Source organism: Pseudarthrobacter sp. efr-133-R2A-89, from assembly GCF_030209315.1.
Lineage (GTDB): Bacteria > Actinomycetota > Actinomycetes > Actinomycetales > Micrococcaceae > Arthrobacter.
Genome location: NZ_JARVSE010000003.1, coordinates 170334 through 284781 on the forward strand (window position 1 = coordinate 170334; position 114448 = coordinate 284781).

The 114448-nt window shown below is 65.3% G+C and carries 106 protein-coding genes and 2 pseudogenes (1 of these 108 running past the window's edge); 49 read left to right on the forward strand and 59 right to left on the reverse strand.

The window, feature by feature from the left end; translation table 11 throughout:
* Positions 1 to 439 precede the first annotated feature (439 nt).
* The 6 genes from QRM95_RS06990 to QRM95_RS07015 form a co-directional block, all read right to left on the reverse strand.
* Positions 440 to 2134: an alkaline phosphatase D family protein gene (locus QRM95_RS06990; protein ID WP_285247077.1), complete on the reverse strand. Its 1695-nt coding sequence runs from the start codon at positions 2132 to 2134 to the stop codon at positions 440 to 442.
* Positions 2135 to 2243: 109 nt separating this feature from the next.
* Positions 2244 to 3362 (reverse strand): LCP family protein, encoded by a 1119-nt coding sequence (locus QRM95_RS06995; protein ID WP_285247078.1) that lies wholly within the window; start codon positions 3360 to 3362, stop codon positions 2244 to 2246.
* A 126-nt stretch (positions 3363 to 3488) separates the two neighbouring features.
* Positions 3489 to 4139 carry an arsenate reductase/protein-tyrosine-phosphatase family protein gene (locus tag QRM95_RS07000; protein WP_285247079.1) on the reverse strand — a complete coding sequence of 217 codons (651 nt, stop codon included), beginning with the start codon at positions 4137 to 4139 and terminating at the stop codon, positions 3489 to 3491.
* 131 nt (positions 4140 to 4270) lie between these two features.
* A complete protein-coding gene (locus QRM95_RS07005) occupies positions 4271 to 4894 on the reverse strand; it encodes a DUF305 domain-containing protein (RefSeq protein WP_285247080.1) in 624 nt (207 codons plus the stop codon).
* 54 nt (positions 4895 to 4948) lie between these two features.
* Complete coding sequence (locus tag QRM95_RS07010; RefSeq protein ID WP_285247081.1) at positions 4949 to 5413, reverse strand: hypothetical protein; 465 nt, start codon at positions 5411 to 5413, stop codon at positions 4949 to 4951.
* Positions 5410 to 7545 (reverse strand): copper-translocating P-type ATPase, encoded by a 2136-nt coding sequence (locus QRM95_RS07015; protein ID WP_285247082.1) that lies wholly within the window; start codon positions 7543 to 7545, stop codon positions 5410 to 5412. The genes QRM95_RS07010 and QRM95_RS07015 overlap by 4 nt, the downstream gene beginning before the upstream one ends.
* 221 nt (positions 7546 to 7766) lie before the next feature.
* On the opposite strand from QRM95_RS07015, the gene QRM95_RS07020 reads away from it, so the two are divergent.
* The gene (locus QRM95_RS07020; protein WP_285247083.1) at positions 7767 to 8486 is read left to right on the forward strand and encodes a PAS and ANTAR domain-containing protein; all 720 of its coding nucleotides are present in this window, start codon (positions 7767 to 7769) and stop codon (positions 8484 to 8486) included.
* Positions 8487 to 8570: 84 nt separating this feature from the next.
* On the forward strand, positions 8571 to 9932 hold the full coding sequence (gene nhaA / locus QRM95_RS07025) for a Na+/H+ antiporter NhaA (protein ID WP_285247084.1): 1362 nt from the start codon (positions 8571 to 8573) through the stop codon (positions 9930 to 9932).
* A 38-nt stretch (positions 9933 to 9970) separates the two neighbouring features.
* On the opposite strand, the gene QRM95_RS07030 is transcribed toward nhaA, so the two are convergent.
* From QRM95_RS07030 to QRM95_RS07080, 11 genes are all read right to left on the reverse strand, one after another.
* Positions 9971 to 10216 carry a hypothetical protein gene (locus QRM95_RS07030; protein ID WP_285247085.1) on the reverse strand — a complete coding sequence of 82 codons (246 nt, stop codon included), beginning with the start codon at positions 10214 to 10216 and terminating at the stop codon, positions 9971 to 9973.
* Positions 10217 to 10412: 196 nt separating this feature from the next.
* Positions 10413 to 11570: an ABC transporter ATP-binding protein gene (locus QRM95_RS07035; protein WP_285247086.1), complete on the reverse strand. Its 1158-nt coding sequence runs from the start codon at positions 11568 to 11570 to the stop codon at positions 10413 to 10415.
* The gene (locus QRM95_RS07040) at positions 11567 to 13156 is read right to left on the reverse strand and encodes an ABC transporter permease (protein ID WP_285247087.1); all 1590 of its coding nucleotides are present in this window, start codon (positions 13154 to 13156) and stop codon (positions 11567 to 11569) included. The genes QRM95_RS07035 and QRM95_RS07040 overlap by 4 nt, the downstream gene beginning before the upstream one ends.
* Positions 13157 to 13160: 4 nt before the next feature.
* Positions 13161 to 14210: an iron ABC transporter substrate-binding protein gene (locus QRM95_RS07045; protein WP_285247088.1), complete on the reverse strand. Its 1050-nt coding sequence runs from the start codon at positions 14208 to 14210 to the stop codon at positions 13161 to 13163.
* 222 nt (positions 14211 to 14432) lie between these two features.
* Entirely contained in the window at positions 14433 to 15155 is a 723-nt protein-coding gene (locus QRM95_RS07050; RefSeq protein ID WP_285247089.1) for a VIT1/CCC1 transporter family protein, read from the reverse strand.
* Positions 15156 to 15231: 76 nt separating this feature from the next.
* The gene (locus QRM95_RS07055) at positions 15232 to 16935 is read right to left on the reverse strand and encodes an alkaline phosphatase family protein (RefSeq protein ID WP_285247090.1); all 1704 of its coding nucleotides are present in this window, start codon (positions 16933 to 16935) and stop codon (positions 15232 to 15234) included.
* A gap of 1 nt (position 16936) precedes the next feature.
* Positions 16937 to 18115 (reverse strand): alkaline phosphatase family protein, encoded by a 1179-nt coding sequence (locus QRM95_RS07060; protein ID WP_285247091.1) that lies wholly within the window; start codon positions 18113 to 18115, stop codon positions 16937 to 16939.
* 166 nt (positions 18116 to 18281) lie between these two features.
* A complete protein-coding gene (locus tag QRM95_RS07065) occupies positions 18282 to 19046 on the reverse strand; it encodes an ABC transporter permease (protein ID WP_285247092.1) in 765 nt (254 codons plus the stop codon).
* Positions 19043 to 19858 (reverse strand): ABC transporter ATP-binding protein, encoded by an 816-nt coding sequence (locus QRM95_RS07070; protein WP_285247093.1) that lies wholly within the window; start codon positions 19856 to 19858, stop codon positions 19043 to 19045. The genes QRM95_RS07065 and QRM95_RS07070 overlap by 4 nt, the downstream gene beginning before the upstream one ends.
* 26 nt (positions 19859 to 19884) lie before the next feature.
* Entirely contained in the window at positions 19885 to 20250 is a 366-nt protein-coding gene (locus QRM95_RS07075; protein ID WP_285247094.1) for a DUF1048 domain-containing protein, read from the reverse strand.
* Between the two features lie 2 nt (positions 20251 to 20252).
* Positions 20253 to 20600: a PadR family transcriptional regulator gene (locus tag QRM95_RS07080; RefSeq protein ID WP_285247095.1), complete on the reverse strand. Its 348-nt coding sequence runs from the start codon at positions 20598 to 20600 to the stop codon at positions 20253 to 20255.
* A 193-nt stretch (positions 20601 to 20793) separates the two neighbouring features.
* Between QRM95_RS07080 and QRM95_RS07085 the strand changes: the two genes are divergently transcribed.
* From QRM95_RS07085 to QRM95_RS07115, 7 genes are all read left to right on the forward strand, one after another.
* The gene (locus QRM95_RS07085; RefSeq protein WP_018761692.1) at positions 20794 to 21150 is read left to right on the forward strand and encodes an SPW repeat domain-containing protein; all 357 of its coding nucleotides are present in this window, start codon (positions 20794 to 20796) and stop codon (positions 21148 to 21150) included.
* A gap of 109 nt (positions 21151 to 21259) precedes the next feature.
* Entirely contained in the window at positions 21260 to 22600 is a 1341-nt protein-coding gene (locus QRM95_RS07090; RefSeq protein ID WP_285247201.1) for a phosphoribosyltransferase, read from the forward strand.
* The gene (gene acsA / locus QRM95_RS07095) at positions 22597 to 24414 is read left to right on the forward strand and encodes an acetate--CoA ligase (protein WP_285247096.1); all 1818 of its coding nucleotides are present in this window, start codon (positions 22597 to 22599) and stop codon (positions 24412 to 24414) included. The genes QRM95_RS07090 and acsA overlap by 4 nt, the downstream gene beginning before the upstream one ends.
* Positions 24411 to 25460 (forward strand): pyruvate dehydrogenase (acetyl-transferring) E1 component subunit alpha, encoded by a 1050-nt coding sequence (gene pdhA, locus QRM95_RS07100; protein ID WP_285247097.1) that lies wholly within the window; start codon positions 24411 to 24413, stop codon positions 25458 to 25460. The genes acsA and pdhA overlap by 4 nt, the downstream gene beginning before the upstream one ends.
* Entirely contained in the window at positions 25457 to 26437 is a 981-nt protein-coding gene (locus QRM95_RS07105; protein WP_285247098.1) for an alpha-ketoacid dehydrogenase subunit beta, read from the forward strand. The genes pdhA and QRM95_RS07105 overlap by 4 nt, the downstream gene beginning before the upstream one ends.
* Positions 26430 to 27923, forward strand: coding sequence for a dihydrolipoamide acetyltransferase family protein (locus QRM95_RS07110; protein ID WP_285247099.1), 1494 nt, complete (start codon positions 26430 to 26432; stop codon positions 27921 to 27923). Before QRM95_RS07105 ends, QRM95_RS07110 begins: the two co-directional genes overlap by 8 nt.
* 28 nt (positions 27924 to 27951) lie before the next feature.
* Entirely contained in the window at positions 27952 to 28194 is a 243-nt protein-coding gene (locus tag QRM95_RS07115) for an acyl carrier protein (RefSeq protein ID WP_285247100.1), read from the forward strand.
* A 6-nt stretch (positions 28195 to 28200) separates the two neighbouring features.
* On the opposite strand, the gene QRM95_RS07120 is transcribed toward QRM95_RS07115, so the two are convergent.
* The 6 genes from QRM95_RS07120 to QRM95_RS07145 all read right to left on the reverse strand — a co-directional run bounded on the left by QRM95_RS07120 (position 28201) and on the right by QRM95_RS07145 (position 33165).
* Entirely contained in the window at positions 28201 to 29475 is a 1275-nt protein-coding gene (locus tag QRM95_RS07120) for an MFS transporter (RefSeq protein WP_285247101.1), read from the reverse strand.
* Between the two features lie 113 nt (positions 29476 to 29588).
* The gene (locus QRM95_RS07125) at positions 29589 to 30989 is read right to left on the reverse strand and encodes an MBL fold metallo-hydrolase (protein WP_285247102.1); all 1401 of its coding nucleotides are present in this window, start codon (positions 30987 to 30989) and stop codon (positions 29589 to 29591) included.
* Positions 30990 to 31083: 94 nt separating this feature from the next.
* Entirely contained in the window at positions 31084 to 31380 is a 297-nt protein-coding gene (locus QRM95_RS07130) for a rhodanese-like domain-containing protein (RefSeq protein WP_285247103.1), read from the reverse strand.
* 47 nt (positions 31381 to 31427) lie between these two features.
* Entirely contained in the window at positions 31428 to 31769 is a 342-nt protein-coding gene (locus QRM95_RS07135) for a rhodanese-like domain-containing protein (protein WP_285247104.1), read from the reverse strand.
* A gap of 23 nt (positions 31770 to 31792) precedes the next feature.
* Positions 31793 to 32551, reverse strand: coding sequence for a sulfite exporter TauE/SafE family protein (locus QRM95_RS07140; RefSeq protein WP_285247105.1), 759 nt, complete (start codon positions 32549 to 32551; stop codon positions 31793 to 31795).
* The gene (locus QRM95_RS07145) at positions 32548 to 33165 is read right to left on the reverse strand and encodes a rhodanese-like domain-containing protein (RefSeq protein ID WP_285247106.1); all 618 of its coding nucleotides are present in this window, start codon (positions 33163 to 33165) and stop codon (positions 32548 to 32550) included. Before QRM95_RS07145 ends, QRM95_RS07140 begins: the two co-directional genes overlap by 4 nt.
* A 123-nt stretch (positions 33166 to 33288) precedes the next feature.
* Here QRM95_RS07145 and QRM95_RS07150 point away from each other — a divergent pair, with 123 nt between their 5' ends.
* The gene (locus tag QRM95_RS07150; RefSeq protein ID WP_109045264.1) at positions 33289 to 33546 is read left to right on the forward strand and encodes a metal-sensitive transcriptional regulator; all 258 of its coding nucleotides are present in this window, start codon (positions 33289 to 33291) and stop codon (positions 33544 to 33546) included.
* Between the two features lie 46 nt (positions 33547 to 33592).
* Positions 33593 to 33997, forward strand: coding sequence for a DUF302 domain-containing protein (locus QRM95_RS07155; protein WP_285247107.1), 405 nt, complete (start codon positions 33593 to 33595; stop codon positions 33995 to 33997).
* A gap of 22 nt (positions 33998 to 34019) precedes the next feature.
* Here the strand turns inward: QRM95_RS07155 and QRM95_RS07160 are convergent, their stop codons facing one another.
* Both QRM95_RS07160 and QRM95_RS07165 read right to left on the reverse strand, forming a co-directional pair.
* Positions 34020 to 34859 carry a CDP-alcohol phosphatidyltransferase family protein gene (locus QRM95_RS07160; protein WP_285247108.1) on the reverse strand — a complete coding sequence of 280 codons (840 nt, stop codon included), beginning with the start codon at positions 34857 to 34859 and terminating at the stop codon, positions 34020 to 34022.
* Entirely contained in the window at positions 34856 to 35281 is a 426-nt protein-coding gene (locus QRM95_RS07165) for a hypothetical protein (RefSeq protein ID WP_285247109.1), read from the reverse strand. The genes QRM95_RS07160 and QRM95_RS07165 overlap by 4 nt, the downstream gene beginning before the upstream one ends.
* Positions 35282 to 35427: 146 nt before the next feature.
* Here QRM95_RS07165 and QRM95_RS07170 point away from each other — a divergent pair, with 146 nt between their 5' ends.
* The gene (locus QRM95_RS07170; protein WP_285247202.1) at positions 35428 to 35973 is read left to right on the forward strand and encodes a YceI family protein; all 546 of its coding nucleotides are present in this window, start codon (positions 35428 to 35430) and stop codon (positions 35971 to 35973) included.
* A gap of 81 nt (positions 35974 to 36054) precedes the next feature.
* Here the strand turns inward: QRM95_RS07170 and QRM95_RS07175 are convergent, their stop codons facing one another.
* The 4 genes from QRM95_RS07175 to QRM95_RS07190 form a co-directional block, all read right to left on the reverse strand.
* Positions 36055 to 36603 (reverse strand): copper resistance CopC family protein, encoded by a 549-nt coding sequence (locus tag QRM95_RS07175; protein WP_285247110.1) that lies wholly within the window; start codon positions 36601 to 36603, stop codon positions 36055 to 36057.
* Between the two features lie 11 nt (positions 36604 to 36614).
* Positions 36615 to 37358, reverse strand: coding sequence for a YcnI family copper-binding membrane protein (locus QRM95_RS07180; protein ID WP_285247111.1), 744 nt, complete (start codon positions 37356 to 37358; stop codon positions 36615 to 36617).
* Positions 37359 to 37504: 146 nt separating this feature from the next.
* Positions 37505 to 38092: a hypothetical protein gene (locus QRM95_RS07185; RefSeq protein WP_285247112.1), complete on the reverse strand. Its 588-nt coding sequence runs from the start codon at positions 38090 to 38092 to the stop codon at positions 37505 to 37507.
* Between the two features lie 109 nt (positions 38093 to 38201).
* Positions 38202 to 38948, reverse strand: coding sequence for an ABC transporter permease (locus QRM95_RS07190; RefSeq protein WP_285247113.1), 747 nt, complete (start codon positions 38946 to 38948; stop codon positions 38202 to 38204).
* Positions 38949 to 39094: 146 nt separating this feature from the next.
* Here QRM95_RS07190 and QRM95_RS07195 point away from each other — a divergent pair, with 146 nt between their 5' ends.
* The 6 genes from QRM95_RS07195 to QRM95_RS07220 all read left to right on the forward strand — a co-directional run bounded on the left by QRM95_RS07195 (position 39095) and on the right by QRM95_RS07220 (position 48111).
* A complete protein-coding gene (locus tag QRM95_RS07195; protein ID WP_285247114.1) occupies positions 39095 to 41005 on the forward strand; it encodes a hypothetical protein in 1911 nt (636 codons plus the stop codon).
* Complete coding sequence (locus QRM95_RS07200) at positions 41002 to 42159, forward strand: ROK family transcriptional regulator (protein WP_285247115.1); 1158 nt, start codon at positions 41002 to 41004, stop codon at positions 42157 to 42159. The genes QRM95_RS07195 and QRM95_RS07200 overlap by 4 nt, the downstream gene beginning before the upstream one ends.
* Before the next feature lie 24 nt (positions 42160 to 42183).
* On the forward strand, positions 42184 to 42672 hold the full coding sequence (locus QRM95_RS07205) for a hypothetical protein (protein ID WP_285247116.1): 489 nt from the start codon (positions 42184 to 42186) through the stop codon (positions 42670 to 42672).
* A 69-nt stretch (positions 42673 to 42741) separates the two neighbouring features.
* Positions 42742 to 45312 carry a DUF4118 domain-containing protein gene (locus tag QRM95_RS07210; RefSeq protein WP_285247117.1) on the forward strand — a complete coding sequence of 857 codons (2571 nt, stop codon included), beginning with the start codon at positions 42742 to 42744 and terminating at the stop codon, positions 45310 to 45312.
* Complete coding sequence (locus tag QRM95_RS07215) at positions 45309 to 45992, forward strand: response regulator (protein ID WP_285247118.1); 684 nt, start codon at positions 45309 to 45311, stop codon at positions 45990 to 45992. Before QRM95_RS07210 ends, QRM95_RS07215 begins: the two co-directional genes overlap by 4 nt.
* A 142-nt stretch (positions 45993 to 46134) precedes the next feature.
* On the forward strand, positions 46135 to 48111 hold the full coding sequence (locus QRM95_RS07220) for an APC family permease (RefSeq protein ID WP_285247119.1): 1977 nt from the start codon (positions 46135 to 46137) through the stop codon (positions 48109 to 48111).
* Here the strand turns inward: QRM95_RS07220 and QRM95_RS07225 are convergent.
* Positions 48080 to 48556 carry a hypothetical protein gene (locus QRM95_RS07225; protein WP_285247120.1) on the reverse strand — a complete coding sequence of 159 codons (477 nt, stop codon included), beginning with the start codon at positions 48554 to 48556 and terminating at the stop codon, positions 48080 to 48082. The two genes, QRM95_RS07220 and QRM95_RS07225, sit on opposite strands and share 32 nt — an antisense overlap.
* Positions 48557 to 48711: 155 nt before the next feature.
* Here QRM95_RS07225 and QRM95_RS07230 point away from each other — a divergent pair.
* Positions 48712 to 49231: pseudogene (locus tag QRM95_RS07230) on the forward strand (GNAT family N-acetyltransferase).
* Positions 49232 to 49327: 96 nt separating this feature from the next.
* Positions 49328 to 50227 (forward strand): GDSL-type esterase/lipase family protein, encoded by a 900-nt coding sequence (locus QRM95_RS07235; RefSeq protein ID WP_285247121.1) that lies wholly within the window; start codon positions 49328 to 49330, stop codon positions 50225 to 50227.
* Between the two features lie 58 nt (positions 50228 to 50285).
* Here the strand turns inward: QRM95_RS07235 and map are convergent, their stop codons facing one another.
* Positions 50286 to 51059: a type I methionyl aminopeptidase gene (map, locus tag QRM95_RS07240; RefSeq protein ID WP_285247122.1), complete on the reverse strand. Its 774-nt coding sequence runs from the start codon at positions 51057 to 51059 to the stop codon at positions 50286 to 50288.
* Between the two features lie 146 nt (positions 51060 to 51205).
* Between map and QRM95_RS07245 the strand changes: the two genes are divergently transcribed.
* The 4 genes from QRM95_RS07245 to QRM95_RS07260 are packed head-to-tail and all read left to right on the forward strand — an operon-like array spanning position 51206 to position 54032.
* The gene (locus tag QRM95_RS07245) at positions 51206 to 51556 is read left to right on the forward strand and encodes an ArsR/SmtB family transcription factor (protein ID WP_285247203.1); all 351 of its coding nucleotides are present in this window, start codon (positions 51206 to 51208) and stop codon (positions 51554 to 51556) included.
* A complete protein-coding gene (locus QRM95_RS07250; RefSeq protein ID WP_285247123.1) occupies positions 51553 to 52257 on the forward strand; it encodes an aquaporin in 705 nt (234 codons plus the stop codon). The genes QRM95_RS07245 and QRM95_RS07250 overlap by 4 nt, the downstream gene beginning before the upstream one ends.
* Positions 52254 to 52664 carry an arsenate reductase ArsC gene (locus QRM95_RS07255; RefSeq protein ID WP_285247124.1) on the forward strand — a complete coding sequence of 137 codons (411 nt, stop codon included), beginning with the start codon at positions 52254 to 52256 and terminating at the stop codon, positions 52662 to 52664. Before QRM95_RS07250 ends, QRM95_RS07255 begins: the two co-directional genes overlap by 4 nt.
* Before the next feature lie 3 nt (positions 52665 to 52667).
* Positions 52668 to 54032, forward strand: a complete 1365-nt coding sequence (locus tag QRM95_RS07260; RefSeq protein ID WP_285247125.1) for an FAD-dependent oxidoreductase — start codon at positions 52668 to 52670, stop codon at positions 54030 to 54032.
* A gap of 125 nt (positions 54033 to 54157) precedes the next feature.
* On the opposite strand, the gene QRM95_RS07265 is transcribed toward QRM95_RS07260, so the two are convergent.
* The 3 genes from QRM95_RS07265 to QRM95_RS07275 form a co-directional block, all read right to left on the reverse strand.
* Complete coding sequence (locus QRM95_RS07265) at positions 54158 to 54988, reverse strand: oxidoreductase (RefSeq protein ID WP_285247126.1); 831 nt, start codon at positions 54986 to 54988, stop codon at positions 54158 to 54160.
* 33 nt (positions 54989 to 55021) lie between these two features.
* Positions 55022 to 56050 (reverse strand): aldo/keto reductase, encoded by a 1029-nt coding sequence (locus QRM95_RS07270; RefSeq protein WP_285247127.1) that lies wholly within the window; start codon positions 56048 to 56050, stop codon positions 55022 to 55024.
* 73 nt (positions 56051 to 56123) lie between these two features.
* A complete protein-coding gene (locus QRM95_RS07275) occupies positions 56124 to 57005 on the reverse strand; it encodes an aldo/keto reductase (RefSeq protein WP_285247128.1) in 882 nt (293 codons plus the stop codon).
* A gap of 92 nt (positions 57006 to 57097) precedes the next feature.
* On the opposite strand from QRM95_RS07275, the gene QRM95_RS07280 reads away from it, so the two are divergent.
* The gene (locus QRM95_RS07280) at positions 57098 to 57979 is read left to right on the forward strand and encodes a helix-turn-helix transcriptional regulator (RefSeq protein ID WP_285247129.1); all 882 of its coding nucleotides are present in this window, start codon (positions 57098 to 57100) and stop codon (positions 57977 to 57979) included.
* A gap of 207 nt (positions 57980 to 58186) precedes the next feature.
* Here the strand turns inward: QRM95_RS07280 and QRM95_RS07285 are convergent, their stop codons facing one another.
* Positions 58187 to 58762 carry a TetR-like C-terminal domain-containing protein gene (locus QRM95_RS07285; RefSeq protein ID WP_285247130.1) on the reverse strand — a complete coding sequence of 192 codons (576 nt, stop codon included), beginning with the start codon at positions 58760 to 58762 and terminating at the stop codon, positions 58187 to 58189.
* A gap of 66 nt (positions 58763 to 58828) precedes the next feature.
* On the opposite strand from QRM95_RS07285, the gene QRM95_RS07290 reads away from it, so the two are divergent.
* The 5 genes from QRM95_RS07290 to QRM95_RS07310 all read left to right on the forward strand — a co-directional run bounded on the left by QRM95_RS07290 (position 58829) and on the right by QRM95_RS07310 (position 61505).
* Complete coding sequence (locus QRM95_RS07290) at positions 58829 to 59329, forward strand: DUF4188 domain-containing protein (RefSeq protein ID WP_285247131.1); 501 nt, start codon at positions 58829 to 58831, stop codon at positions 59327 to 59329.
* A 123-nt stretch (positions 59330 to 59452) separates the two neighbouring features.
* Positions 59453 to 59989: a universal stress protein gene (locus tag QRM95_RS07295; RefSeq protein WP_285247132.1), complete on the forward strand. Its 537-nt coding sequence runs from the start codon at positions 59453 to 59455 to the stop codon at positions 59987 to 59989.
* Positions 59986 to 60573: a fluoride efflux transporter FluC gene (locus QRM95_RS07300; protein ID WP_350223880.1), complete on the forward strand. Its 588-nt coding sequence runs from the start codon at positions 59986 to 59988 to the stop codon at positions 60571 to 60573. Before QRM95_RS07295 ends, QRM95_RS07300 begins: the two co-directional genes overlap by 4 nt.
* A complete protein-coding gene (gene crcB, locus QRM95_RS07305; RefSeq protein WP_285247133.1) occupies positions 60570 to 60947 on the forward strand; it encodes a fluoride efflux transporter CrcB in 378 nt (125 codons plus the stop codon). The genes QRM95_RS07300 and crcB overlap by 4 nt, the downstream gene beginning before the upstream one ends.
* A 141-nt stretch (positions 60948 to 61088) precedes the next feature.
* On the forward strand, positions 61089 to 61505 hold the full coding sequence (locus tag QRM95_RS07310; RefSeq protein WP_285247134.1) for an MmcQ/YjbR family DNA-binding protein: 417 nt from the start codon (positions 61089 to 61091) through the stop codon (positions 61503 to 61505).
* 77 nt (positions 61506 to 61582) lie between these two features.
* On the opposite strand, the gene QRM95_RS07315 is transcribed toward QRM95_RS07310, so the two are convergent.
* The 7 genes from QRM95_RS07315 to QRM95_RS07345 form a co-directional block, all read right to left on the reverse strand.
* The gene (locus tag QRM95_RS07315; protein WP_285247135.1) at positions 61583 to 62224 is read right to left on the reverse strand and encodes a winged helix-turn-helix transcriptional regulator; all 642 of its coding nucleotides are present in this window, start codon (positions 62222 to 62224) and stop codon (positions 61583 to 61585) included.
* A gap of 5 nt (positions 62225 to 62229) precedes the next feature.
* Entirely contained in the window at positions 62230 to 62664 is a 435-nt protein-coding gene (locus QRM95_RS07320; protein ID WP_285247136.1) for a VOC family protein, read from the reverse strand.
* 107 nt (positions 62665 to 62771) lie between these two features.
* Positions 62772 to 63848 carry a sensor histidine kinase gene (locus tag QRM95_RS07325; protein WP_285247137.1) on the reverse strand — a complete coding sequence of 359 codons (1077 nt, stop codon included), beginning with the start codon at positions 63846 to 63848 and terminating at the stop codon, positions 62772 to 62774.
* Positions 63845 to 64516: a response regulator transcription factor gene (locus tag QRM95_RS07330; protein ID WP_285247138.1), complete on the reverse strand. Its 672-nt coding sequence runs from the start codon at positions 64514 to 64516 to the stop codon at positions 63845 to 63847. The genes QRM95_RS07325 and QRM95_RS07330 overlap by 4 nt, the downstream gene beginning before the upstream one ends.
* A gap of 5 nt (positions 64517 to 64521) precedes the next feature.
* A complete protein-coding gene (locus QRM95_RS07335; protein ID WP_285247139.1) occupies positions 64522 to 65286 on the reverse strand; it encodes a DedA family protein in 765 nt (254 codons plus the stop codon).
* A gap of 9 nt (positions 65287 to 65295) precedes the next feature.
* Entirely contained in the window at positions 65296 to 66051 is a 756-nt protein-coding gene (locus tag QRM95_RS07340) for a phosphatase PAP2 family protein (RefSeq protein WP_285247140.1), read from the reverse strand.
* Between the two features lie 130 nt (positions 66052 to 66181).
* Positions 66182 to 67771, reverse strand: coding sequence for a S53 family peptidase (locus QRM95_RS07345; protein ID WP_285247141.1), 1590 nt, complete (start codon positions 67769 to 67771; stop codon positions 66182 to 66184).
* A gap of 399 nt (positions 67772 to 68170) precedes the next feature.
* Here QRM95_RS07345 and QRM95_RS21145 point away from each other — a divergent pair, with 399 nt between their 5' ends.
* Positions 68171 to 68431, forward strand: a complete 261-nt coding sequence (locus QRM95_RS21145; RefSeq protein WP_502934942.1) for a hypothetical protein — start codon at positions 68171 to 68173, stop codon at positions 68429 to 68431.
* A 176-nt stretch (positions 68432 to 68607) separates the two neighbouring features.
* Here the strand turns inward: QRM95_RS21145 and QRM95_RS07355 are convergent, their stop codons facing one another.
* Positions 68608 to 71268 (reverse strand): PKD domain-containing protein, encoded by a 2661-nt coding sequence (locus QRM95_RS07355; protein WP_285247142.1) that lies wholly within the window; start codon positions 71266 to 71268, stop codon positions 68608 to 68610.
* A gap of 599 nt (positions 71269 to 71867) precedes the next feature.
* On the opposite strand from QRM95_RS07355, the gene QRM95_RS07360 reads away from it, so the two are divergent.
* Positions 71868 to 72671 (forward strand): glycoside hydrolase family 25 domain-containing protein, encoded by an 804-nt coding sequence (locus QRM95_RS07360; protein WP_502934940.1) that lies wholly within the window; start codon positions 71868 to 71870, stop codon positions 72669 to 72671.
* Between the two features lie 160 nt (positions 72672 to 72831).
* On the opposite strand, the gene QRM95_RS07365 is transcribed toward QRM95_RS07360, so the two are convergent.
* Entirely contained in the window at positions 72832 to 73227 is a 396-nt protein-coding gene (locus QRM95_RS07365; RefSeq protein ID WP_502934943.1) for a DUF6855 family protein, read from the reverse strand.
* A 463-nt stretch (positions 73228 to 73690) separates the two neighbouring features.
* On the opposite strand from QRM95_RS07365, the gene paaA reads away from it, so the two are divergent.
* From paaA to QRM95_RS07395, 6 genes are read left to right on the forward strand one after another with little or no spacing between them, the layout of a single operon-like run.
* On the forward strand, positions 73691 to 74695 hold the full coding sequence (paaA, locus tag QRM95_RS07370; protein ID WP_285247144.1) for a 1,2-phenylacetyl-CoA epoxidase subunit PaaA: 1005 nt from the start codon (positions 73691 to 73693) through the stop codon (positions 74693 to 74695).
* The gene (gene paaB, locus QRM95_RS07375) at positions 74692 to 75072 is read left to right on the forward strand and encodes a 1,2-phenylacetyl-CoA epoxidase subunit PaaB (RefSeq protein WP_285247145.1); all 381 of its coding nucleotides are present in this window, start codon (positions 74692 to 74694) and stop codon (positions 75070 to 75072) included. Before paaA ends, paaB begins: the two co-directional genes overlap by 4 nt.
* Complete coding sequence (gene paaC, locus QRM95_RS07380) at positions 75069 to 75995, forward strand: 1,2-phenylacetyl-CoA epoxidase subunit PaaC (protein ID WP_285247146.1); 927 nt, start codon at positions 75069 to 75071, stop codon at positions 75993 to 75995. Before paaB ends, paaC begins: the two co-directional genes overlap by 4 nt.
* A gap of 5 nt (positions 75996 to 76000) precedes the next feature.
* Positions 76001 to 76525 carry a 1,2-phenylacetyl-CoA epoxidase subunit PaaD gene (paaD, locus tag QRM95_RS07385; protein WP_285247206.1) on the forward strand — a complete coding sequence of 175 codons (525 nt, stop codon included), beginning with the start codon at positions 76001 to 76003 and terminating at the stop codon, positions 76523 to 76525.
* Between the two features lie 9 nt (positions 76526 to 76534).
* The gene (paaE, locus tag QRM95_RS07390) at positions 76535 to 77761 is read left to right on the forward strand and encodes a 1,2-phenylacetyl-CoA epoxidase subunit PaaE (protein WP_285247147.1); all 1227 of its coding nucleotides are present in this window, start codon (positions 76535 to 76537) and stop codon (positions 77759 to 77761) included.
* 23 nt (positions 77762 to 77784) lie between these two features.
* Positions 77785 to 78564, forward strand: a complete 780-nt coding sequence (locus QRM95_RS07395) for an enoyl-CoA hydratase/isomerase family protein (protein WP_285247148.1) — start codon at positions 77785 to 77787, stop codon at positions 78562 to 78564.
* A gap of 37 nt (positions 78565 to 78601) precedes the next feature.
* On the opposite strand, the gene QRM95_RS07400 is transcribed toward QRM95_RS07395, so the two are convergent.
* The 5 genes from QRM95_RS07400 to QRM95_RS07420 all read right to left on the reverse strand — a co-directional run bounded on the left by QRM95_RS07400 (position 78602) and on the right by QRM95_RS07420 (position 87220).
* Positions 78602 to 80215: a DUF4407 domain-containing protein gene (locus QRM95_RS07400; protein ID WP_285247149.1), complete on the reverse strand. Its 1614-nt coding sequence runs from the start codon at positions 80213 to 80215 to the stop codon at positions 78602 to 78604.
* 47 nt (positions 80216 to 80262) lie between these two features.
* The gene (locus QRM95_RS07405; RefSeq protein WP_285247150.1) at positions 80263 to 84771 is read right to left on the reverse strand and encodes an FtsK/SpoIIIE domain-containing protein; all 4509 of its coding nucleotides are present in this window, start codon (positions 84769 to 84771) and stop codon (positions 80263 to 80265) included.
* Positions 84772 to 84822: 51 nt separating this feature from the next.
* Positions 84823 to 85185, reverse strand: a complete 363-nt coding sequence (locus QRM95_RS07410) for a hypothetical protein (RefSeq protein ID WP_285247151.1) — start codon at positions 85183 to 85185, stop codon at positions 84823 to 84825.
* A 67-nt stretch (positions 85186 to 85252) separates the two neighbouring features.
* Positions 85253 to 86617: a DNA/RNA non-specific endonuclease gene (locus tag QRM95_RS07415; protein ID WP_285247152.1), complete on the reverse strand. Its 1365-nt coding sequence runs from the start codon at positions 86615 to 86617 to the stop codon at positions 85253 to 85255.
* A gap of 315 nt (positions 86618 to 86932) precedes the next feature.
* Entirely contained in the window at positions 86933 to 87220 is a 288-nt protein-coding gene (locus QRM95_RS07420) for a WXG100 family type VII secretion target (protein WP_285247153.1), read from the reverse strand.
* Positions 87221 to 87586: 366 nt separating this feature from the next.
* Between QRM95_RS07420 and galU the strand changes: the two genes are divergently transcribed.
* Positions 87587 to 88477, forward strand: a complete 891-nt coding sequence (gene galU / locus QRM95_RS07425) for a UTP--glucose-1-phosphate uridylyltransferase GalU (protein WP_285247154.1) — start codon at positions 87587 to 87589, stop codon at positions 88475 to 88477.
* A gap of 10 nt (positions 88478 to 88487) precedes the next feature.
* On the opposite strand, the gene QRM95_RS07430 is transcribed toward galU, so the two are convergent.
* The 10 genes from QRM95_RS07430 to QRM95_RS07475 form a co-directional block, all read right to left on the reverse strand.
* The gene (locus tag QRM95_RS07430; protein ID WP_285247155.1) at positions 88488 to 88895 is read right to left on the reverse strand and encodes a VanZ family protein; all 408 of its coding nucleotides are present in this window, start codon (positions 88893 to 88895) and stop codon (positions 88488 to 88490) included.
* A gap of 351 nt (positions 88896 to 89246) precedes the next feature.
* Positions 89247 to 89849 carry an LPXTG cell wall anchor domain-containing protein gene (locus QRM95_RS07435; protein WP_285247156.1) on the reverse strand — a complete coding sequence of 201 codons (603 nt, stop codon included), beginning with the start codon at positions 89847 to 89849 and terminating at the stop codon, positions 89247 to 89249.
* Positions 89850 to 90020: 171 nt separating this feature from the next.
* Positions 90021 to 91700: a DUF4012 domain-containing protein gene (locus tag QRM95_RS07440; protein ID WP_285247157.1), complete on the reverse strand. Its 1680-nt coding sequence runs from the start codon at positions 91698 to 91700 to the stop codon at positions 90021 to 90023.
* A gap of 200 nt (positions 91701 to 91900) precedes the next feature.
* A complete protein-coding gene (locus QRM95_RS07445) occupies positions 91901 to 93214 on the reverse strand; it encodes a UDP-glucose dehydrogenase family protein (protein WP_285247158.1) in 1314 nt (437 codons plus the stop codon).
* A 61-nt stretch (positions 93215 to 93275) separates the two neighbouring features.
* Positions 93276 to 94760 carry a sugar transferase gene (locus QRM95_RS07450; protein ID WP_285247159.1) on the reverse strand — a complete coding sequence of 495 codons (1485 nt, stop codon included), beginning with the start codon at positions 94758 to 94760 and terminating at the stop codon, positions 93276 to 93278.
* Positions 94761 to 94875: 115 nt separating this feature from the next.
* Positions 94876 to 95994: a glycosyltransferase family 4 protein gene (locus tag QRM95_RS21090; RefSeq protein WP_350223881.1), complete on the reverse strand. Its 1119-nt coding sequence runs from the start codon at positions 95992 to 95994 to the stop codon at positions 94876 to 94878.
* The gene (locus tag QRM95_RS07460) at positions 95991 to 96860 is read right to left on the reverse strand and encodes a glycosyltransferase family 2 protein (RefSeq protein WP_285247161.1); all 870 of its coding nucleotides are present in this window, start codon (positions 96858 to 96860) and stop codon (positions 95991 to 95993) included. Before QRM95_RS07460 ends, QRM95_RS21090 begins: the two co-directional genes overlap by 4 nt.
* A complete protein-coding gene (locus QRM95_RS07465; protein ID WP_285247162.1) occupies positions 96847 to 97809 on the reverse strand; it encodes a glycosyltransferase family 2 protein in 963 nt (320 codons plus the stop codon). The genes QRM95_RS07460 and QRM95_RS07465 overlap by 14 nt, the downstream gene beginning before the upstream one ends.
* Positions 97810 to 97877: 68 nt before the next feature.
* A complete protein-coding gene (locus QRM95_RS07470; RefSeq protein ID WP_285247163.1) occupies positions 97878 to 98627 on the reverse strand; it encodes a glycosyltransferase in 750 nt (249 codons plus the stop codon).
* A gap of 397 nt (positions 98628 to 99024) precedes the next feature.
* Positions 99025 to 100194 carry a lipopolysaccharide biosynthesis protein gene (locus tag QRM95_RS07475; protein WP_285247164.1) on the reverse strand — a complete coding sequence of 390 codons (1170 nt, stop codon included), beginning with the start codon at positions 100192 to 100194 and terminating at the stop codon, positions 99025 to 99027.
* A gap of 497 nt (positions 100195 to 100691) precedes the next feature.
* On the opposite strand from QRM95_RS07475, the gene QRM95_RS07480 reads away from it, so the two are divergent.
* The 10 genes and pseudogenes from QRM95_RS07480 to QRM95_RS07520 form a co-directional block, all read left to right on the forward strand.
* Positions 100692 to 102188: a tyrosine-protein kinase domain-containing protein gene (locus QRM95_RS07480; protein ID WP_285247165.1), complete on the forward strand. Its 1497-nt coding sequence runs from the start codon at positions 100692 to 100694 to the stop codon at positions 102186 to 102188.
* Positions 102189 to 102406: 218 nt separating this feature from the next.
* A complete protein-coding gene (locus tag QRM95_RS07485; RefSeq protein ID WP_285247166.1) occupies positions 102407 to 103228 on the forward strand; it encodes an MBL fold metallo-hydrolase in 822 nt (273 codons plus the stop codon).
* Positions 103229 to 103364: 136 nt separating this feature from the next.
* Entirely contained in the window at positions 103365 to 104423 is a 1059-nt protein-coding gene (locus QRM95_RS07490) for an acyltransferase family protein (protein WP_285247167.1), read from the forward strand.
* 158 nt (positions 104424 to 104581) lie between these two features.
* Entirely contained in the window at positions 104582 to 106759 is a 2178-nt protein-coding gene (locus QRM95_RS07495) for an acyltransferase family protein (RefSeq protein ID WP_285247168.1), read from the forward strand.
* 1145 nt (positions 106760 to 107904) lie between these two features.
* On the forward strand, positions 107905 to 109257 hold the full coding sequence (locus QRM95_RS07500) for an O-antigen ligase family protein (protein ID WP_285247169.1): 1353 nt from the start codon (positions 107905 to 107907) through the stop codon (positions 109255 to 109257).
* A 218-nt stretch (positions 109258 to 109475) separates the two neighbouring features.
* Positions 109476 to 109580 (forward strand): annotated as a pseudogene (locus QRM95_RS21150) (MBL fold metallo-hydrolase); the annotation flags it as partial.
* Between the two features lie 50 nt (positions 109581 to 109630).
* Complete coding sequence (locus QRM95_RS07505) at positions 109631 to 109774, forward strand: hypothetical protein (RefSeq protein ID WP_285247170.1); 144 nt, start codon at positions 109631 to 109633, stop codon at positions 109772 to 109774.
* A 119-nt stretch (positions 109775 to 109893) separates the two neighbouring features.
* Positions 109894 to 111918, forward strand: a complete 2025-nt coding sequence (locus tag QRM95_RS07510; RefSeq protein ID WP_285247171.1) for a hypothetical protein — start codon at positions 109894 to 109896, stop codon at positions 111916 to 111918.
* A complete protein-coding gene (locus QRM95_RS07515; protein WP_285247172.1) occupies positions 111908 to 113614 on the forward strand; it encodes a glycosyltransferase family 39 protein in 1707 nt (568 codons plus the stop codon). The genes QRM95_RS07510 and QRM95_RS07515 overlap by 11 nt, the downstream gene beginning before the upstream one ends.
* Positions 113614 to 114448, forward strand: the 5' end (the start) of a protein-coding gene (locus tag QRM95_RS07520) for a glycosyltransferase (RefSeq protein WP_285247173.1). 1187 nt of this gene lie beyond the right edge of the window; only the first 835 of its 2022 coding nucleotides appear in the window; the start codon lies at positions 113614 to 113616; its stop codon lies off the right edge, out of view. Before QRM95_RS07515 ends, QRM95_RS07520 begins: the two co-directional genes overlap by 1 nt.

Below are 114448 nucleotides of genomic sequence, written 5' to 3' on the forward strand. Positions count from 1 at the left end.
GGGAAGTTCCATGACCATCCCGCCAGTGCACGAACCTGAGCCGTTTCCGCCCGAACCCGGACCGGAGCCCAGCTCCCCGGATCCCACCCAGCCCCGCCCGCCGGGGCCGCCGTCGCCAAATCCGTTCCCCCCACCGCCGGCGCCGGGACCGTTGCCCGTCCCTGATCCCGGGCCGGCGCCGCTCCGGCCGGACCCCACCAGGGACTGACCGCACGGGCTCTTGAAGGCCCGCGCCAGGAGTGCTAGAAAATCAGTATCAGACAACAAAAGCTCGGGAGGCGGGCAAACCTTTTGACTGCCTTATGGGGCGGATCGCCAAACTGTGCACGCCACAGCGCCAGACAGCGCATCGGCAGCTGAGGCCTGTACTTCCCGACACGGTGGCCCCCGGCTTCGGCCGGGGGCCATCCGCGTGTCCGGGCTGTCGCGGGCGGAGCACCTACCTCTGGGGCGTGAGCGTCTTGGCGAACACGGTGGCGCCGTTGGCGTTCCGGAGGCTCACGGTGAAGCTGTTGTCCTCCCCGAGCTGCACGTGCCCGAAGAACTGGTTTTCGCCGTCCCGCGGGGACTCCCCGGCAAAGCGGCCGGACTTCGAAAACACCACTTCCGGCCCGAACGTGCCGTCCATGGCGTTGGGACCGAACGAGCCTGCCGCGATAGGGCCGGCCACGAATTCCCAGAAGGGGTCGAAGTCGGTGAACGCGGCCCGCTCGGGGGAGTAGTGGTGGGCGGCGCAGTAGTGCACGTCGGCGGTCAGCCACACAGTGTTCTTCACGCCGTTGCGCTTGAAGGCGCTGAGCACACCGGCCAGTTCGAGCTCGCGGCCCAAAGGCGCGCCGGGGTCGCGGTTGGAGACGCTTTCCTCATTCACGGGTCCGTCCGGGACCACCACGCCCAGGGGCAGGTCGTTGGCGATCACCTTCCACGTTGCCTTGGATTTGGACACCTCGCTGATGAGCCAGTCCACCTGCTCCTGGCCCAGGATGGCGGTGGCGTAGGGCTCCTTGCCATCCGTATTGGGGGACTTGTAGGTGCGCATGTCCAGGCAGAAGATGTCCAGCTGCGGCCCGCGGGAGATCTTCCGGTAGATGCGGGCCGGCTGGTACGTGCCGGCGTCGTCGAACGTGCCGGGCCGCCACAGGGCCGAGCTGTCCGCGATGGGCATGTTTTCCTGCCAGGCCTGGCGGCCGCGGGCGGCGAGGGTGTTGACGTCCCGCACCGTGTAGCGGGAGTCATCCAGGACCTGGCCCGGGTACCAGTTGTTGTGGGTCTCGTGGTCGTCCCACTGGGCGATGACCGGGACGTCGGCGAACAACGCGCGCATGTTGGCGTCCAGGGAGTTGTAGCGGTGCCTGCCGCGGAACTCGGTCAGCGTCTCGGCCACCTTGGAGACCTCCTCGGTCACCAGGTTCTTCCAGACTTGGCCGTCCTTTTCGGTGACGGTCTCCGCAATGGGACCGTCGGCATAGATGGTGTCGCCGGAGTGGATGAAGAAGTCCGGCCGGGTCTGGTGCATGGCCCGGTAGCCGCGCATGCCGCCGATCTCCTCGTTGATGCCCCACCCCTGGCCGGCTGTGTCGCCGGTCCAGACGAAGCTCTGCGCGGACGACGCCGGGACGTCGCCGCCGTTTCCCGTCCCGCCGGTGCGGCCCTTGCCGTTGACCGTCCCGGTGTCGGGGGCCGTGCGGAAACTGCCGGTCACCGTCTCACTGGCCGCGCCGCCGTCGTCTTCGAAGCTGATTTCCAGGGCGAACCGGGTGTTGGACGGCAGGTTGCCGGCATGGATCTTGGCCGTGAAGTCTGAGGCCTGGGTGGCACGGGGGCCGCGGAGCACCCGCTCAAAGGCGCCGCGCCCGCGCAGGACCTGGCCGCCGTCGTCCACCGCCCGCAGGACCGCAGTCATCCGGCCGGCACCCGAGGCCCGGGACCACAGGACGGCAGAATCGGACGTGACGTCCCCGGTGGCGATGCCGCTTGGGAGGGTGAGGCGGTTGCGGACCAACGCGACGCCGGCGGGAGACTGGCCGGTTTCGGCTGCCTGGGCGGCGGCGGGGACGGAGGCGAGCGCGGCGGCGAGGACCGAGCCTTTGACGACGGTGCGGCGGGAAACTGTGGTGCGGGAGTTCTCAGTCATACCCTGAGGTTGCCGCGGGCGGACGCACGGACATGGTCCTGCGGGTAAACCCGGGGTGAGGCGGTCCTGAACAGGCGGTGGCCAGGATGGGGGCCGCCTTGGGCGGAGGCTACGGGACCGCGAAGTCGGCGATCCGGCCCTCCCGCAGCGCTGCACCGACGGCGGCGATGCCGCCATAGTCGGGGTACACCACCGACTGCCCGGCCGCCATGCCGGTCCCGGCCGTGGGCAGGGTCATGGTGCCGATGGCGTTCACGTCCAGGTTCCGCAGGCTGTAGGCGAGGATGGCGGCCTGGACGGGGTCGAAGCCTTTGTCCACCGTGAGACAGCAGCCAGCGAAGTCCACGAGCGACCGGACCGCGTTCACGTCGTTCAGGGCGCCGCCGCCGGTAAGCCGGGCCAGGACGGCGCGCAGCATGGTCCGCTGGTTTTGTACCCGTTGGTAGTCTCCGTCGGTAAATGCGTAGCGTTCGCGGCTGAACTCCAGGGCCGCCTGCCCGTCAAGATGGTTGATGCCCTGGCTGAACACATGCTGGGTTTCGATGGTGGACTGGAAAGCGAAGGGGACGTTGACGTCAATGCCGCCCAGCCCGTCCGTGAGCGCCCGGAAGCCGTTGAAATCGAGCATCAGGGTGTGGTCGATGGTGACGCCCAGCAATTGCTGCACGGTCTGGGTGGTCAGGTCGATGCCGCCGTACTCCAGGGCCGCATTGATCTTGGAGCCGCCCACGCCCGGGACGTCCACCCACAGATCCCGCATGATCGAAATGACATAGAGCGTGTGGCGGTCCGCGGGCACATGGACCAGCATCAACGAGTCCGAGCGCTGGTCCGAGGGCTCGCCGGTTTCTGCGGTGTGGGCTGCCTCGTTCCGGGCGATCCCGCGGCTGTCGCTGCCAATGACCAGCACATTCATCTCGGCCGCCGGGAGGTCCGGAATAGGCTGCGGCGGAGGAGGCGGAGCGGGCGCCGGCGGAGGTGTGTCAGACGGCGTGGGCGTGGGTGTTGGTGTTTCACTTGGTGACTGGGTTTGCGTGGCCGCCGGGGCGGACTCGCTGCCCGCGCGGTTGAGGCTGAACACCGCGATGCCCGCGGCCGCCACCAGCACCAGTGCCAGCAGGGCGGCGATCCAGCGGCGGCGCCCCAGGGCTGCAAGCCAGGCGGGCCGGTGGGGCGCGGACGGGCTGGTGGGGGGATCGGCTGGTCCGGTTGGATCAGGCGTGCTCATGCGGGGCCTCCACCTCATCGTGTTGCGGGTGGGATCAGTGTCCGCCAGTGATGCCCCTGTTGGCTACAGGCTTGTCCAAACTGTCACCTGCGGCGTGTCGCCAGGACGCCGGGCACGCACGGTTCGTTATGGCGTGCCGGTTGCGTCCCCGCGGACCGGGGAGTTGAGCCGGGCGTGGCGCAGGATGGAGACGATGGCGGGGGCCAGCTGGTCTTCCATCTGCCGGTACACCTCCGGCGGCCGGCGGTACGGGTCCACGATGTCGTTGTCGGCGGGATCTGCAGGGAGTGAGAGGTGCCGCACCCCGGCGGCCCGCGCCGGCAACCCCCGCCAACTGGCTGTGTGGGCAGCCAGCCAGCCGTCGTCGTCGGCCGCTTTGTCCCTGGACGCGGACGTGTCCCGCTGGTCCAGGACGTCGAGCATGCGGGCGAATTCGCGGATGGTGAAGGTGCGCTTGAGGAGGGAGGCATCGAGCTGCAGGACCTCGCCGCGGTGTCCGGAGGTCATGGTGAGCACCAGGTCCACGCCGCGCAGGATGGCGGGGGTGAGCTGCCGCGCCGCAAACCCTTCCGGATCCCCGCCGAAGGTCCGCACGATCTCCGCGGAGATGGGCTGCATGGGTTCGCCCACCATGGCCCGGGTCCCGGCGCTCGCCACCTGGAACCCTCCCGGCACGGCTTGGTCCAGCCCAGCCTGCAGCAGCCGTTCGGCCACGGGCGAGCGGCAGATGTTCCCGGTGCAGACGGTCAGGATTTTGACTGGCGCGGAATTGTCCAAGGAGATGTTCTCTTTCCCAGCTGGTGGCAGGACCGGTGGGCCCGTGCCTTTCAACTTAACACGCAACGGCGCGACGACGGCCCCTGGCCGGGTGCCGCCGCCGCGCCGCGCGTGTTTTGGTGCCAGGCAGCCTACAGCGCGGCCAGCAGCTGCTTCATCTGTGTAATCTCCGCCTGCTGCGCGTCCACGATGTCGTGGCCCAGCTTCACGGCGTCCGGGAATGTGCCGGAGCTGATTTCCTGCCGGGCCATGTCGATGGCGCCCTCATGGTGGCCGATCATCTGCTCAAGGAACAGCTTCGCGGCCTCGGTTCCGGTGGCGGACTTCAGCTTCTCGATGCCGGCATCGTCCACCATGCCCGACATCCCGTGCCCGGGGTCATCGCCCATCATGGTGGGCGCGTTCCAGCCCGTCAGCCATCCGGTCATCTGCTCGATCTCTGGTGCCTGGGCCGCCTTGATCTTCGTGGCGAGCGCTGTCACCTCTGCCGGCACGTCCTTTTTGGCGAGGATGCTGCCGCTCATCTCCACCGCCTGGGTGTGGTGCGGAATCATCATTTGGGCGAACATGACATCAGCCTGGTTGTGGTCGGCGCCTGCGCCGGGCATGGTGCCGGCGCTTGGCATGGTAGTCGACATGGGGTTGGAGCTGCCGTGGTCCATGGGCATGCTGCCGGAGCCTGTGGCGCAGCCGGCGACGCTGAGAGACGCCGCCAGGGCAGCAGCAATGGACAGGGTCTTGATAGTGGTATTCATGGTGTCTTTCAGGGATGTGGTGGAACTGGGCCGGGGTGATGGGCGCAGTCCGGTTTACGTCCGGCTGATGGACAGGTCGCAGGGTGTGGGGCTGGGCGGCAGGTACCCATAGGAGGAGCTGGGGTGGCCCGCCGGCGGCAGCAGCGGAACGACCGCAAGGGTTGCCTGCGGCGGGAAAACCGCCACGGGGCTGCCGGGGACCGACGGCACGCAGGGCGCCCCCGACTCCTGCGCCCCCGGGCAGGAGGTGCCGCACGTGGCCGGCGCCTGGGCCGGCGCGTGCATGGAAGCCGCTGCGGCGGCTTGGCCGGTATGGCCGTGATGGTCCCCAACCGTGGACTGCACGACGGCGGTGTGCCCGGCGGGTGCCGCGCGGGAGGCTGCGCTGTGCGACACAACGCCCTGCGCAACGAGCCCGTGCGAGGCGTGGCCCGCTGTCAGGATGTGCATGCCCAGGAGCCCGATGATGACCGCCAGCATGCCGGCCAGCAGCCAGGCCTGGCGCAGCGCCCGGTTCACTGCACCTCCGACGGGTTCAGTTTCAGGCGTCGGAGGAGTTGGGCGTTCAGGGCCACCACCACGGTGGAGGCGGACATCAGCACCGCCCCTGCCGCCGGCGAGAGCACCACTCCGGCAAAGGCCAGGACGCCTGCGGCCAGCGGCACGGACAGGATGTTGTAGCCCGCAGCCCACACCAGGTTCTGCCACATCTTCCGGTAGCTGGCCCGGGAGAGGTCCACCATGGACAACACGGCCCGCGGATCGTTTCCTGCCAGCACCACGCCGGCGGATTCCATGGCCACGTCGGTCCCGGCGCCAATGGCGATGCCCACCTCGGCGCGGGCAAGGGCCGGGGAGTCGTTGACGCCGTCGCCCACCATGGCCACCTTCAAGCCGCGGGCCTGCAGTTCGGCAACTTTCTTGTCCTTGTCCGCAGGCAGGACCTCGGCGAATACCTCGTCAATGCCCAGGTCCGCGGCCACGGCCTGCGCCACCTGGCGCGCGTCACCGGTGACCATGGCCACCTTGATGCCGCGGCGCTGGAGGGCTGACACTGCCTGCCGCGATTCGGCCCGCACGGCGTCTTCCGTGCTCACGGCACCCAGGACGGCGCCGTCGTCGTCCACCACGTGCAGCACGGCGGCGCCGCGGTCCTTCCAGGCGCGCGTCCGGACGGCCAATGCCTCGGGTTCGACGACGCCGAGCTCGCGCAGGAGAGCGGGCCCGCCCACGTGCACCGTGCGGCCGTCCACGGCGGCCCGGACGCCCCGGCCCGCCAAGGCGGCGAAGCCCGTTGCCGCCGGGAGTTCCAGGTTCCGGGCCGCAGCGGCCCGGACAATGGCACGCGCCACGGGATGCTCGCTGTCGGATTCGACGGCGGCGGCCAGGGCGAGCACGGAATCGGCCTCGGCTCCTTCGGTGGCGGCGATCTCCTTCAGTTCAGGTTCGCCGGTGGTCAGCGTGCCGGTCTTGTCGAACAGGACGACGTCAACGGTGCGCATGCGCTCCAGGGCCATCCGGTTCTTGATGAGCACCCCTGCACGGGCGGCTTGTTCCGTGGAAATGGCGATGACCAGCGGGATGGCCAGCCCCAGCGCGTGCGGGCAGGCGATCACCAGGACGGTGACGGTCCGGGTGACGGCGTCGGGGACGCTCCCCAGCAGCGTCCAGCCGATGAAGGTCAGCACACCGGCGCCGGCGGCGAAGTAGAACAGGAAGGCCGCCGCGCGGTCCGCGAGGGCTTGCGCGCGCGAGGAGGACGCTTGGGCTTCTTCCACCAACCGCTGGATTCCGGCCAGGGCGGTCTGGTCGCCCACCGCGGTGACGCGGACCCGGACGCTGCTGTCAGTGGCCACGGTTCCGGCCACCACCGGATCGCCTGCTCCGCGTGGGACGGTTTTGGATTCGCCGGTGATCATGGACTCGTCGAACTCCGCCTGGCCGTCCACTACGGTTCCGTCGGCCGGCATCCGGGCTCCGGGGCGGACCAGGACCAGATCGTTGGGGGCCAGTTCGGAAACAGGGACTGTCTCGAGGCCGTTCCCGGTGATGCGCTCGGCCTCGTCCGGGAGCAGCGCGGCGAGGGCGTCCAGGGCGCCCTGGGCGGATCCGAGGGCGCGCATTTCGATCCAGTGTCCCAGCAGCATAATGGCCACCAGGAGCGCCAGCTCCCACCAGAAATCCAGGTCGAAGCCGCCGATCCCCAGGCTGGTGACCCACGAGGCCGCGAAGGCCACGGCGATGGCCATGGCGATCAGCAGCATCATCCCGGGCGTGCGGTCCTTGAGTTCCTGGAGGCCGCCCTTGAGGAACGGCTGGCCGCCGTACAGGAAGATCACGGTGCCCAGCACGGGCGGAATCCAGGCGGCGCCGGGGAATTCCGGTGCCATGTAGCCCAGCAGGTGGCCCATCATGGGGCTGAAGAAGACCACCGGCACGGACAGGGCGAGCGTCAGCCAGAACCTGTTCTTGAACATGGCGGTGCTGTGGCCGGCGTGCTGCCCGTGGGTGTGCACGGCGTGGTCGTCGTCATGCGCGTGGCCGCCGTGGTGGGGGTTCCCGGCGGGGTTCGCGTGACCGTCGGCGCCTGCCGGCGGGTGGGTGAGGGGGCCGGCCGGTGCCGGGTGGTGGGAGTGGTTCCCGTGGCTCATGTCAGTTCCATTCCATTGACGATCATGGGGCGCTGGGGTTGACCGGCTGTGAGGCCGGTGCAGGCACCGGCCGGGACACACCACGTCACTGACAACACATCGAACATACCCCCTAGGGGTATGTATGTTCAAGTCCCTAGACCAAGACTCCCGGGAGTTCCATAGGACCTCCCGCACTACTTTCCGCTGTTCCGTTCGCCCATACTGGGAGGAGCGAGACGGTGCCGGCCCGCTGGGGGCCGGCCAATACCTGGGAAGTGGGCCTCGTGACCGAGCTGAGCGACTTGTACACGTACTCCAGTGCCCTCGGCGACGACCAGTGCGACGCGGGGGTGTTCCGCGTGGACCTGGCCGGGCCGGCGTTCCACTGGTCCAATGGCATGTACCGGCTGCACGGCTACCAGCGCGGCGAGGTGGTGCCCACCCACGAACTCGTCTTTGCGCACAAGCATCCCGATGACCGCGGACAATGCGAAGAAATCACCGCCAGGGTGGCCGAAACCGGCGGCTTCTTCTGCATGTACCACCGCATCATTGACGCCAAAGGCCACACCCGCCGGGTGATGACCTCCGGTGAAGCGATCCTCGGCGACGACGGATCAGTGGTGGCACTCGAAGGCGTGATGGTGGACCTCACCAGGACCCTGCAGCGCGAAACCGAACAGACGGCGCGGGACGCCGTTGCCGGCGCCACCTCCACCCGCACTGTGATCGACCAGGCACGCGGCATCCTCATGGGCCTGCTCAAGCTTGGCTCGGACGAGGCCTTCCAGTTGCTCGTGGCCACCAGCAGCCACCGGAACGTCAAGCTCGTGGTGGTGGCCGCCGAACTGGTGCAGCTTGCCAATTCCGTTGACGGGCGGACCTACCTGGACCGGGCCGTGCGGGCCATCCAGGTGCACGGGCGGAGCAGGGACGCCGGGCGGAGCCGCGCGGGCTGATCCCTTGCCCGGTAGAATGGACCCAGGTGCGCCGGGAAGTCTGGTCGGCATGGATTTGTCGAACCCGGAAATAAGGATGCCTCCATGACCTCCACCCCGCCTGCACCAACACCGCCCAGCCGGAGCAAGTTTTTCGGCTCCACCGTCTTCTCCCGCGGCAGCTACGCCGAGGCCCTCCGGATCGGTGAAATCCTTCGCAAGGAAACGGTCGGCGGAGCCCTCCTCGTCATCGCGGCGGTCATCGCCCTCATCTGGGCCAACTCCCCGGCGTCGGAGAGCTACTTTGCCCTTCGCGACTTCAAGGTGGGCTATGCGCCGTGGCACCTGGAGCTGAGCCTTGGTGCCTGGGCGGCTGACGGCCTGCTGGCCATTTTCTTCTTCCTGGTGGGCCTGGAACTCAAACGGGAATTCGTGGCCGGTGACCTGCGGCAGATCAGCAAATCTATCGTCCCCGTGGCCGCCGCCGTGGGCGGCGTGGCCGTCCCGGCGGTGATCTACGCCGTCGTCAACCTCTCCAGCCCGGAAACCCTGCGCGGCTGGGCCATCCCCACGGCAACCGACATTGCCTTTGCCGTGGCCGTCCTGGCCATCATCGGCTCCCACCTGCCAAGCGCGCTGCGGATCTTCCTGCTGACGCTGGCAGTGGTGGATGACCTGATTGCCATCACCATCATTGCGTTCTTCTACTCCAGCGACATCCAGCCCGCCCCGCTGCTCCTGGCGCTCATTCCGCTGGCGGCCTACGCGTTCCTGGCGCAAAAGTACCGCCGGTTCTTCGGCCGCCATGCCGCCGCGGCGTGGTTGATCCTGCTGCCGCTGGGGGTGCTCACATGGGCGCTGGTGCATGCCTCCGGCATCCATGCCACCGTGGCCGGTGTGCTGTTGGGCTTCGCCGTGCCGGTGATCAGGTCACAGGCCTCCGGCGGTCCGGAAGCGGGCCCGGGGCTCGCCGAGATCTTCGAACACCGCTTCCGGCCCATTTCCGCGGGCGTTGCGGTCCCCATCTTTGCGTTCTTCTCCGCAGGCGTGCTGGTCGGCGGATGGGACGGCCTGGTTTCGGCGTTGTCGGACCCGGTGGCGCTGGGCATCATCCTGGGCCTGGTCCTGGGCAAGCCGGTGGGAATCCTTGCCACCACCTGGGTGCTGACCAAAGCCACAAGGGCCAGCCTGGACAGCTCATTCACCTGGATCGACGTGTTCGGCGTCGCGCTGCTGGCGGGCATCGGTTTCACCGTGTCCCTGCTCGTGGCGGAGCTAAGCTTCGGCAACGGCAGCCTGCATGATGACCATGCCAAGGTAGGCATCCTGGCCGCATCACTGATCGCCGCGCTGCTGGCGACTGTGGTGCTGCGAACCCGGAACCGCCAGTACCGGCTCGCCGAAGAGCTCGAGAAGGTGGATTCGGACCACGACGGCGTCCCGGACGTCTACCAAGAACGCACCTAAGGGGCTGGTCCTGCCGGCTGCCCGGCCGGAAACCCTGCTCAGGCGGTCGCGAGCGGCTTCGCCTGGGCGGCGGGTGGAACGGCCGGGGCCTCCACGTGCCGGATCTCCAGGGCCTCCGGGTCCAGCAGCTTCCGCGCACCGGTCCGGGAATCCAGGATCCAGAAGAGCTCAAGGGCCGGGACGACGTCGGTCACCCGGCCGCTGTGGAAAAGCTTGCCCCGGTGCCAGGCTTCGATCTGGTCCCCGATGCGGAGCTGCGCGGTACGTATTCCTTGTGCCTCCATGAGGGCTGCCTCCTGCTGTTGTGTCCCCGTAAGCACAGCTTGCCGTGAAGAGGTTGCCGGAGTGTTTCGGCCCGGTGTTTTTTCTGTGTCAGGAGTGGCGGGCGCACGGGACAGAAGCTTGTTCGACCATCTGTGCCCTGTAGCTTCGGATGCGCGGACAAGCTTCTGATCCGCCGCCGAGTGCGGCCGGGGGAGCTTAGTCCTCCATCGGGAACGCGACGGCTTCGCCCACCACCCGAAGGCACAGTTCCATTCCTGGCCGGGCGATCGAGGCGTTCCAGTGCCGGATGGTGATCACTTCGCCGCCGCCGGGGTACCGGTGGTCCGCGTGCTCCGCCACCTCTTGCGGCACGTTGAGCTTGAGCCGCACCGTGGTTTCGGGGCCGAAATAGTCAGTGTCCACCACCACGCCGCGGATGGGGCCGTCCTCGGCGATGCGGATCTGCTCGGGCCGCAGCATCAGCTGGACCTTCCCCTGCGCCGGCGGGCGGCGCACCGGGATCCCGCCCAGCGAACAGGTAGCCAACGACCCTTCGAGCCAGGCGTCCAGGATGACGGCATCGCCCAGGAACTCGGCGGTGGCCCGGTCCGCGGGACGGGTGTAGACGACGAAGGGGTTGCCGATCTGGGCCAGCTTGCCGCCGCGCATGACCGCCACCTGGTCGGCGAAGGACAATGCCTCGGCCTGGTCGTGGGTGACCAGGATGGTGGTGACCCCGGCCTCGGCCAGGACCTTGGCCACGGCGCGGCGGGTGGCCACGCGGAGGCCCGCGTCCAAGGCTGAGAAGGGCTCGTCCAGGAGCATCAGTTCCGGTTCCCGGGCCAAGGCGCGGGCCAGGGCCACGCGCTGCTGCTGGCCGCCGGAGAGCTGGTGCGGGCGGCGCTTGGCCATGGCCGGGTCCAGGGACACCATTTCCAGGAGTTCCGCCACCCGGGCCGCGACAGCCCGCCGGCCGCCCTCCAGCTTGGCCGGGTCCAGGCCGAAGGCAACGTTCTGGCCCACCGTCAGGTGCGGGAACAGTGCGCCGTCCTGGGCAACGTAGCCGATCTGGCGTTTGTGGGCGGGGAGCCATGCGCCGTCGCCTGCCACCGTGGTGCCGTTGAGCGAGATGGTGCCCGTGTCCGGGTGTTCAAAACCGGCGATGAGGCGCAGCAGCGTGGTCTTGCCGGAGCCGGACGGACCCACGATGGCGGTGGTCCCGCCCTTGGCCACGGACAGGTTGACGCCCCTCAGGACCGCCTGGGACCCAAAGTTCTTGGTGACGTCCGTGATCTGGAGGTGGCTGTTGGTGGTTGCCGCCACGGAGGGGGAGACCCGTGGTTCGGGCAGCCGACGGGTGGATGGTGCTGTCACTGTCCGGCTACTTTCTTGGACTGTTGGAAGAGGAGATAGGTCATCGGGGCGGAAAGCAGGATCATCAGCAGGGCATAGGGCGCGGCTCCGGCGTAGTCGATTTCGCTGCTCTTGCTCCAGAACTCGGTGGCCAGGGTCTTGGTGCCGTTGGGGGACAGCAGCAACGTGGCGGTGAGCTCATTGGCGATGGCCAAGAAAACCAGGGCCGCACCACCGGCGGCGGCGGGGGCAGTTAGCCGCAGTGTGACGCGGATGAAGGCCAGCAGCGGCGGCTTGCCCAGCGCCTGCGCGGCCTCGTCAAGCTCCTTGGGAGCCTGCGCCAGCCCGGCCCGGAGGTTCACCAGGGCCCGGGGCAGGAACAGCAGGACGTACGCCGCCACCAGCACTCCGGCCGTTTGGTAGATGCCCGGCATCACGCGGATGCTGACGGTGACGAACGCCAGGGCCACCACGATGCCGGGCATGGAGCTGGTGACGTAGTTGGACAGTTCCAGGGACTTGCTGAACCAGCCGGGTTTCCGGACCGCGAGGTAGGCCATGGGGAACGCGACCACGATGGTGGCGGCAGCGCCGGCCAGGCCATACCCGAACGTGGCCAGCAGGGCCGGGAGGAATTCGGCGGCGGTCCAGACGTCCGCGCCGCCGGCCACGATCCATTTCAGTACGTAGTACAGGGGGAGGCCGAACGCCAGTGCCGTCAGCGCCAGCAGGAAGGCCTGGCCCGGGATCTGGTAGGCGTGCAGCGGGAGCCGGAGTGCCCGTGCCTGGGCACCTGAGCCGATCCTCGCGTACCGGGCGGTGCCGCGGCTGCGGACCTCGGCCATCAGCAACAGCAGGCAGAAGAACACCAGCACGCTGGCCAGCATGTTGCCCGCGGCCCCGTTGAACGTTGAACGGTACTGGGTCATGATCGCGGTGGTGAAGGTATCGAACCTGATCATGGCGAAGGCGCCGTATTCGGCGAGCAGGTGCAGCCCCACCAGGAGGCCGCCGCCCGTCAGTGCGATCCGCAGCTGGGGAAGCACCACCCGGAAGAAGGCCCGCCAGGCGCCCAGTCCCAGTGCGGCGGCGGACTGCTCGATGGCAGGGTCCAACCGGCTGAGCGTGGCGGCCGCCGGAATGTACACCAGCGGGAAGTAGGACAGGGTGGAGATCAGGATTCCCGAGCCCAGGCCGCCGAGCGAGGGGATGGCCGAAACCCAGGCGTAGCTGTTCACGAATGCCGGGATGGCCAGGGGAGCGGCCAGCAGGACAGCCCAGATCCGCCGGCCGCGGAGGTTGGTCCGTTCCACCAGCCATGCCCCCGCCACGCCAAGCAGCAGGCACAGCGGGACGGTGGCGGCCATCAGGAGCAGGGTGTTGGCCAGCAGTTCGCCCACCCGGGGGCGCAGGATGAGGGCGACGGCGGTGTCCCACCCGGTTGCCACCGTCATGTACACCACGTACCCCAGCGGGACGAGGGAGAAGAGGGCGATCAGCACCGCAAGGATGGACACCGCGGAAACGCCGAAAGGCGGGCGGGGGCTGTTGCCCCGGCCCGCCGTCGTCGTGCCCCGCCTGGCGGGAGCCGATAGATCGGTGGTCACGGAATTAGAGGAGTCCGGCCTGGGTCATCAGATCGCTGACCTTCTGGGAGTTGAGCTTTGCGGCGTCAACCTTGGGCGCCTGCAGGTCCTTGATGGGCACCAGCTTGTCGTTGGCAGGCACATCTGAGCCAATGGCGTACTCGAACGACGTTCCGTTCTTCAGCACTTCCTGCCCCTTCTTGCCGGTGATGAACTTCAGGAACGCCTGCGCAGCCGCAGCATTCTTGGAGGACTTGAGCACGCCGCCGCCGGAGACGGACAGGAACGCGCCCGGGTCCTGGTTCTTGAAGTAGTACGGCGTGACGTTGTTGGAGTTCTCGCCGGTCTTGGCCTGGTCGCCATAGTAGTAGTAGTGGTAAATCAGCGCGGCGTCCACTTCGCCGGCGTTGACCGCCTTCATGGCCGTGCTGTTGCCCTTGTAGGCCTTGGAGTTGTCCTTCATGGCCTTGAGCCAGTCCTCGGTGGCGCTTTCACCCTTGAGTTCCAGCAGTGCCGAGACGATGGCCTGGAAGTCGGCTCCGGTGGGCGAGGCGGCCCAGCGGCCCTTCCACTCCGGCTTGGCCAGGTCCAGCATGGACTTGGGCAGCTGGTCCTCGGTGAGCTTGGTCTTGTTGTACACCAGGACGGTGGAGCGGGCGGCGATGCCCGTCCACTTGCCGGTGGACGGCGCGAACTCGGCGGGAACCTGGGCCAGGGTGTCCTTGTTGACGTCGGCGAACAGGCCGGCGTTCTCCACCTGCGTCATGGCGGGGGAGTTCTCGGTGAGGAACACGTCCGCGGGGGACGCCTGGCCTTCCTGGATGATCTGGTTGGACATTTCGGTATCGTCGCCCTGGCGGAGGGTCACCTTGATGCCGGTTTCCGCCGTGAAGGCGTCCACCCATTCCTTGGTGAGGCTCTCGTGCTGGGCGTTGTAGACAGTGATCTCGCCGGAGGGGGCACCGTTGGAAGCGGAGCTGTCACCGGCGGGCGTGCCACCGCCGCAGGCGGTCAGGCCGAGAGCTGCGGTGGCGGCGAGTGCGATGCCTGCCAGCGCGCTGTTGCGGATCTTCATTGAGGCTGCTTTCGTGGGGAAAAGTCTGCGTGAACCTAAGTCTTTGCGGGCACCGGAAGGCGGTGCCTATGTTCAAAAACTGTAGGGTAGGCAAACCTAAGCTCCAAGCCGGAAAGCGCTTTAAGTGACGAGGTTCACATCAATTACGCAAACATGGCGTGACGTAATTCCCTCAAAAGTCCCGCCGGTGCCCGAAAGTCCCGCCGGTGCCCGGGCGGGCCGCTAGGCGATGCCCGTGGTGCCCAGGAGGCTGCCCACCGCAAACGTGAAGGCCATGGCCAGTGCCCCGCCCACCACCAGGCGCAGGGTTGCCTTGCGCTTGGAGCTTCCGCCGATCCTGGCGCTGACGGTGCCGGTGATGGCAAGAGCCAGGATCACGGCGACGAACGTGACCGGGATGCGCGCCTGCTCCGGCGGGAAGATGATGGCAAGCATCGGCAGGATGGCGCCGACCGTGAACGCGATCGCGGAGGCGAAGGCGGCGTGCCAGGGGCTCACCACCTCCTCCTCGTCGATGTTCAGTTCGGCGGACAGGTGCGCCTTCAACGCGTCCTTCGCCGTAAGCTCCTCGGCGACGGTCCGGGCCGTGGCTTCGCTGAGCCCCTTGGCCTGGTAGATCTCCGCGAGCTCGGCCAGTTCGCCGTCGGGATCGTCCCGGAGCTCCTGGCGTTCCTTTTCGATCAATGCCCGCTGGCTGTCGCTCTGGCTGCTGACGGACACGTATTCGCCCAGGGCCATGGAGACGGCGCCGCCCACCACGGCGGCGGTGCCGGCCACCAGGATCGGGGCGAGGTCGTTGGTGACGCCCGCGACGCCCACCACGGTTGCCGCGACGGAGACGATGCCGTCGTTGGCACCAAGGACGCCCGCCCGCAGCCAGTTCAGGCGGGCGGCCACGCTGCTGTCGTGGGGTTCGTTGTGGCTGAGCTTCACGGTTTCAGACATGCTGGCAGTTAACCACCGCCCGGTTCCGTTTACCACAAAGGTTTGCATCCCCTAACCGGCCCGGAAACGCCGGGCGTCAGTAGGTGGTGGCGTTCGGCAGGATCAGCGGCGGCAGCGGGGCCTGGTTGAAGTCGAAGGACTTGGCCAGGTCGCCCAGCTGCGGGTTGTTTTCGCGGACGTCGGGCCGGGCGTCGGGCCGTCCGTCCGTGGCGGGATCGATCCGTTCGCCGCCCAGGAAGTCGTCCTCGATGAACTTGAAGTAGGCGTCGTGGCTGAGCACCTGGTGGTCGATGTAGCCCTTCTTCGCGTACGGGCTGATCACCAGGCCGGGCACGCGCAGGCCATAACCGTTGTTGTCCACCACCGGCGGGTTCTCATGGTCGTAGAAGCCGCCCCAATCGTCCCACGTCAGGAAGATGGCGGTGCTGTCCCAGTCCGGCCCGCTCATGACCGCGTTGATGAGCCCGGCCACGTACGCCTGCCCGGTGCTGATCTTGGCCGGTGCGTGTTCGCTGACCTTGTCGGTGGGCGCCACCCAGGTGACGGCCGGCAGCGTCCCCTGCCGTGCGGCGTCGTAGAACCCGGTCAGGGGCTTGATGTTGCCCTGCTCGCCGTCTTCCTTGACGGTGTCGAAGTACAGCAGCGGGTTCCACAGCCCGGGGGTTTTGGCGTCCTGCTTGACCGGATCGCAGGTGGCGGCATCGTTCCGGCAGTCCGGTTCGGTGCCGTTGAACACGTAGTAAGCCCAGGGCACGTTGTGCTTGTGGAGCAGGAAGGTCAGGTCCGTCCAGGCGTAGTCGGGCAGCTCCAGTTTCTTGGCGGCGTCAGTCAGCTTCTTCTTCAGGTCATCGGACACCGGGGCTGCATCCACGGCTGCCTGGCAGACGGCGTAGGAATCGGTGGGCTGGCAGCTGGTGCCGATCAGCTGGTCGATCTGGGCAGCGAGGCCGGGGTCGATCCCGGCGGCTTCCAGGGCCTCACGGCAGGGGTCCAGATCCATGCCGGCCTGGCATTTGCCGATCAGTGTGTCCTTGATGATCTGGGGTTCAGGTTCGGGATCGGGGTCCTGCAGGGCGTTTACGCACGACGACGGGTCCCCGGCTTTGGTGCATTTGGCCGACCATTCCGAGACGAGGTACAGGTGGGCGGGCAGGCTCCAGGACGCCGCCGAGGCGAACAGGTGGTCCTGGAGGGTGAAATTCTGCGCGTAGGCCCAGTAGTTGGGCAGGTCCCGCCCGTCGTGGTAACCCATCACGTCGGTGGGCATGGTGGTGCTGTAGGTGCACTTGGTGCTGGCGGCACTGCACCCGGAGAGCCCCTTCTCCGCCTGGGCCACGAACCCGTCCATGGCGCCGCCGTTGATGTCCCCGGTTGCGTCGGCGTGGCTGTGCGGACCGCCGGCGTTGCTGTCCGCGGAGTTGTAGAAGGGTGCGATGCAGCCGCCGTTTGCCGGATCCGGGAGGCACACGGCGGGCTTTCCGTCCTTCATGGGGATGCCGTCTGCGCCGGGGTAGGTCCCAAAGTAACTGTCGAAGGACCTGTTTTCCTGGGTGATGATCACCACGTGCTTGATTTTGGAGATCCCGGCGTCCGCGGAGGCTCCCTGGCCGGCGGCAACGCCCGCGCCCGCATCTTGGGCCGGGGCGGAGGAGGGCGTGCTGGGTGCCGGCGGGCCGGCGCGCAACGCGTTGGGAAGGACGACGGCGAGAATCACCAGGACCGCCAGCGCAACGGCGCCTGCCAGGACTGTCCGGCGTCGGCCGTTCCATGGAAGCTTCACCCTAGGACTCCTTCCGGAACACGTCGTCGCCGAAGGTGGCGACCCCGGGATCGCCGGCCAGCCCCAGACGGGGGAGGAAGAAGAAGTCCTCAATGCTGGCCAGCAGGCTGTAGTGGTTGTAGGCCCGGTCCGAGGAAGTGCCCGCGTTGCTGAACGGCGAGAGCACCAGCGCCCCCACCTTGCCCCCCGCGGCCCCGCCGGCCGGGCTTGCCGCGTCCGATTCGGGGGGGCCTGACGAATCGCCCTCGGCCTCGTCGAAGGTGATCACCAGCATGCCGTCCTGTTTGTAGGCCGGTGAGGACAGGATGGCCGGCACCTGCTCCTTCAACCACCCGTCCACCGCTTCCAGCCCGCCGGGGGTGCCGTCGGCACAGGTGGCGTCATGGCCGTCGTGGCACAGGTTGGGCGTGATGTAGGACAGAGTGGGCGTGGTGTCCACAGACTTCAGGTCGCCCGCGAGCGCTGCGAAGTTGACCACATTCCTGGCGCAGTCCGGGGAGGCGGTGATGGAACGGAAGTACATGAAGGGGTTGTGGTGCGTGGAGTACTGGCTCTCCAGGGTGGCCCTGATGTGGTTGTCCGGCTCACCCAGCGGCGGGTGTTCGCATGGCTCCTGCATGTCCTCCATGTAGCCCTTCCATGTCTTGCCCTGGGCGGCCAGTTGTCCGGCCAGGGTTTGGGTGTCCTGCGGGTAGACGCAGCCGTCGCCTTGGAGGGTGCCTTCCGAGTCGGTGCCCGTGGCGTTGAACTCGGTATAGGTGTGGCAGTCCGCCATGGTGCTGTCGTTGGGCCGCTGGCCGGATATCTGGGCCAGGTAGTTGGGCAGTGAATTGTGGGCGATGCCGTAGTAGTTGGTCAGCAGGACGCCCTTTTTGCGGAGTGTTCCGGACAGGTAGGGCGCGCGGGAATTGTCACCCCATACGGAGTCGTAGCCCTTGTTCTCCAGGTTGATGACGAACACGTGGCCGGGTGTTTGGATGTGGCTTGCAGGGTCCTTGGTGGCGCTCGGCCTGGGTGCCTGGGTGCCTGCCGTGCTGTGGGAAACCGACGGGGTGGGCGTGGGAGCGGGGTCATTCGGAGTGCAGGCCGCCAAGCTGGGCAGCAGGAGGGCGGGAAGCAGGAGCAGGCCGGGGACCCGGCGTCGGGCCGCCCCGGTGTGGCGCTCAGTGCTGTTTTTCACGCCCGGCCTCACTTGTCACGTAGCTGTGGGCCTGCCGGCCAGGCAGTGTGGCGGCCCGGCCGGCAGGTATCGGCTCCCCAGCGTTGCGGACACTCTTGCATACCGCGGTCCGGATTGGCACGGACAATTCCTGTGAATTCGCAGTGAATCTGTTCAGATTGCGGCCTCAGCCAACTTTCCGGCGGTAAATGGACACTGCCACGGCGTATGCCAGGGCAAGGATCCCAACCAGCCAGGCCAGCGCCGTCCAGATCCCGGTGCCCACGGGTTCCTGCGCGAGCAGCGCCCGGAGGGTGTCCACGATCGGGGTCACCGGCTGGTTCTCGGCAAACCAGGCGACCGGGCCGGGCATGGTGGCCGTGGGAACGAACGCCGAACTGATGAACGGCAGGAAAATCAGCGGGTAGCTCATGCCGCTGGCGCCATCCACGGTCTTTGCGGTCAGGCCGGCAACGACCGCCAGCCAGGTCAGGGCAAGGGTGAACAACACCAGGATCCCGGCGACGGCGAGCCACGCTGCGAGGGATGCGCCGCTGCGGAAGCCCATGAGTACCGCAACGCCGATCACGATGGCGATCGCCGCGAGGTTGGCGGCCAGGGATGTGAGCACATGGGCCCACAGGATGCTGGGCCTGGCGATCGGCATGGATCCGAGCCTTTCGACGATCCCGCCCTTGACGTCCAGGAACAGCCGGTAGGCGGTGTAGGCCACGCCGGAGGCGACGGTGATCAGCAGGATGCCGGGCAGTAAGTAGTTCACGTAGGAGCCTCCTGAGCCGGTGGTGATGGCGCCGCCGAACACATAGACGAACAGCAGCATCATGGCCACGGGCGTCACCGCGGTGGTGATGATGGTGTCCGGGCTGCGCAGGATGTGCCGGAGCGAGCGGCCGGTCAAAACGCCGGTGTCCCGCAGGGCGTGGGTGCTCATCGGTGGTCCTTTCCTGGCGCCGGGGCGCCGCTGGGACGGTTGTCTGGGGCGGAACCCACCAGGGCCAGGAAGACGTCCTCGAGCGAAGGCTGTTTCTCCACGTATTCCACCGTGGCGGCGGGCAGGAGTTGCTTGAGTTCGGCCAGCGTCCCGTTTTGGATGATGGTGCCTTGGTGCAGGATGGCGATGCGGTCTGCGAGTTGTTCTGCCTCATCGAGGTACTGGGTGGTGAGCAGCACGGTGGTGCCTTGGCCCGCGAGTTGCCGGATGGTCCGCCATACCTCGTTGCGTGCTTGCGGATCCAGCCCGGTGGTGGGTTCGTCGAGGAAGAGGACGCTGGGGTTCCCGATCAGGCTCATGGCGATGTCCAGGCGCCGCCGCATCCCGCCGGAGTAGGTGCCCGCCCTGCGGTGTGCTGCCTCGGCCAGGTCGAAGCGGTCCAGCAGGGCGCCGGCAACCGCGTCCGGGCGGGGCAGGTGGCGCAGCCGGGCCACCAGCACCAGGTTTTCCCGGCCCGTGAGGACGTCGTCCACCGCTGTGAACTGGCCGGTCAGGCTGATGGATTCCCGTACGTGCGCGGGCTCCGTGCCGGTGTCGTAACCGTTGACCGCGGCGGTGCCGGCATCCGGTCTCAGCAGTGTGGACAGGATCTTCACCAGTGTGGTTTTTCCGGCGCCGTTGGATCCGAGCAGCGCAAAGATGCTTCCCGGCATCACGTCAAAGTCGACGCCCCGCAGCACGTGCAGGTCCTTGAACGACTTTTCGATGCCCTGGACCCGGATGGCGGGTTGCAGGGCCTGGTCTGTGGTCATGGCCGGTCCTTCCGGTGCGGGACGTCTCAGGCATCCCCGGAAGCGGCCTGGTTGATGGTGTCGGTCAGTCGCTTGCGCTCCTTGTTGATCCATTGGCCGTCCGAGTAGTTGCTGATGAAGGTTTCGGCGAATTCCACGGGGTCGTCGCCAACGATGTCGCGGATCGGGGTTCCGTCCGCTGCGGCCCCCTCGATGAGGTCGGCCAGGTCCTCGAGCATCTGCATGAGGATGTCGCCCTTGACGATGGCGCCGGCGTACGTGAAGTAGCGTTCCAGGGCATCGATGGTGGTCCGGTAGCTGCCGGGCAGCTGTTCCTTGCGGGCCTTGTATTGGCGCCAGCGCTTCTTGTCGTCGAAGGAGCCGGTGACTTTCTCGAGCCATCCCTGTGTCATGGTCATTCTCCTTTTTCCTGCTGGTGGTTGGTGTGGTGGAGTTGCTCGATCCGTTGGGCGAGGAAGCTCCAGGAGGTCCAGAACTCGTCCAGGTAGCCGCTGCCGGAAGGGTTCAGCGAATAGACCTTCCGGGGAGGTCCTTTTTCCGAGGGGACTTTGGCGACGTCCACCAGGCCGCGCTGTTCGATGCGGACCAGCAGGGCGTAGACCGTGCCCTCGACGATGTCCGAAAAGCCCTGTTCGCGCAGCCGGGCGGTAATTTCGTAGCCGTATGCCGGCTGGGCGGCGAGGAGCGCCAGGACGATGCCTTCCAGCGTGCCCTTGAGCATCTCGGTCATTTGCTTGCCCATGGAATCCCCTTGGTACTTAGTGTTGCTGACTACTAGTAGATAGTAACACTGAGTAGCTGGATGGCAACCCCTGCGGGCAGGTCTTTCTGCCCTATTGGGCGCACCACCGCAGGCGTTGACTTGAGTCATGGGCAGCAGAGGCCCATAGGGCGGAAACGTACTGGCGTTCCGCCCACACCAGAAAGGAAAAACAGTGAAAAAGTGGTATCGGTGGCAGGACTACGCAGCAGCTGCCGCCGGACTCTTCACCGCAGTGGCGGTCCTGTTCACGCGGCAGCAAAACATGTCCACCACCCTCATGCTCGTCTTCGGCGGGCTCCTGGTGGTCAGCGGAATCGTCAACCTGGCAATGCCCGGAACACCGGTTATGGAATACGCCCAGGCTGTCCTTGCCGCAGTATTGATCCTCTCGCCATGGCTGGGGTCCTACACGGGCGCGACGGGCGCCGCGTGGACGTCGTGGATTGCGGGGGCAGTGGCGCTGGTGGTCACCGCGGTGGCCATAAAGCCCAGCACTGACGCCCATCACAACCTGCGCATCTCGCACTAGCAGCAGCATCCGCCATGACTGACGTGATGCGGTACCGGGCGGGATCCACTCCGGCCCATGCCGCACCGAAGGCCATGGCGGAGCTGTATCCAGATGGCGGGTGAGCGTGATGGTTGCATTCCTGAACAGGGCCGACGCCGGCCGGCGGCTGGGCAAGCGGCTCAGCGGACTCCGGGGACGGGACGTGGTGGTGCTGGGCCTGCCCCGAGGCGGCGTGCCCGTGGCATTCGAGGTGGCCAAGGCCCTCGAGGCGCCACTGGACGTGATCGTGGTCAGGAAACTGGGCGTCCCGTTCCAGCCTGAGGTGGCCATGGGAGCCATAGGGGAGGGCGGCGTCCGGGTCTTGGATCCACGCACCATCTCCATGGCCCGCGTCTCCCAGGAGGACCTGCAGCAGGTGGAACGGCGGGAGCGCACCCTGCTGGACAGCAGGGTGGCACGGTTCCGGCAGGGGCGCCCGATGCTTGACCTCACCGGCCGCACCGCCGTGATCGTGGACGACGGCATCGCCACCGGCTCCACGGCCAAGGCCGCCTGCCAGGTGGCGCGGCACTTGGGCGCCGCGAAAGTCATCCTTGCCGTGCCGGTGGCCCCTGCCCGGGCCATCGTCGAGCTCAAGGAACCGGACGACGTCGTCTGCCTGCTTTCGCCGCAGGACTTCCAGTCCGTGGGCTACTACTACCACGACTTTTCCCCCACCGAGGATGGCGAGGTGGTCCAGTTGCTGGACGCCGCCGCGTCCCAGCCGTCCCGCAGCGGCCCCGAAAGGGGGGACAGCAGCCTGGTGGACGAGGTCGAGATTCCGGACGGGATGGCCGTGCTGCGGGGCAGCCTCTACTTGCCGGCCGTGTGCGACGGCACGGTGATCTTCGCCCACGGCAGCGGGAGCAGCCGGCACAGCCCGCGCAACCGTTTCGTGGCCTCCGTCCTGCATGGGGCGGGCCTGGGCACCTTGCTCCTGGACCTGCTGACCCCCGAGGAAGAAGTCAACCGTGCCAATGTCTTCGATATCGCGCTCCTGGCCCGGCGCCTCTCAGCCGCCACCCACTGGCTGAAGGTCCGGCACGACGGCTCGGCCGGACGGATCGGCTACTTCGGGGCGAGCACCGGTGCCGGAGCGGCGCTGTGGGCCGCGGCCGAGCCCGGCGCCGACGTTGCCGCCGTCGTGTCCCGGGGCGGACGGCCTGACCTTGCCGGTCCGCGGCTGGACGCCGTCAGGGCCCCCACCCTCCTGATCGTTGGCAGTGCGGACACCCAGGTCCTCGCACTCAACCGCCAGGCAATGGCACGGATGCAGGCGCCCACCCGGCTCGAGATCGTCCCGGGCGCCACCCACCTGTTCGAGGAGCCCGGAACCCTGGCATTGGCCGCGAACCTGGCTGCCGACTGGTTCCGCCAATACCTGCTGCCATCACCGGTGGGCCGGTCCATGCCGGAGGCGAGGGAGTGACACGCTGGCCCGCCATCGCCAAGGACGTGGCCGCCTTCCCGGTGCAGCCCAACATGCCGGACTACGACGCCGCCCGGCGCGACTTCAGCTGGGACCAGGCCCGGGAGGAACTGGCCGGGCTGCCGGGGGGCCGCGGGCTGAATATCGCCTACGAGGCCGTGGACCGCCACGTGGCCGAAGGCCGCGGGGGCAGGGAAGCCCTGCGCTTCATCAGGGCCGACGGCGGCACCCGGTCCCTGGATTACGGTGACCTTGCGGAGCAGTCCGGCAGGTTCGCGGCAGTGCTCCGGGCCCTGGGGGTGGGGCGCGGTGAGCGGGTCTTCTCCCTCCTGGGCCGCAGCCCGGAGCTGTATGCCGCGGTGCTGGGAACCTTCAAGAACGGCAGCGTCTTCTGCCCGCTCTTCTCCGCGTTCGGCCCCGAACCGGTCCGGCAGCGGCTGCACCTCGGCGCGGGCCGGGCCCTGGTCACCACCAGGGCCCTGTACCGCAAGAAGGTGGCGCCGGTGCGGGACAGCCTTCCGGAACTCCGCCACATCCTGCTGGTGGACGCGGATGGCACCCCCGAACCCGGGACCCTTGACCTGGCAGCACTCCTGTCCCGGGCGGACCCGATCGGGGAGGTCGCCGGCACCCAGCCGGAGGACATGGCCCTGCTGCACTTCACCAGCGGCACCACCGGCACGCCCAAGGGCGCCATCCACGTCCATGGCGCCGTGGCCGCCCATTACGCCACCGGCCGCTTCGCCCTGGACCTGCACCCGGAGGACGTCTACTGGTGCACCGCCGATCCCGGCTGGGTGACCGGAATGTCCTACGGAATTATCGCGCCGCTGGTGCACGGCGTGACCGCCATCGTGGACGAGGAGGAGCTGGACGCGGACCGCTGGTACCGGATCCTTGCGGACCAGCACGTCACGGTCTGGTACACCGCCCCCACGGCACTGCGGATGCTTATGAAGGCCGGCGCCGAACGGGCGGCCGGGCATGACCTGTCAGCGCTGCGCTTCATCGCCAGTGTGGGGGAGCCGCTGAACCCCGAGGCGGTGGTGTGGGGCCAGGAGGTCCTGGGCCTGCCGGTGCACGACAACTGGTGGCAGACCGAGACCGGCGGGATCATGATCGCCAACTATCCCGCCATGGACATCCGCCCCGGGTCCATGGGCCGTCCGCTCCCCGGCATCGAGGCGGCGCTCGTGGCACGGGACGCCGACGGTAAAGCGGTCATCACGGACGGACAGGCGGTCCTGGTCACGGAACCGGACACCATGGGTGAGCTGGCGCTGCGCCCCGGGTGGCCGTCCATGTTCCGCGGCTACCTCAACGAGGAGGAGCGCTACCGGCGGTGCTTCGCCGGCGGCTGGTACCTCACCGGTGACCTGGCGAAACGGGACGCCGACGGCTACTTCTGGTTCGTCGGCCGCGGTGACGACGTCATCAAGTCCTCTGGCCACCTGATCGGCCCGTTCGAGGTGGAAAGCTGCCTGATGGAACATCCCGCGGTGGCCGAAGCCGGGGTGATCGGAGTACCCGACCCCGTGGCCGGCGAGGTGGTCAAGGCCTTCGTGGAACTCAAGCCGGGCAACCAGCCTAGCGAGGCCCTGCAGCTGGAGATCATCGGCTTCGCCCGGAAACGGCTGGGAGCCGCCGTCGCGCCCCGGCTGCTCGACTTCACCAGTACGCTGCCCAAGACCCGGAGCGGAAAGATCCTCCGCCGGCTCCTGAAAGCCCGCGAGCTGGGACTGCCCGAAGGCGACACCTCAACCCTGGAGGCCCCGGCCGGACCGGCGCCGGGCCTCGGCAAGGAGCAGCCATGAGCACCCTGCGGAACCCGGCCATCCGCGACCAGGAACACGCCCTGCACCTGCTGCGGCAGATGCTGCGGGTCCGCCGGCTCGAAGAAAAATGCATCGAGCTGTACAGCGCGGCCAAGATCCGCGGTTTCCTGCACGTGTACATCGGCGAGGAAGCCGTGGCGGCCGGGGTGATGGAAACCCTGGCAGCCGACGACGCGGTGGTGGCCACGTACCGGGAGCACGGCCACGCTTTGCTCCGGGGCGTCTCCGCCGGTGCCATCCTCGCCGAAATGTACGGCCACGCCGAGGGCTGCTGCCGCGGCCGGGGCGGTTCCATGCACCTCTTCGACGCGGCGGCGCGCTTCTACGGGGGCAACGCGATCGTTGCCGGCGGACTGCCGCTCGCCGTCGGCCTGGCGCTCGCGGACCGGATGGCCGGCCGCCAGCGCGTCACTGTCTGCTTCTTCGGCGAAGGCGCCGTGGCCGAAGGCGAGTTCCACGAAAGCATGAACCTGGCCGCCCTGTGGCAGCTCCCCGTGCTGTTCTGCTGCGAAAACAACCTCTACGCCATGGGAACCGCGCTGGGCCGTTCCGAATCCCAGACGGACATCGCGCTCAAGGCCGCCGGGTACGAAATCTCCGCGTGGGCCGTGGACGGGATGGACGTACTCGCCGTCGAGGAAGCTGCCCGGCGGGCGGTGGATGCCGTCCGGTCCGGGGGCGGGCCGCACTTCCTGGAACTGCGCACCTACCGCTTCCGCGCCCACTCCATGTTCGATCCCGAGCTGTACCGGGAGAAGGCCGAGGTTTCCCGCTGGATGGAACGGGACCCCATCAGCCTGCTGCAGGGAACCATGCAGGCCGCGGGACAGCTGCCGGAGGACACCTGGGCGGCGCTGGCGGCGGACGTGGACGCCGAGATCAGCACCGCGGTGGGATTCGCCGAGAACGGCACGCCGGAACCGGTGTCCGAACTCATGCGGTTTGTATACAGCGACCCGCCGGAAGCCGGCAGCGGCGCTGCCACCGCCGGCGGCGGCGCCGGGAAAGAAGGGGCAGCAGGATGAAAACCACGTACCGGGAAGCGATGCGGGCGGCCCTCCGCGACGCGATGCAGCGCGACGAGCGGGTGTTCCTCATGGGCGAGGACGTAGGCAGGTACGGCGGCAGCTTCGCCGTGAGCCTGGGACTGCTGGAGGAGTTCGGGCCCGAACGGATCCGTGACACGCCACTGTCCGAGTCCGGGTTCGTCGGCGCGGGCATCGGCTCCGCGCTGGGCGGGATGCGTCCCGTCGTCGAAATCATGACCGTCAACTTCAGCCTGCTGGCGCTGGACCAGATCATCAACAATGCCGCCACGCTGCTGCACATGTCCGGCGGCCAGTTCAACGTGCCCATCGTTATCCGGATGACCACCGGAGCCGGCCGGCAGCTCGGCGCCCAGCACTCGCACAGCCTGGAGGGCTGGTACGCCCATATTCCCGGGCTGCGGATCCTGGCCCCGGCCACCTTGGCGGACGCCCGCGGGATGCTGTGGACCGCGTTGCAGGACCCGGACCCGGTGCTGATCTTCGAGCATGGCTCGCTGTACAACGTGGCCGGGGAGCTCGACGACGACGCCGGCGCCGTGGACATCGACAAGGCGGCGGTGGTGCGCAAGGGTGACGGCCTGACACTCATCACCTACGGCGGCACGCTGCCCATGGTGCTGGAGGCCGCGGACCTGCTGGCCGCCGAAGGCATCGAGGCCGACGTGATCGACCTCCGGACACTCCGCCCGCTGGATGCGCCCACCATCATGGACAGCGTGGCCAGGACCCACCGGGCTGTGGTGGTGGACGAGGGCTGGCGCAGCGGCAGCATCTCGGCGGAGATTGCCGCCCGGATCTGCGAGCAGGCCTTCTTCGACCTGGACGCCCCGGTGGAACGGGTATGCAGCCTGGAGGTGCCCGTCCCGTACGCCAAGCACCTGGAACAGGCTGCCCTGCCGTCGGTGGAGCGGGTCATGGCGGCCGCCCGGAGGGCCGTGGGGACCCATGGCTGAGTTCCGGATGCCGTCCCTGGGCGCGGACATGGAGCACGGCAAGGTGGTGGAGTGGCTGGTCAAGCCGGGGGATTATGTCCACAAGGGTGACCTCGTGGCGGCCGTGGACACCGACAAGACCGTGATGGACATCGAGTCTTTCGAGGACGGGGTCGTCGCCGAGTTCCTGGTGGACATCGGCGACACCGTGCAGGTGGGGACCCCCATCGCCCGGATCACGGCCACCCCCGCCGAACTCCCGCCGCCACCCGGGCCCCAACCCCCGCTCACTTCCGGCAGCATTTTCCCCGACGCCCGCTCACCTTTGACAGCAAAAGAGGAAACGCCCGCTCACTCGCGCGCCGCTGGCGGCCACCCGGAGCCCGGCGCCAAGGTCCCGCCGCCGGTCCGGCACCTTGCGCACACGCTGGGGGTCGACGTCGGACGCCTCAGCGGGAGCGGAGCCGGCGGAGAGGTGACCCGGGCCGACGTCGAACGCGCCGCTGCGGCGTCCGGCACCCGGGCGCCGGAGCCGGCAAAAGTACCCGAAGCGCACCGCGTGCGGTCCTCGCCGCTGGCCCGGCGGCTGGCGGCGGAACTTGGGGTGGACCTGCCGGCCGTCACGGGCACGGGACCGGGTGGTGCCGTCACCGAGGAAGACGTGCTCGCCGCCGTCCCGCCGCGGGGGCGGCCGGCCAGGGAACCCGGCGCGGACAAGCCGGCGGAAGCGCCGCCGTCGGAAGCCCGCCCGCCGGCGCCCGCGCAGGCAACGGAACCCGGGAACGCAAAGGAAAACGTGCCGCCCGCAGCCCCCCGGCAGGAACGGGCTGCGGCCGCCAGCAAGGCGGAAAGCCTGCGGCAGGCGATCGGCGCGCTGATGTCGCGGTCCAAGAAGGAAGTCCCGCACTACTACCTCGCCACCACCCTGGACCTTGCCGCGGCCATGGCGTGGATGCAGGCGGCCAACCAGCAGCGGCCCGTCACCGCCCGCCTGGTGCCCTCCGCCCTGCTGCTCAAGGCCACCGCGCTCGCGGCGAAGGAGGTGCCGGACATGAACGGATTCTTCACCAGGGGCGCGTTCCAGCCGAGCAATGCCGTGCACCTGGGCGTCGCGGTGGCCCTGCGGCACGGCGGGATCGTGGCCCCGGCGGTGCACGACGCAGACACCCTGACGCTGGACGAACTCATGGAGCAGCTGCGCGGCCTGGTCAGCCGGGCCAGGGCAGGCCGGCTGCAGCGCGCGGAGATGGCCGACCCCACCATTACCGTCACCAACCTGGGCGACCTTGGGGTCGAAAGCGTCTACGGCGTGATCTATCCGCCTCAGGTTGCCATGGTGGGTTTCGGCAAGGTCATCGAACAGCCGTGGGCGCACAACGGGATGCTCGGGATCCGGCACGCGGCCACCGCCACCCTGTCCGCGGACCACCGGGTCAGCGACGGGCTGCGCGGCGGCCGCTTCCTGGCCAGGATCGACGAACTCCTGCAAACGCCGGAGGACCTGTGAGCCGGACCCGTGTGACCGAGGAGGAACCGTGAACCAAGAGGACGCGCGCCAGGCCGTGGAGGCGGCGATCGGCAAAGTAGCGCCCGACGTCGAGCCCGGCGACCTGGACGGCACTGCCAGGCTGCGCCAGGACCTGGAACTGGACTCGCTGGATTTCCTCCGCCTGGTGGAGGTCATCGCCGAGTCCACGGGCGTCGACATCCCGGAAGCCGACTATCCGGCGGTGGCCACGGTGGGCGGGCTGGTGGAGTACCTGGCCGGGCACGGATAAAGGGGGCTATCCCGCAGCGTGGTCATTCCCGCGCATCCGCACCGCAACCACCAGGCCCGAGAGGGCGGTGAGCACCGCGACGGCGGCGATGGCCGCGGGGATGCCGTAGAGGTCCGCGAGTACTCCGGAGAGCAGGGCACCCACGGCGAATCCGCCGTCGCGCCACAGCCGGTACACGCCCACGGAGCGGGCGCGCCAGGCCGGGTGGGCGACGTCGCCGATGGCGGCCAGCAGTGTGGGGTAGACCATGGCGGTACCGAGGCCCAGCACGACGGCGGCGGCGAGCCACGGTGCGAAGCCGTGCGCGGAAGCAATGATCGCCAAGGCGCCGGCTTGCACCAGCATGCCGGTGGCGATGAACCACTTGCGTCCCCAACGGTCGGAGGCTGCTCCGGTCACCAGTTGGGCCGCGCCCCAGGCCGCCGGGTAGGCGGCGGCCAGGATGCCGATCTGGCCCAGGCCAAGCCCGGCGCCGGCGAACAGGACGGGGAAGAGGCCCCATGCCAGGCCGTCGTTGAGGTTGTTCACCAGTCCGGCCTGGCTGGCCGCGGAGAGTGAGCGGTCCCTGAAGCTGGTGAGGGTGAATACCTGCCCGGTGGTGAGGCCGGCACGGGCGGTATCCCGGCCCGCGGCATGCTGCGCGGCCTCGGTCCTGGCGTGGTGGTGGGTTTCGCGGACGGCCAGGACGGTCAGGCCCAGACCCAGTGCGATGTAGGCGGCGCCCAATAGGAACGGGGCCGGGCGCAGGCCGTAGGCGGTGGCGAGGTAGCCGGTGGCCAGGGCCGTTACGGCGACCCCGAGATAGCCCGCGGCCTCGTTGAAGCCCATGGCCAGGCCGCGCTGTTTGGGGCCCACGAGGTCCATTTTCATGATCACGGCGGTGGACCAGGTGAGGCCCTGGCTGACGCCCAGCAGCACATTGGCCGCCACGATCCAGCCCCAGGACGGAGCGAGTATGAGCATCAGCGGGACGGGCACCGCTGCCAGCCAGCCGGCGATGAGGACCGGTTTCCGGCCGTACCGGTCCGAGAGCGTACCGGCGAAGTAGTTCATGGCGGCCTTGGACAAGCCGAAGGCGAGGATGTAGGTCAGTGCGCCCGTGTACAGGTCGAGGTGGAATTCCTGGGCGGCGATCAGCGGAAGGACCGTGCGCTCCTGGCCCAGGGTGCCGCCCACCAGGGCGTTCACGGCCACCAGCAGCATGAACTGGGCAACGTTCTGCCGCAGGCCCAGCACCGCCGGGGTGGATCCGCTGGTGCCGCGGAGGGGGGTGCCCTGCATGGTGGCTCCGTTCTGGTGAAGCAGAAGGTGGCCCGGACGCGCGGGGGACGCGTCCGGGCCGGGCCCGGGCAGGAGGGGGGTCTTGCCCGGGCGGTCTAGGGGGAATTGCCTGCTCAGGCTGCGGGGACGCTGTTCCGCCAGGCGTTCCAGGCGGTGTAGCTGCCGTCGAGTTCGACAACGTCGTACCCGGCACGGCGCAGGGCGCTGGCGGCTACGGAGTTGCGCACGCCGGACTGGCAGTAAGAGACGATGGTGCCCTCCGCCGGCAGCTCGTCCAGGTGCCACATCACGCGGCCGCCGCTGAGCTGGTGGGAGCCGGGGACGTGCCCGGCCTTGTGCTCGGTCTTGTTGCGGACATCGAGCACCATGGCGGTATCGAAACCCTCGAGTTCCCCAGGCTGGATCAGCTTGGGGGTGAAGGTGGGCAACCCCTTGATGCTGGTGAGGTAGCCGGCCACGTTGTCGATGCCCACGCGGACCAGGTGGTCCCACAGGTCCTGGGCCTGGTCCTGGTCCCTGGCCAGCAGCACCAGCGGGTTCTTGTCGGTTTCCGGGTTGACCACCCAGGCGCCGTAGCTGGCTACGGACTTGCCGGCCGGGACGTTCAGGGACCGCGCCACCGTGCCCTGGTGGATTTCGCCGCTGGAGCGGGTGTCGATGAAGGTCAGGGTGTCCTCGGCCAGGCCCTTGGCGACGGCGTCCGTGTCCAGTTCCTGCAGCGGGGCGCGTTCGCCCATGACGGCGGGGCCTTCCCGGTTTTCGCGCTTCATGCGGGCGAAGTAGGCGTGGGCGTCGGGCTGGCCGTCGAGCAGTTCGTTGATGAAGCCCTGTTCGTCGTTGGTGGCCAGGTAGGGGCCCCACCAGGCGTAGAGGCGTTCGTAGCCCACTGTGGAGGAAGGGATGGCGCCCAGGGCCTTGCCGCAGGCGCTGCCGGCGCCGTGGCCCGGGTGGACCTGGACGTAGTCCGGCAGGGCAAGGAACTTGTCGCGGAGGCTGGCGAACAGCTGCTTGGCGCCCTCGAAGCGGGTGTCGATGCCGCCGGCGGCCTCGTCCAGCAGGTCCGGCCGGCCCAAATCGCCGGAGAACACGAAGTCTCCGGAGAGCAGGTAGCCGGGCTTGTCGCTGAACGCACCGTCGGTGACCAGGAAGGACAGGTGCTCCGGGGTGTGGCCGGGGGTGTGGACCGCCTTGATGGTGATGTTGCCCAGGGCGATGGTGTCGCCGTCGTGCAGCCGCTCGCCGTCGAACCCGTACTGCCAGTCGGGTCCACCCTCCCCGGACACGTAGATCTTCGCGCCGGTGGCGGCGGCCAGTTCGCGCGTGCCGGAGAGGTAGTCGGCGTGGATGTGGGTCTCGGTGACGGCCACGATCTTCATGCCGTTCTTGGCGGCAAGGTTCTGGTAGACGGCGATGTCCCGGCGGCCGTCCACCACGATTGCCTCGCCCTTGGCCTGGCAGCCGATCAGGTAGCTCGCCTGGGCCAGGTCTTCGTCATATATGCGTTCAAGCAGCATCTGGTGCTCCTTCGAATGGGAAAGATATGAAATCCTGGTATCAATTTTAGATACCAGGGGGGGTATACAACAACTAGAGATATCCCCCGGAATGTCAGGTGGTGGGGAGTCCGGCGCGGGTCCAGGCGGTCATGCCGCCGGCCATGGTGTCCGCCGTGTAGCCTGCGCCGTTGAGGGCGTCGGCGACGGCGGCGCTGCGGTTGCCGCTGCGGCAGACGGCAATGACGGGGACGGCCGGGTCGAGCTCGCCCAGGCGGGCCTGCAGCTGGCCCATGGGGATGTGCAGGGCCTCGGGGATCATGCCTTCGGCGACTTCGAAGTCCTCGCGGACATCGAGGATGCGGGCGGCGTTGCGGCGCTGGTCGGCTTCGGTGATGGTGATTTCAGCCATGATGGTTGTCCTTCGAAGTGTGATGTGGCTGGTTCAGTGGCGCCCGTTTAGCGGACGGGTTCGCCGGCCTGGCGCCAGGCCGCCATACCGCCGCGGACCGAGTAGGCGTCGTAGCCCTCGGTGGCCAGGAGCCGGGCGGCGGACGCGGACCGCACGCCGGAGGCGCAGATGGCGATCACGGGGCGGGTCTTTTGGATGCCGGCGGTGCCGGCCTGCAGCCGGTCCAGGGGAACATGCTTGGCTTGCGGTGCCCGGCCGGTCCGCCATTCCTGCGTTGACCTGACGTCGATGAACGTGGCGCCGGAACCCAGGAGGTCCTTGGCCTGTGCCACGGAGATTGTCTTGTAGGGCTTGCTGAAGGCCTTCTTGAGGGAATCGATCAATCCCATGCTGTTCTCCTTTGTGGAATGGGTCAGGCGGTGACCGTGCCGGCGGTGACCCACGCCGCAACGGCGAAGATGAGTACCGCGAACGAGATGCGGATGTGCTTGTCCTTCAGGCGGCGGGCAAGCCGTGCGGCGACCAGTGATCCAACGATGGCCGGGATGGCGAACGCCAGGGTGGTGGCCCAGTCGATGGTGTAGCCGGTGGCGTGGGCGCTGAATCCGGCGGCCGAGTTGACCACGATGATGGCCAGGGAGGTTCCCACGGCCTGCTTCATGCGCAGGCCCAGGAAGATGGTCAGTGCGGGGGTGATCAGGAAGCCGCCGCCCACGCCAAGCAGTCCCGTGAGGAACCCGACGAGCAGGCCTACGCCCACGGCCTTCGGCGCGCAGGTGCGGAACGCCCGGTGCGGGCCGATGCTGCAGGAGCCCTCGGTTTCGCGGGGTTTGCTGAGCATCCGGATTCCGGCAATGACCATGATCGCGGCAAAGGCCAGCATCAGGATGGTCGGATCCAGGAGTTTGCCGACGGCGGCGCCGGCCCAGGCAGCCGGAATGCCTGCGCCCCCGACAAGTGCGATGACGGGCCAGTTCAGGCCCTCCCGGATCCGGGGGAGCAGGGCTGCCAGTGACGACACGCCCACCACCAGCAGCGACGTCGGGATGGCCTGGGCGGGGCTCATGCCCACCCCGTACACCAGTGCGGGAACGGCGATGATGGAGCCGCCGCCGCCCACCACGCCCAGGACGATTCCGACGACGAGCCCCAGACCCAGGGCAGGGATCATGCCGCGGCGTCCTCTTCGGCGCCATGGACGGGAAGCTGCAGGATGGCGCTTTCGCGGGTGGGCTCCGTGGTTGCCTTGTTCCACGGCATGGCCGAGAGGGCCTTGCCCATGGCGCAGGTGTTGGTGGCGGCGGAGAAGGTCAGCCCCGTGCCAATGGCGCCTGCCAGCATGCGGACCTTGGGCGAGATGAACTTGCCGCCCACCAGTCCCAGCATCACCAGGGAACCCGCGGCCAGGCGGACCTGGCGTTCCATGTCCCAGCGGTCCTGGCCTTTGACCACTTTGCCGCCGGCGGCGGCGAAGCCGGGCACCCCGCCCGTGAGGACATAGGCGGTGTCGAGGCCAACCGCCGCCATCCGCTGGCGGGCCTGCTCGGCGCGGACGCCGGACTGGCAGACCAGGACCACGCGTGAGCCCAGCCGGGCGGCGAGTTCCCCGGTGTGCTCGGAGAGGAGGGGGAGCGGCACGTTGTAGGAGCCGCGGATGTGCATGGACTCGAATTCAGCGGCGGAACGAACGTCGATCACCATCAGGTCCTGGTGCGTGTTGAACCACGTCCGCAAGGTCTCGGGGGCGAGTGCGGTAACAGCGGTTGGTGTGGAGGGGGAAGTCATGGGGGCCTCTCAAAACGGGGGCTGGTGGATACCCCACCGAGTATTACAGATACCCCCGGGGGTAGTCAAAACACCCGTGGGGGTATAGGCTTGGGGGAGCACCCCACCGATGGAGAACCCCTTATGGAACTGAACCCAACCGAACTCACGCCCGTGATCAACCGCCTCAAGCGCGCCCAAGGCCAGCTCGCCGCCGTCACCCGGATGCTCGAGGAAGGCCGGGACTGCAAGGACGTCGTCACCCAGCTGGCCGCCGTCTCCAAGGCCCTTGACCGCGCCGGCTTCGCCATCATCGCCACCGGCCTGGAGCAGTGCATCACCCAAAAGGACGAAACCATGGACCGGAAAGAGCTGGAAAAGCTCTTCCTGTCCCTCGCCTGACCAGACCCGAACCGCAACTGACCGCCCGGCAACTTCGAGGAGCACCATGACCTACACGCTGGCCACCACCGTCGCCCTTCCCTGGGCCGAAGCGCTGGAACGCACCCGCGCGGCCCTAGCCGCGGAGGGCTTCGGGATCCTGACGGAAATCAACATCCGCTCCACCTTCCAAGCCAAGCTCGGCACCGACGCCGCAGACGCCGTCGGGGACTATGTCATCCTTGGCGCCTGCAATCCCTCCCTTGCCAGCCGAGCCCTCGCCGCCGAGCCGCAAATGGGCGCCCTGCTGCCGTGCAACGTGGTGGTGCGCCGCCAGGCCGGTGCGCAAGAGACCACAGTTGAGGCGATCGACCCGCAGGCCATGGTCCAGCTCAGCGACGCGCCTGCAGTCAAGGACGTGGCGGACGACGCCGGGACGCGGCTCCGGAAGGCCCTCGCCAGCCTGCGGTGAAGCAGGAGGATAGCCGCGCAGCTCAGGGGGTGATCGGTCCGGAGCCGGGCGTGGCTGCGCCGGATTCAAGGAGCACTGCACGGTGACGGCGCTCCAGCTGGACCACGTCCCGCCCGAAGGAAAACGCCAGCAGCGCCAGGGCCGCCACCGGAATGGACACCGCGGCCGCAGACGGGACGCCGGGAAGCAGTGGCAGGAGCAGCGCGAACGGCTGGAACGCCCCGATTGCCTTCCGTGATTGCCGTGGCGGCAGTGACCCGCGGAGGTGGGGCCGGAAGCCTCCGGCGGCCACGAAAACGTAGTACATGCCCCCGATCGCGAGCACCCACGGCCCCACCCGGGCAGTGGCCGCGACGGACAACGCAAGGACCAGCCCGGCGTCGGTAGCCGCATCAAAGCGGGCCCCCGCCGTGGAGGACAGCCCGGTCCGCCGGGCCACTGCCCCGTCCACCCCGTCCAGCGCGAAGGCCAGCCCGCCCAGGACCGGAATCAGCAGGTCCTCCCGCGGCCCCGTGAACAGTTGGGGGACCGCCATGGCGGCACACAGGGCGGCGAGGACGGCGCGCAGCAGCGTCACGCGGTCGGCCGGGGTGGAGAACCTGGGTGCCCGGCGCAGCACGGAAGCGGCCGCCGCGCCAGTGACCAGCGCTCCCGCGCCCAGGCCTGCCAGTTGCAGGGGAAATCCCGGAGCAGACAACGATGACAGCCACAGCGCCAACAAGCCGTAGGCGGCCAGGGCGGCCAGTGCGTCGGGGACGGCACGTCCGGACGCACCGCGAGGCCCTGCCGCCTCCGCCCGCACGCTGACGACGGCGGCGGCCCCGGGCCACCGGCGTGCCGCGGAATCCGGACGGGGAATCACGTGCCGGGACGCGTCGCGCGGCGCTTCACGACGGCGGAGCGCCGCTTCCCGGACGCCCGCACCAGTCCCACGGCGGCCAGGAGGGCCCCGGCTCCCTCGGCGACGGCGCTGAGGGTCTTCGAGAAGAACCAGACGGGATCGTACATGGCGGGGATCGGTCCGATGGCCGGGATATCAACGTAGCGATACAGCATCACGGCCGCGAAGGCGCTCAGTGCCACCAGCAGGGCCACAGCATAGGCTGCCCGGCTGCCGCGGAGCAGGACAAAGATTCCGGCCACAAGCGCTACCGCGGCCTCCAGCAGGAACAGGGTGCCCTGGCTGACGGTGCCCGGCTGGGCGTTCTGGTAGCCCGGGGCCAGGAACAGGTGTACGCCGGCATCAATGAACAACGCAAGGGCGGTCAATAGTCTTAGTGCCACGCTTATGTATACGCCCGAAGTTCCCTTCCGGTTCACCCCGCCCCCTTATAAATGCGGGTTGGATGCGGAATATTTAGGACCATCCGCAATCTTGCGCCCATAGCGGGCAGCGAAGCCTGCGGCCCTACGAGCAAGGAGAAATGACCATGACCCTTCCCCAGCAACTCACCCCGGGAACCTGGACCCTGGACATGTCACACAGCGAGATCGGCTTCAGCGTCCGGCATGCCGGGATCAGCAAGGTCCGGGGCCGCTTCACCGATGCCCAGGCCGAAGCCCGGGTGGGTGAGTCCCTGGCTGACTCCACCGTGCACGCCACCGTTGCCACGGCCAGCTTCGACTCAGGAGACGCCAACCGTGATGCGCACGTCCGGGGTGAGGACTTCTTCGACGTCGAGAAGTTTCCCGAGATGACGTTCCGCGGCACTGCCATCGAAGGTGACGGCGAGGAATACACCCTGACCGGCGACCTGACCATCAAGGGTGTCACCAAGCCCGTGGAGCTCGAGGTGGAGTTCACGGGTGTTGCCGTGGATCCCTTCGGCGCCACACGGGCAGGCTTCTCCGCGGAAGCCGAGATCAGCCGCAAGGAGTTCGGCCTGACCTGGAACGCCGCCCTGGAAGCCGGCGGCCTGCTGGTCAGCGACAAGGTGAAGATCAACCTCGAAGCCGCGCTCGTGAAGCAGGGCTGACACAGGGATCTGCCCGACGACCGGCCGGGGAGGCCACTGCGCCGGATGCGCAGGGCCGCCCCGGCCAGGCTTGTGGCGTCGTCAGGCGTCGGACTCCGTGTTCCGGAGCCGCCGCCGCACCAGCACCGCCCCGCCGGCCAAGCCGATGACCAGGACGGCGGCAGCCCCGCCGGCAATGATTACGCCTGCGGGCGTCCCGCCGGCACCGGCGGCAGCAGCAGCTGCGGACGGCGACGCACCGGAGTTTCCGGAGCCGGCCGTGAACGTGAAGGTTCCTTCGATGGGGTGGCCATCGGAGGAAGCCACTCGCCAGATCACCGTGTATTTGCCTGCCGGTGCACCGGCCTTCACGGCCTGGGTGACATGGTTGTCCACAATCGTGACGGCGCCGTCGGCCTGGTCCGTGCCGGTCCCATCCTGCACCTGGATCACCGAGCCGATGCCCATCGGCGTGCGGTCGAAGGTCAGTCCAATCCGGCTGGGAACCGCCGGAACGGACGATCCATTCGCAGGATCACTGGATTCGAGCACATCGTGCGCCTGCGCGGGTGCAGCCAGGACAACCGAACATGCGGCCACGGCCAGGACCAACACGCTGCGCCGGAACCAGCGGAGCAGATTCGCCAACATCCGGGCCCCTGCTACTTGGCTGCCGCGCGGGACCGGCGGCCGGCCAGCACCAGTGCCAGGGCGGCGGCGCCCAGGACAAACCCCGCAGCGCCGAGGACAACGCCCCAGATTGAGGTCGCATCGGAGGTGAGCACGATGGCATCCGAGGCGGCGGGAGCAGCTGAAGCGGCAGCCGGGGCCGGGGTGGTGTGCGCCGTGGTGCCGTCCTCGGCTGTGGTGGTGAAGGAGGGGGCCGGATGCTTGGGCTCGGGCTGCCCGTCAGCACTGCGCTCGTTCCAGTTCACCACCGTCCCGTCGCTGTAACTTTGGGCGGCCTCCAGTACCACCGTGGTCCCCTCGGCCGGGAGGCGGCCCACCGAGAGCGAAAACGCCTGGTACTGGTTCTGCCCCAACTGGTGGGCTTCGTCCGCGGTCCAGACCACCGAAGTTGGCGCCTTGGTGACCGTGGCGCCGGCCACCGTCACCGGCTTGGGCAGGTCACTGGTGATGACCTGCGCGGTCCAGCCTTCCACCGGTTTGACCGAGACAGAGGTGAACGGTGTGTCGGTGGGCAGCTTGACCTCAAGCTTGTTCGTCTTGGCGGTGGGGGACTCGTTGGGGACATTGAAGGTCAGGTGCGAGTAGCCGTTGGCGCCGGTGTCGCCCGGGTCCACGGAGACATGGGCTGACGCGGCGGCGGCGCCTGCGGCGAGCATTCCGGCGGCCGCGGTGATGGCGGCGAAGGCTTTGGCGGTGTGGCGGATGGAGGTGTTCATGATGTCGCTTTCACAAGGTATGGGTGCGCCGGGGCGGCCTGCGGCTGCGGCCGGGCGCGAGGGCATGGCTGACCGGGGCGCGCGCAATGGCAGCGGTCCAAGGGCATCGCCTTGGGCCCGGGCAGCATGGTGGGGTCAGGTGCCGCTCAGGAGGCGGCAGCGCGCGGCGGACCGCGGAGTGCGGGAAGCCGGAGGACCTCGGCGCGCAGCACCACAACTTGGCGGCGCGGAGCCGGAAGCTGCGGCCAGTCGGGAAGGAACGCCGCCGTCAGGATACGGATCAGCGGCCGCAGCCAGGCCGCGAGGGCCCAGACGGCCGCTTCGCCGCGGGCCAGCAGCAGGGCGGTGGACACGGTGGCCGCGGCGTGCAGGACCAGCATCAGCGGGTCCGTAGCGTGGAGGTGTTCCGGGGCCGCTGCCACTGCTGCCGCGGCAAGCGGTTCCCCCGGGTGGACGTGCGCGCCCGGAGCCGGAGTGAAGCCGGACGAAGCGGACAGGGTGCTGAAGGCCTCGTGGAGGACCAGCTGGCCGCCGATGAGCAGGCCGGCCATCACAGGGGAGTTGACCCGGATCCTGGCGAGCACCATGACGGGCAGCAGCACCAGGGCAAAGAGGCCGGCGACGATGGCGGGGTGGGGCATCACGCCGCGGGCCAACACGTGGGCTCCGGCAGCGAGGGCGAACATCGCTACCGTGAACGCGAAGGCGCGGGGGAAACGGAACGGCGCGCTCATGCCAATCGCCACCCCTTCTTCCACTGATTACCCGGTACCACTTTAGGGAAAACAGCACCTTGGCGCGTAATCGGCACCCGTGCCGCCCGGGTCGTGACGGCGCGCAGCCCTACAGCGGCTCGGGCCGCACTGTGACGTTGCCCAGCGAACGGATCAACGCGACGGCGGTAATGGACCCTGCCGCCATGATGGACGCCAGCACCACCACCTGGAACCGGCCGGCTTCCAGGGGCGAGGCGCCGCCAAAAATGGCGCCCACGAATGCGCCGGGAAGCGTGACCAGTCCGGTGGTCTTGGTCTGGTCCGTGGAGGGTATCAGCGCCGAATGCACCGCCTGCCGGGCCTGGATGAGGGTGGCCTGCCGGGGCGTCGCGCCCAGCGCCAGCCAGCCCTCCACCTGGTCCCACTGCTCCAGGACGGCCTCGACGAAGCGGCGGCCGGCCAGCGTGGCGATGGTCATGGAGTTGCCGATCACGATCCCGCCCACGGCCAGGGCGTAGCGCGGCGAAAATTCGATGGCCCCTGTGCCGAAGACGATGGCGACCGTCACCAAGATGCCGGCCGCCATGGTCGCGGCCACCACGGCGAACCGCCGCCAGGACCAGGAGAGCCGCCGCGTAGCCGTCACGGACGCCACGGAGAACATGACCAGCAGGGCCAGGCCAACCCATAGCGGGCTGGTGATGACCCCTCCCAGGACAAGGCTGATGACCGCCAGCTGCAGCACGCCGCGGAGGATGGCAAGGGCAGGGGAGAGGTACGACGGCGTCCGCGAGCCCCAGAGGATGCCCACCGTGAGTGCCGCCAGGATGGCGATGGCCGCCAGGGTGGGGGCCAGTGCGGCAAGGTCGGGCATCTGCCCAGCTTACTGACCCCGTGGCTTCCCGGGGCCATGCCCGCCCGAGGGCTGTCCCGGCGTCGGAATTAATTAAATGCTTGACGCACGAATATAGCCCGTGAATACTTTGGTGTGCCCCGACCTCCCTCCCAAAGGACTGATCGATGATGAACCTGTCCCGCCGCACATTGCTCACCACCGGCAGCGCCGCCACCCTCGCCTACGCCTTGGGCATGGCAGGCTCCGCCCAGGCCGCCACCGCCGTCACCGCCCGCCCGGGCATCCCCGTCACGGCCGCGCCGCCCTTGCGCCTGGCCAGCCGGAACAGCGTGTTCACCCGCAGCGGTGCTGGCCCCCGGTACTGGAACATCTACGGCTACTCCTTCCCGCACAACGCCCCGATCCCGGAAAACGAGTGGAAGGCCAACATCGACTGGCTGGCCGGAAACTTCGCCGGGTTCGGTTACGACATCGCATGCACCGACGGCTGGATCGAAGGCTCCAGCCGCACCACCGGCAACGGCTACATCACCAGCTACAACGATTCCTGGCAGCACGACTGGGCTTACTGGGCCACGTACCTGGCCGCGCGGAAGATGAAGCTGGGTGTCTACTACAACCCGCTCTGGGTGCACCGGGCCGCCGTCGAAGACGCTTCCAAGACCGTCCTGGGCCGGCCCGACGTCAAGATCGCGGACCTGGTGGTGCCCGGGGACTTCTTCGCCCGGGACATCGGCGGAAACCAGCTGTACTGGCTGGACGTGACCAAGTCCGGCGCCAAGGAATACGTCCAGGGCTACGTGCGCTACTTCAAGGACCTCGGCGTTCCCTACCTGCGGATCGACTTCCTCTCCTGGTACGAGGACGGAAGGGACGCGAACATCGGGCAGGTCAACGCCCCGCACGGCCGGGCCAACTACGAACTCGCCCTCTCCTGGATCAGCGAGGCCGCCGGCGAGGACATGGAAGTTTCGCTCGTGATGCCGCACATGTTCCAGGACGGTTCCGCAGAACTGGCCAACGGCGACCTGGTGCGGATCAATGCCGACGCCGACAAGGGCGGCTGGGACCGGCTGAGCGGGATGCGCCAGAACTGGCAGGACGCGTGGCCCAACTGGGCCAACCCGTTCTGCGGGTTCACCGGCTGGTCCCACCGCAACGGCAGGGGCCAGCTGATCCTTGACGGCGACTTCATGCGTGCCAGCACCTTTGCCAGCGACGAGGAACGCAAGACCATGATGAACCTGATGGTCGCGGCCGGATCACCCCTGGCCATCGCTGACACCTACCAGCAAATCGGCAACAACGCCTGGGTTTACACCAACAAGGAAGTCCTCCAGCTCAATGCCGACGGCCTGGTGGGCAAGCCCCTCTACCGGTCCGCCACCCCGTTCTCCAAGGACCCCGGCTCCCGCGACACCGAACGCTGGGCCGGGCAGCTTCCGGACGGTTCGTGGGGCGTTGCGCTCTTCAACCGCAGCGACACTGAAACGGTCACCAAGACCATCGACTTCGCAAAGGACCTCGGCCTGGCAACCGGCGGCAACGTCCGGGACCTCTGGGAGCACAGGAACCTGGGCATGGACTCCCGCGCCACGGCCGCGCTGGCCCCGCACGCCTCGGCCATCTTCCGCGTCACTCCGCCGAAGATGCACGGCACCACCCGGTACCCCGCGGCCTTCGCAGCCTGGGGAGGCGGGGCCGGCTTCAACAACAACCACCCCGGGTATGACGGCAACGGCTTCGTGGACGGACTCCAGGCGGGCTCCGGCAGCGCGGACCCGCTGGTCACGTTCGCGGTCCAGGTGCCGCACCGCGGCAGCTACGCCATCCGCTACCGGTATGCCAATGCCACCGGCGATACCAGCACCATGACGGTCACCGCCGAAAAGGCGGACCGTTCCACCGTGGACGGTCCGGTCCACGTCAGCTTCCCGGGCCTGGCCACCTGGGACACCTGGGGCGTGGCGGACGGCACCATCACGCTCGATGCCGGCCTGAACCTGGTCACCATCGGCAGGGGCGCCACGGACAAGGGAGCCATCAACCTGAACTGGATAGAGTTGGACATGTGAGCACACCGACGCAGGCCTTCGGGGTTCCCGCCCTCAGGGATCCGCACCGGGCCGGGCTGTTTTCCCTGGTGCTGCGGCACGCGCCGATCTCGCGGGTGGAGCTTGCCCGGCAGGCATCCCTGGACCCGTCCACCATCGCCCGGACACTCCGGCCGCTGGTTGACCAGGGATACGTGGTGGAGGCGCCCACCACGCCCAACGGACGCGGCCGGCCTGAGCGCCTGATCGAAGTCGTGGCCACAAAGCACACCGCGGTGGGCATCAAGATCGGTCCCAAGGTCATTTCCGGCGTCGTCACGGACCTGGGCGCAAACGTGCTGGCCCGCGGCGAGGAAGTGGGTGTTCCGCTGGCGCCTGCGGACACCTTCCGGGCCGTCGCCGCCTTGGTGGACCGGCTGCTCGACTCGGTGCCCGGCGCGCGGGAAAAGGCCTTGGGCGTGGGGGTGGCGGTCAGCGGACACGTGGATCCCGACGCCGGGACATGCCGCTTTTCCCCAATCCTTGGCTGGCGGGGGGTGGACGTGGCAACACCCCTGGCGGAACAGATCGCGCTGCCCGTCACCGTCCACAACGACGTCAACGCCCTGGCCGTCGCCGAGCACCTGTTCGGCGACGGCAGGAATGCCCGCAACTTCGCGGTGGTGACCTTGGGGCCCGGCATCGGACTGGGCCTCGTGTTCGACGGAAAGGTGTACGGCGGGGCCCAGGGAGCCGCCGGGGAACTGGGCCACATCCCGCTGGTTCCGGACGGCCCGCTGTGCAGCTGCGGCCGGCGGGGCTGCCTGGAAGCGCTCGCCGGCGACGCAGCGATCGCCGCCGCCGCCGGTACCGCGGATGTGGGCACGGCGATGCGGCTGGCCCGGGACGGCCAGGGCAGGCGGGCAGCCGCCGCCCGGGAAGCCTTTGACGCCGCAGGCGGCTGGATCGGGCGCGGCCTGGCGGTGGTGTGCAACCTTGCCGCCCCCGAACTGGTGGTCATCACCGGCGAAGGTTCCGCCGCCTACGACCTGCTGGCCGACCGGTTGGCGGCGTCCCTTCGGGAGTATGCGCTCGAGGGCGGCGACTTCCTGCCCCGGCTCAAGGTGGCGCCCGCCGACGCCGATCTCTGGGGCAAGGGCGCCGCCTGCCTGGCCATCCAGCGGTCCCTGCGCTGAACCACCCCGGTATTCCACGCCGGCGTGCGCCGGCAGCATTGCGGCGCGCGGGTCTTCCTACAGAATCGAGCAAAGATTGCCTTCACTGAACGTGCGGGCCGCCCTCCGGCAGCCTCCGCGGGACCGCAGCCTGGCGGAACACTGGATCCGGCCGTCCTGCTCCTCAACCTGGCGCTGCCCTGCCCTGAGGACGCGGGTCCCGTTGACGCGGACCATGCGGGTCCCGTTGACCCGGACGTTGCTCCCGGTCCCGACGGCGGCCGGCGGGACTTCCTGCGCGCGGCTTCTGCCTGGCGGACCGAACTGGAGTCCTTCAACTACGTCCACTGGGAGGACTCCCGGGACGACGCCCTGCTGCATTTCAGCCGGCCGTACGGGTGGCACTGCGTCGCCAACTTCGGCCGTTCGCCCGTGCCGGTGCCCGAGGGGATCGTGGTGATCAGCAGCGGCGCCCTCCAGGATGGGTACCTGCCGCCGGCCACGACCGTGTGGCTGCTCCGCTGGGTGGAATAGCCTGTACCTGCGGGCGGCCGGCAGCCCGGGGAGTTGGTCCGGGTGGCCGGAGGGGATAAGACTGTGAACATGGCACGGGGAACGCTTCGCATCTTCCTGGGCGCGGCAACGGGAGCCGGCACAACATACTCCATGCTGCGCGAGGCGCACCGCCTTGCGGCGTGCGGCCGGGACGTGGCCGTCGGCATCGCCGCGGACCACGGCAGGACCGAGACGGCGCACCTCCTCGATGGGCTCGACGCCGTTGCCCCGCGCCCGGTGCCCGGCGCCGGCGGAGCGGCGACCGCCGAGTTGGACGTGCCTGCAGTGCTGGCCCGGCACCCGGAGGTGGCCGTCGTCGACGACTATGCCCACGTCAACGCCCCGGGAAGCCGGAACGGGCGCCGCTGGCAGGACATCGAGGAACTCCTGGCGGCCGGGACGGACGTGCTGACCACCCTTACCGTCCAGCACGTCGCGTCGCTGCGGGACGCCGTCGCGGCCATCACGGACCAGCCGAGCGGTGAAACCGTGCCGGACGCCGTGGTGCGGCGGGCAGAGCACATCGAGCTGGTGGACATTCCGCCCGAGCTGCTGCGCCAGCGCGTCGCCGACGGAAAGGTGTTCGCCAAGGACGCTATAGATGCGGCCCTGGCGAACGAATTCCGCCTGGGCAACCTGATCGCATTGCGCGAAATCGCCCTGATCTGGCTCGCCGACCGCGTGGACGAAGGATTGGCGACCTACCGGAAAAGCCAGGGCATCACCGCCACCTGGCCCGCACGCGAACGGGTGGTGGTTGGCCTGGACGGCGGCCCGGACGGGGAACTGCTCATCCGGCGGGCATCCCGGATCCTGTCCAGGGTCCACGGCGGCGACCTGCTGGCCGTCCACGTGCGGCGGGGAGACGGCGGCACCGCCGAATCCGGCCACGCACTGGACGCCCAGCAGCGCCTGGTCACGGATCTCGGGGGGACCTGGCACACGGTCTCGGGGGAGGACGCGGCCCAATCGCTCCTGGAATTCGCCCGCAGCGTCAACGCCACGCAGATCGTCATCGGCGCCTCGACCGGAGGGCTGTGGAGCCGGCTGCTTGGTTCCGGAGCCGGGGCCAAGGTGGTGCGGGACTCCGGCGACATCGACGTGCACATCGTGTCCCGGCCGCACGGCGGCGCCGGCCTGCCCAGGCCCGCCACCGCAGCACTGGGCCGTACGCGCACCACTGTCGGGTTCATCCTCGCCGTCGTCCTTCCGATCATCCTGACCACAGCCCTGGCCGCCAGCCCGGACCTTAACCTCGCCACCCACGCGCTGGTGCACCTGACCGGGGTCATGGCGGTGGCCTTCATTGGCGGGCTGTGGCCGGCGGTGCTCGCGGCGGTCCTGGACTCGCTGCTGCTGAACTTCTTCGAGACAGACCCGGTGGGAACGTTCAACATCAAGGACCCGCAAAACGTGTTCGCGCTGGCGGTGTTCCTGGCGGCGGCGGTGGCAGTCTCCCTGATGGTTGGCCTGTCCGCCCGGCGGGCCCGGGAAGCCGCCCGGGCCCGCGCCGAGGCAGCTACACTGGCGGACCTGGCCCGCGACGCGTTGCTCGCCGATGACACCGTGGCCGCGTTCATGGACAAGGTCCGGGAAACCTTCCAGGTCCGCTCGGCAGGCCTGTTCACCGTGGCCGGTGACGGCAGCGGAGCGTGGGAACTCCAGGCCTTCTCGGGTGCCCTGCCGCCGCCGGCTCCGGACGCCGCGGCCTTGACGGACAGCGTGGAACTGGCCGACGACCGGACGGCGCTGGTCCTCTCCGGGCGGACCCTGACCGCCGGGGACCGCCTCCTCCTCGCAGCCCACGGCGCCCACCTCCTGCTGCTGCGCCAGCGCCAGGCCCTGCAGCGAAGGTTGCAAAGCACCACCAAACTTGCGGAGGGCAACAGCGTCCGCACGTCCATCCTGCGGGCCGTCAGCCACGACCTGCGCACTCCGCTGGCCGGGATCAAGCTCGCCGTCACCGCCCTGCGCCGCCAAAACCGCAGGCTGCCGGAAGAGGTGCAGGCCGAGATGCTCGCCACGATCGAGTCCTACACCGAGCGCCTGGACGCCCTGATCTCGAACCTCCTGGACATGTCCCGCATCTCCAGCGGCTCTGCGGCCCCGCTGACAGCGCCGGTCTCCTGGCGCGACGCGATCGAGGACGCGTTGCGCGGGCTCCCGGCAGGCCGGATCCGGGTTGACCTCGCACCCTCCATGCCCGCCGTGGACGCCGACCTGGGCATGCTGGAACGGGTCATCGCCAACATCGTGGAGAACGCGCTCAAATACGCGCCGGAGTCGGACGTGGTGATCGTGGGCGTTTCGGCCGGGACGCTGAGGACGGACGACGACGGCGGCGGGTTCGGCGAGTTGCGAATTGTCGATCACGGGCAGGGTGTGCCCGCTGCCGCGGCCGCCGCGATGTTCCAGCCGTTCCAGCGGCTTGATGATGCCCCGGAAGGGCTCGGCATCGGGCTTGGCCTGGCCGTCGCCAAGGGCTTTACGGAGGCCATGGGCGGCCGGCTGGTGGCCGAACCGACCCCCGGCGGCGGACTGACCATGATCATCAGGCTGCCGCTCTCCGCGGGGGCCGCCGCCCCGGACCGCCGCCGCCCGGCCGGGAGCACGCCATGAGGACCATCCTGATCGTCGATGACGAACCCCAGCTCCTGCGCGCCCTCCAGGTGAACCTTGAAGCTGAAGGCTACCGGGTGCTGACGGCGCTGGACGGTACGTCCGCCCTGCACCACGCGGAGGGCGGCCATCCGGATGTGATGGTCCTGGATCTCGGGCTGCCGGACATCAACGGCGTGGACGTCATCACCAGGGTGCGCCGGACCAGCAGCATGCCCATCATCGTGTTGTCCGCCCGGCACGGCTCCGTGGACAAGGTCCGGGCCCTGGACGCCGGCGCCGACGACTATGTGACCAAGCCGTTCGGCCTGGACGAACTCCTGGCGCGGCTGCGCGTGGCGGGGCGCCGGAGCGGAACCCCGGAAACGGTGGACAGTGGCCCGGCCATCGACGTGGGCGATTTCGAAGTGGACCTGGCCAACCGGAAAGTCACCCGTGCGGGAGACCCGGTCCGGCTCACGCCCCGCGAATGGGCCATCCTGGAACTGCTGGCCCGGAACCCCGGCCGGCTGATCACGCAGCAGCAGATGCTCCGGAAAGTCTGGGGCCCCGGCTACGAGAACGAAACCCACTACCTGCGCGTCTACATGGGCCAGCTGCGCCGCAAACTCGAGACCGACCCGGCCCGGCCCCGGCACCTCCTCACCGAGGCCGGCATGGGCTACCGCTTCGAACCGTGACCCGCCCCGCCAAGGGCCCTGACGGCGTCGTACATCACGCGTAAAGGAATCATTAAGAAAACCCCCTTTCCCACGCCAGCCAATTTTGCCGGTGCTAGCTTCGCAGTGATCGCGGTGCACAGGGCAGCGCGGAAAGGCAGTCATGACCACGTTAAGCAGGCCCCCGGCGGATCCTTCCGCGCTCCACCCGCATGGCAGGAAGGCGCTCAAGGACTGGCTGCTGTTTGGCCTGCAGGACAGCAAGGGCACCCACCAGGGCCCCGGCGGCGTTCCGACGCAGCACGAACGGAAGCACACGTGGTGGCAGGTCATGTGCCTGACCGGCGTGGACTACTTCTCCACCCTGGGGTACCAGCCGGCCATCGCCGCGCTGGCTGCCGGGGTCATCTCCCCGCTGGCCACCCTGGTGCTGGTGGCGGTGACCCTGCTGGGCGCGCTGCCGGTCTACCGCAGGGTTGCCGGTGAGAGCCCGCGCGGTGAAGGCTCCATCGCCATGCTTGAGCGGCTGCTGCCGCGCTGGGGCGGCAAGCTCCTGGTGCTGGTCCTGCTCGGCTTCGCCGCCACCGACTTCATGATCACCATGACCCTCTCGGCAGCCGACGCCACCGCGCACCTGATCGGCAACCCGGTTGCCCCCGGCTGGCTGCAAAACCAGAACGTCCCGGTCACGCTCTTCCTGCTCGCGCTGCTGGCGGCGGTGTTCCTGCGGGGATTCAAGGAGGCGATCGGCGTCGCCGTCGTCCTGGTAGTCCTCTACCTGGGCCTGAACGCCGTGGTTGTGGTGGCCACCCTGATGCAGGTGATCGCCCATCCTGCAGCCATGGGGGACTGGTGGACCAACCTGTGGGTTTCCCACGGCAATCCCCTGATGGCCGTGGCCATCGCGCTGCTGGTGTTCCCCAAGCTGGCGCTGGGCCTGTCCGGCTTCGAGACGGGCGTTGCCGTGATGCCGCAGGTCCGGGGCGCGGCGGACGATACCGAAGAGAACCCGGCGGGCCGCATCCGCGGTGCCCGGCGCATGCTCACCACCGCCGCGGCCATCATGAGCGTGTTCCTGCTGACCACCAGCTTCATTACCGTGGTCCTGATCCCGGAGCAGGAATTCCAGCCCGGCGGCCAGGCGAACGGGCGCGCCCTGGCGTTCCTTGCGCACGAATACCTGGGCGTCGGATTCGGCAGCGTCTATGACATCAGCACCATCGGCATCCTGTGGTTCGCCGGCGCCTCGGCCATGGCCGGCCTGCTGAACCTGGTTCCCCGGTACCTGCCGCGCTACGGCATGGCCCCCGGATGGGCCAAGGCGGTGCGCCCCCTGGTGCTCGTCTTCACCCTGATCGGCTTTGTGATCACCTTCATCTTCAACGCCGACGTCGACGCCCAGGGCGGCGCCTACGCCACCGGCGTCCTGGTGCTGATGACCTCCGCGGCCGTGGCCGTGACGTTGTCGGCGCGCCGCCGCGGGCAGCGGAACCTTACCTTCGGCTTTGGCGCCATCTCGGTGGTGTTCGCGTACACCACGGTGGCCAACATTTTCGAACGTCCCGAGGGCATCCGGATCGCGGCCATCTTCATCCTGGGCATCATCGTGATCTCCCTGCTGTCCAGGGTGCGGCGTTCCTTCGAACTCCACGCCACCCGGGTGCACCTGGACCAGCAGGCCCTGGAGTTCATGTCCAGCACCCTGGACGGGCCCATCGCCATCATTGCCCATGAGCCGCTCCGGCTGTCAGCGGAGGCGTACCGGGACAAGCTGGAATCTGCCATCGAGGTCAGCCACCTGCCGCTGGCGGGGGACGCCCTGTTCCTCGAAGTCATTGTGGACGACTCCTCCGACTTCGAAACGGAGCTCCACGTCCGCGGCGTGAACCGCCACGGCTACCACGTCCTGGAAGTCCACGGGCCGGTGGTTCCCAACACCATCGCCTCCGTGCTCCTGCACATCAGGGACGTGACCGGGCTGATGCCGCACATCTACTTCCGCTGGACCGAGGGAAACCCCATCACCAACCTGGTGCGGTTCCTGTTCCTGGGCGAAGGCGAGATCGCGCCGGTGACCCGTGAGGTCCTGCGCGAGGCCGTTCCGGATGTCACCCAGCGCCCATGGGTCCACGTGGGCTGACCGGCGGGTCCGCCGGTGTCCCGTCCGTGCGCTTCGGCGCTGCACCGGGGCGCTCCGGTGCAGCGTGCCCCGGTGCCGCCACGTGCGCCACCGTGGCCGCCACCCGGGCGGCGTCCGCCAGCGTCAGCGGGACGTTCGCGCGGAAGGCGGCCTCGGCGTCGTCCTCCCACACGCCGGCTGCCAGCACCACCACGTGCACCATGTCGCCGTAGGAATCGTTGCAGGCCAGGATGTCGCCGGGAACTTTGTGGGCGTGCAGGCCCGACGGCGGCCACGGCTGAAAGATGACCCACCATTCCTCGCCGTCCTGGTCGGGGAAAAGGTAGCCGCTGGCCGGCTGCAGGGCACGCCCGTTCAAGGCCCGTCCACCGTAGCCCTCCACGGCCTCGGCAGCCGCGGCGAACTTGACCCTCCCGCGGTCCTCCGGCGCCTCATCCCACCGCATCTGCGCTCCCTGCCTCCCATGCCGCCTATGCCTCCATCAAAGGACTGCACAGGCGCGGGTGGAGTGGCGGGGGCCATTTATTGACGGATTATTTACGCCCCGCCCCGGCCGCCGCCAGGCCGGCGGGACCGGGCCGTTCAACCATAATGGGACCCATGGACAGCCCCGTGACCATCCGCCCCATGCGCCCCGACGATTGGGACGCCGTGCACGCGATCTACGCCGCCGGCATCGCCACGGGGGAGGCGACCTTCGAGAGCGAACCCCCCCACCTGGGAAGCGTTCGACGCCGGCCGGTTACCTGAGCACCGGCTCATCGCCGAGGACGCGGGCCGGGTCCTGGGCTGGGCCGCCGTGTCCCGGGTTTCCTCCCGGGAGGTGTACCGGGGCCTCGTGGAGCATTCCATCTACGTGGCGCCGCGGACGCAGGGCCGGGGCGTGGGCCGGATCCTGCTCGGAGCCCTGATCGATTCCACCGAGGCCGCGGGCATCTGGACCATCCAGTCCAGCATCTTCCCGGAAAACACCGCCAGCCTGGTCCTGCACCAGCGTCTCGGGTTCCGCGTGGTGGGGACCCGGGAGCGGATAGCCCGGATCAGCACCGGGCCCAAAGCCGGGCACTGGCAGGACACGCTGCTCCTGGAACGCCGCAGCACCGTGGCCGGGACGGAATAGCTCCTGGTTTGCCAGAGTCCAAGGACCCTGTTTGGGCGTGCGGCCCAGGCCTAGCGTCAATGGACACGCTTACCCGAGGACAGTACGGAGCCCATCATGCAGTTCCCCGCAGCCGGCCGCCGCACCGCGGCCGCTTTCGCCGCCGTCACCGCCCTTATCCTCTCAGGTGCGTCTACGCCGGCTTTTGCCGCCCAGGACCCCGTCAAGTACGTCAACCTCGGAGACTCCTTCTCAGCCGGCTGGGGGTCGCTGGCGCCAACTGCCGCCGTGAATCCGGCGTTCGGCAGCCCGGCCTGCCTGCACGGCGGTCCTGACGACGTGGCGCTGTTCGACCAGCTGCAATCGGTGGCCCTCACCGGCGACTATGCGTGTGCAGGCGCGACTGTCGGAGCAACAACTTCAGGTATTCCCACTATCGCCCAGCAGGCGGCGAAGGCGTCCCTTGATGGTGCGCTCAACAGCACCACAGGACTCGTTACCCTGACCGCCGGCGGCAACGACGTCAACTTCGGCCAGATCATCGGAGCGTGTGCTGCAGACACATCGCCACAGGCCACCGGGTGCCAGGCGGCCACAGCCTATGGAGTCCAGCTTGCAAACGGGGTCGACGTCGCCGGGACGGTCGGAACAATCCGCGGGTACGCGGCCAATGCCAAGATCGCCTGGCTCGGCTACCCCCGGCTCTTTGCGACGGCCGGAGAATCCACCACAGTCATCGCCGGCGGCGGTGTCATGTCAGCAGCGGCCGCAGCAGTGTTCGACAAGGGCACGGACCAGCTCAACGCCGCCCTCGCGGCCAAGGCACGGAACGCCGGCGCCCAGTTCGTGGACGTCGCCCCCAAATTCAACGGCCACGAAATCGGTTCCTCCGCCTCTTGGTTCAACCTGGGCCAGTACACGCAGTTCAACTTCCACCCCACCGCCGACGGATATTCCCAAGGCTACTACCCGGCCATGGTCAGTTCGATCAAGCCTGCCCAGCTGGTGAGGGGCTGACCCTTCCCGAGGCAGGACCCTGGAACGCCGCAGCACCGTGGCCGGGACCGGATAGCTCCTACCGCGAGGGCAGGGTCAGGATCTCGGCGCCGTTGTCCGTGATGGCGATGGTGTGCTCCGTGTGGGCCGTCCGGCAGCCGGTGGCGCTGCGGAGGGTCCAGCCGTCGTCGTCCGTGACCAGTTCCGCCGTGTCCGCCATGATCCATGGCTCCAGCGCCAACAACAGTCCCGGCCGCAGCTTGAAGCCGCGGCCGGGCCGGCCCATGTTGGGCACGTGCGGGTCCTGGTGCATGGTGGAGCCGATGCCGTGGCCGCCGAACTGGGTGTTGATGGGGTACCCGGCGTCCGTGAGGACGCGGCCGATCGCGTAGGAGATGTCGCCGATCTTGGCGTTCGGCCCGGCGGCGGCGATGCCGGCGGCAAGCGCCTTCTCTGTGGCCTCGATCATCGCCACGCTCTCCGCCGGCCGTGCTTCGCCCACGATGAAGCTGATGGCGGCGTCCGCTGCCACCCCGTCCTTGACGACGGCGAGGTCAAGGGTCAGCAGGTCGCCGTCGGCCAGGGCGTAGTCGTGGGGCAGCCCGTGCAGCACGGCGTCGTTGACCCCGGTGCAGATGTAGTGGCCGAACGGGCCGCGCCCGAAGGACGGCGCATAGTCCACGTAGCAGGATTCGGCCCCGGCCGCGGCGATCATCTCCTTGGTCCACTGGTCGATGTCCAGCAGGTTGGTGCCCACCGTGGCGCGGCTTTTCATGGCCTGCAGGATGTCAGCCACCAGGGCACCGGTGACGCGTGCGCGGGCCACTTCGGCGGGGTTGAGGATCTCGATCATGGGGCGCCCTTCATCTGCGGCCGGCTAGCTCTAGGGGCCATCCTATTTGTCCGGTCGCCGCGGGCTGCAAGGGGACGGCCCGGGCCTGCGGGATTATTGCGGCGATTGCCAAAGACATTGATGAGTGTAAATATTTACGTATGTCTATGTCTTTGGAGCTGACCCCGGTCCAGGCCGCAGCCTGCTGCGCCCCGCTGGCGCGCCAGCCGCTGTCCGAGTCCGAGGCCGAAGGGATCGCGCCGCTGCTGAAGGCATTGGCGGATCCCGTCCGGCTCCGGCTGATGTCCATGGTGGCCTCGCACCAGGGCGGCGAGGCCTGCGTCTGCGACCTCAACGATGCCTTCGACCTCTCCCAACCCACCATCAGCCACCACCTGAAGATCCTGCACGAGGCAGGCCTGCTGGACCGGGAAAAGCGCGGTGTCTGGGTCTACTACCGGGCCCGCACCGAGGCCCTGAAGAACCTGGCAGCCCTGATTGGCGGGCAGGCCGCGTGACCGTCCTGGTCCGCCGGGCGGCGGCGGAATTCATCGGTACGGCGTTCCTAGTGATGGCGGTGGTGGGCTCGGGCGTGATGGCCTCCAGGCTGTCACCGGACGACGTCGGCCTGCAGCTTTTGCAGAACAGCCTCGCCACGGGTGCCGCGCTGGTGGCGCTGATCGTGGCACTGCAGCCCGTGTCGGCGTCGTTCAATCCCGTGGTGACCCTGGTGGAACGGGCGCTGGGGATGGTCGACACCCCCACCGCGGCAGGCCTGGTCACGGGCCAGGTGCTCGGCGGCCTGGCCGGCACGGTGGCCGCGAACCTCATGTTTGGGCTGGACGCCGTCACCTGGTCCACGCACCAGCGCAGCGGCGCCCCGCTCTGGCTGGGCGAGGTCATCGCCACGCTGGGCCTGCTGCTGGTCATCTTCGGAACGGTCCGGTCCGGCCGGGCAGACCGGGTGGCGTTCGCCGTGGGCGGGTACATCACCGCCGCGTACTGGTTCACCAGCTCCACCAGTTTCGCCAACCCAGCGGTGACCATCGCCCGCACGGTCACGGACACCTTTGCCGGCATCGCACCGTCGTCGGCCCCTGCCTTCATCCTGGCGCAGCTCCTTGGCGGCGCCGCCGGATGCGTCCTGGTCCGCTTCCTCTACCCCTCCCTCACCGCCGCTTCCACCGCTCCGGCGGCCGACCGAAAGGTGCTCTCATGAGCCACAAACCCTCAGTCCTGTTCGTCTGCGTCCACAACGCCGGCCGCTCCCAGATGGCCGCCGCGTACCTGACCACCCTCTCCCAGGGCGCCATCGAGGTCCGCTCCGCCGGGTCGCAGCCGGCGGAGAAGGTCAATCCCGCCGCCGTCCAGGCCATGGCCGAGGTTGGCATCGACATGTCAGCCGAGATCCCCAAGGTCCTCACCACGGAAGCGGTCAAGGACTCGGACGTGGTGATCACCATGGGCTGCGGCGACGAATGCCCCTACTTCCCGGGCAAGCGCTACGAAGACTGGGTCCTGGAGGATCCGGCGGGCAAGGGCGTGGATTCGGTCCGGCCCATCCGCGACGAGATCAAGACCCGCGTGGAGGCCCTCATCGCTTCCCTGACCCCGGCGCAGGGCTGACCGGTGGGCAGCCCGGCCTCCGTTGAGTCGCTGCCCGTGGCCGTGATCGGCGCCGGGCCCGTGGGCCTCGCCGCGGCCGCCCACCTGCTCGAACGCGGGCTGGAACCCCTTGTCCTGGAAGCCGGCCCCACCGTGGGTTCGGCCATCCGGAAATGGGGGCACATCAGGTTGTTCTCCACCTGGAAATACAACCTGGACCCGGCCTCGGTGCGGCTGCTCGAACGAAGTGGCTGGGAAGCGCCCCGGCCCACCGCGCTGCCCTACGGCTCCCAGGTCGTCTCCGACTACCTGGAACCCCTGGCTGCCACACCGGAATTGAAGGGGCGGATCAGGACCGGCGCCCGCGTTCTGGCCGTGACCCGGCAGGGCATGGACAAGGGCCGCAGCCAGGGCCGGGACGAGGCGCCGTTCCTGCTGCGGATTGAGCACGACGGCGGAGAGGTCACCGAGCTCCTGGCGCGCGCCGTCATCGACGCTTCCGGAACCTGGACCACGCCGGCGCCGCTGGGATCCTCCGGGTTGCCGGCCCTGGGCGAGCCGGAGGCCCGTGCCGCCGGGCTGGTCACCGCGCCGCTGCCCGACGTCACCGCCGGCGGGTTCGCCGGGCGCCGCACCTTGGTGGCCGGCGCCGGACATTCCGCGGCGAACATGGTGCTTGACCTCGCCCGCGTGGCCCGCGCCAACCCCGGAACCGAAGTCCTGTGGGCCATCCGCGGTGCCTCTCCGGCCCGCGCCTACGGCGGCGGGAACGCCGACGAGCTGCCTGCCCGCGGCCAGCTGGGCACCCGGCTCCGCACCGCCGTCGACACCGGAGCCGTCCAGCTCCTTACGGACTTCCACACGGCATCCCTCGAAACCCGCGGCAAGACGCTCACCGTGCACGCCGCGGACGGCCGGAGCGTGACCGTGGACCGGGTGATTCCCGCTACCGGGTTCCGCCCTGACCTGTCCATCCTGTCGGAACTCCGGCTGGACCTGGACCCGGCGGTGGAGGCACCCAAGGCTTTGGGCCCACTGATCGATCCGGACTTCCACAGCTGCGGCACCGTCCCCGCCCACGGCGCCAGGATCCTCGCCCAGCCGGAAAAGGACTTCTACCTTGCCGGGATGAAATCGTACGGGCGGGCGCCCACGTTCCTCATGGCCACCGGCTATGAGCAGGTCCGGTCCCTCGCGGCAGCGCTGGCAGGGGACACCCAGGCGGCGGACGCCGTGGAACTCGAGCTGCCGGAAACCGGGGTTTGCTCCACCAGCCTCCCGGAGGACGCTGCCGCCGGGGAGGCGTGCTGTGGCAGCCCGGTGCCGGTGACGATCGGCTTCGCCACTGGCGTCGAGCACGGCCGCATCAGCGACTCCGCGCGCGTATAAACGGGCCCGGCTTGCCACGAGGCGACGCGGCCGTTCACTGGTGACCCGCACCCTCAACCCCCAACTGGCTCGCAGTTGTTGTCGTTTTGACGCTCCAAAACGACAACAACTGCGAGCTGGTTGGCTCAGCCGGTGATGTCTGTGCTGGTGCTCAGCTCCTGCCACTGGTCCAGTTCGGCCCGCTGGGCGTCCGCCACCATGCCGAACGCGCCGAAGGCGTCCGTGCCCAGGACCAGCAGGCCCGGCGGGGTGGGGGATTCGACGACGGCGATGATCGCCCGGGCGGCCTTGTCCGGATCGCCGGGCTGGTTGCCGTGGCTCGTGTCGCTTTCCTTGCGGCGTTTGCCGGCGGTCTCGGCGTAGTCGCCGATAGGCGTCGCGGACTGGGTGAGCGAGCGGCCCGCGAAATCGGTGCGGAAGCCGCCGGGTTCGATCGCGGTGACGTTGATGCCCAGCGGCTTCAGCTCGTTGCGGAGCGAGCCGGACATGCCCTCCAGCGCCGCCTTGGTGGCCGCATAATAGCCGGAGCCGGCAGGGGTGATCCGGGCGCCGATGGAGGAGATGTTCAGGATGGACCCGCCCTTGTTGGCGCGCATGCCCGGCAACACCGCCTTGATCATGTCCACCGCACCGAAGAAGTTGGTGTCGAACAGTTGGCGGATATCGGCGTCGTCGGCTTCCTCCACAGCGGCGCGGTAGCCGTAGCCGGCGTTGTTGACCAGCACGTCGATGCTGCCGAACTTTTCCTCCGCCGCCTTGACCGCCGCGCTGATCTGCGCCTTGTCCGTGACGTCCAGGGGAAGTGACAGCGCGGTGTCCGGGAAGCCGGCGGTGATGTCCTGTACGGCGTCAACGTTCCGGGCGGTGACGACGGCGTTGTGCCCGGACGCGAGCACGGCCTCGGCGAGTGCCCGGCCCAGTCCGGTGGAGCAGCCTGTGATGAGCCATGTTGCCATGGGTGATTCCTTTCGTAGGGTGCGGTCCGGCGCCTAAGCCCGGTGCCGCCGTCGTGCGTTCGGGGTGAGTTCGTGGGCGCCGTAGCTGTTGTCGTCGGGGTTGACCGTGACGCCGGGGGCCACCAGCTGGTCGATGCGGTCCAGGACCTCCGGGGCCAGGTGCGTGTCCGCGGCGGGGAGGTAGGATTCCAGCTGCTCCATGGTCCGCGGTCCCACGATCGCCGAGGTGACGCCCGGGTGGTTGATCACGAACGCGATGGCCATCTCGATCATGGTTACTCCCGCCCACTCGGCCACCTGCGCGAGTTCCTCGACGATGTCCAGCTTGCGCTGGTTGGCGGGCTGGGTCATGTCGAACCGGGCACTGGGGCGGGCGCTGGAGGTGGGTGAAGACGCGGAGTCCTTCCGCCACCGCCCGGAGAGCCAGCCGCCGGCAAGCGGGCTGTAGGTGAGGGTGCCCATCCCGTGCCGCTGCACGGTGGGTAGGACGTCCTCCTCGATGCCGCGGGTCAGGATGGAGTACGGCGGCTGCTCGGTGACGAACCGTTCAAGGTTGCGTTCCCGGGAGGCCCACTGCGCCTCCACGATCTGCGATCCGGAGTAGGAGGAGGAGCCGATGTAGCGCACCTTGCCTTGGCGGACCAGGTCGGTGAGGGCGCCCAGGGTTTCCTCCACATCGGTGTCCGGGCTGCGCCGGTGCACCTGGTAGAGGTCGATGTGGTCCGTGTTCAGCCGGCGCAGCGAGTCCTCCACGGCGCGCATGATCCAGCGGCGGGAGCCGCCGCGCCGGTTGGGGTCCTTCTCGTCCATCGGCATGAAGAACTTGGTGGCCAGGAAGACGTCGTCGCGGCGGCCTGCCAGGGCCTTGCCCACGATTTCCTCTGACACGCCGCCCGAATAGACGTCTGCGGTGTCGATGAAGTTGATGCCGGCGTCCAGGGCGCGGTGGATGATGCGGGTGGCGTCGTCGGTGTCGTTGTTGCCCCAGGGGCCGAACATCATCGCGCCGAGGCACAGGGGGCTGACCTGCACACCGGTGCGGCCAAGCGGGCGGTATTCCATCTGGTTCCTTATCTCTTTGCCGGGGACTCAGTTTTTTGGGACTCAGTTTTTTCGGACTCGGTTTTCTCCGGACTCAGGCCTCGGGAATGGCCATGGCGAACCGCTCGGGACGGGCCACATCGGGGTCCGGGCCGCTGCGGACCCCGGTGTCCAGGGCGTCAATGGCAGCCAGGTCCGCCGGAGACAGCTCGAAGCCGAACACGTCGACGTTCTCGGCGATGCGGGCCGGGTTGGTGGATTTGGGGATGGCGGAGCGGCCCTGCTGGAGGTGCCAGCGGAGCATGACCTGGGCGGGCGTTTTGCCCTGGGCCTGGGCGATCGCGGCGATCGCCGGGTCACGCATGACGTTCTTCCGGTTCTCGCCCCAGCCGGGGTAGAAGGTGATGCCGCCGATCGGCGACCACGCCTGGGTGAGGATGCCGTGCTGTGCGTCTGCGGCCTGGACGTTCCGCTGGGCAAAGTAGGGGTGCAGTTCGATCTGGTTGACGGCCGGGACCACGTCCGTTGCCTCCAGCAGTTGCCTCAGGTGGTGCGGCATGAAGTTGCTGACGCCGATGGCCCGCACGCGCCCGTCCGCCAGCAGGGTTTCCAGCGCCTTGTACGCGGCGACCGTCTTCTCGAACCGGTCCGGCGCGGGCTGGTGCAGGATGAGCAGGTCCAGTTGCTCCACGCCCAGCTTTCCCACCGCTTTGTCCCACGCGTGCAGTGACTCGTCGTAGCCGTAGTCGCTGACCCAGACCTTGGTTTCGATGAACACGTCGCCGCGGTCCAGGCCGGAGCGGCGGATGCCTTCGCCCACTTCCCGCTCGTTGCCGTAGGCGGCGGCTGTGTCGATGTGCCGGTAGCCCACCTCCAGCGCTGTCTGGACGGCCGCCGTCGTCTCTTCCGGGGGACTTTGGAAGACGCCGAGGCCGAGTGCGGGCATGGTGACGCCGTTGTTGAGTGTGAGTTCCATAACCATTCCTTCACGGTATTGGGATGCGGAGGTTTGTGGGAGGGCTTGACAGTCCCTCCCTTGCGGCGGGGGCCGGGCGTAGCGTGGGTGCCATGACGAACAGCGACGACGTGCGGAAGTTCCTGACTTCCCGCCGCGCCAGGCTCACGCCGGACGAAGCCGGGCTGCCGGCGTATGGCGGCAACCGGCGCGTGAAGGGCCTGCGCCGGGAGGAGGTGGCCATGCTCGCCGGGATGAGCATTGATTACTACATCCGGCTGGAACGGGGGAACCTTTCCGGTGCCTCGGACAGCGTGCTGGAGGCGCTGGCCAGGGCGTTGCAGTTGGACGACGCCGAGACGGCCCACCTGTTCGACCTGGCCCGGGCGTCCACGGCTGTTCCGCGGGTGCGGCGGAAGCGGAGCACGCTGACGGTGCGGCCCAGCGTACAGAGGGTCATTGACGCGATTACCGCTGCGCCGGCATGGGTCCGCAACGACCGCGGCGACGTCCTGGCCGCCAACGAGCTGGGCCGGGCCCTGTACCTGGAAATGATGACCGACGGCGGCACCCCGCCCAACAGCGCACGGTTCACGTTCCTGAGCCCGAAGGCGCGGGAGTTCTTCGCCGACTGGGAACGCGCCGCGGACGACATTGTTGCCGTCCTGCGGTCCACGGCCGGGAAGAACCCATATGACAAGGACCTTTCCGACCTGATCGGGGAGCTCTCCACCCGCAGCGAGGAGTTCCGCACCCGGTGGGCCCGGCACGACGTGAAGTACCACCGCACCGGCCGCAAACGGCTCCACCACTCGATCGTGGGGGACCTGGACCTGACCTACGAGGCGCTGGAGCTCCCCGCCGATCCGGGGCTGCGGATCAACGTCTACACGGCCGAGCCGGGCTCGCCGTCCGAGGACGCCCTCAAAGTCCTGGCCAGCTGGGCCGCCACGCAGGCGGAACCGGCCCAGGCATCGGTCACGGAAACCAGCTGACTTTCCGGTGGCGCTGCGCACAATGATTTGCGCTGCCCGTATTCCCCGGCGCGGCCCACATATCTGCCGCGCAGGGGACTTCGCGCGTCACGGATTGATGTAAGGGTCGAGGACGCCGAAAGCGCGTACGACGGCGGCCCGCACCTGGGTGCGTTGCCGCACCTGCGCCTTCGGGGCGTGCGGACCGGCGCGGACTTGGGAACGCCTTCAGGCGGCCCAGCCGCGGGCAACGGCGTCCAGGGCGGCTGCGTAGACGGCCGCCCAATCGGCATCCGGTGGGCCGACTTGTGCCAATTCCAGACTGACCAGACCATGGACCTGCCCCCAGATGGCCGCGGCGACCAGTTCCACGGGCGCTTCCAGGAGTGTCCCGGCGGACTGTGCAGAAGCGACGGCGTCCATCAGCGGCTGCATGGCAGTGAGGGCAACGTCCGGGTCTGGCCGGCACTCGACGTAGGCGGCCAGCACGCCACCAAACATCAGCCGGTAGAGTGCCTGGTGCTCCAGGGCCCAGGCCCGGTACGCCACGCCAAGCGCCTGTAGGCCGCCGTCGGCTGCGGCCACCTGCGACTCGCCGAACGAGCGGAAGCCGTCCTCCACGACTGCGGTGAGCAGCTCTGATTTCCCGCCAAACAGCGAGTAAACGGCGGTGGTGGAGGTCCCCGCGGCCGCGGCCACGTCCCGCATCGTCACCCGCGCCGGACCGGTGCGGTCCACCAGGTCAGCCGTGACGGCCAACAGGTCCTGCCTCAGGGAATCGTTATGCACAACAGGTCTTGCCATGGACCCCATTGTTTCATAACCTTGTTTTGTAACAACGTTACATAACACCGTGCCGAAGGGGTTCCCATGTCGCAGAAGGTATTTCCGGGCCGCTATACAGCCGATCCGGGCCGGGAGTCCGTCACGGTTTTCCTGATCGGGATGCGGGCCAACCGGTGGTGGAAGGTGGGGACCGTGGGGAGGGTTGGTGCCGCCATGGGACGGATGCTTCAGCATTTGGGCGATGACCCGGCGGCGGGGATGCTCGGTTACCAGCAATGGGTGGGGCGAACCACCATGATGCTCAGCTACTGGGAGAGTCCGGAGCACCTGCGGAAGTTTGCAGCTGACAGGGATGCGCCCCATCTTGAGCCCTGGCGCCGTTTCATGAAGGAGCTCGCCGGAACTGGGGACGTCGGCGTCTGGCATGAGACCTATCAGGTGCCCGCTGCCGGCATCGAGGTCATCTACAGCGGGATGCCGCTCTTCGGGCTCGCCAAGGCAACCAAGCATGTCCCGGTCGGAGCAGGCACCAACACCGCCAAGCAGCGGATGGGACGGGCTGCCCACCCAGCCGGCGGTTCCTGACCGCAGGGGTTTGACGGCGCCGAACCGGGCCAGGGCCAGGCGTCCCCCGCCGCGGCGCATTTGACGCGCGTTTCTCCCCGACGTCCGGCTGCGCAGTAGAATCCGGATCTGACAGGAGAACAGATGACTGACGCAGCGAAACAATCCAGCCCCGCGCCGTACGTCCCGCGGCAGATCAGCGGGCCGGTGGTGATGGGCGTCGTGCCCGGCCAGCCGCTTGCCGTCGCCCACCGGGCCGCCGAGCTGGCGTTCAGCCTCGGCGTGAAGCTGGTCTGTGCCTATGTGGACGTGACCACCTACCTCGCCGAGGAGCCGGACGGCAGGGTGGAAGCCCGGCCGATCGACCCCGACGGGGTGGATGACGATATCGAAGGAATCGGTGCCACCATCGCCGCGGACCTCCGCGCAGCCTTCGACGGCTCCGGGATCGACTGGTCCTTCGTAACCCTTGCCGGTGATCCGGCCCGGGCGCTGGGACGCCTGGCGGAATCCGCCGATGCGTCCGTCATCGTGGTGGGCACCCGCGAGCGCGGACTCGGGGCCCGGCTTGAGGAAATGCTGGTGGGATCCGTGGCGGTGCACCTCACCCACCGCCAGCACCGGCCCGTGCTGGTGGTCCCGCTGTCACCGCACAAGCACCAGCCCAAGGCGGGCCGATGATGGAACCGCCTTTCCCCGGCGCCCAGGCGCAGGCGGGCAACGCGGACCAGCAGGGGCACGACGACGGGACCGGGCGTCCGGAGGCCGGCGGCGGGGAGTCTGCAGCGGACCAGGGGACGCTTGGTGCGGCGCGCCCCCACCGGCCGGTGCACCTGCATCCCGGGTTTCTCCTAATAGTCATTGCGGGCGGCATCCTGGGGGCGCTGGCCCGTTTTGGACTGGCCGGCATCCTGCCTGCACCGGGTGGCTGGCCTGTCCCCACCCTGGCCATCAACCTTTCCGGTGCCTTCCTGCTCGGACTCCTGCTTGAGGCCCTGGTGCGGCGGGGCCCTGACGCGGGGCGGCTTCGGCTGATCCGGCTGTTCGTCGGCACCGGGTTCATGGGCGCGTTCACCACGTACAGCACGTTGGCGCTGGAAACGAACACCCTGTTCGGGGCCGGCCGCGTCACGGACGCGCTGCTCTACGTGGCGGTCAGCGTGGTGGCTGGCGCGGCTGCCACCGCGGCGGGAATTTGGCTGGCGGCTGGCCACCAGGCACGGGCCGCCGGCCGCCTGAAGAGTCTGAAGAAGGAGAGCCGGTGAGCGTCGCCATCATCATCCTGGTCGGCGTCGCGGGCGGGCTCGGGTCGGCCACCCGGTTCGTGGTGGACGGCCTGGTACGGTCCAAGGTCCGCACCGCGTTGCCGGTGGGAACGATCATCATCAACGTCACGGGCTCGTTCCTGCTTGGCCTGCTCGCCGGCGCCGTGATCGTCCATGCCGCGCCTGCCGAGCTGCAGGCCATTGCCGGCACCGGGTTCTTGGGCGGGTACACCACGTTCAGCACGGCAAGCTTCGAAACCGTGCGGCTCATCCAGTCCCGCCGCACCGGGCTGGCCCTCCTCAACGGCATCGGCACCGCGGTGGCCGCGGTGGCGGCTGCTGCCGGCGGGCTTGCCTTGGGCGGACTGTTGTAGCCAGGTCAGGCCCGCGGGCACCCAGGCGGCATCTCTTGCCGCGAGGCCGTCAACCCTGGTGGCGGAGTTCCTGGGCGCCACCGAGTAGGAGCCCGACGCAAACCATTGCGGCCGGTTACGGCGCGGGGCTACGTTGTGGCGATGGAGCGCAAGGCAACACCGGGCGACATTGATGCCATCTGCAGGGGCCTTCCCGAGGTTGTGCTGGGGACCTCCTGGGGTGACCGTCCCACCTACAAAGTGCCGCCGGGACCCAAGGGCCGGGGCTTCGTGCTGTACCAGGCCCCGCACAAGACGGCGATTAATCCGGAATCGGGCGAGCCGTACCAGGACCTGCTGGTCATCGTGGTCCCGGACGATGCCGCGAAGTCAGCCCTGGTGGAGGACCCGTCGCTGCCGTTCTTCACCGTGCCCCACTTCAACGGGTACAACGCCGTCCTGGTGCAGGAGTCCCGGCTTGGCGAGATGTCACGCGAAGAGCTGGCGGAGATCCTTGTGGAAGCCTGGGCGGCCCGGGCACCCAAAAGGCTGGTCAAGGAGTTCTTCGCCGGCCGCTGACTCACGACGCCGGTCCGCGCCGTGCCCCATGACGCCCCGTCCCCGGGTGGGCGTCAGCCAAAAGGAGCCGCCGCCTGTCAGGCCGCCAGGTGGAAGGTGTCCGCAAAGCGGCGGAGGAGGTCTCCCGGCCCGCTCAGCACCCGGATCACGCCGCTTTCGATCGCCCGGTCCGGTGCCATGTCGCCGGAGATGAGCAGTCGGATGTCCGGCCCGGCGGCAAAGGCGAGGTCCGCCGCGCCATCACCGCGGATGACGTCGAGGCTGGGCCCCTGGACCCTGATCAGGAGGTCGGCGGACCCAAAGTGGGCCGCGTAGGCGGTGGCGGGCAGGGCGGCCGCCACGTCCGGCCGAAACGCCGTTCGCAGGTCCATGGTCATCGAGTCGGGGCTGATGACCTGGTCCTCGCGGGGGTCGCCCATGGCCTTGAAGCCCCAGGCGCCCAGCGCGAGAACCACCGGTTCGAGTTCCCGTCCGTACGGCGTGAGCTCGTAGACGATGACCCGTGAGCGTGGCGCACGGCGGATCACGCCGGCCGCCTGCAGTTCCTTGAGCCGCGCGGCCAGGATATTGCTCGGAATCCGTGGCAGGCCCTCGGCGAGCTCACCGTAGCGGCGCGGCCCCACGAGCAGGTCGCGGACAATCAGCAGGGCCCACCGTTCGCCGACGATCTCCATGGCCCGCGTGATGCCCGAGTACTGTCCGTAGTCGCGTGCGGCCATGAACCTCAGGCCTGCTGGTTCATGAAGGCTTCCGGGCCCTGTTCGGCGGCGGCGGCTTCCATGTAGCCAAACTCCAGGATGTTGCCATCCGGGTCGGTCAGCTGGCGCTGGTACATGAAGCCGTAATCGGAAGCGGGCTGGGCCTCGGTTCCGCCTGCTGCCAGGCCACTGGCAACGCTGGCGTCCACGGCTTCCCGGCTCTCCAGGAAGATTGCGGTGGTGGCCGATACGGTCGCGGACGGGTCACCGATGGGCCGGTCGCTGAAGGTCTGGAAGTATTCGCGGACCAGGAGCATGAAGTAGCTGTGGTCTTCCTCCACCACCACGCACGCGGCGTTGTGGTCGGTGAAGAGCGGGTTGATGGTGAAACCCACCGCCGTGTAGAACGCCTTGGCGCGCTCCAGGTCTGTCACGGGCAGGTTTACGAACATTGCGGTCATCACGGTCTCTTTTCGCAAGATGGAGTGGATAACCTCGATACTTGCAAAAAACAAGTGAGGGGTCAATACCCTGAGCGCGTGCTTTCAGCCCGTTCGTTCAGCCGCTTTCAGCCCCGCGCCAACGGGAGTGCCAGCCTCATGGTCGTCCCGTCGGATCCGGTCCGCTGTACGTCCACGGTGCCCCCGGCCGCGGTGGCGATGTCGCGGACCAGGGCCAGTCCTATGCCGAAGCTGCGCCTGCCCCCGGATCCGTCCAGCCCCGGGGCGCGGACGAACCGGTCAAAGATCCGCCCGGGGTCCACCCCGGTGATGCCGGATCCGGTGTCTGCCACCAGGACCACGGCCCGGGATCCCTCAACACTGGTGCTGATGGTGATGCTTCCGCCGGGCGGGGTGTGGGCCAGCGCGTTATCGGCCAGAGCCAGGATGGCGCGCCGCAGCGAGCCGGGATCCGCGCGCACCCACGCCGCGCCGGTACCGGAGAAGTCCAGCCGGACGCCCTGTTGGCCGGCCAGGGCCTGGAGGCTTTCGGCGGCGGACCGGGCAACCTCCGCGGCGTCCACCGGCTCCGGGACGGCACCTCCGGGCGCACCGGATGCGCCGGGGGAGCCGGTCGCCGCCAACAGGAGTTCGTTGACGATGCCCGTCAGCGTGGCCGTATCCTCCCGGATCTTCGCCAAAGCCTGCGCCGGCTCGGACCCGGGCTCGGCCTTGCGCTGCGCGAGCTGGATGCGGGTATCAAGGATTGCCAGCGGGGTGCGGAGTTCGTGGCTGGCGTCCTGGACGAAGCGCCGTTGCCTGGCCAGGGCCTCGCCCAGCGGCCGGATGGCGCTGCGGGCGCTGATCCAGCCCACCACACCGGCCAGCACGATGCCCGCCAGCCCCGCCAGGATCATGCCCTCGATCAGGTCCTTCGAATCCAGGTAGGTGTAGGCCTTGCCTGCGGTGGAACCGGGCGGCGTGGGATGGGCCAGCTTGTTCATGAGGAACACGGTGGCGGCGGCGAGCAACACCAGCACCAGGACGGCCACGCCGGCGCTGATCCGCAGCGCCACCTTCAGCGACGCGCGACGGAGGGTGTCCTGGTCCGGATCCACAGTGCCGGGGGAGCCAAGGCCCGAGGATCCAGGGCCGGAGTGGGACAAGCCGGAGGAGCCGGTGCCGGAGCTTTGGGGAAAGGTCATGAAGGGTCGCCGATCTGGTAGCCCACACCGTGGACGGTGCGGATGACGGTCCGGGAGATCTTGCGGCGCAGGTGGTGGACGTAGGTGTCGATGACGCCGGGCTGGTCCGTGGACTGGAAATGCGCGGCGAGCAGGTCGTCGCGGGTGAACACCTTGCCGGGTTCGGCGGCCAGCGCCGCCAGGACTTCGGCTTCCTTGGCGGTCAGCGTCACCACCTCGCCGTAAGCGGAACGGACAGCGCGCGACGCCGGATCGAAGTCCCAGCTGCCGATGCCCACCGGTCCCGCGGGCGGAGCAAAAGTGCGCGTCAGTGCGCGCAGCCGCGCCGCCAGCTCGCCGGCGTCGAACGGTTTGGTCATGTAGTCGTTGGCGCCCGTGTCCAGCCCGCGGACCTTCTCGTCCGTCTCGCCCAGAGCGGTGAGGATCAGGATGGGGGTGGCGATGCCTTTGGCCCGGAGCGCCGCGATGACGGCCAGTCCGTCCATGACGGGCAGGCCGCGGTCAATCACCATCACGTCCCAGGGCTGCGTCAGTCCCAGGTGCAGGGCTTCCTGGCCGGTGGCAGCGAGCCGGATCCGGTAGTCCGGCTCCAGCAGTTCCGCGATCAGTGGCCCCAGCGCGGGATCGTCCTCGGCGAGCAGCAAGGAGGGCCGGTCCGCGGTGGTCATGCGGCCTATTCTTCCGTGAATTCGTCCTGCCGGGCGGTGGCGCCCACCGTGTCGAGGTGCGGCGGGGCACCCGCGGAAGCATCGTCGTCGTACTCTCCGGACGGGTCTGCGGCGGAGCGGCGGTTGGCGCGGCGGCGCTTGAGGTATTCCACGGCCCAAGGCACCACGGACACCAGGACCATGAGCACGGCGATGACGTCGATGTTCTTGGCGATGATTTCGTAGTGCCCCAGCCAGGTGCCCAGCAGGGTCACGGACGTGGCCCAGGCGGCGGCCCCCACGATGTTCCACAGCGTGAAGGCCTTGTACCCGTAGCGGGCGGTGCCGGCGGTGAGCGGGGCGAACGTCCTGATGATGGGGACGAAGCGGGCCAGGACCACGGCCGCGCCTCCGTGCCGGCGGAAGAAGTCCTCGGTGGCGGTGAGGTGGGCGGTTTTCAGGACCTTGGCGTCGTCCTTGAACCAGCGGCGGCCGAACCGGCGGCCCAGCAGGTAGCCCACCTGGTCGCCGGCGATGGCGGCGGCCGTGATCACGCCGATCAGTACGGGTAGAGCAAGCTGCAACTGCTGGTGCAGGAGCCCGGCGGTGAAGAGCAGCGAATCCCCGGGCAGGAACGGGAACAGGACGCCGGATTCGATGAAGACCATCCCGGCGATCACGCCCAGGGCTGCCGGTCCCAGGCCGCTCAGCAGGCCGGCGGGGTCCAGCAGGGACGGTGATCCGGTAGTGGCCATGGCGGAGACCAGGTCAGGGGTGAGGAAGCTGTGCATGGGGGTCCTTTAGCGTCGGCTGGACGGGGTGGTGAGCGCGGCGGGCAGGCGGTCGAAGAGCCGGGGAGCGAAGCGGTTCCAGAGCCCGGCGAGCAGCACGAAGGCGGCGCTCGCGGCCAGGAATGAGGCCGCCACGTCGGTGGGGTAGTGCACGCCGACGTACAGCCGGGACCATGCCACGATCACGGCCATTAGGGCGCCGGCAGCGGCCACCAGCTTGGACCAGCGGGTGCCCCGGGACAGGAAGTACAGGGCGAAGGCCAGGGCGACGGCGAAGCTGACGTGGCCGCTGGGGAAGCTGTTGGATCCGGTTTCCGGCGCCAGGGGATCGAACAGCAGGGCCGGGTTGGGCCGTTGCCGGGCGACGATCAGCTTGAAGACTTCGCTGGCCACCCAGCCCGAGCACGCCACCACGCCGAAGGCAACAGCCTTGGCCAGGTCGCGGCGCACCAGCAGCACCACCAGGGCGATGACGGCGATCAGGCCCAGGCCGGCCACCGGGCCGAACACGAGGTTGATGCCCATTGCGACGGCGGTCAGCACGGCAACGTGGTGCGTGCTGAGGTCCTGGTCCACGTGCAGTTCGGCGGCGGTGTCGCCGGGCAGGAGCTGCACCGTGAAACCGAGGGCGACGACGGCGGCGCACAGCAGTGCGCCCAGCAGCAGCCAGTGCCGGGCCTGAGGGAGCAGGGGGAACTGGGTGCGGGCTGCGTCGGTGGTGCGGGGGCCGACTGTTGTCTTGTGGGCTCGGGTTGGTCCGTTCACGAATCCTCCGGGATGGTCCTGCGGCGGACAGGGTTCTGTCCGTGGTCTCTGTTTCGATCCTTCCCCAGGGTTCCTAAGAAAGGCTTAAGAAACGTGACCGCCGCAGGACCGCGGAAGGCGCCCCGTCAGGTCACGGGCCGGCCGTGATCGCGGTGAGGAGCGCTGCTCCATCGGGGCTGCCCAAGCCGGTGCAGGGGTCCCAGCCGGCGGCAGCCTTGTAGGTGCCGTTGTTTCCGGTGGTGATGTCGCGGAAGGCCGCCTTGTTGCGGTACAGCAGCGGCTGGATCTGCCCGAAGGTGCGGTTGGTGGACTCCGCCAGGAGGGCGATGAGTGCCGCCCAGAGCGGTGCTACGGCGCTGGTGCCGCCGATAACCATGTCCTTGCCGTCCACCCGCACTTTGTAGCCGGTCTGGGGATCCGCCACTCCGCTGACGTCCGGCACTCCGCGGCCTTTCGTCCCTGCGGGGTGGTGGCCGCCGTGGTGCGCGGACTGGCCTGACTGCCAGGCGGGGACGGGGAAGGTGTCGCTGTAACCGCCTCCGGTGGCCGAGTGCGGGCCGTCGTTCCACACAGTCTCGGAGGCGATGGTCCCGGTGGCGGGGTCCGCGTCAAGGCGGGTTCCGCCGCAGGCCAGCGCGTGGGGGCTGGAGGCGGGGAAATCGGCGTGGTCTTTGCCGTCCGTGGCGCCGTCTGCGCTGCCGTTGTCCCCGGCGGCGGCGGTGACGGTCACGCCCAGTGCGGTGGCGTCAGCCAGGGCCTGGTCGAAGGCTGTCCGGGCTTGGGCGGTCCAGTCGTCCTCGCTTTGGCCCCAGCTGATGCTGATGGACGTGGGTGCCGGGGTGGCGTGGGAGGCGTTGATGATGGCGTCGAGGAATCCGGCGTCGGTGTTGGGGGCGAAGTAGACCGGAATGTCTGCCTGGGGCACCAGGGCGCCCACCACTTCGATGTCCAGGAGGACTTCGCCGTCCGCGCCCGTGGGGTCCTGGCCGGGCTGGTTCGCGGCGCCGTCGACTCCCACTGCCCGCACCGTGGGGCCGGTGATGCCCAGTTCGGCGAAGTAGGCGTCCAGGTCGGATTGGGCGAAGCCGCCGCCGAGTTCGATGATGGCCACGCTCTGTCCGGCGCCGCCGCCGCCCGCGGGGAAGTTGTAGATCCGGGCGAGTTCGGGCGGTGTGTAGCTGGTCCCGGATGCCGCCCGCGGAATCGCATGGAACTGGGCGCGCGCCTGGGGCCGGTCATCAAGGCCCAGTACCGCCGTGACAACGCCGTCCAGTTCCGCGGGGATCTCCAGCCCTCCGGTCCTGTGCCGGTGGGTGACGTCGTGGCCGTGCGGACCGCTGCTGGTGACTTCCTCCAAGCTGGTGCCGAAGATCCGGCTCAGCACCTCCACCGTCCCGGCGAGGCGGATGCGGCGGGAGGCGGCGTCGGCCTCGACAACCTCGGCGCCGAGCCGGTTAAAAGTCTCCGTGGCGAGGGTCAGGTCAGCGTCGGAGGCGCCGTGGCGGGCTGCCAGTTCGTCGCGGGTCAGAGGCTTGGCGGCCTCGGTGGAGGTCTCCGGGAGTGCTTCCTGGCGGCGCAGGATCACGGTGACCTCGATCCTGTGCGCGGGGTTGACGGGACCCAGGGTGTTTTGAATCCGTGCCGCCGTGGGGCGATCTGAGCCGGGGAGGGGGACACGGCTCTCTGCGTGCTCGGGGGTGGGGTTGGTGTGCTCGGACATGGGATGGCTCCGTTCTTGGTCAGGCAAGGCCAATTGTGCTCCGGGTCACTGACAATGAACAGGGAACATTGGTCCCTCCTGTGCCGCCGGCGACGCATCACGAGCGCACAGCTGCTGCTCTGGGTGCGCCGGGGTCCTGTGGGACTCCAGGGTCTTGTGGGAAAGGTCGCTCGTGGGTAACACTCAGTAGGCACGTGATGCAGGCAGTTATTTCTGATGTCAGGAACAAGAACCAGCGGGACCGGGGACGCAATGGTGCGCACTCGAATGCTCAGTGGCAACGGCGCCGCTGTGTGAATCCCGCCGACTGGGAGGCATGCTTTGGCCGGAATGTTCGAACTATTTATGGACTCAAACTCATCGTTCAGGTTCCGGCTCACGGCGCCGGACGGCACCGTGATGGCGGTGTCCCGAGCCTTTGAGGATAAAGCTGCAGCGGTGGCCGGTATCGCTGCGGTTCGGGAGTATGCAGGCATGGGACTGATAACCGACCTTTCAACGGCAGCCACCGTCGTCCCGGCCGAGGCAAGCGGCTCGTCCGCTTTGCAAGGCAATAGATTCGGGCGCGTGCCATCGGTCGACCTTCACGCTAATGCCAGGCAAAAGACCCGGTCTGCCTTCAGCCCTGCCCGCCGTGCCCCCTGGACGCGCATTACGTAAATGAAGCACGGCTCCTGAGCTACCCGACCGCCTCAGGCGAAACGGGTAGAGGGATCTCCGAGAAGGGAGATGGCTGCGGAACCTCTGAGTGCGGGTGCCGCCTGGGCCAGCTCGGGACCGTTGTTATTGTTGCTCGCTCGGTTCAGGCCGGCAATCCGGTCCGGGATATCGTTCGGTTAGTTCGAGAGTATTTCTATCCGGTCTGCTGCGGCGTAGGTGCCGGTGGATGAGGCGTTTTTGGTTCCGGTGATGCGGACTTTGAGTGTGTGGATGCCGCTGGCCAGGGCGGGGCTGGTGTAGAGCAGGTTTTGTTCGGACCGTGACGAGGCGTAGGGGTCTACCTTGGTCTCGGTTCCGCCGTCGATGGAGACGCCTATGATGCCCAGGGCTGGGCTTTTCTCGGCGAAGATTTTGGCTTGGGTGCCGGTGAATTGCACTTGGTAGCTGGCGTTGGTGGCGTTGGCGAAGTGGTTGTCGGATTTGTAGGCCGTGGCGGGGTTGCTGACGCTCCAGGAGCCGCTGTAGGTGAACTGGTTCAGCCCGGTGCCTACTGTGGCATCGTTCAGCTCAAGCGGCGTGGTGGTGGTCGCTGTGGTCACGGTGATGGTGGAGGTGGCTGATCCCGAACCGGTGGCGTTGGTCGCGGTGAGTTTGGCCGTGTACGTGCCCGCCGCCGCGTAGTTGTGGGTGGGGTTTTTGGTGGTGGAGGTTCCGCCGTCACCGAAGTCCCACGCCCAGGAGGTCGGTGACCCGGTGGAGGTGTCGGTGAAGGCCACGTTCAGCGGGGCTGTCCCGGAGGTGGGGTTGGCCGTGAAGGAGGCCAGAGGGGCCTGGCCGGCTGTGGTGACGGTGATGGTGGAGGTGGCTGATCCCGAGCCGGTGGCGTTGGTCGCGGTGAGTTTGGCCGTGTACGTGCCCGCCGCCGTGTAGTTGTGGGTGGGGTTTTTGGTGGTGGAGGTTCCGCCGTCACCGAAGTCCCACGCCCAGGAGGTGGGTGACCCGGTGGAGGTGTCGGTGAAGGCCACGTTCAGCGGGGCTGTTCCGGACGTCGGCGCAGCTGTGAACGAGGCCACAGGGGCAGGAGCCGGTGGCGGGGTGGTCCCGCTGGCCGTGATTTCGACGCGGTCTGCTGCGGCGTAGGTGCCGGTGGCGGAGGCGTTTTTGGTTCCGGTGATGCGGACTTTGAGTGTGTGGGTGCCGCTGGCCAGGATGGGGCTGGTGTAGAGCAGGTTCTGTTCGGACCGTGATGAGGCGTAGGGGTCTACCTTGGTCTCGGTTCCGCCGTCGATGGAGACGCCTATGATGCCCAGGGCCGGGCTTTTCTCGGCGAAGATTTTGGCTTGGGTGCCGGTGAATTGCACCTGGTAGCTGGCGTTGGTGGCGTTGGCGAAGTGGTTGTCGGATTTGTAGGCCGTGGCGGGGTTGCTGACGCTCCAGGAGCCGCTGTAAGTGAACTGGTTCAGCCCGGTGCCTACTGTGGCATCGTTCAGCTCAAGCGGCGTGGTGGTGGTCGCTGTGGTGACGGTGATTGTGCTGGTTGCTGATCCTGAACCGGTGGCGTTGGTGGCGGTGAGTTTGGCCGTGTACGTCCCCGCGGCCGCGTAGTTGTGGGTGGGGTTTTTGGTGGTGGAGGTTCCGCCGTCACCGAAGTCCCACGCCCAGGAGGTCGGTGTACCGGTGGAGGTGTCGGTGAAGGCCACGTTCAGCGGTGCCGTCCCGGACGTCGGAGCAGCCGTGAACGAGGCCACGGGGGCCTGACCCGCTGTGGTGACCGTGATGGTGGAGGTTGCTGATCCTGAACCGGTGGCGTTGGTCGCGGTGATTTTGGCCGTGTAAGTCCCCGCAGCCGCGTAGTTGTGGGTGGGGTTCTGGACGGTGGAGGTTCCGCCGTCACCGAAATCCCACGCCCAGGAGGTCGGTGACCCGGTGGAGGTGTCGGTGAAGGCCACGTTCAGCGGTGCCGTCCCGGACGTCGGCGTGGCCGTGAACGAGGCCACAGGGGCAGCACTCGCGCCGGTGGTCAGCGGAACGGTAAAAAAGTCGGACAGATCGGTTGCGGTGGCGGCCATGCGCAGGAAGGGGCCGACACCGAAGATTGTCTGCATGGTGCGCAGCGTCGAGCCATGGTTATAGGCGATGTTGTTGGAGTAGTTCTTTTTAGCCAGCGGAGAGTTGACAATCATGCCGCTGGGGTAACTTCCGGTGCTGGCGCTTTCGTCCCAGAGTACGACGATCGCTCCGCCGTTCGCGTAGGCGGCCGAGGCCTGGATTTTGGGGATTTCCGATTTCAGGAAGTTATCCGCCTGGCAGGCCATGCAGGTTGAGCCCGGAGCCAGTTTTTCGCCTTGGTTCCAATCGTTGGGGACGATGAAGTTGTAGTTGGGCACCGTGTTGTTGGTCAGGTCGTTGGCAAATTCGGAATACGGCCGCTCGTGGGACTGGCAGTAGGCAGGGTCGTTGCGCACGTCGTCGAAGTAGACGAACGCATTGTGGTCGAGGGAATATGGTGTTCCCGGGTCAGTGATGTTGCAGGTCGTGCCATTGCCGGGAAGGTTTTCGGCATAGTACTTCCAGGAGATCCCTGCGGTTCGCAACTGTGTAACGAGATGATCAGTCGTACTCGCGGAATGAGTAGGTGGAAGGTACGAGCCGTCGGTGAGACCCATGGGATCTCCGGCTTCAAGCGTCACGTAGTTCGGCAGGCTGGTATGGCTTATGCCGCCGATGTAGTTGTTGGCGTAGGCAGAGTCAGGCAGCAACGTATTGTTCAGATAGGGGTAGTTGGGGCTGCCCTTTACCTGAGACCAATCGGTGTTCTCCATCATGACGACGAACACCGTCTTAACCTGACTGTTGGTTGCTGCGGAGCTCTTGACTGTACCCAAGGTGCCAAGAGCCAGTAGCAGGCATGCAATGACAGCAACTCTTGCTTGTGTGCGCGCTCTCCGTGGACTGCGGTCCATCAGTGCCGTGCCCACGGGCACCCCAAGGTCCGGGGAGCCATCCACAAATGGATGCGGCCATACACTCCGCCGCTTCCCGGAATTCCCGCACGAGCGGATGTTCGAAATGGCCCCGGCGCAGGTGCCGACTGGAGCGAAGGGTTGAACCCCTGCACTGGGTGGGATCCCGACAAGCGAGGATCCGGGGACATCTCACGGTACGGCTCGGACGCAAGCTGCTGTTCTGCGCATCTCTGGGACATCGTGGCACCCTCTATCGATGGCGGCCCCAGAATCCGTCCTCACACCCTAGATGCAGCCCCGGTAACCGTCAATGCCGCGGGCGGGGCGCTTTGGGCCGGACCTTTGTAAACGCTCGGTGTGGTCATGGAATGGGATTTTTCGGAGCTGCCGCTCCTTGACCGCATCAACCCGCGGGATCATGCTGGTTGCCTGTTCGTGGTGAGCTCTCGATCGGAAGGCCGACGATGTCCTTGACCAGTTATACACCCACCTTCTCGCGTCTCCGATCGCTGGTGGCCGCATCGGCAGCCGCCGTGCTGATGCTCGTTGGCGCTCAAGCACAGGCAGCCAGCACCGCTGGTCCCGGGAACGACGTGTCCTGGCCGCAGTGCGGCCAAACCCTGCCCAAGTCCCAGACCTTCGCCATCGTAGGCGTCAACAATGGTCTAGCGAACAACACCAACCCGTGCTTGGCCGCCGAGCTGTCATGGGCGCGCACTTCGAAGGGCGGGACGGGCCAGCCCTTGGTCGCCCTGTACGTAAACACCGCCAACCCGGGGACGGCCGGATCCTGGTGGCCCAGCAGCAACACCTACGGCGGGACAAGCGTGCCTAACCCGTACGGGCAGTGCACCAGCGGATCGGTCGGGCCAGCATGCTCCTACATGTACGGGTACGCCAAGGCTTATGACGATGCGAACATCCGCGGGGTTAGCAACCCGGCCTCGTACACCTGGTGGCTGGATGTAGAAACAGGCAACAGCTGGTCGACGGACAGGGTGGCGAACCGGGCTGATCTGGAGGGCATGTCGGCCTACTTCGCGAGCATCGGTGCCGGAGTCGGCCTGTACTCCACGAGCGCCCAGTGGACGCAGATTGCCGGCACCGTGCCTGCCACAAGCAACTTGTACGCCCAGCGCAACTGGCTTCCTGGTGCCAGCTCGTCGGCCGCGGCCAAACGCAGGTGCTCCGACGCCCCCCTGACCGGCGGAGGAAAAGTCGCCCTAACCCAATACACCTCGGGCAGCTTCGACTACGACATTTCCTGCATCTAAAGAGAGCAGGCCGTTACTCGGGAATACGGAGTTCTTTACGACAATGATCGGGAACATGCGACGCCTCTACCGCACAGAGCTGCCAAGCTCACCAGCACGGCCGCCTGACGTACGACGCGGTAAATCAGTGAGTTGGCCCGGCGGGCACGGGCTGGTGCTGTTAGTCCTTGGGGAGGGCGCGGACTGAGTTGTTGCGTTTCTCGTGGGTGAGCTCGGCCAGTCCCAGTGCTTCCAGCAGCGGTGGGAGGTACATTCCGAACCGTCCGCGGTAGCCTTTCCGCAGCCCGTACCAACCGCCCACTGGGTTCCCGGGATCCCGGCCCCATGCCTCGACGCTGCCTTCCGGGGCCGGCTTCGTTTCATCGGCGGCGCCCAGGGGAACCCAGTCCCCTTGTTCGGTCAGCCACGCATGCAGGTCTTCGATCGCCCGGAGGTGGTATTTCAGGGTGGTTGAGCCCACCTGGCAGACCAGTGCCGGTGGGGCTGCCTCAGGGTCCCGGTACATCTGGTATTCGGATGACCCGGGCGCCGTCACCAGCTGCCACGGATCTGCCATCGTTCCCTCGGACACGAGAACCACGCACCTTCCACGTCGATAGCCTGAGTTTAAGGCCAAAATCGCTAAGTGTGGCGGTGATCAGGCGAATGCTTCGCCCGGGTGCGCGCCGGCAACGGTGGGGCACGACGGCGGCACGCGCCACGCGCAAAAGGTGAGCGCGCGTCGGTGGGAAAGCTGTCGAAGGTGAGCGGGCGTTGGTGGGAGAGCGGCAAGAAGTGAGCGCGCGACTGTGGGAGAGCGGCAAGAAGTGAGCGCGCGTCGGTGGGAAAGCTGTCGAAGGTGAGCGCGCGTTGGGGGATGGGTGGTCGGAAGTGAGCGCGCGTCTTTGGGAGAGCGGTCGAAGGTGAGCGGGCGTTTGAGGGGGCGCACGCTTGACGAGGTCCGCCGGGCCCGCATATCCTGAACGAACGGTCGGTAAATAATTCCGAGCCGCCCGACAGGTCTTTGCATAGGAGCAACCATGGCAGCGCAGAACTTGCAGTCAGTGCCGGCTGAGCTAACCCAAGAAGCGGACGCCGCGGGCCAGGCCCACTTCGACCGCATCATCGCCGAGGACTCCCGGATCGAGCCCCGCGACTGGATGCCGGCGGCTTACCGCAAGACCCTCCTGCGCCAGGTGTCCCAGCACGCGCACTCCGAGATCATCGGCATGCAGCCGGAGGCCAACTGGATCTCCCGCGCCCCCAGCCTGAAGCGCAAGGCCATCCTCATGGCCAAGGTCCAGGACGAGGCCGGCCACGGGCTCTACCTCTACAGCGCCGCCGAGACCCTGGGCCAGTCCCGCGACAAGATGATGGACGACCTCATCGCCGGCAAGGCCCGCTACTCCAGCATCTTCAACTACCCGGCCCTGACCTGGGCGGACATGGGCGCCATCGGCTGGCTGGTGGACGGCGCAGCCATCTGCAACCAGGTCCCGCTGTGCCGCGCGTCGTACGGCCCCTACGGCCGGGCAATGGTCCGCATCTGCAAGGAAGAGTCGTTCCACCAGCGCCAGGGTTTCGAGATCCTGCTGGAACTCTCCAACGGAACTCCTGCGCAGAAGCAGATGGCCCAGGACGCCGTCAACCGCTGGTACGCCCCGGCCCTGATGATGTTCGGCCCGCCGGACGACGATTCGCCCAACTCCAAGCAGTCCATGGCCTGGAACATCAAGCGGTTCAGCAATGACGAGCTCCGCAGCCGCTTCGTGGGCATGATGGTGGAGCAGGTCCGGGTCCTGGGCCTCACCCTCCCCGATGACCAGGTCCGCTTCAACGAGGACACCAAGAAGTGGGAGCACGGCCCGCTGGACTGGCACGAGTTCCAGGAAGTCCTGGCCGGCCGTGGCCCCTGCAACGCCCAGCGCCTTGAGCGCCGGCGGGCAGCGCACGACGACGGCGCCTGGGTCCGCGAGGCAGCCGCCGCGTACGCAGCAAAACAGCAGGCAAAAGAGTCGATGAAGACGAAGGAACACGCAGCATGACACCCCACGGCAACCCGGAACCCCCGGCCAGCTCCGCCACCGAGATCAACCGCGAAGCCCCCAAAGCATCACCAGCGCCGGAGGCGCACCACGACCGCGGAGCGTGGGGCCTCTGGGAGGTCTTCGTCCGCTCCAGCCGTGGACTGAGCCACGTCCATGCTGGGTCCCTGCACGCCCCGGATGCCGCCATGGCCCTCCGCAATGCCCGCGACCTCTACACCCGCCGGAACGAGGGCGTCTCCATCTGGGTGGTCCCGGCGGACGCCATCGCGGCGAGCGATCCCGATTCCAAGGGCTCCTTCTTTGAGTCCCCGCAGGGCAAGGATTACCGGCACGCCACGTACTACACCAAGAGCGAAGGGGTTAAGCACCTGTGAGCACCCCCGAAACCAGCACCCACGAAAACACGGGCCACGGCGACATCTCCACCGGTGTGGCCGGCGGCGACTCCAACGCATCGGCAACAAGAATCACCCCCGGCAACGCCCTGCGCCCGGAGGACATCGCCCTGGAGGTCAAGAGCGGCCTGGTGAAGCCCAGCGGGGACGTCGCCGAGTACGCACTGAGGCTGGGCGATGACGCCCTGATCCTCGCGCAGCGGCTGGGCCACTGGATCTCGCGTGCACCGGAGCTGGAGGAGGACATCGCGCTGGGCAACATCGCCCTGGACCAGCTGGGCCACGCCCGCAGCTTCCTCACCTACGCCGGCGCCGGCATGCCCAAGGAGGACGGTACGGCCACGTCCGAGGATGAGCTGGCCTACTTCCGCCGCGAACACGAGTTCCGGAGCGTCCAGCTGTTCGAGCAGCCCAACGGGGACTTCGCCGCCACCATCGCCCGCCAGTTCGTGGTGAGCTACTACCAGTACGAGCTCTACCGCCGCCTCACCGAATCCACGGACGCCACCCTGGCAGCCATCGCCGCCAAGGCCGTGAAGGAAGTGGATTACCACCGGGACCACAGCAGCCAGTGGGTGCTGCGCCTGGCCGGCGGCACCGAGGAATCCCGCACACGGATGATCCACGGCCTGCGCCTCATGTGGCCGTACGTCAACGAACTGTTCCAGGACGATGACCTGACGCAGCGCCTCGCTGAGACGGGTGCCGCCGTCGCGCCTTCCAGCCTTAAAGGCGACTTTGACCGCCTGGTCACCGCCGTCCTCACCGAAGCCGAGCTGGAGCTCCCGGACGTGCCCGCAGCCCCGGGCGGCGGCCGGTACGGCAAGCACTCGGAGCACCTGGGCTACATCCTCGCGGAGATGCAGGTGCTGGCCCGCGAGCATCCCGGGGCCAGCTGGTGACTGCCATGTACATCTCGGACTTCGAAACCCGGACGCAGACGCCCCGGCAGAAGGCGTGGGACATCGCCGCCACGGTGGTGGACCCGGAGATCCCGGTGCTCACCATCGCGGACCTGGGGATTTTGCGGAAGGTCGACGCCGGCACGGACGGAAGCGTCACGGTCACCATCACGCCCACGTACTCGGGCTGCCCGGCCATGGACGCCATCCGGGACGACCTCTACGCCGCCTTCAAGAAGGAGGGCTACGGGGACGTGCACGTGGACCTGGTCCTGGCCCCCGCGTGGACCACGGACTGGATGACGGAGGCCGGCAAGCAGAAGCTGCAGGAGTACGGCATTGCCCCGCCCAGTGGCCACTCCAAAGCCGGCGGCCACTCCGGCCCCATCCGGCTGAGCCTGGCGGTGAAGTGCCCGCAGTGCAACAGCCTGAACACCAAGGAACTCACCCGCTTCGGTTCCACGTCCTGCAAGGCGCTCTATGTGTGCCAGGACTGCAAGGAACCGTTCGACTACTTCAAAGTCCTGTAAGGAACTCCCATGCCTGTTGTCCGCCAGACCGCCGCCGAAGAGGCTGAGGTGACCGGCCGCCGTCGTCCGTCCTTCCACACCCTCACCGTGCAGGAGGTGCGCCGGCTCACCGAGGACGCCATCGAGGTCAGCTTCCACGTCCCCGCGGAGCTCGCCGGCAAGTTCGACTACCTGCCCGGCCAGTACGTTGCCCTGCGCACCACGCTGCCGGACGAGGACGGCGAGCCGAAGGAAATCCGCCGCAGCTACTCCATCTGCGCCGAGCCGCGCAGCTTCGAGGACGGCACCAGTGAAATCCGCGTGGCCATCAAGAAGGACCTGGGCGGCCTGTTCTCCACTTGGGCCAACGCCGAGCTGAAGGCCGGGGACACCCTGGACGTGATGAGCCCCATGGGCGCGTTCGTGTCCAAGCACGGACGCGACGGTGTGGCCGTGGAGCAGAATGTCATGAACTCCATGAACCACCCGGAGGAGCTGGCGGGGGAGGCCGGGAACTTCGTGGCCATCGCCGCCGGGTCCGGCATCACCCCGGTGATCGCGATCGCCCGGACGCTGCTGGCCGCCAACCCGGAGACCCGGTTCGACCTGATCTACGCCAACAAGGCCGCCATGGACGTGATGTTCCTGGAGGAGCTGGCGGACCTGAAGGACAAGTATCCGCAGCGGCTGGCCATCCACCACGTCCTCTCCCGGGAGCAGCGGATCGCGCCCCTGCTCTCCGGCCGGATCGATGCGGAGAAGCTGCAGCAGCTGCTGGGCACCGCCCTGCACGCGGACGATGTGGATGAGTGGTTCCTGTGCGGGCCGTTCGAGCTGGTGCAGCTGTGCCGGGACACCCTGGCCGAGCGCGGGGTGAAGCCGGAGAACGTCCGGTTCGAGCTGTTTACGTCCGGTAAGCCGGACCGCCCGGAGGGCCAGGCCGGCCGTCCCGTGGTGGTGGACGAGTCCAAGGAGACGTACAAGATCACGTTCAAGCTGGACGGCCTGCAGGGCGAGGTGGCCAGCCCCACACACGCCCGCGAGTCCATCCTGAACGCGGCGCTGCGGGTCCGCCCGGACGTGCCGTTCGCGTGTGCCGGGGGAGTGTGCGGCACCTGCCGGGCCAAGGTGGTTACCGGCAGCGTGACCATGGACGAGAACTACGCGCTGGAGCAGGACGAGCTGGACAAGGGCTACGTGCTCACCTGCCAGAGCCACCCCACCAGCAAGGAAGTCACGGTCGACTTCGACGTCTAACCCGTTTTCACAAGAGGAGCCCCATGATTTCCCTTTCCATCAGCAACGGCATTGCCGAGGTCGTCCTGGACGCACCGCACAAGCTGAACTCGCTGGATGAGCAGGCGCTGCGGGATTTAACCCAGGCGTACGACGACGCTGCTGCCGCCGCCTCGCGCGGTGAGGTGCGGGCGCTGCTGCTGAGGGGAGAGGGCCGGGCCTTTTGCGCGGGCCGGGACATCGCCGGGGTCACCCCGGAGAGCGACGACGCCGCAGCCTACTTGGGCGGGCTGGTGGAGCCGTTGCTGAAGAAGATGGCAGCATTCCCCGCGCCGACGTTCGCCGCGGCCCAGGGCGCCTGCCTCGGCGTCGGGCTGGGGCTGCTGCTGGCCACGGACGTGGTGTACGTGGCGGAGAACGCCAAGTTTGGGTCGCCCTTTGCCAAGCTGGGCGCCACGCTGGATTCGGGCGGGCACTGGTACTTCACGGAGCGGCTGGGCATGCACCGGACGCTGGACCTGATCTACACGGCGGACCTGATCTCGGGTGCCGAGGCGGTGGCGCAGGGCATGTTCAGCCGTGCCATGCCGGCGGCCGAGCTGCTGGACTCCACCCGGGCGATCGTTTCGCGCGTCGCTGCCGGTGCCACCGGGGCGTTCGTTGCCTCGAAGGAGTTGGTGGCGCACATCCGCGACCAGCGCCTGGGCCTGTGGCAGTCCATGCAGGAGGAGAACGAGGAGCAGGCGCGCCTCTGCAAGACCGATGACTACGCGGAGGGTTTCCGGGCCTTCCAGGAGAAGCGCGAACCGAAATTTACCGGGTGACCGTGAAGAATTAAGCCCCTCCTGATGTGCCCAATTTCTACCTGAGGAGGTAGTCGTCGTCTCTGATGACTTTCTTCGCCAAAGGTTCTTCCCGTGGAGCTTCCGATACGTCGGAGTTCTCAAAGGCTTCGTTCAGGGCATCCTCTACGTCGGGTAGTTTGCTCGCCGACTGCTTCGGATCGGGACGGTCCGCCCGGTGGAAGCGGTCCAGCATCGCTCTCAAGCGGTACCTTTCCCTAGCTCGCGCATTGGCTCGCAAGTGGATCTCTTTTTCCGTAACTGCGTCACTTATTGCCAAGAGTGCTTCTTCCTCGGCACGCACCGATTCGTGGTGCAGCCTCGATTTTGCCCGGGCCTTTAGGATCAAAGCTTCGGCGTGTGCCTCGTCATCGACTGCACTCATAAAGGCTGCGTGCCCGGTCTTCTTTGTGATAGAACGGACCAGCTTCAGTACTACTGCCGAAATCTCGAAAGCGAAGATGACCCAGCGCCAGAGGTCTTTCTGCTGAGCGGCAGACTCACTGTAGTAAACGTGGCAGGGTTCGATGGCGTTCGGCGATGCCTCTGCCTGCTGAGTGCCCGTGCCAGGCGGTGTGCCCGTCGAAGTTGAGCTGACGGTTGGATTCACGCAATTGGCTGGCGAAGGAGTCGTCAGCTGCTCCAGGGCTTTCATCCTCAGCAGCAGGCCGGCATCCTCCAGAGTCTGAGGCGCCGTGCTCTTGAGTTGATTCTCTGCTTCGGTCTTTGCTCCACTTTGAACGTAATCACGCGCAGCTCGAACACCGGCCTCGTTATCAATATCTGACTTCTTGGTGTCAACGCTCTGCTGGTTGAGATCTTTATAGGGTCTTACTGCGTTGTCGTAGGCTTCATTAAGCAGTTCTACCTGTTGAGGGCACCCTTGGATGCGGACGGGATAGAGCCGGCCCGCGGCATCAAAGCGGTTGACTGTGTAGTCCCAACAAGCCACACTAACTCCTGCCGCCGCGAGATCTCGAAGCCCGCTTTGCCTGGTTGTCTCTGCTGCGGCGACTGCTGCTGTGGCAGCGACCAGGTCGGATTGCAGCGTTTCCTTGCGCTTCTCGGCGTCATCGATCACTTTTTGTTGCGGCGCTGCCAGGGAGTTTGCAAGCGCGGACACTTTACTGGTGTAGTCGGCGCTGGCAGCAAGTTGATCTACTTTCATTTGTTCATGTATTTCAGTACCGAAAATGGTCAACAGCAAAATCTCGGCAAACAAAAGCGATGTCAGGGATGCAATGATAACCCGAGGCAGGATCTTTAGGGTCTCAATTAAGAAGTTTCCTACCCAACCGAATGAGCGCGACCAATAGTTGCTGTATTGCGTCGGTGAGAAACCTGACGTTGCGTCGGAAACTAGCCACCTGTCAAATCCGAGTATGAGTATAAAATAGACCAATCCCACCACAGCGAGCGGCCCATCGGTGAGTCCCCAAATAATATTGGCCGCCACCGTCAGCGATACGGAACCAATCGTTGCGGAAAGAAGCAGTGAGAATCCGAGCCCAACGTAGTAGTTACGGTCGACTCCCCATCGATTCAAGCGTGCGCGATTGCCGCCGGCTAGGGTTAAGAGCAAATCGCCAAGCAAGTGGAATCCGCCAAGGAACCGGGTATGGAAGCGGCTCATCAGTTTGCCCTCCTCATCGGGGCATCAGGTACATGCATCATGCCTGCCTACTCGGCCGTATCAAATCTGGACGACTTGGCGGGCACCTTGGCTGCAAAGATAACTTGCTGCGATGAACCAGACACGAAAATTCCTTGCCCAGGCTCATACTTGGTCCACGGCCGGTGCTGAAGTGGAACCGAGAGCAGTGATGAGCCCTCGTCGACTTCCAACCGCGGGTTGGGTTGGAGAATTACTGTGGGATGGAAGTTTCCGATCTGATTGGGGCCCAGCCGTTGGTGAGGCATAAACGCCCAAACCAACACTATCCGGTCTGAATCGAGCAATGCCTGAATGACGGAAGGCCATGATGCAGTGTTCGCTCTCTGGTTGACATCGTCAACAAATATCGCGAATCGCCCGCCTATCGAAATAACGGCGCGGGCTCTGAGCAACTTCAGGGCTTCTTCTGCCACGCCGTGAACGTTGTTTCGCACCTCGTTGATCTCTTCTTCGGAGATCACCACAAAGTCAGGGTCAGTTGATCGGATACTTGAAGAGAGGATCGCTACACGCCCGCCGCCGCTGCCGCCACCTCTTAACTGCATTGCAATGGACCGGAGAAGTGATGACTTGCCGGATCTGGCATGGCCGGCCACCAGCAGGGGAGAACGCAGCAGGTCGACCGTGATTGGAGCGCCGGCGATGTCGTCAGTGCCTATGACAATTTCTGACCAGTCACACTCGAAGGTCTCAAGAACAATGGAGATGTCGAGGGCCTCAGGCGCAACGATCGGCCGGTCGAGGTTTTTCAGCTCCGGTGCACTTTGGTTACCCAGATCGTCAAAGAAGACTTGAACAAGGTCTCCATCGGTTGTGTATCCGATGCCCGGTTGCCTTTCATCTACCGGCGTCCCGTACTTTTCGTAGTTCTCCCAGAGACTGATTGTCGAACCTAGATCGGGCCCAATTTCCTGTCCAATACGCGCTACGGAGGACACCGAGAGGGCGAGTGCGATGCCGTAGTCGCGTCCGTAGCGGACCAAGTCGCGAAATTTATCAAACCAGACAGCTGACCTTGAGGCACTCAGTAGGCTCATGAGCCGCTCAAAACCATCGACTAGGAGTAGTACCTGCGGCTCAGAATGGGTGCCTGGCTGCATATTCCGCGAGAGCACACGATGGAATCGGTCGATGGTACGGGTGATTTCCGTGCTGTCTGAGCAGGCGACGAGGTGCCATCCAAGGCCCAGGCGCCGAACTTCTTCTGATAGCGAGCCGCCTCCGTCAACGACAACTACCTGCTTCCGTGTCGTTACAGTCCAGTTCCATCCGAGACTCAGTAGAGAAGTGGTTTTACCGCTTCTCGCCGGGCCACCTACCACAGCTACTCCACTTGTAAAGTCAGCGTGGAAGATGGACTGATCCCCCTGCGCTGGACGATCACGTAGCCCCCACGGCACCGTCCGCATGTGACTGTGACGTTCTGCGGTGTTGTCGAACTCTGGCCGAGGTGTTGGCCGGTGCGCAATCTGCGTGAGAGGAGGCTGCAGATTGACCACGGCTCGCACGCTGTTCCTCTCCACGAAGGACCAAACCTTGCGGATTCTATCTAGTAGTTCTGCTATTTCAGTCGTCGCTGTTGAGGCCTCGGGAGACTGTGCCGTTGAAGCTGGTTCTGGGAATTTCCCCTCCAGCTCCAGCTCCAGCGGTACCAGTTTGACCGTTCTGTCTCGCTTGTTCACACCCGCGGCGACAGGAGCGCCGGCGTACGCCGTCTGGAATTCAAGGATCTTCGCTGTCCCATGCCGGAACAGAGCCCGACCTTGAAGGTGTTTTGGAATCGCCGCCGCTTCCGGGCGCTGGATGATGTTCTCCGACTCTTCGGCGCTCAGGGTTTGCAGAGCGATGCTGGCGTGCACATTCGCTCTAACGCTTCGGTCGACCACGTCAGCCGATGGGCTCTGGGTTGCCAAGACGAGGTGTATTCCCAAGGAACGGCCACGCTGGGCAAGGTCGAGTACCGGGCGTTTGGCCCGCTCATCGGCGTCCTTTACCAGTGTTGCGAATTCATCAAAGATGACCACCAACCGGGGCAGCACCGCCTTGCCGGTAGCGTCAGAGCTGATCCGGGCACGATAAGTTTCGTAGTTGGCCGGGTTGCCGCAGCCCCGGTAAATATGCATTCTCCGTTGAATTTCTGAGCGCAGGAACGCAAGGGCGCGATCCACGTGCGGCCCGTCGAGATCAGTGACGTGACCCACAACATGAGGCAAATCCGAGAAGATCTGGAATGTGGATCCGCCTTTGAAGTCCACGAGGAACAGTGCAACTTCGTCTGGGCTGTGGTGTCGCATGAGAGAAGCAACGAGCGTCTGCAGTAGCTCGCTCTTGCCTGACCCCGTAGCACCGCCGATCAGCGTGTGCGGGCCATGAGTGACGAGGTCGAATTCAAAAACACCTTCCTCGGAGATTCCAAGGGGGACCACCAGGTGCTCGACGGCGGACCCTTCGGTCCAGACGACGTCTGTTACCGCTCCCAGGCTCGACAAGGGCACCTTTGTCGGGATGCTGGCGCTGGCCCCCGTCACGCGGGGATCATAGAGCGGAGCCAGTTGCGACGAAATGCGAAATGCGTCTGTATGGACGCGGTTGAAGAAAACTTCCTGGGACAGCCCTTCGGTGCTGTTAGCCAGGCTGGCCCTGATCGCATCCTCGGAGGCGTCAACATCGTTGGGGATGTGGAGCCATGAGGTCACCGACTTACTGAGCAAAGGGCGTCCTGTCCCCAGCCAGAGCAGGTGTACCGCGCCTTTAGAGGCCTCAAGCACATCCTGTAACAGTCCCTGATCTAATTCCGCAGATTCGTGCACTACAAGAACAGCATGGTGTCGTAAGTTCTCTGTTCGCTCCTCTCGCTCTTCGGACAACAATTCGAGGAGCGAGCGGAGGAATGCGTTCCCTGCTTCGCTTCCCCGGGTGATCCGGGTGGCAGGCATTAGACGCGATCCAGATCGAATGTGTGGAAGCCATTTCATCCACTCAATAAGTTCGCTTGTCTGTGTGCTTCTCGGCCCCAGAAGGGCAAGCGCCAAAACACCGGGCGAATGGGAGCAAACCAGCTGAAGGATTGCGTCCGTGACCGACGCCCGCACTTGGCTCCAAGGGCCGATGATGCCGTAGTTCTGCTCGGATAGATTTACGAGCGCTGGAACATCCCTGAGATTCGGCCGGACATACTCCCGCGTGATGATGCGGTGGGCGTTCCCGGCCAGCTGGCGAAACTCCCGATCGTTGATGTCCACGCCCGGCTCCAGTTCTATCTGATACCGGCTCAGTGGTTCCATGTCCCCAACGCGAATCTGTAGGAAGTCGGGGTCTATGTGGTCTCGTACCCATAAACCGCTGAGTCGACGGTAGGCCTGGAGCGTCCAGTATTCAGTCGGGGGAGCCTGGATCCGCAGTTTCATTTCTTCAACCCCAGCAAATTCGGTGAGCTTTTCAAACGCATCACCGCTGGTTTTAAGCCACTCCTTGGTTGCCTTTTCGTGTTCCCGCTGCTGGCGCTTGGAAGCCGATCGCCACGTCCACCAGATCGGTATCGCCACCAGGGGACTGATGAGAACGAAGGCCCAATAACCAGAAAAGACAGCAAGGCCTGCGGCCATAACCAGGCTCGTCAGGACCGGAACAAAATCGAGCTTGGGCGCCTCGGGAGCCTGCGGGCGCTTGGCTACTCGGCGGTAGCGCTCCGGCAACGCTTCAAGCCGGGGAAACCCTTGACGTGCACTCGGCTCGAACTTGACTCTGCCCGACCGAGGGTGGGCAGCCAGGCCCTCGTAGGATCGAATGGACAAAATGATTCGGGGATCTGATTCGCCGTGCCGTGTCAGTTCAACGATTGCGCCGGGGGTCAGTTTGTGTTGGCCCGCTTTTACCCTGTTGCCGCTTATCGATACCACGCCGACTTCGTCCGGAATGTCGACCAGTGCGTGCGACCCCATCGACGTAACACCGATTTCACTCGTTCCGAGTAGCTGATCATCAACTATCACGTCAGCATCGAACGAGAGCGCACCGTAAGTGACACGCCGGCCCAAGGGTAGCTTCACAACTCTGCCCTTTTGCGTACCACGTTCATCCACCAGGTATAGGGCATCCGAGTCGGATGCATCGTTGAGCTCTTCGTCTATGACCAGGTCCGATGCATTGCGGTCGACGCGTGGCTGGGTTCTGTCTTCAAAGAACAGACAACTTCCGTCCGTAAGACCGCAGTGCATTAGAAGCCCGGTCTCTGGAAGGTATCCACCCCGCATGACGCTCACGCCGAGGTCGGTCTTGGTGCTCAGGCTCTGGTAGTAGAGGCCCATCCTCGAATGAGACTGAACCTCAAGCCACTCCGGGGGAACCACCGAGGGATCCTGCTGTAGGGCCTCGATGAGTTCCCGGACGGTCGAATCGGCCAGGTAGGTGACGTGTCGATCGACTGATACCGTGCCAGCGGCGCTTGAGAGGTTGACGTCGAACCTAATGTTCAATTCGAGCACTTGCTGTCCATCGGATTCATGCTGCAGCAAGGGTTTTCCAATCTCGTAAAGAGAAATCAGCTCTTATCAGAGCAGGAACGGTCAGTCGGCCAGTACGAACCACGACGGGATGTTTCTTTGCTCTCTCGGGAACTTCTCGAGTTCTTCCTGGAACGTCGGGGCGCCAAGAGGAATGCGCCACCGCGGCTCACCGTAGTCGAAATGCATGTCCAAATAGCCTGTTCGCTGCATGACTCCACTGATGCCGAACCAGGTTCCTTCACCGGGTTCGTACATGTGGCTTCGCATACGTTGCAGAGCCAACCAAAGCTCCACTGGTGCAGCGACTTCCTCGACGTCTCCGTCGCTGAGTCGGATGGCTACGGAATCCTGTTCGCCATACTTGCCTAGAAAGCGGGCCTCGAACGATATCTCGGTCCAGTCAAGTGCGTCCGCAAGATCCATAAGAGCTCGACCTGCGTCCTCTTGTTCGCTTCGAATGTCCATCATGGTTTTCGCTCGTTTCCGGGGCCTAATCGTTCAAGAACATTGCTGATAGGGATTTCCCCCCATCAATCTTGTACTCAACGATAAATTGTGAGGGACGCGCGCTTTCCGGGCTGTAAAGCATGCGTACCTTTACGTCGACGGTATGGGGCGGTGCGGCATTGACAAGGTTTTTCCACTGCGTTTCGAGAGCGGCGTATGCGCCGCCTGGCTGATTCAATTGTCTGCTCATTGCAACCAAGTTAATTGAGTCCCCGGGGCCGCCGAACTGGGCACCGAAGATATGTCCCCCTTGGTCTCCCACGAGTCGGTCCGATCCTCCCGCCGCACTCTGGTAGTTTTCGTTCCGTCGAAGGTAATTCTCGCCAGGATCGATGGTTCGTTCGATCCGGGCCCCGGCTTCGGTAACGCGGCCTGCGTTGTCTGTGATGTAGACATACTTTCCGTCCACCAGATATGTCGAATTTGGTTCCGGGGTGCGAAGCGCTGTCGGCCACTCTTGGTATTTGCGTCCGGAAGTCGCTTTCAGTATTTCTTGGCCACGGCCGTCAAGCTTTACAAGCCCGATCCTTGACGCCGCAGCGTCCGCAGCGGCAGCGCCACGGGCCCCCTTGGTGACAAGGCCAGCCAACTTCCCTCCAGCAAGCGACAGGAGAATCCCGGTTGCCATTTGTCCCATTGCAATCGCGGGATCCTTCTTCCACGCATCGACATCAATGATGCCTGTGAACATCTGACCCACAGTGCCCAGCGGGTCTTCCCGGAAGGCATGGGCCAAGCCCGTAGCAGTCTCAACGGGGTGGGTGGCGGCTTGGACAACTTCGCCGACTGGCTCCCCCACTACTTTGTTGGTCGCGCCAACCAGCTCGTGGCCAAAAGCCGCCCACCATGCGCCGCTATTGACGGCCACATCACTCGCGTAGTCTTCCGACATCGCAGTGGCAGCATCGACGGCGGCTTTGGAATGCTCAATTTTGCTTATGACGGTCCGTTCAATCCCGGTCATTCGGGATGTCAGGTAGGCAAATCGCTGTTCGTCGGCACTGACGCCAAAGGAGAACTCCAATGCCGGGGACTTGTGAATGAGCTGTTGCCGTTCCTTGGTGAGAAGGTCATATTCTGAGCGAACGCTGACTAGGTAGGCGGCGACGTTCCGCAATTGGTCGCTCGCCTTGGCGAGAGCGTCCGCCGCCCTGTTGCACTTATTCGCAATTTTCTCGTTGAGCCGGCGGACTTCGTCAGCAGCGACGCTCTCCCATACTCCGGGAAACCCATGCGCAAGAGTGTCGTGCTGCTGCGCGGCTTCGCGCGAACGACGCTGGGAGTCCAGGAGGTACTCCGCTGCATTCAAAAAACCGCTTGCGGAGGGGATCCTGCCGATGACTGCCATGTGGGCCTACGATCCGCGGAACGCCGATGCGCCGGCAGAGTCCATTTCCGATACGGCAGACGCATATTCCGTAATAAATTCAGACACGCTCCTTGACGAGTCTCGGATGCGAAGCAGGTCCATGGACCAGCAGGTATTCAGCTTTGCGACCGCACTGACAAGACCAGCATCATATGGACTTCCTGACAACTCCCGCGACACTGCTGTCTGAGCCCTGTCGAGGTCTAGTGCAGCAGCGAGGGGACTTTCACTGGCTACTGCTTGTTGATTGGCCAACGCTTGGAGTTGGTCGGTGTTGACGATGAACACCGTCGGTTATTGCCTGAGCGCCGCGGCGCCTCGCTGGTTGACTTCTTCAAAGTTGTCAACGATCGTCGCCACAGTGTGTCCAAGTCCTTCCAAAGCGGCCGAAAGTTCCTTTTGGGCGCGCTGGTAGCGATCGTACGCATTGGTGTACTCGGAGGCGGCTTGTCCTGTCCAAACAGCCGATGGTTCCGCGCGGGCACTCAGTGATCCAAGGGCAGCTACCTGCTCTTGCGATCCGGCTTTGAGCGCGGCGGCCAAACTTTTTGCGCCGTCGTAGTCGAGAGACAGATGACCCACTTTTCCTCCTAGTTTGGGACTGCTTGCATCCTCGCATTGTGGCGGCGACTGGACAATGACAGAAACAAAAATGATTAGAATATTAAGTCTTTGCCCGGATAGCGGTTGAGAGTTTGGCTTATTTGGGGCTGAACGGACCCTAAAACTTGATTCAAATTTGCGCTTAATCGCGAAACCTTGAGCTTTTCGGCGTGGTAGACATCCTGCTCGGAGAAGGCGGCTATCCGGACCACGGTGCTGTCTGCTGTTGGGGATCCCCGGGTGTCTCCAGCCCCAGAAGCTTTCACCCGTACCGAGCGCTGGGCCGGCTACCGTTGGTCGTGGTGAGAATTGCCTTTCGTTGCCTCTGATTTGTATGGTTCAGCTATGACTATGGGGAGAGCTATCACCAAAGCCGTCATTCCTGCTGCCGGATTGGGAACTCGCTTCCTGCCCGCCACCAAGGCAATGCCGAAGGAAATGCTGCCGGTTGTTGACCGCCCGGCCATCCAGTATGTGGTCGAGGAAGCGGTGGATGCCGGCCTCACCGACCTGCTGATGATCACGGGCCGCAACAAGCGTGCCCTGGAGGACCACTTCGACCGCGAGCCCGGCCTGGAGGCTGCGCTGGAGGCCAAGGGGGACAAGGACAAGCTGGGCATGGTGGAGTACGCCTCCAACCTGGGTCCCATCCACTACGTCCGCCAGGGCGAGGCCAAGGGCCTGGGCCACGCCGTGCTCTGCGCCCAGCAGCACGTGGGAGACGAGCCCTTCGCTGTGCTCCTGGGTGACGACCTCATCGATGAGGCAGAGAACCTGCTGGGCACCATGATGGACGTGCAGCAGAAGACCGGCGGTTCGGTCATCGCCCTGATCGAGGTTGACCCCTCACAGATCAGTGCCTACGGCTGCGCGGACATCTCGGTTGTTGAAGGCGAGGACTATGTTCGCGTCAACAGCCTGGTGGAGAAGCCGGCCGTCGCTGACGCACCGTCCAACCTGGCCGTGATCGGCCGCTATGTGCTGCACCACTCGGTGTTCGGCGTCCTGGAGAACACCGCTCCGGGCCGTGGCAACGAGATTCAGCTGACCGATGCCCTGCAGACCCTCGCCGCCGGCGAGGGCGAAGGTTCGGGCGTGTACGGTGTGGTCTTCAAGGGCCGCCGCTATGACACCGGTGACAAGCTGAGCTACCTCAAGGCTGTCATTACGCTGGCGTCGGAGCGCGTGGAGTTCGGCGAGGACCTGAAGACCTGGATGAAGGGCTTCGTCGGATAGCTCTGGCGTTCTATTGCTTTTGGGAGGCTCGTTGCCGGATGGCGGCGGGCCTCTCTTTTTGCATGGCCACAAGTGCCACCAGGGCGCCGATGACAGCACCTGACGTGTTGGTCATGACATCTGACGGGCTTGCAAAGCGGCTGTGAAGAAACAGGAACTGCCCCAGTTCGATGCAGCCGGAAACGAGCATTCCGAAGGCTCCGATTTGCCACCATTTTTTGTGGGGAAATGCCAGGGCGGCAACGAAACCAACAGGAATGAACAGGCCAACGTTGGCGGACCGTTCCACAAAGTCGTAGTTAAACCAGCGGGGAATGCCGTGGTGGTGGAGGAAATTCAAGACAATGCCCAGCTGCCCTGAGACGGGCTGGTCCACGGGTGTGGGCCAGAAAGCGACGAGCGCCAGCGGAACCACCATGGCCGCGAGGATGAGCTGCCACAGCCGGTGGTTGTTGAGGATTCTCAAATGGGCCTCAGGACGTCCGTAGAAGGGCAAAAGCGGCGGTGGCGAAGGCGCAGGCCGCGAGGAGAACGAGGAGGGCGTAGCCGAGCACCTGTGGGCGGGGGAGTGGGACGGAAAAGTCGTATTCGCGTGGTGCCCTGCGCCAATGTCTCCCCATAGCCCTAATAGTTACCACAAAAAAGCGTTGCTTTAGCTTGTCGAAGTCAAGGTTGCGGGAACCCGCAGCATGAACCCAAAAGCAAAAGGTGGGTGCATCTCCGTTTCCGGAGATGCACCCACCTTCTTTGGTGCTAGGAGTTGCTGCGGTTAGGCGGCAACCTCAGCCTTGGCGCGGCGGCGAACCACCACAACGGAGGTTGCACCGGCGGCCAGTGCGCCTGCGCCCACCAGGGTCCACAGGATCAGGCCGGAGTCGGCGCCGGTGTTGGCCAGGCCGCCCGTGTTGGCCAGCGGCGCGCCGCCGGTGGTGCCGGCAGCGGTGCCGCCGGTGTTGGCGAGTGCAGCTGCCACGGTGACGGTGACGGGACCGACGGTCACACCGGAGGTGTTGCCCTTGGCGGTGATGCTGTAGGTGCCAGCTTCACTGATTGCCAGGGGGATGGAGATCTTGCCCTGGGCGTCAGCAGTGGCGCTGAGCGTCTGCGGGGCCTGGAAGACAGGAATTGCTGCGGAGACTGCGGTACCGCCAGCGTTTGCTGCGCCGGTAGTGGTCACAGTGATGGTGATGGTGACAGTCTCACCGGGAGCGAAGCCCTGTGCGGTGAAGACGAAGGTCTGGCCCGGTGCCGGCGTTCCGTCCGAGACACCAACTGCCGGCGGAAGTGCCGGGTAGGTTGCGGCCATGGCGGGCGCGGAGCCAACGAGTGCGATTGAGCCGGCAAGTGCGATTGCGGCGAGTGTTTTCTTCATGTGTGTCCCCCCGGAGACGTTTCAGTTTTGATTACCCGATTTTGGGGAAATGTCCCCTCCACACGAGACCATGTGCAGAACTACGGATAGATATCCCAGATAGAAGGTACCATCCCGGATACGGTGTAACCAACCTCAATCCAGTCGGTTTACATAGTGTTAACGCGGCCGTCACTGGCCCTGATCGCAGGACGCATTTTCGGTTGGGAGGATGACGTCCTTGACATGCTGGACGGTGGGTGTGACAACCACGTTAGGTTCCGTGTGCTGAACGATCTTCCCGAAAGTGAACTCCACCGTTTGGCTTTCGCCTGGCGCAAGCTGCTGAGCAACGACGCCTACCGGCCGGTTCGCGTGGATGTAGGGAGCAAAAGGAGTCTTCTGTCCGTCAATCATCGCTGACTCCACGTTTGCCTGTGCGGGTCCGTAGGCGACGACATTTGTTTGGACCGTGCCCGGTGCGATACCAAAAGCACCTGCACCCGTGACATAGGCCGGAAGCGAAGTGGCAGCATCGGCAGGTGCTGTATTAGTGCTGGTAACACGTACGGTGGTTTGCTCGTAGCCGTCTGCCGGGCACTCCTTAATGAGCTTGACGGTGCGTTTGACGTAGTAGTCCATCTTGGCGCCCGTCCCGTCGTTGAAGTAGACGCCAAACTGGGCAGGAGACACGCTGGGGCCGGAGATGGAGCCGCTAAGTGCGTATTTGGAAATGACGGACTGCTCGGATGCGTTGGAGGACCAGACGAGGACTCGTCCTTCTTCCGTTCCGCGGGTAACTCCGCTGATAAGTCCTTTGGCTTCGCCCTTACCGCTAGATAGTGCGGAGAAGACTTCTTTTGCCACGCCGGCGAAATATGCGTCCTGTTGCTTAGGTTGCTTTATTTTCGCGTAAACGTCAGAGAGGAGCGTCGGTACGACATTGTCACCGGTGAGCGCCGTGGGCAAGCCCGATGCCTTGATCGCTGCCAGTTCGGGGCCATTGACTGAAACAGGTCCTGTGGATTGAAGGATGTAGCTCAGGACCAGAGGATCGATGGAAATGACTCCATCCACACGTTGCCCGGTTTTTCTTTCCCACATTGCTTGGGCGCTACTCGCAGCAGTTGGAAAATCAGGGGTGAGATTCACGTCCTGTAAGTACTTCCCAAGTCGCGTCGAATAGATCTGCTGCTGTTGCGGATCCACGGGTAATACTGGGGCCATGACGCCGATGTCGCCAGCGCTGCCCTGAGCACCTAGGGAAAGCTTCCCGTGATCCAGAGTGAGAACCGCGAGGGCGCCCGGGATTCCACCTGAAGCCCGCACCTCGGCGTTGTTTTGGATCATGAGAAGGTAATTTCTCGCGCTTTCAGCGCCAAGCATCGCCGGGGCTATGTTTGCTGCGTCGGCGGCCGAACTTAGTGCACCACTGGCAAGCTTCAGTTCTGCCGTAGCGTCCTCCAGCGGTTTGGCTACTTGGGGGAGAAGCTGGCCTGAATCGATTTCATCGAGCCTCTGCGCCGAAGCGCGAACGGCGTAAGCAGACGATGCCACGGTCGGGGCAGCTGTCCGAATTGGCTCGAGGTTCGAGCCGGTGCCGCTGGGTATTAGGGCATCCCAATTGAGGGATTCATAGACACGGACAAGCGGCGTCAGGCCGAGACTGGCAACATCGTCGGCCGATCTGGCCACCTCCGAAATTGCGCTGAGGTTGGGGCCGACCCACGGGAGTCCGGAGGCGAGAGCCCAAACGGGATCTCCCGCATCCATCCGGGCCTGGGAGGTGTGCCCGCGCAACTCGGAGACAGTATTTTCAGCCGCATTGGAATCCGACGCGACAATCTCCTGTTTGAGCTTCGGGATCAGCACGGAGGCTGACTCTAAGTGCGACTTGATGGAGTTCGCTTTGACACCCAACCAAACTACGCAGCCGCATATGGTTAGCACCAGAACCACAAAGGCTAGACCGAGTTTCAGAAGGAGCCTGCGCCTAGGCCTACGCTCCTGTCGCCTGACGCCGCTCCGGTGCACCGGCGGCTGAGCTTCGAAAGTCTCTTTGTCGCTCATGGTCAGGGACGGCCGAGGCCGCGAAAAGTCCAGCCAGCCGCCCGCCATTTGCTGGAGTCCAAGGCATTCCGCCCGTCCAAGATTCTTGTCGCTGAAACGAGGGTCGCCGCCTCGTACGGGTCAAGGTCGCGGTACTCTGGCCATTCAGTTAGCAAGAGAATCGCATCGGCCCGTCGCAGGGCAACCTCCGTAGATTGTTCGTAGTGAAGTTCCGGGAATCGACGCTCTGCGTTTCGAAGAGCCTCAGGATCACTCACTGTCACCACTGCTCCTTGAAGTTGCAACTGAGCAGCAATGCTAAGAGCAGGCGAGTCGCGCACGTCGTCACTTTCCGGTTTGAAGGCTGCCCCGAGGACTGTTATGCGCTGCCCCAAGAGAGTGCCGCCGCAAAGCTCACGCGTGAGTTCAACGACCCGGGTCCGGCGACGCATGTTGATCGCATCCACTTCGCGTAGAAACGTCAATGCTTGGTCCGCGCCCAGTTCACCAGCACGAGCCATAAAAGCTCGTATGTCTTTAGGAAGGCAGCCGCCTCCGAAACCGATGCCTGCGTTTAGGAATTTTCGACCAATCCGGTCATCCATGCCGATGGCGTCGGCCAGAAGGGTTACATCCGCACCTGCTGCGTCGCAGAGTTCCGCCATGGCGTTGATGAAGGAGATTTTGGTAGCGAGGAAAGAATTCGCCGCCGTCTTCACCAGTTCGGCCGTGGGCAAATCCGTAACCAGCCGCGGTGAACCTGCCTCCAAGGGTATGGAGTACACCTTGTCTAAGACTTGAACCGCGTGATGGTCTTCTGATCCGTCTTCCACCCCGTATACAAACCTGTCCGGTTGGAGTGTGTCTGCTACCGCGTGCCCTTCACGGAGAAACTCCGGGTTCCACACAAGATGTGCCCCGGGCTGGGCATCCTGGACGGTCGTGGCAAGCCGCGCTGCGGTTCCTACTGGCACGGTGGATTTTCCAACCACAACGTCGCCCTCGTCCAGATAAGGAATTAGCTCGTTGGCTGCCGCGTCTACATATGCTAAGTCAGCGCCGTTCTCTCCCTTCTTTTGGGGAGTGCCAACGCAGATGAAATGCACGCTGCTTCCCTTCACTGCAGACATATCAGTCGTGAAGGTTAACCTGCCCGTAGACTGCACCTCGCGTAGCAGTTCTTCGAGCCCCGGTTCAAAGAAAGGGGCACGCGCCGAAGATAACTCAGAGATTTTACTCTCATCGACGTCTACGCCCACGACCTCATGCCCGAGCTTGGCCATGCAAGCCGCGTGGACAGCTCCAAGGTAGCCGCAGCCGATTACTGAAATTCGCATATATTGCCTTCCCCAAATGCCAAGGTGGCTGATCTTCCGCTAGAGATACGACCGATATCGGTCAGACTGCTCCAGTGCTTTTGAATACTGCCTTGAATGTCTTAAACAGAATGATGATGTCGCCCATAAGCGACCAGTTCTCGACGTAGTACAGGTCCAGGCGAATGCTCTCTTCCCATGAGAGATTGGATCGCCCGCTAACCTGCCAAAGCCCGCTCATGCCCGGGCTGACGTACAACCGTCTATGCGCCGCATCGTCGTAGAGTGCAACCTCGCCTTCGCGCTGCGGCCGAGGTCCGACGAGACTCATGCTCCCCTCTAGCACATTCAGTAGTTGAGGAAGCTCGTCGAGAGAGTACTTGCGAAGTATGCGGCCAATGGGCGTTATACGTGGGTCATTATCGATTTTAAAAAGGGGAGTATCGCTGGATCCTTGGGCATGTAGCAGCGCCTCTAGTTCTGCGTCCGCGTCTACCCTCATGGAGCGAAATTTCAGCATTGAAAATGTGCTGCCTCGTATGCCGATGCGGTCTTGGCGATAGAAGACGGGGCCATGGTCCGTTAGACGAACAAGGAGGGCAAGTATCAGAAAGACGGGCGACAAAACGATCACGAGTACACCAGCAACCATGACGTCGAAGGTCCGTTTCGTGGCCTTCTTGCCACCTGTTAGCTTCGGAGTGGAAACGTGGATCAGTGGAAGCCCGGCGACCGGCTGAGTGTGTATCCGCGGACCTGCTACGTCAGTCAAAGCGGGGGCTAGGATCATGCCGATATCTCTAGCTGCAAGCTCCCAGCCAAGCCGCCTGAGATCTTGCGGGTGCAAATTAACACCCGCCGAGATGGCAACCGCATCCACGTCTGCCGAAAGTATTGCTTCCAGGATTGAATCAAATTCAGTACTCACCCCCGAAACAGGTACATCAAGGCCGGCGAGAGTAGTTACGGACGCTGTGGCGCCGGGAAGGTGGGCAGCGACGGGGGTATAGCCCGCACTGGGAACGCTGCGCAACGAAGTCGCCAGATGGGCTGCTGAGTACGGTCCTCCGATTATCAAAACTTTCGAGCTACTCTTGCCGAATTTTCTCTCGATGCTGAGGTGCTGACGGACGAGCCATCGTCCGACAAGCAGTCCCACTAGGCCCGCCGGGAAAGCCAGTCCAACGAATCCGCGCGCGGTGTCAATGCGCACCGCATAAGAAACAATGGCGACAAGACCGAAGAGCCATAGCGAGCTGGATAGAACACGCCGGTACTCCTCGGAACCCGACCCGAGTACTCGGGGTTCACGTGACCCCCAGACTCCAAGCATGAGCCACCAAGCTATGACCAATATCACCGAAAGGGTTGCGTAGTCCAAGTCACTGGCACCGGCAACGCCGTTTTCCGTGAAGCCAAATCGGACGCCGTACGCGCCGGCAACTGCCCAGATGATGATTCCTGCGTCCAAAAAACCTAGTCGCTGCGCATATTTGCGGCGCCAGGAGCCCTTAATTATCTTGCGCCCCAACTTCCCCCACCTTTGTTCTCGTGCTGTGAGGATCATACTGTCTTAAGCTTGTCTGATCGGACTCAGCATCCCCTCAGGTGTAACGCTTGTGCGTCGAACCTGTCATGGATTAACCAGCAACCCTCCAGCCAGGGGGGGGCGGCTTGCTCGCTCAGGCTTGAGCTAAATCCTCGACGCACCGGATGACATCCTGGGCTGTCGCGTTCAACTTTGTACGAATTTCGCTGCGACGTGCCTCTCTACAAAGAGCTTCAAATAGCAAAGGTTCAGTAGAAATTCGATGCAGCGCAGCGCCCATGTCTTCAGCTGAGACGGCGGTCGAAATCCCACCACCATATTCAAGTATTTCCACCGTGCCGCCCACACCATAGGCAATAACGGGGCGCCCAACGAGTATGGCTTCCGCAGTCACTTTGCCGAAGCCCTCATTGCGCGAACAAACTAGGGCAAAATCGGCCCCAGTATACACACTGATCATGTCGGAAACAGGCCCACGATATTTCACGCAGTCAGACAATTGCAGTTCGCGTATGAGTGACTTTACATCGTCAACGTCTTGGGGTTTGCCGTGGCCAAAAATTTCAAGTGAAATATCCGTCCCAAGATCTTTTGCCACTTTGATTGCTCGTATTGCGTCAAGTTGGCCTTTCTCAGGGCTGACAGTGCCGCACATTACGGCTCGGTGAGGCTTCCGCCCGAAAGTCATTGAGTTGTCTGAAAAATCAAGAAACCGCTTACTTACTTGTGGGTATATTACGCGATTTGGATAACCATACTGGCATGCAACAAAATCTGAAATACAAATTACACGAGATGCCCAAGACGCGATAAGTCTTCGTATTAAACTCTTTGGCAGAGCCGACTTTATCATAGGGTTGCTTATCAAACTCTCACGAATCAACTGAAGGACAGGGATTCCTAGTATGCGCGCAGCCATTAAAGGTACGGGCGAGACGCTGCTATTTACCACCACAACGTCATAGCCCCCCGACCGAATTAGAGTGACGTACCCAGGAACATCCAGTGCAGCCTGTAGAGTCCGTACGGTCCCGACTACGGGAGAATATCGCCTTCCCATCCATAGACGATTTCTACGGATAAGAACTTCGAATGAGCCGGGCACGTTTTGGATTTCCGTCACAAGGGGCCCGTGGTCTGGAAGGACCACAACCCCTGTGTGGCCTCGACTGGCGGCCTCCCTAACGAGGTGTAACAGGCTCTGCTCTGCCCCGGCAAGTCCGGAGCTGTGAGAAGCAAATAGGATCTTCACTGAGGGTTTCCCCCCTTAGTCAGGTCAAATAATGGGCCAGTTACTCCCATAACACCGTGATATATACCTCGCGTGATGGCCCGAAAATTATTTGGATGCCTCAGCACGGACCGCAAGGCCATTCGAAACAAACCTGGACTAGACAGGTAAGCAGTACGCCCGAAGTGTTTTCGTAGAAAAAGCACTTCATTTCGAAATGTGTAGTACATACCGGACGAAGAGGTGCCGGAGAGTGAACCGCCTCGACGATGGATTAATGCCGAATTGCAATTGTATTTAATTCGAGCGCCGGATGAAGTTACTCGGTAACAGAAATCAAATTCTTCTTTGTAGTGAAAGAATCGCTGGTCCATGTAACCCAATGATTCCGCAGTAGCCAGTTCAATTAGTATTGCAGCCCCGGAAACGACATCAACCTCATGACCCTGGCCGCAGGACGTTTCGCAGCGGAAAGGGACGACCTTTCGACCATGTAGATTGGCCGCGGATATGTAGGATTCGCCGAAATCGGTTACTTGGGCCGTGCCTACGACGGCGTAACCTTTGGATGCCTGCACCATGTCTTCAATGACGCTGGCGGTGGGTGCGGTATCTGGATTCAAAAGGAGAACGTGACTATAGCCCTGCGCCCTAGCCCAGCGCATTCCAGTATTCATACCTCCGGCATAGCCCAGGTTCATGCCTGTTTGAATCACGTGAACATCGGGGTAGTGATTCTTTAGCGACGAAGCCTCAGAGATGTCGCTTGATCCATTATCGACGACGCAAATGCTCCATTGAGTATCTTTTAGGAGATCAACCACCTTTGCGGTGTCCTCAATGGAGTTCCAGTTCAGAACTAAAATGCATAGGCTATTTTCCCCCAAAGCACTTAACCTCTCTTTTTATGGGCATCGACACACCGCGAAGGAGACCGGCCCCTACTGCTTTTGCGCCATCCAAGTTACCTTTTGCAAGTGCTACAAGCATATATACAATCCGGCTTATAACAAGTATAGGGAGTCTTTTTGGGTAGAATTTTCTAAAGAAAATAACGCGACTCTTTGTAGATTCCAGAAATGCTACCCTTGACTTAGTCCTTATATTATTTGTGCTACCAGTGGTGAGCCCCTGGTCGTGTTCGACTGAAACGCTTTTTAAGGTCCCCAAATGGATGCCTAATTCGATCGACCTGAGTGTCAGATCGGCTTCTTCCATGAATAAGAAATAGTTGTCATCGAAACCGCCGGCCATCTTCCACGTGTCCGCGCGTGACAATATCGAGTGGCCCCCGGGGTAGCAGACGCTAAACTTTTTTATTGAAGGTTCCTGATTGAAACTTCGTTTAGCGCGTCCAGTCAGTGTGCTGATTTCACCGAGGCCATAAGAGGGCTGCCCGGCTTCGACAGTTAGTGTTGACCAAAGGGACGACTGGCTTTTGGCTACTTCTTGGAGCAGCTCGGGTGCTGTCCCGTTCACAGTAATATCAGGATTAAGGACCCATACGACACTTGCCCCCCGCTCCAAGAGCCGATTGACTCCCAAGTTGTTGCCGGCGCCATAGCCTAGGTTGCTTCCTGCGTCGAGCACCTCGACGCAGAGTCCGTTCACTGAAGAGTTCTTTGCAAGTAGGACTAGCTGCTTATGTTCAAGCTGGGCCTCATCTTGACTATTGTCAACGATCGTTACAAGAACCTTCGTGGTGCCGGCGAAATCTTGAAGAGATCGGAGTAAGTGAGCCACGCTTGCACAAGAAAAATAGTTGACGACCGATATGCCGAGCAGATACTGATGTTCATCGCTAGGGCTACAGACATCTATCGACTGACTATTCATGATTGTTCCAGCCTAATCATAGGTTTTTTGAAAGAAAGATGCGACCGTATCGCCAACGCAGGTTCGGACTAGTTGCCCATCCATGAACGAAGATTCGTGCTGAAGGACTCTTCGGAGAACATAGCAGCCTTCGCTTTCGCTTCGGTCATGTCCTTGCCGATGACTGAATTTATGGCTTCTGCGATCTCTACACCATGAAAGGATTCCACTGCAGAACCACCGTTCAAAGCACTAACGCTTTCGACAGCGCCTCCCAGCGCATTTACCACCACCGGCGTTCCCAGAGCCATCGCCTCGACGGGCAAAATGCCAAAGTCTTCGATAGGAGGAAAAAGGAACACCTGCGCCCTTTGGATGAGTGCAAAGAGAAGAGCATCGGACGGTGAGCTTACAAAAGATACTGGGATGGATACGTCCTGAGCAACCTTTCTAAGGAATGTCTCCTCCGGTCCCGCGCCAGCCAAAACTACAGGTACCTTTGCCGCCTCCCCTGCGGCGATAACATTCTCCAACTGCTTGTAAGCAACGAATCGCGATGCTCCGAGTATGTAGTCCGCTGGGAGGCTTGAGAGTACCTCCGACTCGGCTGCGGTGAGAAGATCCGTCCAGGACTCGCGCGATTGGAGTTTAGCTATTGCAACGGGGGGATAGATGACAGTTGCATCTTGGTCCCAAGTGTCGCGAATTCGCTTCTGTATGAAGTTACTATTCGCTGCAAAGGTGGCTCCTTCTGAGGCGCGTTTTCGATCAAGGCTCTGGAAGGCTGGTGAGATAAGACGGCTGATTCTTGATTGGCCCCGTTGGTCCAGTTCGGGCACCCAAATATATCTTGCCGGTGTATGAATATACGCAAATATTTTCGAACTTTGCCGACTAGTTTTGGTTCCAACATGGTGCGCGAAGAGATGTGAACTAACGAGCGTCCAATCATAGGCCTCGAGTTCAACACTACTCCAGATCGGCGGCATGAAAGGAAGGGCTACGGCTTTGTTTTTCCGTAGAGGAGTCTTGGCTAGGGCGGACTCTGTAACTATCCTGTTTTGGAATCGATGAGGTGCATCATTCCATAGACAGTAGATATCTGCTGTTGGAAATGTGTCCGACATGGCGTTTAGAACATTCTCAGATCCCCCCGAGCGTGCAATCCACTCATGGACCAATAAACCGCCCAATGCTAAACCTGCTTTCATAAATAGTTGTGCTGGTATGTTCTGTTTATTGCGGGTTATTTCGGTGTTTGCGGAGCTCGATCAACTGGATGAGCAACACTACGATTTCCGCCACCACCTCGCCAATCAACGCACCTGGAACATTTAGGAGATAGGTTCCAACGAGAATGCCAGGCACTCCTACGGCCGCGCCTGCAGCAGCACTAATCATAATGACTTTAATCCGACCTAGTGCAACGAGTGCGATAGAGCCGGAAGCGCGAGATGTGCAGACCACGAAGATGAGTATTCCGGAAATTGCTGCATACTCGGCGGGAATTCTGATCGAGGAGGCAAATATAACGGAGGACATAATGGGTGCCACCAGGGTGAATGCCACACCAGCGAACAGCCCGATCAACGCGTTGTAGGTTACCGACTTGGCCGCTCGGCGGTATCTTCGCCGGCTTCCCTGCGATTGCCCCACCCACTTCTGCATCACGTTGGGAGCGGCAGCGAGTATTTGTAAGTATATTCGTTGCAACCGCTCGATGGCTGAGAATACTGGAACAGCCGAGGGCGCGACCAAACTGACGAGGGTGACTGGAAGTGACATGTATATTGCGCTGAGCGCCCTGCCACCAAGCGCGGTGCTTTGAGCGGCAATTACCTTTACAAGCCGCGGTGCTGTCATCCCATGTAGGTGTTGACAGTTAATGTGCTCAACGTAGAGGACGATAGTTATACTTACAACTATTGGAAGGACGACCCCGACCGCCGGGTAAATTAGGAGTGGGCTACCCGCGAAAATGAGGATTGCCGACGCAGCAACACAAAGCAGCCGGGGTACAGCGTCACTAAGAAGTAACTTGGTAGATGATCCAGTCCCAATGAAGTACCAAGTACTGTTCATCCCATAGGCTGCTGCGCCCACGGCGACTGCCGCTGACTCGTAGCGGAAGTCCTGAGACAGGAAAAAGCTCGAAACGGCAGCGACCACCATCAGGGGCACCAATACTATGGACTTGGTTGCGAGGGATACGGCCAGGGTCTTTTGCCTCGATGGCCTATCCTGTCTTGCAACTCGTTGCGGACCGGTCAATCCCCAACCAAGTTCAACGATAACGGCCAGCGACGCCCCTATTGATTGCCCGATCGCCACTGCCGCCCACCCCGACGCGCCGAACCGGGAGGTAATCGCGGGTATGGCCAGAAGGGGGCTTGCGATGCTCAGCATGGGCACTATCACGAAGCCTAGGATTTGAACCAGTCGAGCGCGCTGCACTACTCCCTTTCATGTGATACGGAACAGCAGAGGCTTCTGCTAAGAACTTCCGGTCGCAGGAGGTCCTCAGGCCTGGGTAGGCGCCAGTTGCACCCAACTTGAGATTGAGAAAAACATGCAGCCCCTTGGTCTGCTGAGTCAAAAGCCAAAAATGCAAAGGGCGTACCTTAGGTGTGACTTCTTGAGTGATTATCCCTTCAATGGAGTTCAGTGCCAAAACCAGATTGTGAAGCTGGAGTCACTCTAGTAATTCTTTCCCGTCCGGATGCGAGCCGCCATCTGTGCTCGCGTTACACCCTGACGCCGCACGTGGTAGTGGACCCTTGATGGCGCCACGCCTGCCTTGAGGCAGATATCCTTGTTCCGGGGGACCACGGTCTGCGCTGGACGCGAGCCTACCTCTGAGGCGTTGTTGACTTTGCCCGGCATGAATCGGAGAGGTTCAAACTTTGGAGATTACTGACTACTTGAGGCTTCTGCGCCGCAACTGGCTTCTGATTGCAGCGTCAACCTTGGTGGGTCTGCTGCTGGGTGGAGTTGCCGTCATGTTGACAACTCCTACATACACGGCTCGGACTCAACTGTTCGTGGCTACTCAGAATTCCGGCAGTGTCCTTGAGCTTCAACAAGGAAATACCTTCAGCCAAGCCAGGGTCGCTTCTTACGTTGAGACCGCAAAGACTCCCGTGGTTCTCCAGCCAGTCATTGACTCATTGGGCTTGGGTATGTCCCCATCAACGTTGGCCAGCAAGATTAGTGCCAACGTCGAAGGTTCGACAGTACTACTGAATATTTCCGTCACGGACTCGTCGCCCGTAAGGTCAGCAGCCATTGCCGAGGCGGTGGCAAACAGCCTCATTTCAGCAGTTGATCGATTGGAAAGCCCGTCGAAGGACGGAACTTCCCCCGTAAGGCTGTCAGTTGTCACTCCGGCGTCGGCCCCCGCCTCTCCGTCGTCTCCGAACACGATCCTCTATCTGGCGGCGGGGCTTCTTATCGGAGCAGCAGTCGGTGTTGGCTCGGCGTTGGTGCGGTCGGCAGTTGACACGCGAGTCCGCAGCGAAAGCGATATGCGGAAAATCACGGATGCCAGCGTTTTGGGTGGCATTGCCTATGACGCCGATGCGGCAAAAAAGCCTCTTCTCACCCAGGTTCAGTCGCAGAGCCCTCGCGCTGAGTCTTTCCGGCAAATTCGAACAAACCTACAATTCGCTCACGTCAGCCATAGCTCGAAATCTGTGTTGGTGACGTCGTCTCTGCCTGGCGAAGGGAAAAGTACCACTGCCGTTAACATGGCAATTTCACTTGCCCAAGCAGGGCAACGGGTTGCCCTGGTCGATGCCGACCTCCGGCGTCCAATGGTTGGTGAATACCTTGGTTTGGACAGAAGCGTCGGACTAACGACCTACCTCGTCGGCCACGGCGAACTTGAAGACCTTTTGCAACCATGGGGGACTGATGACCTTGACGTTCTTGCGTCTGGGCAGATACCGCCAAACCCGAGTGAACTGCTCGGCTCAGTCGCCATGTCAAATCTGATCGAAATGCTGGAGGCCCGATATGACGCAGTCGTCATCGATGCTCCGCCGCTTCTTCCTGTGACAGATGCTGCAGTTCTGGCCCAGCGTGTAGGTGGAGTCGTGCTGGTTGTGGGAAGTCGGATCGTGAAAAATAATGACCTCCTGAAATCATTGTCGTCTCTGCAAATGGTGGATGCTGATCTTCTAGGTGTAGTCATGAACCGTTTGCCGGCAAAGGATCCCGATGCCTATACGTACTCGTATTACTCCGCTACAACTGAGACTGCGGCAAGCGTTTCTCCAGATTCTCGGGAAGGGCTTGCAGGTAAAAGCCGCAAGGATCCCGGAACAAGTGATTTTGATCAGATCCTTTTTGGTGAAGAGGATTCTTCGGTTCCGCGGTATTTTGGTCGCCGGAACTCCTAGGCGGTACGTGGTACCGGCATTCCGATGGGCACGAGATATGTAGAAACTGCCGAAGAACCGACGCAGGCACTGTTTGATGTCCTGGTTTCAGACTTCGAGCTAGGTAACTGAAGAGTTAGCCCGGCTCTTGAGTGCCCGCCCAGTGATCGAGGGGCCACTTAGGTACAATCGGTCACCAAGACGAACGCACACTGCTCTACCGGAGGTACGGAGAAACAATGTCGGAATGGCTCGAGGTCGGCACGGACAACTATTTCCTGGTCACTGAAGGATCGTTGCTGAACACGGGTCTGATCGTCGGATCTCAACGCGCTATGGTCATCGACACCGGCTGCGGCCCGCGCCAAGGCCGCGAGATCTTGGACGCAGTAAGGGAAAAGACCGACCTACCGCTCGTGGTTGTCAACACTCACGCCCATTACGACCACTTCTTCGGCAACGCCGTCTTCGCTGAAGAAGGGGTAACAGAATTCTGGGCGCACCAAAACTGTGCCACCGAGATTGACCAGCGTGGTGACGTGCAGCGCAGGCACGTTGGAACGCTTGAGCCTGAGATGGCCGCCGGTGAGGGCGAGAACGTCGAGCTAGTGGTCCCCAACGCCATCGTAAAGGACCAGCCCGTATTGGTGGACCTCGGCGGCCTCGCGGCGACTCTGTTCTATCTGGGCCGCGGCCACACGGACGGTGATCTCTTGGTGGGAACGCCCACTAGTCTCTACGTAGGTGACCTGGTGGAACAAGGCGCCCACCCCTCCTTCGAGGACTCGTACCCCGAGGAATGGGCTGACGCCCTCCGGCACATCTCCGCCCTGCGCCACCGCTACGAATTCCTGATCCCCGGCCACGGCAAGCCCTGCAGCGACCAGTTCGTCAAAACCATGGCCAACACGATGACAACGACCGTCCGCCAGGCCCGCCAGTCCATCCGAGACACTCCCAACGACGCCACGAAAGCTATTCCAGTCCTGCCGTACGGGCCGGAGCAGTCCCGGTGGTTCATCAAGCGTTTGCAGGAAACCCGTGGGGAAGCGAACCGGTAGTTGCAATGGAGGCAGACTGACGACAATCGTTTGGGGGAGCCTTCACCGTGTTGGTGACAGCCGTCTAGGTCGATGTGACGGGTACATAGCCGGAACTGTATGCCCGGTAGAGTCGGAGCAACCACTTTTTTGGGGGATGAAGCATTTGAACGCGCACGCCAACCTCATGGGCAACCGTCTAGGCAGGGACAACGCGTTGAACCTAATCCGGCTTTGCCTCGCCGTCCTCGTCATCGTTTCACACGCGTTCCCCATTGCGGGCTTCGGCCCGGACCCCGCGTTAGGTGGCCTAGGGCTTGGCAGCTTTGCCGTTGGCGGGTTCTTTGCCATTAGCGGCTACCTCATCACGCAGAGCCGTTTCCGCAGCGACCTGAAGGGCTACACGATCCGGCGGGCGCTTCGGATTCTTCCTGGCTACTGGGCCTGCCTTGTGTTCACATCCGTGGTCGCGGCAGGGCTGGCTGGAGTAGTCCGCGGCGGCTGGTCTGCGGTGGAGGCGGGCAAGTTCATCGGTTTTGATGCTGTCATGGTCAAGGCCGGCGGCAGCGACATCGGCACAACCCTTACAGGGCTGCCTTACCCCGGCGCATGGAATGGCTCGCTGTGGACGCTGCGGTTTGAGGTGCTGTGCTACATCGTGGTCGGCGCTGCCCTCACGGTGGGATTCGTCCGGCGCCAACAGCTAGTTTTCCCTGCGGCCTTTGCCGTCGCGACTGCTGCGAGCCTCGCGGTCCACATGTCCGGTGTCGGTGGAGTCCCAGCTGATCTGGCCCTTCTGGTTCCCTTCTTCGCGGCTGGCGCGACGCTCCGCGCCTACGCTCACAAGCTCCCCGTCTCTGCCTCTTTGGCACTCGCCTCACTTGTTGCCCTTGCTGCAGTCTTGGCTGCAGGTCAGGGGAAGTCGCTGTCGGCCCTGCCGGTGGCCTATCTCATGCTGTGGCTCGGCATCGTCATTCCTAAGCGGTTCGCTGACTTGTGCAAGCGTGACGACTTCTCCTATGGCACTTACCTCTACGCTTTTCCGATGCAGCAGTGGCTTGTGATCGGCGGCGCCGCGCGGTTTGGACCCGCCGCATTTATTGGATTGAGTATCCTTGCGACAGCCCCCTTCGCCGTCCTGAGCTGGTTCTTGGTCGAGCAGCCGTCTAACGGCCTTTTCAGGTCACGTCGCCAGGTGCCCACTCATCTTGGCTAGAGCTACTGGTGGTAGACCTTTTCCATAAATATGACATTTTCGGTCGCTGGGCAAATGTCAGCGGTGTCAACGCCTAGGTGTACTGGGTCGATGAGACGGGTGTAGGTCTTATCTGCCGGGTAGAATGGCTCAGTCCAAGGTCTAAATGTGGGGGGAATATGGCTGTATCCATGCTCAAAATCAGGCGAGCAGCTTCGGGCAGGACCAAGGCGGCGTCGAAGCTCCGCGGTGACATCCAAGGGCTGCGAGCACTTGCAGTAACGGCCGTTATCGCTGATCACCTGCTGCACTGGCCCAGCGGAGGGTTCGTGGGCGTGGACATTTTCTTTGTCATTTCCGGATTCCTGATCACCGGCATCCTGGCCAAGGAGTTTGCCCGAACGGCGCATATCTCGTTTACTGGATTCTACGCGCGCCGGATCAGGCGCATCATTCCCGTATCCCTTTTGGTTCTGGCCGCCACAGTACTGACAGCCAAGCTGTTGTACACCGAAAGTAGCTTCCAATCGGTTGTCTGGGATTCACTAGCTTCCTTCTTCTTCGTTGCCAACTGGCGATACGCTGCCACAGGAACCGACTACTTCGCGGCCGGCGGCACGCCCTCTCCCCTGCAACACTTCTGGTCGCTGGCCGTAGAAGAACAGTTCTATTTCGTTTGGCCCTGGCTGATGCTCGGAATCCTTCTCTTAGTCACAAAGCTTTGGAGAGTCTCCAGCCAGCGTGCCGTCCGGATCTCCGGTCTTGCGATGGCACTCGCAACCGTTTCCTCATTCTGGTGGGCTCTGGGCCAGAGTTCGTCTGACCCCACTGTCGCGTACTTCTCGTCTCTCACTCGATCTTGGGAACTGGGCGTAGGCGCTCTGCTCGCGCTATTCGCTGGGGTTTTCGCCGGTATCCCTGCTGTTGTTCGCACACTTCTGGCATGGCTGGGTACAGCCGGGATGCTGGCCTCGATCTTTTTCGCAACATCCGGCCCCGGTTTTCCCGCGCCCGGTGCCGTCCTTCCGGTGCTCGCAACTGCCGCTGTGATTGCTGCTAGTACAGGAGCGCAAGCGAACCATAACTACCTGCTCACCAACCCTGTGTCGAAGTATCTTGGGGGTATCTCCTACAGCCTTTACCTGTGGCACTTCCCTATCATTGTATTTCTCGGAGTTCGTTATCCCGAGGGTGGAACAGTCTATGCGCTTATGGCACTGGGCCTCACCCTGGCCCTATCTGTCGCCTCTTACCACCTCGTTGAGAATCCCTTCAACAAGGCACCAATCCTGGTCAAACACAACTCCAAAACGGATAAAAGGAGAGCCTGGCAGCAGTGGAGAGGCGTCAACGCCGGCGTCTTCCAAAACGGTGGACTGGTGACGTTAGCGGCGACCACAGCAATAGTCGTGGCGCTAGTGCTGGTTCGGCCCACTACCTCAACCACTGCAGAGGAGGCTGCCGCTTATAACCAGCGCCTGGCATCCAGAGGGACCGAGACGTCAGCTCCGGCCGCCCCGGTTGCAGACACCCCGCAGGCTAAGATCACGGGCAGCTTGTCCTCAGCTTTAACCACGTCCTCATGGCCGGCACTCTCCCCAAGCGTGGATCACGTGATGACAGAAGGCATGCCTGATGAGGCCGCTGCCGGCTGCGGAGCCGCAGATGTCTTCAACCAAACATCGTGTGCTTTTGGCAATCCATCCAGCCCGGAGGTAGTAGTTTTCGGGGACTCCCTTGGAACTACGCTCGTGCCAACTGTGCGGGAGGCATTAGAAAGTGACCACTACGTGCGTGGGCTGACCTTGGCTGCCTGTGCCGTCATTGACCTCAACGTCAAATTTGACTCTGACGCTGCTCGGGACAAATGCATGGGCATAAGGGCCGATGCGGTGCGCTACATTCAAAATCGAAAGCCAGAAACCGTCTTGGTCATCGAGAACTACGCCTGGGCTAACTCGAAAAAGCTCATTTCCGGGGCCACCGGAGAAGCCATGCAAGCAGAATGGCGTGCTGCGGCCCAGTCTTTTGTCAGTAAGGTTTCAAGGTCGACGAAGCGAGTCGTTTTTGTCGCTGCACCTCCTGAGGGCAAGCAGCTGGCAGATTGCGCGTCCAAGATCAGCACCCCGAGTAGCTGCGTTAGTGACATACCTGGAACCTGGCAGCAGGTCCACGACGTCGAGTCCAAGATTGACGGATCGGCTTATCTCGATACACTTCACTGGTTCTGCGTGTCCGGGAGATGCCCGTCGTTCTCCGGAACCACGCCCATCAAAAGGGACTTTATCCACCCCACCCAGCAGTACGCACGACAGGTTGGCGTCGACTTCCGCCGAATGTACGACCAGATAAAATAGGTTTGGAGAGAAAGCGGGGCCGCATTTTGCCAGTGCGGCCCCGCTTTTTAGAAGGCCCGCTCTCACCGCAATACCACTTGCAGGATACGAATATCGCTACCAGTGAGAGTGTCGGTCGCATCCGCGCCATTCCGGCTCGATGTGACGGGTGCGAGATGTCCCGGATTCGCAGTGGCGGCGAATGTGAACGAGGTTTGCACGATCTGGTTGGGCGTCGCGGGAACCGTTATGACGACGGGCTGCACTTGGGCTGGTGTTGCTACGGTGGTTGCTTCCACCCTGCATGTCTGGTTTGGCGTCGGTCTTAAGACGCGCGCGGTACCCGGGGAGTAGGCCTCCCCGCAGCAGCGTTGGAAGGGAAGGTTACATTCCCGGCCCAGTCGGTCTTCACGGACTGGAGCATCTTGTAGACGACGTGGTCAGCGCTCAAGGTCGGTGTAATGGCGGCTGCTCCTTGCTGGACGTACCGTGTAGGGACTTCGACGGTCCCCAGATTTTGTGTGCTTCCAGGGCGCTCGTCAAAGAACAGTTTCGACCTGTCCATGAGGGGGCGTTGGAGAGCCGGAGGTCGTTGAGCCCCACACCCGCGCCGACGTGCAAGAACGCCGAACTGGGGTTGCCGTTCATGATGACGTTGAAGAACACCATGGAGCCTACAGTGTGGTCGACAAAGTACGGTACGACGGCATCCGCCGGTCTACTTGTTCCCGGAACTGTGCACGTTAGCAAATCCGTTAGGCCTTGACGGTACACATGCGACACCGCCTTGGACGATCTGCGGGGCTGTGGCACCGGGTCCGAGATGCATGAAACCGCCAATGAACTTGACCCCACCGGCCCGTTCCAAGTTCATGAGCGGGTAGGAACCGGTCTTTGTGGCCCCTATCCACGGGCTTGGATGACATCCATGCAAAAAGGCAGATGGCCACCATGAATTGGAGGCTTCCGCCAGCCGTGATGGTCAAGTTGTTAGAGAATGCGCACACTCTGCCGCCCACTATGGCTGCGGCGACAGTGAGACTGCTGATGGGTTCATGGGTGGTTCCAGATCGGCGGGTAAACTCGTGGACGTGACTCGCGCATATTTGGGGGTACGGCGTAGTGGCATTGGCCCAGCCTTGCCAGGACTTTTGATTCTAGCCGTAATGCTTGCCATAGCTGTGCTCGCCGTTGTGAAGCCGATACTCGTCCTCGCTGTGCCAGTCGTAGCGGCATTCGTTTATTTCATCATCCGTCCGGGCGCCGGGGTATACGCCTTGGTTGGGATGCTCTTCTTCACCCCGGTCACTATCAATTTGGGCTGGCCAGGGCAAGCCTCGACGTACGTCTTCTACGCATCTCTTGCCCTGGCCATACTGGGGCGCATTGTGCGCGCCCTGACCCGCAAGCAGAAACTCTCCGAGGCGGCCTGGATACTTCTATTCCTGCTTCCCATCATGCTGACTGGCCTCGTCCACGACACTTCGTTTGGTGGCTGGTTCACGAACGCCAAGCCCTTGCTGGTGTTGGTCGTCGTTTCTTGGCATGTGGTAGCGGAAGCACGCCTCGACCCACAACGAATCCGCAGAGCAGCCCTAATGGTCGCGTGGGCAGCGCCCGCGCTATTCCTCCTCGCGGCCTTCCAGCGCATCGCGGGCTACTGGCCTGTCCTTGACCAATACGCAATTGCCCGCTCTTACACGTCTCGCGGGGACGCTGCGCGCAGCGCAGCCATCATGGGCCACTCAATCCTCTATGGTGGCTACTGCATGGTCACAGCAGTGATCAGCGCCGTTCTCACGCCGAAGTGGTGGAAGGTCCTGCTCACCGTTTCACTGGGCGGACTATTGCTTACCGGAGCGCGTAGCGCCTGGCTTGCCGCCGCCGTGGCGCTGCTCATTGTGTTCGTGATCCGCCGCCCGAAGATTTCCTTCTGGGGCCTGTATGCCGGGTTACTGGGGCTCTGCGCCCTCGTCCTAGCTATGACCAGCTTCCCTCACGCGGTTGATGAAGTCGTTGCCGCCGCATCCGGACGGCTGGAAAACTTTGCAGAGTCGGCATCGGCACTGGCGCGCCAACTGCGCGTTGACTTGGCATGGCGTCAGATAGCCCATACCGAGTTCTCATGGTGGTGGGGTCTCGGCCCGGGCGCCTTGGTCGCGTACTTCACGGTCACGAAGACGGCAGACAACCTCGCCGCCACCTTCGACAACAGCTACCTGACGCTCTGGTACGACTACGGCGTTATCCCCGTGGTCCTGTTCGCAGTTGTGTTGCTGGCAATGATCCTTCGCAAAGGCCCCATGCTGGGGCGGGTCCTCACCCTTGGAATCGCAACGCAGATCTTGTTCTTCGACTTCTACCAGTGGCCGTTGATGATCGGCGCTATCGCCCTCGCGGCAGGCCTTCGGCAGGGTGTAGTGGCGCCACCACCAGAGGCGTCACTACACCCTGTCACTACGCCGGTTCGAATATCTGGCAGGCCACGATCCCTGAGTCGGAGCCGACACCAGATGTAATGGTGAAGCCGGTTCCGACCAGACTTGCGGATACCCTCAAAGCCCCTGTCACGCTGTTGTAGCGTTGCCGCGCCCTGTTTGGCGGGGTTGTACGTGGCTCCCGAGGTGTGGTCTGCGATTGAGGAGACCACATCGCCATTTGGTGAGATAACCTGCTGTCCTGCGGTGTATGCCTTGTTGGGCTTCCACTCGGGGACATAAGTGGCAGTTGGTTGCCCGACCCCACCAAAGCGATTCCCGTCCTGCCCTACGGCCCCGAGCAGTCCCGGTGGTTCATCAAACGGCTCCAGGAGAACTGGCGCAGCAGCCATGACGCCTCGTAACAAACCGCCGTTCACAGCCAATCTTGAGGTTTGCTCCCTATGGTCAGCGCATGAGCCGGCACGGGGGAAGTTACGACGTTCGCTATTCGAAGCGGGATGCACGGGAGCGCAGGCTGCGGTTCATCTCCTACGTGGCACTGGCCGCGTTGGCCGTTGCCACCATCGGGGTGGTCCTGATGGCGGTGGAGCGCTAAGCGCGCCACCGAAACACAAAACCCTAAAAGCAGTCTTGACCTGCACAAACACCCATTCTTGAGTCAACCTTGAGGGTGCACCGCAGGGTAAATTGAGTTCGCCCCGCCAAGGTGGAGGCATGCTCTCACGTCTCCGGGCAGGGAGCGTTGTTCTCACCTGCGCCCTGCTTGCCGCCGTCCCATTCCAGCCCGCAGCCAACGCCGCAGTCGCCGCCCCCGCCGCAGTACCTGCGGACAGCGCCGCCGCGTCCCACACCAGCCCGGCCGCCGCCCCCGCCAGCCTGGGCTCGGTTTCGGCCATGCCCGGCCAGTCCGGCCAGCAGCTCGCCGTCCCGGTGGCCCCCGGCCTGCAGCCCGCCCGCATCACCGGCAGCATCGCCGTCACCGGCCAGCCCACCACCGGCACCATCCGCGTCAGCGCCCAGGGCAGGACCCTCCTCGAAGCACCCGCCAAGGGAACCATCGCCCTGGACGCCCCCGTCAGCGCAGCAGACCTCACCGACCACCAGCTGGTCCTGGCCCTCGAATACAACCCCGCCGTCCGGGACGTCTGCACCGCCACCCAGTCCACCGCCACGCTCAGCAGCCTCAGCCTCACCACCCAGGGGACCGAAACCGCCCCCGCCACCGTGGCCGAATTCCTGGCCCCCTCCGTGCCCGCCATCCTCATCCCCGTCCCGGCCGAGCCCGCCACGGACGTCTCCGCCGCCATCCTCGCCGCCTCCGCCGCCATGGCCCACCGCTACCCGGACGCCGCACTCAAGCTCGTGTCGCCGCAGGACCTGGACGCCCAGGCGGCCGCCCTCCCCGCCGGCTCCCGCATCATCACCATCAGCAGCACGGACGGCGCCGCCAGCACCACGCTCGGCACCCAGGCCGGCCGCCCCGCCCTCACCATCGCCGGCACCGGCGAGGGCCTCCGCACCGCCGCCCGCGCCCTGGCGGACACCAAATCCGCCCTGGCGGACGGCGCCACCGTCACCGGCATGACCGCCACCGTCCCAGCCGCCGCAGGACCCGAACAAACCTTCACGGGCCTGGGAGCCCAGGCCATCCGTCTGGCCGGCTACGGAACCCAGGAAACCTACCTGGGCGTCAACCAGTCCCAGTTCGGCGGTCCCGTCTCCAACATCAGCCTCCAGCTCCGCGGAACCCACACCGCCATCCCCACCGGCGGGCAGGCCGCACTCTCCGTCTACTGGAACGATTACCTGCTCAGCTCCCAAACCCTGAACGGCGACACCTTCGACATCACCGCGGACGTCCCCGCCGGCCACATCCAGTCCCGCAACGGACTCCGCCTGCGCCTCACCGCCCTCCCCGCCGGCGGCGACTGCAACGGCCCGGCGGGCCTGCTCCCCATGGAACTGACCGTGGACACCACCGGCAGCAAGCTCACCGCCCAGCGCGGCCACTCCATTAAGCCCGGCTTCGCCCGCTTCCCCCAGGTCCTGGGCACCACCCTCCCCATCGCGTTCGACGCCGGCGCTACCGCCCAGGAAAACACCATCAACGCCGGCACGCTGGCGTTCTCCCTCCAACGCGACAACGACGCCCTCCTGGACGTCCGCCTCACCACCCCCGCCGCCCTGCTGGACTCCAGCGACTCCGGCCTCCTGGTGGGCGCCACCCCCGCCACCGCCGAACAGGCCGGCGCCCCGCTCCGGCTCGCCGGGTTCCGCACCGTGTCCAGCAAGGACATCGAATACGGCGTGGGCACCACTGCCGCCTACGGCGCCCTGGAAGCCTACGAACACAACGGCCGCAACCTCCTGCTCCTGGGCGGCTGGGCCCCGGACGCCACCGGCGGCACGTCCGCGGCAACCGCCACCCCCGGAGCCCTGCAGGCCAGCCTGGCCAGCTACGTCCAGCAGCAGCCCGGCGGCTGGAGCTCGCTGTCCCGCAACCTCCTGGTCACCCAGACCACCGGCAACCCCGTGCTGCTGGAGACCAACGCCATCACCCCGCAGGCCGAGGTCACCGACGGTTTCCGGCCGCTGGCGCTCTGGCTCGCCGCCGCAGCCGCCGCGCTGATCCTGGCCGTGGGCACCCGGGTGCTGCTCCGCCGCAAGCACCGCCGCGCCGCCCAGGCCCACGCCGACGCCCTGGAACAGGCCGCCGCGGACACCGCCCATGGCCAGTGACCTGCAGGCGGCCCCCGCACCCCTGACGGACGCGCCGGCCGGACCGGCCGCGCCGGCGGGGGAGCGGGCCCCATGGCTGCGCCGCACCTGGACCGCCCTGGGTGCCCCGGCTGCCGGGCGCCGCGTCCCCGGGACGGCCGCCATCGCCGTGGTGGCGGCTGCCGTCGGCTTCCTCGCCTGCCTGTACACCACCGGCCAGGGCAGCAACCTGGATTATTCGGACGCGCAAAGCCACCTCACCATCGCCCGGCGCGTGTTCGACAGCAAAGCCCCCGGGTTCGAACAACTCGGCACCGTGTGGCTGCCCATGCCGCACTTGCTGCTCATGCCGTTCATCATCAACCTCTGGATGTTCAGTAGCGGCTGGGGCGCCTGCGTGCTGGGCATCATCGCCCTGGCCGCCACCGCCTCCGGGCTGTACCGGATCTGCGCCCGCCTGGGCTACGGGCGAACCGGCCGACTGGCCGCCGTCCTGGTCCTTCTGGCCAACCCCGCCGTCCTCTACACCTACACCACCGCCCTCACCGAACCCGTGCTGCTCATGTGCCTGGTGGCCGGCATGGCAGGGCTGGCGCACTGGGCCACCAGCCGCCGCCGCATGAGCGCCGGCGAGCTGGCCGTGTTCGCCGGCATCCCCTCCGGCGCCGCCGTGCTGTCCCGCTACGAAGGCTGGGCGCTGGTGCTCACCGGCACCCTGTTCGTCCTGGTCACCGAACTCCGCCGCTCCCGCCAATGGAGCGAGGCCACCAAGATGGCCGCCGCCTACGCCATGGTCCCCGCCGCCGCCGTCCTGTGGTGGCTCTCCTACAACTGGGCCATCTACGGCAACCCGCTGGAATTCATGTTCGGCCAGTACTCCGCCTACGCCCAGCAGAAGAACATCACCGACGGCGGCCTGCTCCCCACCAAAGGCAACCTGGGCCTGACCCTCTGGACGTTCCACTGGTCCCTGCTCGAAACCCTGGGCGCGGTGGTGCTCGCCGCCGCGGCCTGCGGCGCCCTGGTGGTGGTGTACCGGCGCGGGCTGGCCACCAGCACCCTGCTGGTGGCCGTCACCGGCAGCGCCTACGCCTTCGCCCTGCTCAGCCTCTACCTGGGCCAGACCGCCATCAACAACGATCACTCCCTCCCCAGCACCTGGTGGAACAACCGCTTCGCCCTCACCGCGCTGCCCCTGGCCGCCGTGCTGGTGGCGGCGTTCGTGCACCAGGTGACCCGCCGCCGTCGTACCCGTTCCTGGGTTGTGGCGTTCCTCCTGCTCGCCCTGGCCGGGCAAAACGCGTGGTGGCTGCAGGACCCCGCCGGCAGGATGGCCATCCTGGCCGAGGGCCGCATGTCCCACGATTCCAACACCTACTCCTTCGCCGCGGCCCGCTGGCTGAAACAGCATTACGACGGCGGCGGGATCCTCCTGGACGAAAGCGCCCGCGGGAACGCCGTGCTCCCCATGATGGGCATCCCGCTCGCCAACATCTACAACCGTGCCGCCGGCGACCACTTTGGCCCCGCCCTGCAGGACCCGGCCAAGTACGCCAAATGGGTGCTGGTGAACGTCGAAGGCGAGGACGCGCCCCTGGACTCCGGGTTCACGGACCTGGTGCACCAGGCCATCAGCGCCAGCCCCACGTTCAACGCCCGCTACGCCGTGGTGTTCTCCAGCCCCACGCACCGGATCTACGAAAGGACCGTCAACTGATGGCAGAGCACGCCCCGGTCCTCACCACCGCCCGCGCCGGTGGTCCCGCCGGTTCCTATGACGACGGCGTGGGCGTGCAGTCCGTGGCGCTGGGCCAGTCCCTGCTCCTGGCAGGACTGATCACCCCGGAGCAGCTGGACCGCGCCCTGGACCGCGCCAGCACCGAAGGCGGCCTGCTGGGCCGGCACATCATCCTGGAAACCGGCCTGAACCGCCGGCACGTCTACCAGGTGCTGGCCGACCAATGGAATGCGCCCCTGGTGGACCTGGTGCACCACCCCTCGGACGACGCCCTGCTGGAACAGCTGAGCTTCACCGAGGTGTCCGAGCCCGGCTGGCTGCCCTGGCACCTGGAGGACGGCGTCCTCACCGTGGCCACCGCCGTCAAACCCAGCGACGAGATCCGCCGCGCCGCGCTCCGCATCCCCGGCGCCGAACAAGTGGTGTTCCGCACCACCACCGACTGGGACATCAACCACTCCATCCAGCGTGCCTTCCGCAACCACCTGCTCTACGAATCCGCCGAACGCCTGGCCGAGGAACAACCGGACGGCTCCGCCCGCACCGCCCTGAACCTGTGGCAGCGGCTCCTGCCCGCCGTCCTGCTCAGCTGCCTGCTCGGCGGCCTGCTCCTCGATGCGCAGCTGACCGTGATCGTGCTGCTCACCGCCGTCAACGTGGTGTTCCTGGTGAGCATCGGCTTCAAGACCCTGGCCAGCCTCCGCCAGCCGTTCGACGCGCTGCATGACAGGGCCGCCGCCACGGCACGCGCCCGGGAACTGGAGTGGCGCGGCGTGGGGACCGGGGCGCTGGGGGACCCGTCCGGGCTGGCCG

Bases quoted from the DNA above. Each gene is read 5' to 3' on its own strand.
- QRM95_RS07125 (WP_285247102.1), bottom strand. From the start codon at position 30,989: ATGCTGCTTGAACGCATATATGACGAAGACCTGGCCCAGGCGAGCTAC.
- QRM95_RS07210 (WP_285247117.1), top strand. From the start codon at position 42,742: ATGGCACGGGGAACGCTTCGCATCTTCCTGGGCGCGGCAACGGGAGCC.
- QRM95_RS07280 (WP_285247129.1), top strand. From the start codon at position 57,098: ATGACGAACAGCGACGACGTGCGGAAGTTCCTGACTTCCCGCCGCGCC.
- QRM95_RS07075 (WP_285247094.1), bottom strand. From the start codon at position 20,250: ATGACACAGGGATGGCTCGAGAAAGTCACCGGCTCCTTCGACGACAAG.
- paaA (WP_285247144.1), top strand. From the start codon at position 73,691: ATGGCAGCGCAGAACTTGCAGTCAGTGCCGGCTGAGCTAACCCAAGAA.
- QRM95_RS07090 (WP_285247201.1), top strand. From the start codon at position 21,260: ATGGTTGCATTCCTGAACAGGGCCGACGCCGGCCGGCGGCTGGGCAAG.
- QRM95_RS07170 (WP_285247202.1), top strand. From the start codon at position 35,428: ATGACCCTTCCCCAGCAACTCACCCCGGGAACCTGGACCCTGGACATG.
- QRM95_RS07475 (WP_285247164.1), bottom strand. From the start codon at position 100,194: ATGCTGAGCATCGCAAGCCCCCTTCTGGCCATACCCGCGATTACCTCC.
- QRM95_RS07150 (WP_109045264.1), top strand. From the start codon at position 33,289: ATGGAACTGAACCCAACCGAACTCACGCCCGTGATCAACCGCCTCAAG.
- QRM95_RS07490 (WP_285247167.1), top strand. From the start codon at position 103,365: ATGAAGCATTTGAACGCGCACGCCAACCTCATGGGCAACCGTCTAGGC.
- QRM95_RS07220 (WP_285247119.1), top strand. From the start codon at position 46,135: ATGACCACGTTAAGCAGGCCCCCGGCGGATCCTTCCGCGCTCCACCCG.
- QRM95_RS07325 (WP_285247137.1), bottom strand. From the start codon at position 63,848: ATGACCTTTCCCCAAAGCTCCGGCACCGGCTCCTCCGGCTTGTCCCAC.
- QRM95_RS07430 (WP_285247155.1), bottom strand. From the start codon at position 88,895: ATGGTGGTTCCGCTGGCGCTCGTCGCTTTCTGGCCCACACCCGTGGAC.
- QRM95_RS07225 (WP_285247120.1), bottom strand. From the start codon at position 48,556: ATGCGGTGGGATGAGGCGCCGGAGGACCGCGGGAGGGTCAAGTTCGCC.
- QRM95_RS07190 (WP_285247113.1), bottom strand. From the start codon at position 38,948: ATGCCCGACCTTGCCGCACTGGCCCCCACCCTGGCGGCCATCGCCATC.
- QRM95_RS21145 (WP_502934942.1), top strand. From the start codon at position 68,171: ATGGCGGTGTCCCGAGCCTTTGAGGATAAAGCTGCAGCGGTGGCCGGT.
- QRM95_RS07315 (WP_285247135.1), bottom strand. From the start codon at position 62,224: ATGGCCGCACGCGACTACGGACAGTACTCGGGCATCACGCGGGCCATG.
- QRM95_RS07465 (WP_285247162.1), bottom strand. From the start codon at position 97,809: ATGAATAGTCAGTCGATAGATGTCTGTAGCCCTAGCGATGAACATCAG.
- pdhA (WP_285247097.1), top strand. From the start codon at position 24,411: ATGAGCACCCTGCGGAACCCGGCCATCCGCGACCAGGAACACGCCCTG.
- QRM95_RS07245 (WP_285247203.1), top strand. From the start codon at position 51,206: ATGTCTTTGGAGCTGACCCCGGTCCAGGCCGCAGCCTGCTGCGCCCCG.
- QRM95_RS07295 (WP_285247132.1), top strand. From the start codon at position 59,453: ATGACTGACGCAGCGAAACAATCCAGCCCCGCGCCGTACGTCCCGCGG.
- QRM95_RS06990 (WP_285247077.1), bottom strand. From the start codon at position 2,134: ATGACTGAGAACTCCCGCACCACAGTTTCCCGCCGCACCGTCGTCAAA.
- QRM95_RS07155 (WP_285247107.1), top strand. From the start codon at position 33,593: ATGACCTACACGCTGGCCACCACCGTCGCCCTTCCCTGGGCCGAAGCG.
- QRM95_RS07080 (WP_285247095.1), bottom strand. From the start codon at position 20,600: ATGGGCAAGCAAATGACCGAGATGCTCAAGGGCACGCTGGAAGGCATC.
- QRM95_RS07145 (WP_285247106.1), bottom strand. From the start codon at position 33,165: ATGACTTCCCCCTCCACACCAACCGCTGTTACCGCACTCGCCCCCGAG.
- QRM95_RS07255 (WP_285247124.1), top strand. From the start codon at position 52,254: ATGAGCCACAAACCCTCAGTCCTGTTCGTCTGCGTCCACAACGCCGGC.
- QRM95_RS07330 (WP_285247138.1), bottom strand. From the start codon at position 64,516: ATGACCACCGCGGACCGGCCCTCCTTGCTGCTCGCCGAGGACGATCCC.
- QRM95_RS07215 (WP_285247118.1), top strand. From the start codon at position 45,309: ATGAGGACCATCCTGATCGTCGATGACGAACCCCAGCTCCTGCGCGCC.
- QRM95_RS07270 (WP_285247127.1), bottom strand. From the start codon at position 56,050: ATGGAATACCGCCCGCTTGGCCGCACCGGTGTGCAGGTCAGCCCCCTG.
- QRM95_RS07105 (WP_285247098.1), top strand. From the start codon at position 25,457: ATGAAAACCACGTACCGGGAAGCGATGCGGGCGGCCCTCCGCGACGCG.
- QRM95_RS07045 (WP_285247088.1), bottom strand. From the start codon at position 14,210: ATGAAGATCCGCAACAGCGCGCTGGCAGGCATCGCACTCGCCGCCACC.
- QRM95_RS07185 (WP_285247112.1), bottom strand. From the start codon at position 38,092: ATGAGCGCGCCGTTCCGTTTCCCCCGCGCCTTCGCGTTCACGGTAGCG.
- QRM95_RS07515 (WP_285247172.1), top strand. From the start codon at position 111,908: ATGGCCAGTGACCTGCAGGCGGCCCCCGCACCCCTGACGGACGCGCCG.
- QRM95_RS07510 (WP_285247171.1), top strand. From the start codon at position 109,894: ATGCTCTCACGTCTCCGGGCAGGGAGCGTTGTTCTCACCTGCGCCCTG.
- QRM95_RS07180 (WP_285247111.1), bottom strand. From the start codon at position 37,358: ATGAACACCTCCATCCGCCACACCGCCAAAGCCTTCGCCGCCATCACC.
- QRM95_RS07275 (WP_285247128.1), bottom strand. From the start codon at position 57,005: ATGGAACTCACACTCAACAACGGCGTCACCATGCCCGCACTCGGCCTC.
- QRM95_RS07130 (WP_285247103.1), bottom strand. From the start codon at position 31,380: ATGGCTGAAATCACCATCACCGAAGCCGACCAGCGCCGCAACGCCGCC.
- QRM95_RS07500 (WP_285247169.1), top strand. From the start codon at position 107,905: ATGCTTGCCATAGCTGTGCTCGCCGTTGTGAAGCCGATACTCGTCCTC.
- QRM95_RS07005 (WP_285247080.1), bottom strand. From the start codon at position 4,894: ATGAATACCACTATCAAGACCCTGTCCATTGCTGCTGCCCTGGCGGCG.
- QRM95_RS07335 (WP_285247139.1), bottom strand. From the start codon at position 65,286: ATGCACAGCTTCCTCACCCCTGACCTGGTCTCCGCCATGGCCACTACC.
- QRM95_RS07345 (WP_285247141.1), bottom strand. From the start codon at position 67,771: ATGTCCGAGCACACCAACCCCACCCCCGAGCACGCAGAGAGCCGTGTC.
- QRM95_RS07070 (WP_285247093.1), bottom strand. From the start codon at position 19,858: ATGACCACAGACCAGGCCCTGCAACCCGCCATCCGGGTCCAGGGCATC.
- QRM95_RS07050 (WP_285247089.1), bottom strand. From the start codon at position 15,155: ATGTCTGAAACCGTGAAGCTCAGCCACAACGAACCCCACGACAGCAGC.
- paaE (WP_285247147.1), top strand. From the start codon at position 76,535: ATGCCTGTTGTCCGCCAGACCGCCGCCGAAGAGGCTGAGGTGACCGGC.
- QRM95_RS07030 (WP_285247085.1), bottom strand. From the start codon at position 10,216: ATGGAGGCACAAGGAATACGTACCGCGCAGCTCCGCATCGGGGACCAG.
- QRM95_RS07495 (WP_285247168.1), top strand. From the start codon at position 104,582: ATGGCTGTATCCATGCTCAAAATCAGGCGAGCAGCTTCGGGCAGGACC.
- QRM95_RS07415 (WP_285247152.1), bottom strand. From the start codon at position 86,617: ATGGCAGTCATCGGCAGGATCCCCTCCGCAAGCGGTTTTTTGAATGCA.
- QRM95_RS07435 (WP_285247156.1), bottom strand. From the start codon at position 89,849: ATGAAGAAAACACTCGCCGCAATCGCACTTGCCGGCTCAATCGCACTC.
- QRM95_RS06995 (WP_285247078.1), bottom strand. From the start codon at position 3,362: ATGAGCACGCCTGATCCAACCGGACCAGCCGATCCCCCCACCAGCCCG.
- QRM95_RS07450 (WP_285247159.1), bottom strand. From the start codon at position 94,760: ATGATCCTCACAGCACGAGAACAAAGGTGGGGGAAGTTGGGGCGCAAG.
- QRM95_RS07265 (WP_285247126.1), bottom strand. From the start codon at position 54,988: ATGGCAACATGGCTCATCACAGGCTGCTCCACCGGACTGGGCCGGGCA.
- QRM95_RS07395 (WP_285247148.1), top strand. From the start codon at position 77,785: ATGATTTCCCTTTCCATCAGCAACGGCATTGCCGAGGTCGTCCTGGAC.
- QRM95_RS07175 (WP_285247110.1), bottom strand. From the start codon at position 36,603: ATGTTGGCGAATCTGCTCCGCTGGTTCCGGCGCAGCGTGTTGGTCCTG.
- QRM95_RS07195 (WP_285247114.1), top strand. From the start codon at position 39,095: ATGATGAACCTGTCCCGCCGCACATTGCTCACCACCGGCAGCGCCGCC.
- QRM95_RS07065 (WP_285247092.1), bottom strand. From the start codon at position 19,046: ATGAGCACCCACGCCCTGCGGGACACCGGCGTTTTGACCGGCCGCTCG.
- paaB (WP_285247145.1), top strand. From the start codon at position 74,692: ATGACACCCCACGGCAACCCGGAACCCCCGGCCAGCTCCGCCACCGAG.
- QRM95_RS07410 (WP_285247151.1), bottom strand. From the start codon at position 85,185: ATGGATCTTGCGGACGCACTTGACTGGACCGAGATATCGTTCGAGGCC.
- QRM95_RS07365 (WP_502934943.1), bottom strand. From the start codon at position 73,227: ATGGCAGATCCGTGGCAGCTGGTGACGGCGCCCGGGTCATCCGAATAC.
- QRM95_RS07235 (WP_285247121.1), top strand. From the start codon at position 49,328: ATGCAGTTCCCCGCAGCCGGCCGCCGCACCGCGGCCGCTTTCGCCGCC.
- QRM95_RS07300 (WP_350223880.1), top strand. From the start codon at position 59,986: ATGATGGAACCGCCTTTCCCCGGCGCCCAGGCGCAGGCGGGCAACGCG.
- QRM95_RS07120 (WP_285247101.1), bottom strand. From the start codon at position 29,475: ATGCAGGGCACCCCCCTCCGCGGCACCAGCGGATCCACCCCGGCGGTG.
- QRM95_RS07400 (WP_285247149.1), bottom strand. From the start codon at position 80,215: ATGAGCCGCTTCCATACCCGGTTCCTTGGCGGATTCCACTTGCTTGGC.
- map (WP_285247122.1), bottom strand. From the start codon at position 51,059: ATGATCGAGATCCTCAACCCCGCCGAAGTGGCCCGCGCACGCGTCACC.
- QRM95_RS07320 (WP_285247136.1), bottom strand. From the start codon at position 62,664: ATGACCGCAATGTTCGTAAACCTGCCCGTGACAGACCTGGAGCGCGCC.
- QRM95_RS07445 (WP_285247158.1), bottom strand. From the start codon at position 93,214: ATGCGAATTTCAGTAATCGGCTGCGGCTACCTTGGAGCTGTCCACGCG.
- paaD (WP_285247206.1), top strand. From the start codon at position 76,001: ATGTACATCTCGGACTTCGAAACCCGGACGCAGACGCCCCGGCAGAAG.
- QRM95_RS07135 (WP_285247104.1), bottom strand. From the start codon at position 31,769: ATGGGATTGATCGATTCCCTCAAGAAGGCCTTCAGCAAGCCCTACAAG.
- nhaA (WP_285247084.1), top strand. From the start codon at position 8,571: ATGACCTCCACCCCGCCTGCACCAACACCGCCCAGCCGGAGCAAGTTT.
- QRM95_RS07485 (WP_285247166.1), top strand. From the start codon at position 102,407: ATGTCGGAATGGCTCGAGGTCGGCACGGACAACTATTTCCTGGTCACT.
- galU (WP_285247154.1), top strand. From the start codon at position 87,587: ATGACTATGGGGAGAGCTATCACCAAAGCCGTCATTCCTGCTGCCGGA.
- QRM95_RS07505 (WP_285247170.1), top strand. From the start codon at position 109,631: ATGAGCCGGCACGGGGGAAGTTACGACGTTCGCTATTCGAAGCGGGAT.
- QRM95_RS07310 (WP_285247134.1), top strand. From the start codon at position 61,089: ATGGAGCGCAAGGCAACACCGGGCGACATTGATGCCATCTGCAGGGGC.
- QRM95_RS07290 (WP_285247131.1), top strand. From the start codon at position 58,829: ATGTCGCAGAAGGTATTTCCGGGCCGCTATACAGCCGATCCGGGCCGG.
- QRM95_RS07285 (WP_285247130.1), bottom strand. From the start codon at position 58,762: ATGGCAAGACCTGTTGTGCATAACGATTCCCTGAGGCAGGACCTGTTG.
- QRM95_RS07110 (WP_285247099.1), top strand. From the start codon at position 26,430: ATGGCTGAGTTCCGGATGCCGTCCCTGGGCGCGGACATGGAGCACGGC.
- QRM95_RS07015 (WP_285247082.1), bottom strand. From the start codon at position 7,545: ATGAGCCACGGGAACCACTCCCACCACCCGGCACCGGCCGGCCCCCTC.
- QRM95_RS07140 (WP_285247105.1), bottom strand. From the start codon at position 32,551: ATGATCCCTGCCCTGGGTCTGGGGCTCGTCGTCGGAATCGTCCTGGGC.